The following is a 115343-nucleotide window of genomic DNA, read 5'->3' on the forward strand; positions in this document are numbered from 1 at the left end:
CGCGCCAGTCCACGAGCAGAGGCAGGTCGTCCTCCTGCCGGTGCAGTCCGATCCGCCCGATGCGCAGGGCCGTGCCGTCCGTCCAGTCGATGCGCCCGAAGACCAGCCCCTTTTCGGCGCCCTCCAGCCGGCTGATCTCCTTGGCCAGACGCTCGGCGGCGATTTCCCTCTCGTATGCCTCACCGGCGCTGTCCGCAGGGGCCTTCAGCACACTCGCTCGGTGTACTCGCGCCTCGGAAAGCCGCTCGGTGAGCACCTCATACAGGGAGGACACATAATCCTGCTCCGATGCAACCGCACGCACAGCGGGATCATTCATGTTCGACAACAGGGGGCTCCTTCGATTCGAGCCACACCGTACGGTCAAAGTCCGTTATGGGTAAGTCTTGACTTGTTTGGTGAAGTCATGGCCCTACGGGAGAATCCATGACGGCTGACGGCTGACGGCTGACGGCTGACGGCTGACGGTATGGCGTATGACGCATTCCGCCGTTCCGTTCCGTATAACGCTGATTGCGCTCCCGATGCCGCCTGCCTTATGGGCGATCCCGCCCTTGGATACCGGAAATGTTGTGCCGCGCTCGGGAAAAAGGGGGGAGGGGACCTGCCCGGACCTGCCCGGACCTCACGCTCACACGTCTGATGGCCCGTCACTCGGTACCGGCCGCAGGGGCGTTGGGGATCGGACCGACGAGTGCAGTGCGTCCCGATCGCGGGCCGACGCGCGATGAACGGGCATTGAACGGGTTTCAACTCTCACCCTCAGCTTTAGCGTGAGGGTGGCGCTATGCCTGCGATGGCCGCGCCGACCTCGCCTACCGGCTTCTCCACCAGAACGCCATGCCGTCCTGGCTGTACTCCGTGCGCAACGGCGCCACCACCGTCTGGGAGCGCTGGAACTCCTACTCCGAGGAGGACGGGTTCGGCCCGGTGGAGATGAACTCGTTCAACCACTACTCCTACGGCGCGATCATGGAGTGGATGTACGAGGGCATGGCCGGCATCGCCAAGGACCCCGACCACCCGGGCTTCCGGCACTTCTTCCTCCGGCCGCACCCCGACCCCACCGGCAAGATCACCCGGGTGACCGGTTCGCACCTGTCGCCCTACGGCACGATCGAGAGCGCGTGGACGGTACGGGACCGCGCACTGACCTACCGCGCGACGGTCCCCGCGAACAGCACGGCGACCCTGAGCCTGCCCACCTCCGACCCCGACACCGTGTGCGAGGGCCGGACCCCCTTGTCCCGGGCCGACGGCGTCACCTACCTCGGCTTCACGGACGGCACCGCCTCCTACCGGCTGCCGTCGGGCCGTTACGAGGTGACGGCCACGCTGACCTGACCCACACACCGGGGCGCGCCCACCGCGCGCCCCGGCACGCAGGTGGCCCCCGCCGACGGACACCGTCCGGCCGACGGGCTTACCATCGTCGGGTGACCGCCCGCCAGCAGGTAGCCCGTCGTTCGCTGCTCGCCCTGGCGACCGCCGTCGCCGCGGCCGGCCCCGCCGCCGGGCCGGCGAGGGTGCGGGAGCAGCCGCTCGTCCTGGCCACAGGGCTGGCGGGAGCGCCGTACGGCATCTTCGGCAGGCGGCTGGCCCGGGAGATCAACCGGCGGGAACCCTCCCTGTCGCTGCGCGTCCGCAACACGTCGGCGAGCGTCCGCAATCTGCGTCTGCTCGGTTCGGGCGACGCCGATCTGGCCCTGGCTCTCGGCGACAGCGCCGCCGACGCGTTCGAGGGCACCGGCGCGTTCGCCGCCCCCGAGCCGGTGTCCGCCCTCGCCCGCATCTACCTCAACTACACCCACCTGGTCACGCACGCCGGCACGGAGGTCACCTCCGTGCCGGACCTCGCCGGGCTCCGGGTGTCCCTCGGGGCGCGGGAGTCGGGGACCGTCACGGTCGCGCAGCGCGTCCTGGCCGCCGCGGGCATCGGGACCCGCATCAGCCCCCGTTACCTCGGACTCGACGACTCGGTCCAGGCCCTGCGGCGGCGCCAGATCGACGCGTTCTTCGCGTCCAGCGGAGTACCGGCCGGCGCCGTCCGAGCCCTGGCGGACGACCGGCGCATCACGCTGGTGCCCCTGGACGGGCTGGCCGAGATCCTGCGCCGCGCCCACGGACCGGCCTACGTGGACGTGTCGATCCCCGCGGGCACCTACGGACAGGCCGCGGAAGTGCCCACGGTCGGAGTCCCCACCTACCTGATGGCCCGCGCCGGCCTGCCCGACGAGGCGGCCTACCAGGTGACCCGGACGATGTTCGCGGCCCGGCTGACCCTGCCCGGGCCGGAGGTGCCGGGCGCCTACCTCGACGAGCGGTACGCCATCGGCACCGGCCCGGTGCCGCTGCACACCGGCGCCGTGCGCTACTACCGCAGCGTCTACGGCTGACGCCCCGGCCGCCGCGGGCCGGCCCGGGGCAGCCTGAACTCCACCAGCAGTCCCCGCGGCCGGCCCGCCCGCAGCACCAGCGTGCCGCCCGCCGCACGGGCCAGTTCGTCGGCGATGGCCAGGCCGAGTCCGCTGCCGTCGACGCCGCCGTGCCGCGGCGAACGCCAGAAGCGGCCCCGGGCCGCGTCGAGTTCCTCCGCGTCGAGCCCCGGCCCGTCGTCCTCCACCCTCAGCAGGACGTCACCGTGCTCCTCGGCGCCGTCCGACAGCGTGACGGTGATGTGCCCGCCGCGCGGAACGAACTTGACGGCGTTGTCGACGGCGATGTCGGTGACGCGGCCCACGGTGTCGGGCGGGCAGAGCGCCACCAGGGCGTCGGGCAGCACGGTGCGCAGGGTCAGCCCGGCGGCGTCGGCCACCTCCGTCCAGACCCGCAGCCGGCGTTCGAGCTCGGCGACGAGATCGACCCTGCGGGCCTGGGCCGGCCCCTTCGTCTCGATGCGCCCGAGGGTGAGGAGGTCCTCCAGCAGAGCGCCGATCCGGTCCATCTCCTCCATCACCCGGGCGTACCGCTCGGTGCCCGACACCGTGAGGTGGCCGCGCAGGTTCTCCAGCCGGAGCGAGAGCACCGCGAGCGGGGTCCGCAGCTCGTGGGAGGCGTCGGAGACGAAGGCGCGCTGCTTGTCCAGCGCGGAGGCCACGGCGTCGGCCATGGCGTTGAACCGGTCCTCCAGCCGCCGCAGTTCGGACGGCCCGCCGCCCGTGTCGGCGATGCGGGCGGTCATCCGGCCCTGGGCGATCGCCTCGGTGACCGCGTCCAGCTCGGCCACCGGGCGCAGGGTCCAGCGCGTGAGCCGGCGTGCGGCCTCGACGGCCAGGAGGAAGGCGCACACGGCGGCCGCCGCCAGGGCCAGCCACACCAGGACGGCGTCCCCGCGGGCCTCGGAGGTCGGGGCGGCCAGCAGCACGACGCCGATCACCTGGGCGTCACTGCCCACCGGCTCGGCGATCACCACGCGGTCCGGGCCGAACGGCGTGACGAGCGGGAGGTGCTCGGTGGTCCGGCCGGCCAGCGCACGCCGCAGCGGGACGGCACTGCGGGGCACCCCGCCGCCCGCCTCGACCAGCACCCCGCCGGTGCCCCGGCGGATCTCGACGGGGGCACCGTAGAGCGAGGCGTAGCGGGTGACCTCGGCACGCAGCACGGTCACGTCGCTCTCCTGGATGGCCTGCTCGGCGAGGTCCGCGAGGCGGGTGGCGTCCGCCCGCCGGGCCAGCAGCAGCTCGGCGGTGCGCTCCTGGGCGTACGCCAGCCCGAGGGGGACGGCCAGCGCGAGCAGCACCCCGCCGATGAGGGCGAGGTAGGTGGCCAGGAGCCGGCGGCGCATCAGCTCCCCAGCCGGTAGCCGACGCCGCGCAGCGTACGGATCAGGTCGGGCCGGCCCGTCTTCGTACGAATGCCCCACACATGGACGTCGAGGGAGCGCGAGGCCGCGAGGAAGGCGTCACCCCACACCGCGTCCATGATCTCCGCACGGCTCCTGACCACCCCCGGGGCGCGGGCCAGCAGACCGAGGACGTCGAACTCGCGGGCCGTCAGACAGACGGCCCGCCCCGCGACGGTGACGGTCCGCGAAGCCAGGTCGATGACGACGTCCCCGACCTCGAGTTCCTGCCGCTCCGGCTCCCGTACGGCGGCCGCGGGAACCTGCCCCACGCGGCGGCGCACCGCGTCCATCCGGGCCAGCAGCTCCTTCACCCGGAACGGTTTGGTGAGGTAGTCGTCGGCCCCGACGCTCAGGCCCTGGAGAACGGTCCGCTCGTCCCCCCGCGCGGTCAGCACGATCACGGGAACGGACGAGACACGGCGCAGCCGGCGGAGCATGTCCAGGCCGTCCATGTCCGGCAGCCCGAGGTCGAGGAGCACGAAGTCGGCACGGTCCTTGCGGCGCAGGCCCTCGTCGGCGCGGGACACCCGCTCGACGAAGTGCCCGCGCTCGCGGAGGGCCAGGGCGAGGGCGTCGGCGAGCCGCTCGTCGTCCTCGATCAGCAGCACGTGCATGGTGCCCCAGACTAGGCCGTGGCCTCGGCCGTCCGGGGCGCGGGCCGCCCGGCCCCGGAGCCGGCCCCGGAGTCGGTCCCGGAGAAGGACACGTCCTTCGTCTCGCGCATGGTGAGGTACACGACCAGCGAGACCGCCGCGCACGCCGTCACGTACCAGGAGAAGCCCGACTCCATCCCGGCGTCCTTGAACCACAGCGCCACGTACTCCGCGGTGCCGCCGAACAGGGCGTTGGCGAGGGCGTAGGGCAGGGCGACGCCCAGCGCGCGGATGCGGGCGGGGAACAGCTCGGTCTTCACCAGGGCGCTCATCGAGGTGTAGCCGGTGATGATCAGCAGCCCCGCCACCATCAGCAGCAGCGCGCTGCCGAACGTCGAGACGTGTCCCAGCGCCGTCATCAGCGGGACGGTGAACAGCATCGCGCCGACACCGAAGGTGATCAGCAGCGGGCGGCGGCCGATCCGGTCCGACAGCGCGCCGGCCAGGGGCTGCACACAGATGAAGACCAGGATCGCGACGAAGCTGACGAGCGTGGCGTCGGTCTTGCTCAGCCCGGCGGTGTTGGACAGGTACTTGGTCATGTACGTCGAGTACGTGTAGTCGGCCAGCGTGCCGCCCATGCTGAAGCCGACGACGAGGGCCACGGTGCGCCGGTACTGCCACAGGCCGCGCAGGGTGCCGCGCTCCTTCTCCTGCGCCGCCTCCTCGACGGCCTTCTCGTACGCCTCGGTCTCGACCAGGCTGCGGCGCAGGTAGAACACGACCGCGGCCCCCAGGGCACCGACGATGAACGGGATGCGCCAGCCCCAGGAGGACAGCGTCTCCTCCGACATGGTCTGCTGGAGCAGGATCTGGAGGCTGAGCCCGATCAGCTGGCCGATCTTCATCGACACCATCTGGAAGCTGCAGAAGAAGCCGCGCCGGCCGGCCGGTGCCGCCTCGCTCAGGTACGTCGCACTGGCCGCGTACTCGCCTCCCACCGACATGCCCTGGAGCATGCGCGCCAGCAGCAGCACGACCGCTCCCCAGTAGCCGACCTGCGCGTGGGTGGGCGCGGCGGCGATGAGGAACGCGCTGAGCGACATCAGCATGACGGTGACGTTGAGGGCGGTCTTGCGGCCCTTGCGGTCGCCGAGCCGGCCGAGCAGCCAGCCGCCGACGGGCCGCATGAAGAAGCCGACCGCGAAGATGCCCGCGGTGTGCAGGAGTTGGGACGTGGTGTCGCCGTCGGGGAAGAAGGCCGAGGCGAAATAGACGGAGAAGGTGGAGTAGACGAACCAGTCGTACCACTCGATCATGTTGCCGACCGAGCCGCCGATGATCGCCTTCCATGGGCCGCGCGCAGCGGCCCGTGCATCCGTCGTGGACACAAGTGTCTCCTGTCTGTCCGAGGGCGTTTCCGCGGCGATCCCGCATCACCGCAGGTCGCAGCAGCGTGACCGATCACCGGGGGGACAGCCAGGGGGGTGTGGCCAGATCTAACGTCCGCTTAAGACTTTCGGAGCCCAGGGGCCCGTCGGGGACCATGGACCCACCAGTGCCCCGAGTGAAGGAGCCCCACGGACGATGCCCGGCCGCGACGACCTCCGCTTCCGCGCGACCACCGCCTTCCAGCGGTACGTCGCCAACCCGCTCACGCGCCGACTGCCGTTCCACACGGTCCTGGAGACCACCGGCCGCGTCTCCGGTCTGCCCCGCCGTACCCCGCTGGGCGGCCGTCGCGTCGGCGACTCCTTCTGGCTGGTGTCGGAGTTCGGGGAGCACTCGCAGTACGTCCGCAACATCCTGGCCGATCCACGGGTGCGGGTGCGCATCCGCGGACGCTGGCACACCGGCACGGCGCACCTGATGCCCGACGACGACCCCGTCGCCCGTCTGCGCACCCTGCCCCGGTTCAACAGCGCGGCGGTACGGGCGCTGGGGACGGGACTGCTCACGGTGCGGGTGGACCTGAGCGACTGACGTGCGAGGTACCGGCGGCCGGCCGGGTCCCGTCGGGCAACCGCCCGGCGGCCGTCGAGGGAGCGCCGGGCGGGCTGCCGGCGCGGGCCAGTGCCACCATCAGCGGGGTGGCGAGCGGCCGCGCCAGGGGGTGCCCGGGCCGGTGCGCGAGGTCCCGCAGGACCGGCGTCCAGACCGTGCCGGGCGCGCCGTCCGCCGGGTGCAGGGGACGGGCGGTCCGCTCCAGGTGGGCCGAACCGCAGCACGCCGGCCAGGGCCGCGAGCGCGGCCGCGCACACGGCGAACCCCGGACGCCGCCGCGTGCGCGCACTGTGCCGTCCGCCGTGCATATGACCGCCCCCGTGGCAGCGCTCCGCGCCGCCGTGTCGCCGTGACCGTTCCAACGGCCCGATACGGCAACGAACGCGCTGTTCGACCCACGTGTGAGGGAGCGTGCGGAAGCGTTCACAGGGCGTGCGGATGCGAGTACGCCCGTTGTGTGCATGGGACACGGGCAAGCGCGGTGAGCACGCGCGCACCGCCGCCGAGCTCCCCCGGCGTCCGCACCCGGCCGTCACGGCGAGGTGCCCGGCCTTCGCGGCCAGGTGTTCGGCCGTCGCGGCGAGGTGCTCGACCACCATGGCGAGGTGCTCGACCCCGCGGTTCCTCCGCTCGCCGTCGACGACCGCGGCGACACCCTCGTCGTGTTCCTCCCCGGGGCCGGAGGGGACCACGCACGCCCGCTGCCGGCGGGCGGCTGTCCGGGTGCCGTGTCCGGCGTGCGGACGTGTCGGCTCCTATCGTGGAACCTCACACGTGAGACCGGACGCCGAGGCAGGCAGGACATGCGGGAAGCGCAGATCGACTATGCGGCGGTCTTCCAGGCCCTGCCCGGCATGGTGGCGCTGCTCACCCCCGACCTGGTCTACGCTGACGCCAACGACGACTTCCTGCGGCTGGCCGGCCGCAGCCGTGAACAACTGCTGGGCCGCTACATCTTCGACGTCTTCCCCGAGAACCCCAACGACCCGGCCGCGGCCGGCATGAGGGAGACCCGGGAGTCGATGCTGCGCGTCGTGGCCACCGGCGAACGCGACACCATGGCGCTGCTGCGCTACGACATCGAGGACCCGATGCGGCCGGGCCGCTGGCAGGAGCACTACTGGAGCCCGGTCAACGCCCCCGTCCGCGGCGCCGACGGGCAGGTCGCGCTGATCGTGCACCGGGTGGAGGAGGTCACCGAACTCATCCGGGCCCGCGGCGGGCGGGGCGGTGACGGCCGGACCAGTGTGCTGGAGGCCGAGCTGTACACCCGCGCCCGGGAACTCCAGGAGATCAACGAACGGCTGCGCCGGGCGCACGCCCGCGAACGCGAGGTCGCCCTCGCCCTTCAGTCGGCGATGCTGCCAACGCCCGCCTCCACCGGCGCGCAGGGCGCGGCCGTGCGCTACCGGCCCGCCGTCGGCGCCCTGAACGTCTGCGGTGACTGGTACGACCTGGTCGACCTGCCGGGCGGGAACCTCGCGATCGCCGTCGGCGACGTCGTCGGCCACGGCCTGGCCGCCGCCTGCGCCATGGGCCAGCTGCGCAGCGCGCTGAGCGCCGCCTGCCGCGTCACCGACGGCCCTGCCCAGGCCCTGGAGGCCCTCGGCCTGTACGCACGCTCCGTCGAGGGCGCCGAGGCGACCACCGTCGTGACCACCTTCGTCGACCGGGACCGGCACACCATCACCTACAGCTGCGCCGGCCATCCGCCGCCCGCCCTGCTCGACCCCGACGGCACGGTCACCTTCCTCGACCGGGCCACCGACCCCCCGCTCGCCGCCCGCCCCGAACACATGGCCCGCCCCCAGGCCGACGTCCGCTTCTCCGAGGGCGCCACGCTGGTCCTGTACACGGACGGTCTGATCGAACGCCGCGGCGAGGACATCGACGTCGGTCTGGCCCGTCTCGCCCACTCCCTCACCCGCCACCGGAACGCCGCCCCGGAACCCATGGCCGACGCCCTGCTGGCGGACCTCCTCTCCCCGTCCGGCAACACCGACGACACCGCCCTGGTGGTCGTCCGGCTGTGACGACGGTCCGCCGGTGCGCACCACACGCTCCGCGCCGACCCGGTGCCGGCGGGCCTGCCGCGGCCGCCGACCGGCGCTCACCGTGCCCGTCACGGGCGCCGGTCGCGGCCTCCCGGCGACGGATCTAGCGTGGATGCAGGCATCCAGGAGGTCCGGCGATGACGGGTTCGCATGTCCCGGGCGGGGCGCAGGCAGGCGCCGGACGGTACGGGAGGGACCTGTTCGAACCGCAGGACCCGCACGAGGCCGGGCGGATCGACGCCGGTGCGCTGGTCTACGACCCCGTCACCACACGCCGTCTGCGGGCGCTGGGCGCGGGACCGGGCTGGCGCTGCCTGGAGGTGGGCGCCGGGACCGGGACGGTGGCGCGCTGGCTGCTGGAGGAGGCGGGTGCGGGGGAGGTGGTGGCCCTGGACCGGGACACCGGCGCGCTGGCCGCCCTCGCGAGCCCCCGACTGCGGGTGGTGACCGCCGATCTGACGGACGAGAGCCTGCGACCGGGTGGCTTCGACCTGGTCCACGCCCGGTTCGTCCTGATGCACCTGCCCGAACGCCGCCGGCTGATCTCGCGGCTCGCCGGGTGGCTGAACCCCGGCGGCTGGCTGGTCCTCGGCGATGCCGTGGAACTGCCCGACGTCCTCGACACCTCCTCCGCCTACCGGCGGACCATGGACGCCATGTGGCAGGCGCTCAGCACGACGATCGGCACCGACACCTCCTCCGTGCCGGCGTACCCGCGTTTCCTGCGGGAGGAAGGCCTGCGGAACGTCGCGGCCGAGCTGGTCTGCCCACCCCTGGTCGCGGGCAGCCCCCTGGCCCGCTTCTGGTCGGAGACCTGGCGCCGGATGCGGCCCGCCCTGGAGGCGACCGGACACGTCGACGCCGACGCCGTCGACGAGGCACTGGCGTACCTGGAATCGCCGCGACTCGCCGAACTCGGACCGGGCATGGCGATGGCATGGGGGCAGCGGCACTGAGATGGCCGGGGCCGCCCGGGACGGGACGGCGTCAGAAGCAGTCCTCGAAGTCCTGGGAGACGCCGGGGACCGGCTGCATGTCCCTGCCGCCCCGGACGTACACCGCGCTGATCCAGCCGCGCGGGCCGCCCGCGTCCACCTGCACCCACCAGTCGTTGACGTAACCGGAGTCCCGCACCACGTCGCCCTGGCTCTGGCAGTACGCGGTGACGTACATCCGGCTGATCCGCACGCGGTCGTACGGCTCGCACTCGAAGCTGCCGCAGTTCCGCATGTTCACGTTCGTCGCCCACACGTACACCTGGGTGGTGTCCGGCGCGGCCTGCGCCGGGGCCGCGGTGAGCAGGGACAGGGCGGCCCCCGTCGCCGCCGCGCCGGCCAGGACGGCCCGGCGCAGCCGGGCCCGGGAGGAGGAGCTGGTGATCGTCATGACTTGCCTCGGCTTTCCGTGCAGGGGGAACGGTGTCGTGCGGGGGACGGCGACGGCGGCGCTCCCGTATGAGCGGGCAGGAGGCGCGGACGGAGGCGGACGGCGACCCCGGCGGTCCCGCGGTGCCGTCATACGACGGGACCGCCCGCCCCGTCCCCCTTACGGCACCGCCCGCCGCCGCCCACCGCCCGAAGGAGCCCCACCCGGCCCGACACCCGATCCCCGACATCCGATCCCCGACATCCGATCCCCGACACCCCGACGACCAGGCCGACCGGACGGTCACGGGCGTCCGCGCCCGCAGGAAGGAGTCCGTCCGGTTTTCTCCGTGCCTGTCCCACCCCGCCGGTAGGGTGGCCCCGTCGCTGACCTGTCAGGACGGGAAATCATGCTGGACGTGCGCCTTCTCGGTCCGGCCGAGGTGTGGTTCGAGGACCGGCGCCTCCCCCTGGGCGGCCCCAAACCGACCGCGATCCTCGCCGCGCTCGTCACCCATCCGGGTGAAGTCGTCTCCACCGAGCGGTTGGTGGACCTCGTGTGGGAGGAGCACGCGCCCGCGACCGCCGGCGCCCTCGTGGCCTCGCACATCGCCGCCCTGCGCAGGGCCCTCACCCCGGTGGGTGCCGCCCGCGCGATCCAGACCCGTTCACCGGGCTACCTGGCCGCCTTCCCCGCCGAGCGGATCGACGCCCGCCGCTTCGAGGCCGGTCTCGCGCTGGGGCGCCGCACGGCCGCGGAGGGCCGCACCGCCGAGGCGGCGGACATCCTGCGGCAGGCGCTGGGACTGTGGCGTGGCCGGGACGCGCTGGAAGGGCTCGGGCAGTTCTTCGCGCGCACCGAGGCGTCCCGGCTCGTCGAGCTGCGGCTCGTCGCCAGGGAAGAGACGTACGCCCTCGACCTGGCGCTGAACCGCGCCGACGACGTGATCCCGGAGCTGCTGGCGCACGTCCGCGCCCACCCGCTGCGCGAACGGCCGCGCGGACAGCTGATGACCGCGCTGTTCCGCGCCGGCCGCCTCCCGGACGCCCTCCGCGTCTTCCGGGAGGGGCGCGAGCTCCTCCGCACCGAACTGGGCATCGACCCGGGGCCCGAGCTGCGCGCCCTGCACCAGGCGCTGCTGACCGGTGACACCGAGGTGCTCGGCCCTCCACGGCCCACGCCCGCCGCCATCCGCCCGCCCCGCACCGCCGCACCCACCCCCGCCGCCGGACCCGCGTCCGCAGCCGCTCCCGCGTCCACCCCCGGACCCGTGCCTGCCGACGCCCCCCGCGCCGCCGGTCCGCCCCCGCGCATCCCTTCCCAACTCCCGCCCGACGTCGCCGACTTCGTCGGACGCGAGGAGCAGATCGCCTGGACGGTCGCCGTCCTGGCCGGCAGCGGCACCCCGGAGCGGACCGCCCCGCCGATCGGCGTCATCACCGGCCGCTCGGGCACCGGCAAGACGGCCCTCGCCGTGCACGCGGGCCACCGGATGGCCGACCGGTTCCCCGACGGGCGGCTCTTCCTCGACCTGAGGGCCGCCGACTCCGCGCCGCTGCGGACCACCGACGCGCTGGCCCGGCTGCTGCGTGCCGTCGGCGTCGACCCCGACGCCCTGCCCGCCGACGCCGAGGACCTGGTCGCCCTCTACCGCACGCACCTCACCGACCGCCGGATCCTGATCGTCCTGGACAACGCCGCCGGCGAGGCACAACTGCGGCCCCTGCTGCCGCCCGGACCCGGCTCCGGCGTCCTGATCACCAGCCGCCGCCGGCTCGTCGCCCTGGAGGGCGCGGTCCGCCTGGACCTGACGGCGCTCGCCGAGGAGGAGGCGATGGAGCTGTTCGGCCGGGTCGCCGGACCCGAGCGGACCGCGGCCGACCCCGACACGGTCGCCGAGATCGTCCGGCTGTGCGGGCGGCTGCCGCTCGCCGTGCGGATCGCGGGCGCCCGGCTCGCCGCCCGCCCGCACTGGGCGCCCGCCCGGCTCGCCGCCCGGCTGCGCGACGGACGCCGCCGACTGGACGAGCTCCGGGCCGGCGACCTCGAACTGCGCACCAGCCTCGAACTCGGCTACGCCGAGCTGGGCCCGCAGGAACGGCGGGTGCTGCGCCGGCTCGCCCTGATGGAGCTGCCCGACTTCGCCGCCTGGACCGCCGCCCCCCTGCTCGACGTGGGCGTGGAGGAGGCGGAGGACGCCGTCGAACGGCTCGTGGACTGCCATCTCATCGAACTCGTCGGCGTCGACGGCGTGGGCCAGATCCGCTACCGCATCCACGACCTGGCCCGCGAACACGCCCGCGAACGCTGCCTGGCGGAGGAGACCGCCGAGGAACGCGAGGCCGCCGTGGCACGGCTGGTCGCCTGCTGGCTGTCACTGGCCCGCGGGGCCGCCGCCCGCGCCCCCGGCGGCGCCTCCCGCCTCGTCCCCGAGCCGCACGCCGAACGGCCGCTCGACGCCGCCGTCGAAGAGGCACTGCTCGCCCGCCCCGCCGACTGGTTCGCCTCCGAGCAGGCCTGCCTGACCGCCGGCGTGGTGCACTGCGCCGCCCACGGCCGGACACGGGCCGCCCGGGACCTGGCCGGCGTGTTGATAGCGAGTTCGGCGGCCCTCTACAACCGGTTCGACGCCTGGTCCCGCTCCCACACGGTCGCCCTGGAGGCCGTACGCCGCTCCGGGGACACCGAGGACGAGGCCTGGCTGCTGAACGGACTGGGCCAACTCCGTTACGAACAGGACAGGTTCGACGACTCGTACGCGTACTTCGGTGACGCGCTGCGGCTGTTCGAGCGGATCGGAACCGGTCCGGACGGCGCCGGCGCGGTCCGCGGACGGGCCGTCGCGCTCGCCGGCATGGGCTCCGCCCGCCGTGAACAGGCCCGCTACGCCGAGGCACTGGAACTGCTGCGGCCCGCGCTCGCCGCGTACGAGCGGCTCGGCGACCAGGTCGCCTGCGCCCACGTCCACTACGGCATCGGCTACGTACACCGCGAGCAGGGCCGGCACGACGAGGCGTGGCGGGAACTCACCCGCGCCCTGGAGCTGTACCGGAAGGCCGCGGACCGGCACGGCGAGGCGCTCACCCTGCGCTCGCTCGGCCTGTGCCACCGGGCACTGGGCCGGCTCACCGAGGCGGAGGACCTCTTCACACAGGCACTGCGCCGTTTCGAGGAGGACGACGACGTGTTCGGCGCGATGTACGCCGGGCAGTCGCTGGCCAAGGTGCACATCCGTCAGGGCCGGCTCGCCGAGGCCCGGGAGCGGCTCGCCGCCTGCCTGGAGGTCACCCGGCAACAGCAGGACACCTTCGGGGAGGCACTCGTGCTGCGCACCCTGGGCGAGTGCCGGCTGGCCGCCCGTGACCTCGACGCCGCCGAGGAGGCGCTGCGCCGGGCACTCGCCCTGTGGGACGGGCTCGGCCTGCCGCTGTGGCGGGCCCGCACCCTGCGCGACCTGGCCACCGTCGCCCGCGGCCGCGGCGACGACGCGTCCGCCGAGGCGGCCCGCGCCGAGGCCCAGGCGGTCTTCCGCCGTCTGGGCAGCCGGGAGGCGGCGGAGACCGGCCGCCCCGGCGAGGCCCGACCCTGACGACCGGCCCACGACGGCGGGCCGGCCCACGACGGCCGACCGATCCGCGACAGCCGACCGGCCCACGACGGTCGGCCTGTACAGGGCTCTGCAGAAGATGTGCATCACTTCTGCAGGACCCTCGGCCACCGTTGACGGCATGACGGACATCATCCTGCTTTCGGACCCCCGGGTGGCGCGCACTCCCGTCGAGGAGTGCGGTGAACCCCTGGCCGACCTGCGCACGGACGGCCGACTGCGCATGGACGCACGGCAGGCCGACGGCGACGGCTCCTACGCCCATCTGCGCACCGGCGTGCTGGAGCGCCTGCTCCAGGCACAGCGCCGGCTGCCCGACGGCGTCCGCTTCCTGGTGGTGGAGGGTTTCCGGCCGCCCGGACTGCAACGTCACTACTACGAGGAGTACGAGGCCGTCATGCGGACCGCTCACCCGGACGCCTCGGAGGCGCGGATACGCGAGGTCACCAGCGCGTACATCGCGCCGCCCGACGTGGCACCGCATGTCAGCGGGGGAGCGGTGGACCTGACCCTGTGCACCGACGACGGCATCGAACTGCCGCTCGGCACCGAGGTCAACGCCACCCCCGAGGAGAGCGCGGGCGCCTGCCGCACGGCGGCGCCCGGCATCGACGCCGAAGCCCGTGCCCACCGGGAGCTGATGGACCGGGCCCTCACCGCGGCCGGGTTCGTCAACTACCCGACCGAGTGGTGGCACTGGTCCTTCGGCGACCGTTACTGGGCCCTCGTCACCGGGCGGCAGGCCGCCCGGTACGGGCCCACCGACCTGCGTTGACCGACCCACGGACGCCTGCGTGGAGTGACCGCCCGCGCAGACGGGGGATCCCATGAACAGCACGCACACCGACATCAGCACGCGCGCCGCCGACCCGGCCGGCGCGGACACCGAAGCACCGGCCTCCGGCGACTGGATGACACCGGAGGAGTTCGACAGGGCGTTCACCGCCGCCATGCCGCGGCTGCGGCGCCGGCTGCTCGCCCTGACCGGTGACCCGCACGACGCGGACGACCTGCTCCAGGACACCTATCTGCGGCTCGCCCGGCGGGCGCACGCCCGCAGACTCGCCCGCCAACGGCACGCCTACGCCTACACCTGCGTCGCCGCGCTCAACCTGCTGCGCGACTCCTGGCAGCAGGCCTCCCGCCGCGAAGTGTGCTGCGAACGGCTGCCCGACCGGGGCTGGGACGGCGGTCTCGCCCTGCGCGAGGCGGAGTCGGCCGTCGTCGACCTGCTGCGCGGCCTGTCCGCCAAGGAGGCGGCGGCCGTCATCCTCGTCGACATCGAAGGGCTCAGCCACGACACCGCCGGGATCCGGCTCGGCACGCACCGCGGCACCGTCCAGCGCAACCGGCAGCGAGCACTGGCCAAGATCCGTGCCGCACTCCAGGCATACGGACCGCTCCCGGACACCGTCTCGTCCACGAAGGCCCGCCGCGACCCGGACCAGGCCGACTTGGACCAGGCCGACCCGGACCAGGCCGACCGGAACCAGGTCGACCGGAACCAGGCCGACCGGAACCAGGTCGACCGGAACCAGGCCGACCGGAACCAGGCTGCCGCGGACCCGACGGCGTCGGACCGGACCGCCCACCCGGCCCGCCCGCACCACTCACCCGCACACCGAGAGCAAAGGAAACCGGGGGACAGTACATGCGCAGCATGAACCGGACGATGACCGCGGCAGGGGGCGTCCTGCTCGCCGCGATGCTCGGCACGACGAGCACGATGACCGCCACGGCGGCACCCGCGGCACCCGCGGCACCGCACCGCACGGCGGCGGCCGACTGCCGGCCGCTCGCCGAGGCCTCCACGCAGGCCCGGGCCGTCGTCGACGCCGCGTGCAGCCAACTGGGAGTCCCGTACTCCTGGGGCGGCGGCTCCATCCACGGACCCACGTACGGGAAGGACTACCCGGGCGGCGGTCCCGGATCGCACGACAGCCAGGTGAAGGGCTTCGACTGCTCGCACCTGGTGCAGTACGCGGCCTGGCAGGGCGCGGGCATCCTGCTGCCCGAGGGCTCCTGGAACCAGGCGCAGTGGCAGGGCGCCACCGCCCGCTTCGGCCGCGGCCAGGGCACCGCCCCGCTCCAGCCGGGCGACCTGGTCTTCTGGGCGAAGAACCCGGGCAACCTGGGCACCGTGCACCACATCGCCGTCTACCTGGGCGGCGGCAAGATGGTCGAGGCCCGCGAGTCCGGGACGCGCGTGATGGTCAGCACCGTCCGCCTCAACGCGGAGTACGCGGGCGCCATCCGCATCACCGGCGGCGGCGGACAGCCGGCCCCGGGCACCAAGCGGTACGTCACATGGGGCACGGGCGTCAACCTGCGGGCCCAGCCCAGCACACGGGCCGAGGTCAAGGCCCGGCTGAACGGGCCCACGCCGGTCGACGTGCAGTGCCAGAAGCACGCCGAGCCGGTGGAGGCCGAGGGGCACCGCAACGACGCCTGGTCGTACCTGCCGGCGTACGGCGCCTGGATCTCCAACATCTTCATCGACGACCCGAAGGCGTGGCTGGACGTCCCGACCTGCGACTTCTGACCGACCCTCGGCCGCCCGGCCCCCCACACGCACACGTCCACCGGTTCGTGTGCCCGCACGAAGGACACCACTTCCATGTCGACGACACGTTCGCCCCAGTCACCGTCCCGGCCTCGGCCCCGGCCCCGGCCCCGGCCCGAGTTCACGGCCCGCATCGCGGCCGCGCTGGCCGCCGTCGCGTCGGCCGCCGCGCTGATCCCGCTGTCCGCGGCCGGCGCCGGTGCCGCACCCGCCGCCTCCGCCCCCACGGCCGTCGCCGCCTACAGCGGTTCGTGCCCCGCCGCCGGGCGGGTCACCCAGGGCTACCACTCCGGCCACGACGGTGTGGACATCGCCAACAACCGGGGCACGCCGATCCACGCGACCGGCCCCGGCACCGTCATCGCCTCGGGCCCCGCGAGCGGCTACGGCCAGTGGATCCGCATCCGCCACGACGACGGCACCGTCACCGAGTACGGCCACATGTACGAGCGGCTGGTCTCGGTCAACCAGCGGGTCAACGGCGGCCAGCTCATCGCCCGAATGGGTTCCGAGGGCCAGTCCACCGGGCCCCACCTGCACTTCGAGGCGCACACCTCGACGTCCAGCACCCGGGGCACGGACCCGATCGCCTACCTCGGCGCGCGCGGGGTGAGCCTGCCCTGCACGCCGGGCGGCGGCGGTGGGAACCCCGGCACGAACTTCACCACCTGGGGCTCCGGCGTCCGGGTCCGCGAGGACGTCCGGCTGAACTCCCGCGTCGTCACCACGCTGTCCGGGCCGACGCCGGTGTACGTCGACTGCCAGAAGCGCGGCGACATGGTGGAGGCCGAGGGCCTCCGCAACGACGCCTGGGCCCATGTCCCGGCTCTCGGCGGCTATCTGTCCAACATCTACATCGACCACAGGGACGCCTGGCTGCCGGGCGTACCCGAGTGCCGCTGACCCACGCACGACAAACCGTGCCCCGGGCCCTCCGACGAGGGCCCGGGGCACGGTCGTGATGCCGGGGTTCAGCAGTGGGGAAGGCCGCCGACCACGACGTTGCCGGCCCAGGCCCAGACCTCGTAGTACTGGACGCCGCCGAAGTCGACGTTCAGCAGGTACCACTCGTTGCTGCCCCAGCCGCCGGACGAGACGTACTCGCCGCGGACGTAGCACTGGGCCACGCCACTGCCCCACTCGGAGCCGGTGTTCGCCACGATCCGGTACGACCTGGCGGGCCCGGAACGGACGTTGCTGTGCGGCTGGAGGATCCTGTCGCTCGGTGCGACGCGGGTGGACGACGCGGACGACGTGGACGAGGTGGACGGCTGGGCGGCGTCCACGGCCTGGGCCGGTACGACGGCCCCGAACAGGGCGACGACCGCGCCGGCCACCACGGCGGTGGAGAGACGGAAGCTGCGCTGGGACATGGTGAACTCCTTCGGAGACGGACGGACTGGGTGGAACGGCGACGAGCGGGACGGTCCCTCGGTGTCGGTCGGGTCCCGTCCCGGTCAGCAGGGGCGGACGGAGTCGGCGGGGTCCCGGCCGATGTCGACGTTGCCGCCCCACACCCACACGTTGTTGTACGGGCCCACGGTGAGGTCGACGCTGTCGTGGACGCTGCCGTGGTACCAGACGTCGGTGCCGTAGCCGCCGGACTTGATGTACTGGCCGCGCGTGTAGCAGACACCGTCCAGGTAGAACCGTTCCCTGATCGAGCCGGTGTTGACGACGACGCCGCCGCCGGTGTTCGGCGCGGAGCGGACATTGCTGTAGGTCTGCAGCGAGACGTAGAAATGGGCGTGGGCGGTGCCCGCCGCGCAGAGGACGGCGAGGGCGGCGCCGGCCGCGACGCCGACGGCGGCCGTCCGGCCGCGCCCCCTGGCCGGCGTGGTGGTGGTCATGCGTGCTCCTTCGGCTTCGGTCGCGGAGCAGGACGGAAGTGGTGAACGCCTGCGCGCTGCTGGGACGGGACACACGGCCCCTGCGTATGAGTGCGGGCGGTGTCGTGAGCCTCGGAGACCTCGGAGAGGGGAGCCGGTCGGCGTTCGGCGGGCGGGGCGCGGGCCTGCGGCACGACATGGCCGGGGAGGCCGGGCTGCTTCACAGGGACCGCCTATAGCATCCCCCCGCCCTCACGCGGATTCCGTGCGGGCCCGGAGAGTGGGGGAGTGGCGATGGACGACGGGATCGAGCGCGAGTACCGCAGACGGCGGGGGGTACCGGCGGCGCAACTCGCCCTGGCGGCGGTGGCGGCGCTGGTCGCCGTCCACGCACTGAACTGGATGACATTGTCGGGGCCGACGTTCGGGGACGTGCTGGCCCTGGTGGCCTGGCTGTGCCTCGGTGGCGGGGTGGCGCTGGAGCAGTGGCGGGCGCGGACGTCCGTCTCGGCCGACGGGATCACCGTACGGGGGCCGTTGCGCACCCGCACCGCGGCCTGGTCGGACGTCTACGGCATCCGCGTCGAGGACAGCAGGCAGGGCAGCCCGCGTTGGCAGGCGTACCTGTACCGCACCGACGGCCGTCGGGTCCGCCTTCCCCACCTGGACGAGGTTCAGGTGACCGACCCGATCGCCGAGGTCGCCGACCTGTGCGCCACCGCCGTACGGCTCGGACTCACGTCCTTCGAGGCGAGGCCGGAGCCGGAGGAGCGCATCCGCCGTGGGACGCGACGGCGCACGGCGTGGCGGCGGGCGGGGATCGGCGGCCTGGTCGTCGCGGCCGTCCTGTTCGCCGTCGACGTCTGGGCGATCCTCACCGACCGGCCGACGCACTCGACCCTGCTGCTCGTGGGAGTCCCCCTGCTCTGCGTCCCCCTCTTCTTCCTCCTCCTGGACCGCCTCGGCGAGGCACTCGCCGCCCGGCGCCCCACCGGTCCCGCCTGATACGCCGTTCCGCCGGTGCCGGTCCGCCGTTCCTGTACAACTGTCGGGCGGTCTCGACGGTCACATGATCATGTCGCAGATTCTCAACGGCCGAGGCGTCTCCGCGAGGTTCGACTCCACCGGCGTTCACATCACCCGTTCCGGCCGGCAGGTCGACATCCCGCTCGCGGCGGTCCGGGAGGTCCGGGCCGCCGCGGCGCGGACCGTCGAGATCGTGCTCACCGACGGTACGGCCCACCGGGTCGAGGGCGGCAACCCGACGGCCACCGCCGCCTTCGCCGCCGCCCTGACCGCCGTACTCCCCGAGGAACGGAACCCGGCGGGCGGCGCCGTGGTGACCGACACGCGGACACCGCGCGACTGGGGCCTCTACACGATCCTGACCCTGGGCGCCGCTGTGGCGCTCGCCTATGTCGGATACGCCGTGTGGGTGACCCTGACGCACGGCGCGCGCGTCCTAGGGGTGATCATCGGCGTCGTGCCGCTCCTGGCCGGCGTCGCGATGCTCGCCTCGGGCCTCGCGGAGGCCGTTCGCCGGATCGTGCTGAGCCGGCGCGGCATCACCGTCCTCGCCGAAGCCGTCGGCAAGGACGGCAAGAAGACGGTGTACGGCTACACGGACGCCGACGGCGGGGTCCACCGCTACACCTGCAAGCGCACCCTCCAGCGCATCCAGCTCGCCTACGACCCGGACGGACGGGTGGGGGCCGCCCACGCGGACTGGCTGCCCTTCGTGGTGGGCAGACTGGTCGTGAAGATCGTCGGGGCCCCGTTCTGGCTGTTCGTCGGCGGGGTGATGATCTTCGGCGTGCTGTGGTGACCCGACGTCCCGCGCCGCCCGCTCCGGTCGTGACTGCCACGGCCGGTGCACGCCCCCTTCACACCCGGCCGCCGGTCGCGGTGCCGGCGGACAGCCGCTGGGCGACGTAGATCGGGACGACGGACAGCAGGACGAGCACCGCCGCCACCACGCTCACCACCGGCGCCTGCTGAGGGCGCGTCATGTTCTCGTAGATCCACAGGGGCAGGGTCTCCACGCCCGGACCTGCGGTGAAGGTCGTCACCACGATCTCGTCGAAGGAGAGCGCGAACGCGAGCAGTCCGCCCGCCAGCAACGCCGAGCGTATCGCCGGGAAGGTGACGTCGGCGAAGGCGCGCACGCCGTGCGCGCCGAGGTCCGCCGCCGCCTCCTCGGACGAGCCGGAGGAGCGCCGGAGCCGGGCGACGACGTTGTTGAAGACGATGACGATGCAGAAGGTGGCGTGCCCGACGACCACGGTGAACAGCCCCAGACCGACACCGAGCGGTTCCAGCACGGTACCGAACGCCGAGTTGAGCGCGATGCCCGTGACGATGCCGGGCAGGGCGATCGGCAGGACGACCACGAAGGAGAGGGCGTCCCGCCCGAAGAAGCGGTGCCGGGCGACGGCGAAGGCGATCAGCGTGCCGAGGACCAGCGCGACGGCCGTGGCACCGAGGCCGGCCTTCACCGACACCCACAGCGCCTGCCGGGCACCGGAGTTGTGCCAGGCGGCCGACCACCAGTGGAGGGTGAGGCCGGACGGCGGCCAGCCCGCGCTGCGGTCGGGGTTCAGGGAGTTGACGAGGACGAGCAGGAGCGGACCGTAGATCACCGCGAAGCCGAGCCCGGCGGCGGCACGCAGCGCGATGCGCGCGGAGCGGGAGAGTCGCATGACACACGTCCCTAGAGACTGCTCAGGGCGCCGGTGCGGCGCATCGCCAGCAGATACAGCACGACGACGGCCACGGGGACCGTCCCGAGCGCGGCCGCCATGGGCAGGTCGAGCTCGAAGTGGGAGTAGACGAGGTTGCCGATCAGCTGGCTCTTGCCGCCGACGATCTGCACGGTGATGTAGTCGCCCAGGCTGAGCGAGAAGGTGAACACCGACCCCGCGGCGACCGAGGGCAGCACCATGGGCAGGACGACCGAACGGACGGTGCGCCCGGCCCGCGCGCCCAGGTCCGCCGACGCGTCGAGCAGGGTGTCGGGCAGCTGCTCCAGCGCGGTGTGGACCGGCAGGATCATGTACGGCAGCCAGAGGTACGTCAGCGTGAGGACCGTGGCGGGGAGCCCGTACCCCGGTCCGTCGAGCCCGAACGGTCGCAGCATCCAGTCGGCGAGCCCGCCCTGGGACAGGATCAGCCGCCAGGCGTACACCTTGACCAGGTAACTGGCCCACAGCGGGGTGAGGACGGCGACCACGAGCATCGGACGCCACCGGGGCTTCGCGACCCGGGCGGTGTAGAAGGCGAGGGGGAAGGCGATCACCGCGCACAGGACGGTGACCGCCACCGCCACGCCGATGCTGCGCAGGACCACCTGCCGGTAGACCGGCGTGGTGAACAGTGCCCGGAAGTTGTCCGTGGACCAGACCCGCACGACCTCGGAGGTGAACGAGTCGGTCGTCCAGAACGCGGAGACGAACAGCACGGCCAGCGAACCGAGGTAGAGCACGGCCAGCCACAGCAGGGGGGCGGCCAGCAGCAGGGACAGCCGGAGCCGGGGACGGCGGTGCAGCGCCCCGGCGAGCCGCCGGACGGGGGAGCGCCCGGCGGCCCGCACGGCGGTGGCCATCGCGGTCAGCCCTTGATCTCGGTCCATGCCCGGACCCACTCGGCGTACGGCACGCACCGGACGTCCGTGCGGCCGTCCAGGCACTGCTCGATGGGCGTGTTCCAGAACGCGATCTTCTTCCAGTAGTCCTCGTCGGCGGCGTGGTAGGTGTCGCACCACGTCGGGTCGCCGGTCTCGTCGCACGCCTTCGCGTTGGCGGGTGCCTCGCCGAAGTACTCGGCGACCTGGGCGTTGACCTTCGGGGAGACGATCCAGTCCAGCCACCGGTAGGCGCAGTTCGGGTGCTCGGCCTCGGCCGACAGCATCCAGGTGTCGGACCAGCCGGTGGACCCCTCCTCGGGCACGACGGCCTCGACCGGGCCTCCTTCGGCGCGGGTCAGGTTGGTGATGACCTGCCAGGTGGTGCCGACGACGGAGTCCCCGCTCTTGAACGCGGAGATCTCCTTCAGATAGTCGCTCCAGTACTCGCCGATGTTCGCGTTCTGCTGCTTCAGCAGGTCCACGGCGGCGTCGAACTGCTTCTGGTCGAGGGCGTACGGGTCCTCGATCTTCAGCTCGGGCCGGGTGGACTTCAGGTACAGGGCCGCGTCGGCGATGTAGATCGGCGAGTCGTACGCCGTCACCTTGCCCCGGTACTTCGCGGCGTCGTCGAACACCGCGGACCAGGAGGTCGGGGCGGGCTCGACCACCTCCGTGTTGTACATCAGCAGGTTGGCGCCGCGCCCGTGCGGGATGCCGTAGGTCACGCCGTCCACGGAGTTCCACTCCTGGAGCTTCAGACCGGCGAAGAGGTCCTGGTAGTTCGGTACGAGGTCGGTGTTGACCGGGGCGGCGTCCCCTGAGGCGATCAGGCGCAGGGAGGCGTCTCCGGAGGCGGAGACGGCGTCGTACCGGCCGGTCTTCATCAGCTTGACCATCTCGTCCGAGCTGGCGGCGGTCTTGGCGTTGACCTGACAGCCGGTTCGCTTCTCGAAGTCGCTGACCCAGTCGGTCTCCGGGTCGTTGGAGCCGTCCTCGACGTATCCGGCCCAGGCGATGAGGTTGACCTCGCCCTCGCCCTTGCCGAGTTCGGACTGTGCCTTCAGGTCGGGCGGGTCGAATCCGGCGGAGGAGGAACCGCCGGAGTCGGAGCACCCGCAGGCGGTGGCCGCGAGGAGCGCCGCCGCCACGGCGGCCGTGAGGACGCGTCGGGGACGCGCGAGGCCTGTGCGGTGGGGGTGTACGACGGACATGAGGCCGGGGCGGACGACGGACATGAGGCCGGGGCGGACGACGGGAATGCGGTCGGGGCGGACGACGGGCATGCGGTGGGGGCGCATGACGAGCAGGCGGTGAAGGCGCACGACTTCTCCCTGTGTGAAGGGACCGGGCGGGGGCGGGGCCAGGGCTTCGGATCAGTGCGTGTCCGGGACCCGGACGGCGTGGCGGCGGTGCCACCGGAGGCGGACGCGGCTGCCGCGGTAGGCGGCGACGTCCTCGGAGGAGGTCTCCAGGTTCTGCTGGAGCGCGGTGAGACGGCCACCGGCGTCGAGGTCGACCAGGAAGCGGGTCGCGTCCCCCAGGTAGACGACCTCGGCGACGGTGCCGGTGACGGTGGAGTGCTCGGCGTCGTCGGCGACGGCGGACTCCTCCAGGACCCGGATCTTCTCGGGCCTGACGCTGTAGGTGCCCGGGGCGCCGGCCACCCGCCGGGCCGTCTCGCCCTCGAGCAGGTTCGAGGCGCCGACGAAGGAGGCGACGAACCGGGTGGCCGGGCGTTCGTAGATCTCGGCGGGGGTGCCGACCTGTTCGATGCGGCCCCGGTGGAAGACGGCGATGCGGTCGCTCATCGTCAGGGCCTCCTGCTGGTCGTGGGTGACGAAGACGAAGGTGATGCCGACCTCGCGCTGAAGGGCTTTCAGCTCGACCTGCATCTGCTCGCGCAGCTTGAGGTCGAGGGCGCCGAGCGGTTCGTCGAGCAGCAGCACGCGCGGGCGGCCGACGAGGGCGCGGGCGAGGGCGACGCGCTGCCTCTGGCCTCCGGAGAGCTGGGCGGGCCGCCGGTCGCCGAGCCCTTCGAGGCGGACGCCGGCCAGCGCCCGGCGTGCCTGCGCCAGACGCTCGGCCTTGGGGACCCGCCGGACCTTCAGGCCGTAGGCCACGTTCTGCTCGACCGTCATGTGGGGGAACAGCGCGTAGTCCTGGAACACGGTGTGCACGTCCCGCTCGAAGGGCGCGAGCCGGGTGACGTCGCGGCCCGCGAGTTCGACGACACCGCCGGTGGGCACCTCGAAGCCGGCGATCAGGCGCAGGACCGTGGTCTTCCCCGAGCCCGAGGGGCCCAGCATCGAGAAGAACTCTCCGTCCGGGATCTCCAGGTCGACTCCACGGACGGCCTCCGTCCTGCCGAAGGTCTTGCGGAGGCCCTGGAGCCGGATGGCGCTTCCTCCCATACGGGAACCTTTCTGAGCGGTCGTCCGTTGGTCGTCCGTCAGACATGAAAGATATGAAGTCATAGTTCAAATCTCAAGATCCAGGTAGGGTAAAGCCTCGACAAAAGAAGGAGGGGTCCGACCCGTGAACCTTGAAGCCCACGCGGCTCGCCGGGCCGTCTTCGTGCCCCTCGAGTCCGCGGCGCGGGTGGACGTCGTCGTACGCCGCCTGACCAACGCCATCGAACTGGGACTGCTGGAGGACGGGGAGCAGCTGCCCGGCGAACTCGAACTGGCCTCGCTGCTCGGCGTCTCCACCGTCACCCTGCGGGAGGCGCTGGTCACCCTCAGGGCGCGGGGGCTGGTCGCCACGCGCAGGGGCCGCGGCGGCGGCAGCTTCGTGACCCTGCCGACCACGCCCGCCACCGAGCGGCTGCACGCGCAGCTGGCGGAGTGGAGCACCGAGGGACTGCGCGACCTCGGCGACCACTGGGCCGCCGTGTCGGGAGCCGCCGGCCGCCTGGCGGCCCAGCGCACCGAGCCCGAGGACCTCGCTCCGCTGGAGCGTTCGGCGGCGGAGCTGGAGCGGGCCCGGCAGCCGTCGGAACGGGCGCGGGTCTACGGCAGGTTCCACGTGGAGACGGCCGCCGCGGCACAGTCGGCGCGCCTGACCCGGTCCGTCATCTCCCTCCAGGCCGAAGCCGGCGCCCTGGTGTGCCTCGCCCTCGCCGACGATTCCCACACCAGGGATGTCGTTCACCGTCATCGTGCCGTAATCTCCGCGCTGCACGATGGTGCGGGCGACACGGCGGGGACGGTGTTGGAGGAGTGCGTCCGGGCCACCGTGGCGCATCTGGTGCGGATCCGCCTCCGGTCGCTCTGAGCGAGACGAGGGGCGGCGTGTGAGGAGGACTCCCATGGCCACCGGTCTTCCCGCCACGCCCCCGGGTCCGGGCACGGTCGACTCCGCCGCGGTGGCGGCCCTCTCCGACGCGGTCCAGGACATCGTCGAGCGGGTCTTCGGCACGGTCGAGCGGACCGCGGCCGCCTGCACGGCCCGGCTGAGCGCGGTCGCCTCCGAGAGTCGCCGCCCCCTCTCCGCGGACCTCGCGGTCCTCAGGCCGGACCTGCACCGCCGCCTGGTCCGTGACGACCTGGTGTCGGGCCTCGGGTTCGTCGCGGCCCCCGGCCTCCTGTCCGACACGGCCACCTGTCTGGAGTGGTGGCAGACCACCGGCGACGGGACCGTACGGCCCCTCCTCCTCGACCTGGACGGCGTCCACTCGTCCTTCGTCGACTACACCCACTGGGACTGGTACGCCCGGCCCCGTGACACCGGCGGACGCCTCATCGCGGGGCCCTACGTCGACTACCTCTGCTCCGAGGAGTACAGCCTGACGTTCTCCCTCCCCGTCGTCGTGGAGGGACGCTTCGCCGGAGTCGCCGCGGCGGACGTGTACCTGCGCCACTTCGAGGCGACGATCGCCCCGCTGCTGCGGCGCCTGCCCGTCCCGGCCCGGCTGGTCAACGCGCGGGGCAGGGTGGCGGTGTCCACCGACCCCCACCACCTGGTGGGCTCCCTCACCAAGGGCCTCGACTTCACCGCACCCCCGGCCCAGCCGTCCCGGCCGGCGGTGCGGGGCGGACTCGCCCTGTTCCCCTGCGAAGGAACCTCACTCGCCCTGGTCACACCGGCCGGCTGATCCGCAGGGGTCACATGGGGAGGGAGAACAGCCGCACCGGCTCGGCGGGCCAGTGCGCGTCGTCGCGCAGCGGCGTCACCATGGTCCGCAGCGGCATGGTCACCAAGCGGTCCCCGGGCTGTTCGACGCGTACGTCCTGGTCGAGCGGGTGCCATCCGAGGCGCCGGTAGAGCGGTACGAGGGAAGGCCGGCAGAACAGGAGCGCGTGCCGCGGACCCATCGTGCGAGCGTGGTCGAGTGCCGCCGCGACCACCAGCCGGGCCAGTCCCCGGCCCCGCAGGCCTGGTGCGACGGCCACTCCGCCGACGCCCACCACCTCCGTCCCGGCGTCGCCGATCGCAACGGGCAGCCGGAGCAGGCCGGCGTGTGCCACGAGCCGCCCGCCCTGTCTGACGGCGAAGTGGTCTTCTTTGGGCAGCCAGGTGAGACCGGCCGCGGCGACGCCGAAGGGATCGTCGCCGGCACCGAGGATCTCGTCCTGCTCCGCCCTCGTGTACCGAGGAAGCCGTACGACGGCCGGTGCCACGGCGGACTGGTTGTCGGACATCTCTCCATGATGGTCCCTCATCTCTCCATGATGGTCCCCCGGCCGCCCGGGAGTCAGCCTCACAAGTCCGGTAGTCGGTCGACGACTGCTGCTGCTTCCACAGGCGTCGGTATCGTCGGCGCCCGGTGACGTGGGTCAACGCGACACCCGCGCGTCACCCACACCAGCGACGACAGTTCGCGTCGTCCGTCGGCCCGGCGGGCCGGCATCCGCCCAGCACGAAGGGGTGGACCCGTCCGTAAACGTGCTTTGACGGCCAATAAGTCCGATCGTCCTTCACATTCATTCATGAGATGAATCGTTCCGCTGGGGGAGCGTCACCGTGCACCACTTCCGAGCGGAGAGGAGTCGGCAGCATGGCCGACTGGAAGCAGATCAGCGGGGCGCTGGTCCGGATCGCCGTGGGGTCCCGGACCAACGTGTGGGGCGTGAACGCGGGCGGGAACATCTACCGCTACACCAACAACGACGCCAGTCCGTGGGTGCAGGTCCCCGGTGCCCTGACCGACATCGGCGCGGGGGCGGACGGCACCGTGTGGGGTGTCAACTCCGCCGGGAACATCTACCGCTACACCGGCGACCAGGAAGCCGGCCACTGGAAGCAGATCAGCGGCGGGCTGAAGGCCATCTCGGCAGGGTCCCGCACGTCGGTGTGGGGCGTGAACGCGGGCGGGAACATCTACCGCTTCACGAACAACGACGGCAACCCGTGGGTGCAGATTCCCGGTGCCCTGACCGACATCGGCGCGGGGGCGGACGGCACCGTGTGGGGTGTCAACTCCGCCGGGAACATCTACCGCTACACCGGTGACCTGCCCGGCTGACCCGGCCCGCTCACGCAGCCGGACGTGCGCCGCGCAACGCCGTCAGCGGCACCGCGGCACACGCCCGCGCCGAAGTCGGTCGACCGTCGGTCGGTTCGGGCGTCGTCGCGAGCCGGCCGATCCGGCGTCGCCCGTCGGGCGACGCCGGATCGGCCCGTGCACCGCGGCAGGGTGACGGTGACGGTGAGCCCTCCGCCGGGACGGGGCCGGGCGTCCACCTGCCCCTGGTGCGCGTCGGCGACGGCGGCGACGATGGACAGTCCGAGACCCGCGCCCTGCGCGGGCCCGGTCCGCGGCGGGTGCAGACGGCGAAACGGCTCGAAGAGCTCGGGTACGCGGTCGGCGGGGATGTAAGGGCCGGTGTTGCTCACCGACAGACCGGTCACCGGTGAGGTGCGGATCCGGACGCTGCCCCCCGGGTGGTTGTGGCGGATCGCGTTGTGCACGAGGTTGTCGATCAGCCGGGTCAGCAGGACCGGATCGCCCAGGACGGGGGCCGGCCGCAGGTCCCGGTCGAGGGTGACGCCTGCCTCGCCGGCCGCGCCGCGGTGCTGGTCGGCGACTTCGTGCGCGAGATCGCGGAGGTCCACCGGTTCGCGCCGTTCGGGACCGTGCCGGCCCTCGGCCAGTGCCAGCAGCCCCTCGATGAGCCGCTCGGTACGCACATTCGACCTGAGGAGTTCCGCGCGCGTCCGGGCCAACTGGGCGGGCGTAGGGTCCTCCAGGCCGATCTCGATGGCGGCGCGCTGGACCGCCAGCGGCGTGCGCAGCTCGTGGGAGGCGTTGGCCGCGAACCGCCGCTGGCTGTCGGCGGCCCGCTCCAGGCGCTCGAGCATGGCGTCGAAGGTGTCGGCCAGTTCCCTGAGCTCGTCCGGAGGACCGGTCAGGGCGATCCGCTCGTGCAGATCGGACAGCGACAGCCGCCGCGCGGTCGCGGTGATGCGGTGCACCGGCCGCAGCACCCGGCCGGCCAGCCACCATCCCACCGCCGCTCCGACCACGGCGAGCACCGCCACGGCGACCCAGATCAGCAGCCAGTGGTAGGACTGCACGGCGATCTGCGCGTCCCCGGCCGCCGTCGTCGGGTGGTCGGGGAACTCGGCGCCCGACGCGCCCTGCCCCACGGGCACGGCGGGCGGCCCGGCGGACGCCGTGGCCCCGGGCGTGTCCGGTCTCGCCGCCGCCAGGCTGCCGGCCTTGTGCTCGAACAGCCGTTGCGCCAGCAGGTCGACGGCGATCAGCACCGCGGTCGAGGTGGCGACGAACAACGCGGCGTACAGGGCGGTCAGACGCGCCCGTACGGTCGACAGCCGGGGCATCACAGCCGGTACCCGCCGGAAACCGTGGTGATCACCGGCGGTTCGCCCAGCTTGGCCCGGAGTTTGCTCATCGTCGCCTTGACGACCGTGGTGAAGGGGTCGGTGCGCTCGTCCCACGCCCGCTCCAGCAGTTCCTCGGTGGTCACCACCGCCCCCCGCGCGCGCATCAGCACCTCCAGCACGGCGTACTCCTTCCGGGACAGCGGCAGATAGCGCCCGTCCCGGTGAGCCTGCCGGCGCGCCCCGTCCAGCGTGACGCCCGCGCGCTCCAGCGTCGGGGGCAGCGGCGCGGCGCGGCGGCGGTGCAACGCGCGTACCCTGGCCAGGAGTTCGGCGTACGCGAACGGCTTGCACAGGTAGTCGTCGGCTCCCAGGCCCAGACCGGCGGCCCGCTCGGTGACCGTGCCGGCCGCCGTCAGCATCAGGATGCGCACCGCCGCCCCGCCCTGGGCGAGTCGCCGGCACACCTCGTCGCCGTGCACCTCGGGCAGATCCCGGTCCAGCACCAGTACGTCGTAGTCGTCGGCCGCGAGGCGCTCGAGAGCCGTCGCGCCGTCGTACGTCACGTCGACCGTCATCGCGTGCCGGCGCAGCCCGTCGGCCAGCAGGTCGGCGAGTGCCTTCTCGTCTTCGGCCACCAGTATCCGCATGGCTCCTTCTAACCCGCGCCCGGTAAGACGGCGGTCAACGCTTTCGATCACCCGGATCCGACGCCGTGCCGGCCAGCCTGAGGGCAGTGCCCGAGCACCTCGCCCACCACTCTGTCCACGGAGGACGTCTTGAGCGACACCACGGCAACGTTCCGGATCCGACGCAAGCGCTCCAGGCGCGGCACGTCCCTGCGGCGCGTCCCGAAGTGGGGCGTGGCCCTGGGCATCTCGGCCCTCGTGGTCGGGGCCGGCTCGGCGGCCGACGCCGGCACCGTGAGCCGGGCCTCGGCGCAGTCCGACGCGCCCGCGCTCTGCCAGGAACTGCCCAGCGACCAGGACCCCGCCGAACTGCCGGCGTCGACGCCGACCACGGTCACGACACTGCACCAGGTGTACCGGTGCGTCCTCGACCACCACTACCGGGGCTCGCGGCTGGACACCCGGGTGCTCCTGCGGGACGCCTTCGCGGAGTTCACCGTGGAACTGCAGCAGCGCGGTCTCGACCGGCCCGAGGCGACGCTCGGTGAGCTCACCGGACACCGGGAGCGCGACTGGGCCTCCTTCGCCCAGGCGTACCGGGGCGTGCTCGACGCGTTGTCCGCCGACGCGGACCTGCGGGAGATCCTGGCGAGCGCCGTGATCCGGGGCATGCTCGGCAGCCTCGACGACAACCACGCCGGCTGGGACAGCCGCCCGACGCCGCCGGCGGAGGCGCCCACCCGGTACGGCTACGGCATCCTCGACGCCTCCTCGGGCAGCGAGACCCCCGCCAACATCAAGGACGCGACACCGCCGCTGTACGTCAAGCTGACGGTGCCCGGCTCGCCCGCCGACGAGGCGGGACTGCTGCCGGGCGACATCATGGTCGCCGTCAACGGTGTGCCCGTGGTCACCGACGGCATCCTCAACGCGGGCTCACTGGGCGCCCTCCGCCCGACGTCCGGCGAGGAAACGCTGCGGCTGACGGTCGAACGCCCGGCCACCGGAAAGACCTGGACGGTCGAGATGCGGCCCGACGTCATCACCTCCGGATCCACCGCGGCGATGAGCGTCACGCTGCTGCCCGGCGACATCGCCAAGGTCGTGCTGCCCTCGTTCTACATACCCGATGTCGCGGACGACGTCCTCGCACAGATCGCGAAGCTGCGCGAGACCACGCAGCTGCGCGGCGTCGTCTTCGACGTGCGGGGCAACATGGGCGGGCGCGTCGAGCAGACCACCCAGCTGATCAGTTCCTTCGTGCACGGCAAGCTGATGAGCAGGGACTGCGACCTCGACAACCACTGCACGGAGAACCGCACCGACGACTCGGTGCCGCTGCTGAACCTGCCGCTGTCCGTCGTCACCGACGGTGACTGCGCTTCCGCCTGCGAGGACTTCGTCGCCAACGTGAAGTACCTCGGGCTGGGCGAGGTGGTCGGCGAGCGCACCAGGGGCGAGGCCTCGGGACTCCAGGTCGGCTACCGGCTGGACAACAACACCGTGCTGCTCCTCCCCAGGCTGTACCGGACGTTCGCGCACGGCGAGCAGGTCGACGGGATCGGCGTCCCGGTCGATCACCGGGTCCCGCTCACCGCGGCGGACATCTCCAACGGCCGCGACCCCGCCGTCGACAAGGCGCGCGAGCTTCTCAGCTCCCCGGTGTGATCGGCGCCGGGCGGCCGGCTCCAGGAGGGAGCCGGCCGAGCCGCTGATCAGGACGGCGTATCCGGAAACCGCCGCTCCGTCTTTCCGTGGCAGAAGGACGCAATCGTCCACCGACGGCACGTCATTGTCCACAACCGTCGCACTAGTCTCGCAGCGAGCCGACCGCGCGGCCCCGGTGGTGCACCCCCCACAGCACGACACCTCTCCCCAACCCCACGGACGGAGATCCACATGCGCAGGACGAGCGCACGGTTCACCCTGGCCGGAGCCACCGCGGCGAGCGCCGCGGCGCTGGCCCTGATCGGAGCCAGCACGGCCAGCGGGTCCACCGCGGCCGAGGACTCGACGGCGATCGCGGCCGCCGGACCCGTCGGCTTCGGCGCCGCCACCACGGGCGGGGCCGGCGGCAGCACGGTGACCGTCACCACCGCCTCCGCCTTCATCTCAGCGGTGCAGAGCAGCACCACCCAGACCGTCCGGGTCAACGGCACCATCGCGTTGACGTCGATGACCAAGGTCGCCTCGAACAAGACCATCGTCGGCGTCGGCACCGCCGGCAAGATCACGGGCAGCGGACTCAACGTCGCCAGCGTGAGCAACGTGATCATCCAGAACCTGACGTTCACGGGCTCCAACGACGACGCCATCAACGTCCAGTACTCCACCAACGTGTGGATCGACCACAACGACATCTCGGACGCGTACGACGGAGCCGTCGACATCAAGCGCGCCTCGACCAACATCACGGTGTCCTGGAACCGCACCCACGACCAGGACAAGAACATGCTGCTCGGCCACTCCGACGACAACTCCAGCGAGGACACCGGCAAGCTGAAGGTGACCTACGACCACAACTGGTTCGACGGCACCACCCAGCGCAACCCGCGCGTCCGCTTCGGCAACCCGGTCCACGTGCTGAACAACTACTTCAGTGACATCGGCTCCTACGGAGTGGCCTCGACCGAGAACGCGGGCGTGCTCGTGGAGGGCAACTACTTCGAGAACACCGACGACACCTACCACCTCGGTGAGGGCGACTCCGACGAGGGCTCGCTCGCGGCGAAGAACAACTGCTTCGTCAACTCGACCGCCGGGCAGACCGGTGGGTCCGTGGCGTCGATCCCGTACAGCTACACCGCGGAGTCGGCGTGCAGCGTCAAGGCGACGGTGACCGCGGGCGCCGGTGTCGGCAAGATCTGAGCCGCACCACCGCACCTGACCAGCACCACCGCACCTGAGCCGCACACCGCGCTTGACCCGCACCACGGATCTGACCCGTACCACCCGCACGAGGGCAGGACCGGTGACCGCCGTGTCACCGGTCTTGCCCCATGGCACCTCCTCCTCTAGGTTCCCCCATGCCCCGTCGGCGCCGGCGCCGTGGGGGACCCCGGCGGAGGGCGAGCAAAGGGGCGCGGATGGCCGCAGACCTGTGCGCCGCCGACCCGCCGCGCGGACCGGACCGGCCGCTCACCGTGGGACTGCTCACCGCCAACATCCACCTGGGGGTCGGCGCCACCCTGTGGTCCGGTGTCTGCGCGGCGGCCCGGCGCAACCACGTCAACCTGGTCTGTTTCCCCGGCGGGAACCTGCTCCACGGCGACGTGGCCCGCAGCGAACTCTACGAACTGGCCGGACCCGCCAGACTCGACGGCGTCGTGTGCTGGAGCTCCACCCTGGGCCTGCCCTCCGGCGGCCCCCGGGCCCGCGGTCTGCTGCGGCGACTGGCCCATCTGCCGCTGATCAGCCTCAACCAGCCGCTCAGCGACCAGACCGACGTGCTGTCCATCGACTCGCACGCGGGCATGCGCAAACTGGTCGGACACCTCGTCGTACGGCACGGCCGCCGACGGCCGGCCTGCATCCGCGGCCCGCTCGCCCACCCCGTCTCCGAAGAGCGCTACCGCGCCTACGTCGACGCCCTGCGCCACCACGGCATCCGGCACGAGCACACCCTCGTGGGCGCCGCCGTCGACTTCGCCGCGTCGGCGGGAGCCTCGGCGATGCGGGCACTGATCGAGGCGCGCGGGCTGGTCCCGGGCGTCGACTTCGACGTGGTGCTGGCGTGCAGCGACGTCCTCGCCGCGGGAGCGCTGCGCTATCTGACCGACCGGGGGGTGCGGGTCCCGGAGGACGTCGCGGTGGTCGGCTTCAACGATTCCCCCGAGGCCCGGCTCGGCGACCCGCCCCTCACCTCGGTCGCCCTGCCCTTCGCGGAACTGGGCGCGCTGGCGGTGGACACCCTCGTCGCCCGGTTGCGCGGCACCCGGCCACCCAACCGCACGACCATCCCGGCCACCCTGGTACCGCGCCGTTCCTGCGGCTGCCCCTACCCCTCGGCGTACGGCACCTCACCACCGGTTCCCGCGGCCGTGTCCCCGGGGCCGGCGGCCCCGCACGCGCGGGCGCCGCACGTCGGCTGGGCGGCCCTCGACTCACTTCTGCCGTCCGCGGGGGCCCGGCTCGCCTCGGCCTTCCATGCCGAGCTCCCCTGCGACGGGGGACTTCCCTGCGACGGGGGACTTCCCTGCGACGGGAAACTGCCGTGCGACGGGGAACCGCCGTGCGACGGGGCCGAGTCGGTCCCGGCCGCCGAAGCGCCGGCCGACCGTGCGGCCGCGAGCGGGGAAGCGGACCCCGGTGACCGGCCCGGCGCCTTCCTGACGCTCGTGGAGCAGTTGCTGCGCGGGCACGCCGGTACCCAGGCCGAGGTCGACCGCTGGCACCAGGCGCTGGAAGGCGCCCGCCGCGACGTGGTGGACGCCCTGCCCCGGCCGCGCCGCAGGGCCGGTGAGCTCCTGTTCGGACGGGCCCGCCTCCTCGCGGCCGAGCGGTCGCGCGCGCTGCTGGAGTACGAACGCTGGTCCCAGACCCGACGCGCCCGCAGGCTACGGCAGTTCGGCACCGCCTTGACCACGGTGGTGGACCTGGAGGGGCTGTCCGACGTCCTGGAACGGCACCTCACCGAACCCGGCGTCCCGCACTGCCGGATCGTCCTGTACGAGCGGGCCCACGACTCCGCCGACCCGGCCGTGCGCGGCATGGCGCGCACGGTCCTGAACCGTGCGGGGGAGCGGACCCCCGCGGTCTCCGGCGCGCTCGGCGAACCCGCGTTCCCGGCCGGCCTGCTGCTGCCCGACGCGCTGCTGCCGCGCGAGGACCGGTACACACTCGTCCTGGAACCCCTGCACATCGGTGACGAACACCTCGGTGTGGCCGTGTTCGACGCGACCCGCACGGAGGCCGTGGACCACGACGGCGCCCTCTACCGGGAACTGGGCGACCAGATCAGCGCCGCCCTGAAGGCGATCGGCCTCTTCGACGAGGTGCGCCGGGCCCGGGACGCGGCCGAGCAGGCCAGCCGCTTCCAGGCACGGCTGCTGACCCACGTCACGGACGAGGTGCGCACCCCGGTGGAGGCCATGCTCCAGCACGGCGGCGATCCGGGGACGGCGCTCACCGGGGTCCGCCAGGAGGCGGCCCGGCTGCTGTACCTCATCGAGAACCTGCTGGACCTGGCCCGCTCGGAGGCCGGTGACCTCGTGCTGTCCCGGCGGCTGACGGACCCGCTGCCCTTACTGGCGCGGGCCTGTACGACGGCGGCGGCCGCGCGGCCGGCGGCCCTGCGCTGGCGGCTCGACCTGCCGCAGCGGCTGCCGTCGGTGTGGGTGGACGAGACACGGCTGCGGCAGATCCTGCACAACGTGCTGTCCGCCGCCGCGGACCGGGCCGGCGTGAGCCCGCCCGAGGTCACCGCCGTCCTGACCCCCCACGGCATACGGATCACCGTGGCCGTCCCCGACGCCCGCGCACCGTGCCCGCGCCCCGGTCAGCCGTTCGACGTCGGGGTGACCACGGCCCGTCGGCTGGCCATGATGCACGGTGGGGCACTGACCCTCTCCGGCACCGACAGCCGGCCGGAGTACGTCCTGCACCTTCCCCTGCCGGCGCCGGACGGGCAGGCGCACCTGACCGGTGGCGGTGCGGCGCCGCTCCTCGTCCTCACGCCCGGCCCCCTCGCCCCGGACGTGGCGGACCTCTTGGTCCGGCACGGACTGGAGGAGTCCCGGCCCGACTCCCTGCACGACCTCATCCGCTCGGTCGAACACCGTACCCCCGCGGCCGTCGTGTGGGACGCGCTGCCCGACCGCCCGCAGGAGTGGCGGGCGGTGCAGCGACTGCACGACCATCCCGCGCTGCGGCACACGCCGTTCCTGCTGTTCGGCGCGCACGGCACCGATCTGCGGCAGGTACTGCGGGCCCTGCGGCCCGACGGGTTCGCGGCGCCCGTGATCGTCGCCGGCGGCTCGCGGGAGTCCCGGGAGACGATGCGCCGGCTGGCGGAGGCCGCGCTGCCCGACCACCCCACGCGGGTGGTCGCCGATGCGACGGCCGTTCTGGCCCTGGTCGCCGAGGAGCGGCCGCGGCTGGTGGTGCTGGAGCGCGCCCTGCCCGATCTGCGGGGGCTGGACGTCGTGGACCGTCTGTACGACGGTGCGGGCCGCGCCCTGTGTCCGGTCGTCGTCGCCGGGCACGAAGGGCTGACGGCGGAGGACGCGCGCCGGAGCCGCCCGCACCCGGCGCTGCTCATGCTCGACCTCGACGTGTTCACACCGCACGAGGCGGCCGCGCTCGTCCGCGACCTGGCCGGGCAAGGCGGCCTGCCGCCGGCGCGGTCCCGGGACGTCCTCGACGAGGCCCTGGTCTTCCTCTACGAGCACTGGCGCCGGCAGATCTCCCGCTGGCAGGTGGCGCAGGCCGCCGGAGTCAGCCCCGACCACCTGGGCAAGCTCTTCCAGCAGCGTTACGGCCTCACGGTGTGGGAGTACCTGACCCGGGTGCGCATCGGCCGGGCCGCGGAGCGCTTGCGGCTGAGCGACGACAGCGTGCAGAGCGTGGCCCGCGCGGTGGGCTTCCGCGACCGCGCGTACTTCAGCCGGGTGTTCCGCAAGGTGACCGGAGTGGCCCCGCGCCTCTACCGCGAGGAGTCGGCCGGCGGCCCGGGACCGTGACGCGGACCTGACGGCCGGGCCACCCGCAGCTGCGCCACCGAGCGCCCCGCCCCGCTCCGGCCGCCGGGACCGCGCGGGCCGGGCGCCCCCACGTGGCCCGGACCGCGGTCGCCTGGAGCCTCACCGCCTTCTTCGGGGGGCAGACCCTCGCGTTCTCCACCACGCTCGCCTGGCTGCCGTCCGTCCTCGTCCAGGCCGGGCTCGGCAGCGGCGCCGCCGGCACCGGCCAGGCCCTCCTCATCTGCGGCGTCGCCGGCGGCGGCTTCGCCGCCCCCGTCCTCGCCGCCCGGCGCGCCGACCAGCGCCCCCACATCCTGGTGACCGCCCTGGTCTGCGCGCGCGGGCTCGGCGGGCTTCTGCTCGCCCCGGCCGGCACCTCGATGGTGTGGGTCGTCGTCCTGGGCGTGGGCCTGGGCGCCGGACAGGCACTGCCCGGCGTGCTCCACGCCCGCCGGGGCGGCGACCACGAGCAGGTGACCGCCCTGTCCACCATGGCGCAGACCTGCGGTTTCCTTCTCGCTGCCACCGGCCCGGCCGTCGCCGCCGCCCTGCACACCGCCACCGGCACCTGGACCGCACCGCTGACCATGCTCTCCGTCACACTGCTCCTGGGCGCCGCGGCGAGCATGCGCGCCGGCCACGACGCCGAGCGACCCCGGGAGTGACCGGGCGGCCGTAGCCCTCGCCGCCCCTCCGCCCCGCGCCCCGGGAGCCCCGAACGGGGCGGGGACGCAGACGCTCGGCGGAGGGGCTCCAAAGAACGACTTTGATGTTCTGAAAGTGCAAGTGTTAATTTCTCTGTGTGAAGACAGAAGCCGCCCACCGTGCAGCCGCCGCCCAGAGCGCCGGCCCCTCGGTCGTGAGCGTGCCGCTCGTGGCTCGTCTGCACATCGACCTCTGCCGCCGTATGTCGGCAGCCTGTCGCCCCTGATCGGCGCTCTCTCGCCGAGCCCCGGGGCGCCGTCGTCGACGCTTGCGCACGCTCGCCGCCCCGCGCCTGCCTTCCTCCCGCTCGTCCCCTTCCCCGTTCATCCCCGCGCGTCCTCACTGGAGTGTGTCCGTGTCCGCGAACACCGCCGATCCGAAGCCCGCGAAGCCCGGCTTCCGGATACCCCTGCCGTTCTGGGCCCAGGTCCTGCTCGGCCTCGTCGTCGGCCTGGTGCTCGGTTACGTCGCCCGCACCTACGACGTGTCCTGGCTCGCCACCACCCTCGACAAGGTGGGCGGCATCTTCGTGCAGCTGCTGAAGCTGGCCGTGGCCCCGCTGGTCTTCTTCGCGATCACGGTGTCCATCACCAACCTGCGCAAGGTCAACAACGCGGCCCGGCTGGCCGGCCGCACCCTGCTCTGGTTCATGGTCACCTCGCTGATCGCGGTGGTCATCGGCCTCGCCATCGGCCTGGTCTCCAACCCGGGCTCCGGCTCCGACCTGACCCCGGCCGACGGCGCCAGGCCGGACCACGCCGGCAGCTGGCTGGACTTCCTGACCGGCATCGTCCCCACGGACGTGATCACACCGTTCACGGAGCTCAACGTCCTGCAGATCGTCTTCATGGCGGTCGTGGCCGGCATCGCCATCCTCAAGATCGGCCCGAAGGCCCAGCCCGTCCTGGCCCTCTCCGAGTCCGTCCTGGAGTTGCTGCAGAAGGCCCTGTGGTGGGTGATCCTGCTGGCCCCGATCGGCTCCGCGGGCCTCATCGGGCGCGCGATCGTCCAGTACGGCTGGGACCTGATCGGCAACTACGCGACCTTCACCGCCGACATCTACATCGGCTGCGCGCTGGTGCTGTTCGGCGTCTACCCGCTGCTGCTCGCCTTCGTCGCCAGGCTCAGCCCGCTGCAGTTCTTCAAGGGCGCCTGGCCCGCCATCCAGCTGGCGTTCGTCTCCCGCTCCTCGGTCGGCACCATGCCGGTCACCCAGCAGTCGGTGATCCGCCTCGGCGTCCCGAAGGACTACGCCTCCTTCGCCGTCCCGTTCGGCGCGACGACCAAGATGGACGGCTGCGCGGCGATCTACCCGGCCATCTCCGCGATCTTCGTGGCCCAGATCTTCGGCGTCGAGCTCGGCATCAGGGAGTACCTGCTCATCGCGTTCGTCTCGGTGATCGGCTCGGCGGCCACCGCGGGTCTGACGGGCGCGACCGTCATGCTCACGCTGACCCTGTCCACCCTCGGCCTGCCGATGGAGGGCGTGGGCCTGCTGCTCGCGATCGACCCGATCCTGGACATGATGCGCACCGCCACCAACGTCGCGGGCCAGGCCCTCGTCCCGGTCCTCGTCTCCGCCCGCGAGAAGATCCTCGACCGGACGAAGTACGACACCGCGACGGCTTCCCCCGTCGACGACGTGGAGAGCGTCTCCACCGAGCCGCAGCCGGCCGCCGCTCCGGCGGCCGGCTGACGCCCCGGCCCGTCGCCCCCGTCCCGCTGTGTCCGGGACGCGGACGCGACATCTGCCTCCGCCCCGCCGGCGACAGCCGGCGGGGCGGAGTGCTGTCCGCCGTCAGGCGGGCACGGGCGGTCCGCCCCTCTCCGCGGCGAGGCCGACCGGAGGCGGGGCTGAGGCCGCTCGGCTACCGGGGTTTCCTGATCAGCGACATGAACGCCTCGAGGTGGGCGGCCATGTCGATCGTCTCGTCGTGCAGCCACGCGACCTGGATGCCCTCGATCAGCGCGGTGATCTGGCGGGCCACGACGGACAGGTCGAGGTCCGGCCTGAGGCGGCCGGCGTCCAGTTCGCGTTCGAGCTCGGTGCGGACCGAGCCGACGAAGTCGGCGTCCCTGCGCCGGATGAAGTCGTGTGCCGGGTGCTCCGGCCGGTCGGCCTCGGCGCGCAGCGTCACGTCGAGCCGGATGACACCCCGGATCTCCGCGTTGTGGCGCATGACCTCCGGCACGGTGTCGAGCAGGCCCCGGTTCTCCATGAGCGCGAGGCGCCCCGGCCCCTCGATCTCCTCGCGGCGCGCGAGCACGGCCTCCAGGAGCGCGGCCTTGGAGCCGAAGTGGTGCAGCAGCAGCGTGTGACTCGTGCCGATCGCTTCGGCGATCTGGCGTACGGAGAGCCGCTCGAAGCCGTTCTCGGCGAACACCCGGAAGGCCGCGGCCACGAGTTCGGCGCGCCTGCGCTCCCCGTTGGCGTACCGCGCGCGCGTGCCGCTCCGGGCGGAGGTGCGCGTCGACTCTGTCATCCCCTGCCTCTTCCCCCGCGGGTCCGTCGTCCCCGGGGGAGGTTATCGCACGGTCCTCATCGCCACCTTTGCGGCGGCGCGGGACACCGGCCCCGCGAGCACCGCCGTCTCGATCAGCGCGCTCGTGCTCCTCGCCACGGTGCCCCTGGGCCCCGTCGTCACCCGGCCGTCCTCGACGTCGCCATGGCCGGGCGGCCGCCTCGCTCACCGCGGGGCGAGGATCGAGGCCAGGCCGAACTCGAAGCGCTCCTCGAAGGCGGTGGAGGTGAGGTGGCCGAGCGCGCGGTGGAGGGCCGGGTGGCTCGTCCGCGAGACCGCGTCCGCCAGGCGGTCGCCCAGCGGTTGCCGCTCCGCCGCCTGTTCCTCCTGGGTGAGGCCGAGGGTGAAGTACATGACCGTCCAGGTGGTCCAGGCGGCCTCGCGCTCGTTCCGTCCGTCGTCCAGGAGCGCGGCGACGAGGGTCTCGGCGAGACGCAGGGTGTGCGGCTCGGCGGCGTAGGTGCCGACGACGAGTGCGGCGCCGTCGCGGTGGGCGAGCAGGGCGCGGCGGTAGCGGCGGGCCAGTTCACGGGCGCGCCGGTCCGGTGAGGCCGGCAGGTCGTCGAGCGGGATCTCGCCGACGACCGCGTCCGCCATGAGCTCCAGCATCCTGGCCTTGGTCTTCACGTGCCACAGCACGGTGTTCATCCGTACGCCGAGCCGTTGGGCGACCGCCCGTGTGGACAGCGCGTCCAGGCCCTTCTCGTCCAGCAGTTCCAGCGCGGCACGGATCACGGTGCCGGGTTCGAGACGGTCTCCCGTTTGCCTATTGGTCACTGACCTAGTTTACTGCGGACCCAGGTTATTGGTCACCGACCAAGAAGGTGGGTTCATGGACAGGCACCACGTCGTCATCGCCGGAGGCGGCCCCGTCGGCCTCTGGCTCGCCGCCGAGCTGCGGCTGGGCGGGATCTCCGTCACCGTCGTCGAGGAGCGCGGGGAGATCGACGAGCGCTCCAAGGCGCTCACCGTTCACCCGCGCACCATCGAGGTCCTGGCCACACGGGAGGCGCACCGGCCGTTCCTCGCCGAGGGCCTGCCGGTCCCGGCGGGCCACTTCGCCCTGCTCGACGAGCGGCTCGACTTCCGCGCACTGGACACCCCGTTCCCGTACACCCTCGCCCTGCCCCAGTCCCGCACCGAGGAACTGCTCCAGGAACACGCGCTCCGGCTGGGCGCCACCATCGAGCGCGGGCATCGCGTCACCGGGTTCACCCAGCGCGCGGAGTCGGTGACCGTGCGGGTGGAGGGACCGGAGGGACCATACGAGACCGAGGCGGCGTACCTCGTCGGCTGCGACGGCGCCCGCAGCACCGTACGCACCACCGCCGGTGTCGACTTCCCCGGCACGCCCTCCACCGTCCTCGGCTGGCTCGGCGACGTCACCCTCGACAACCCGCCGCCGCCCGGCTTCGGCACCTTCACCCTCCGGGGCGGGGTGATGGTCGCGCCGCTGCCCGGCGGTCGGTTCCGCATCGTCGGGGTCAGCCCCGACAGCCTCACCACCGAGTGGCCGGGCGACCTCACCCTGGAGGAGCTGCGGCGCAAGACCGTCGCCGTCACCGGCGACGACTTCGGCATGCGCGACGCGTCGTGGCTCTCCCGCTTCGGCAACGCCACCCGGGTGGCCGCCACGTACCGACGCGGCCGCGTCCTGCTGGCGGGCGACGCCGCCCACCAGCACTTCCCCGCCGGGGGAGTCGGGATGAACGTCGGCATCCAGGACGCGCACAACCTCGGCTGGAAGCTGGCCGCGACCCTGAACGGCTGGGCCCCGGACGGCCTGCTGGACACCTACCACGCCGAACGCCACCCGGTCGGCATCCAGCTGGCGGAACACAGCCGCGCCCAGACCGCCCTGATGTCCGCCTTCACACCCGAGGGCCTCGCCCTGCGCTCCCTGCTCAGCGGTATGATCGCCGACCGGCCGGAGTTCGGTCACGCCCTGTCCGAACGGCTCACCGCGCTCGCCGTCCGCTACCCCACCGCGGACCCGACAGCCCACCCGCTCACCGGCACCCGCGCCCCCGACCTGGCTTTCACCGGTACGCACAGGAGCCTGTTCGCCCTGGTGCGCCCGGACGCGTACCTCCTGCTCGACCTCACGGCCGACGGCGCACTCGGCGACCGCGCGCTGCCCGGGCTCGCCGTCCACACCGGTACGCTCGACCGTCCCCCGGCCGCCTGGAGCACCGTGCGCGCCGCCCTGGTCCGCCCCGACGGTCACGTCGCCTGGGCCGCGACCGACCTGGACGACACGGCACTGTCCGCGGCCATGGGCCGGGTCGTCGCCGGTCGTCCATGACGGGGTGAGCCCTGGCCTGACGGTGCGTCGACCGGCGATGCCGGTGCCGCCGAGGTCGACCGCGACCACCTGGGCGGGCGGCGGACGGCTGCTTGTCATCGGGAGCGTCCTTCCGGGGATGCGGTCGCCCGGGTGCCCGGGGTGACGCGGGCGGCCTCCGCGCGCAGGGCCCCGACGGTGCCGGCGCCGGTCAGGCCGTGCCGGATGCCGGTCACGGGGTGTTCTCCTCGCACGTCGTGGATCCGGCGGGCCCGGACGTCGCTCCGCAGGACTGCCGGACGGTGATGGTGGGACGCAACAGGATCCGGCCGCGCGGTACGGCGGGTTCGTCGAGCCGCCGGAGCAGCGTCTGCGCGGCGATCCGGCCGAGCTGGTGCTTGGGCGGCGCGACCGCGGTGAGCGGGATGTCGGCGAGGTCGGCGATCTCGTCGTCGTAGGCGACCAGGGCCAGGTCGCCTGGGACGGAGAGTCCGGCCCGGCGGGCCGCGCCGAGCAGCAGCGCGGCCTGCCGGTCGCCGAAGCACACGGCGGCGGTGGCGCCGGCGGCGGTCAGCGCGGCCAGGCAGCGGTCGGCCGCGGCGGGGGACCACTCCTCCCGGCCGGCGCGGAACTCCACGTGCCGCGCGCCGAGTTCGGACACCGCCTGGTGGAAGCCGTCGGCGACCGGAGCGGTGGTCGGGCTCTGGTCGCGCAGGACCAGACCGATCGCGTGGTGGCCGAGGCCGGCGAGGTGGCGGACCGCGTCGTAGGCGCCGGCCTCGTGATGGGTGCACACGGAGGTGTTGGTGGCGGCGAGGGAGGGGTCGCGCCGCTCGACCAGGACGGTCGGCACGGGCAGCGACGCCAGCCGTGCCAGGACCGTGAGGGCGGGCTCCGGTCCGAGCAGCGTGGGGACGACGAGCAGTCCGTCGACGCCCGCGTCCAGCATGTCCCGCAGGTCCTCGGACTCGCGGGCCTGGTCGTAGCCGGAGCAGGCGAGCAGCAGCCGGGCGCCGGCGGCGGACAGGGTCTCCTCGATGCCCTGGAGGACCTTCGGGTAGTAGAACGCGGTGTCGGGCACGAGGACGCCGACCAGCGCCCGCCCGGGAGCGGGTGTGCTCGGCGGCGCGACGAAGGTGCCCGAGCCCTGCCGGCGCACGACCAGTTGCTCGGCGACCAGTTCGTCCACGGCGCGGCGGACCGTGCTCACCGAGGTGCCGCTGGCCTCGGCGAGCGCCTTCTCGGTGGGCAGCCGTCCGCCGGCCGGCCAGGTCCCCCGGAGCACCTGCTGCCTCAGTTCGGCGGCGAGTCGACGGAACTTCAGGTCGCGGGCGCCGGTGTTCATGGTCGTCGTTCCCCCTGTCGTGTGGCTCACTTGACCGAGCCGACGGTCATTCCCTCGATGATCCGTCGTCCCAGCCACACGGAGCGGGCGAGCACCGGAACGGCACAGGACAGCGGCGCCTCCGCCCCTCGGAGGAACGCAAGCGCCGCTGTCGTGTCTCTCGAGCCGGCCCGCCCGTATCTCTCCTCGGCGTGTGCGGATCGACGGCGTCCGGCGTGTTCCGCACGCACCCGTGCTGGTCGGCGGGTCGCGTGCGCCGGACGGCGCGGGTGCCGGAGGCGCGGGTGCCGGACGGCGCGCTGGTCCTCGCCGCTTCTCATGCCGGTGGCGGGGCCGGGCCTTCGCGGCCTTGGCGGGCTGCGGGTGTGCGGGCGGAGTGTCGCCCGGGTTCGGTGCGGGCGCCACCGACGGCGCTGGGAAGACCGCCGCCGGATCCCGGAATCACCCGTTCAGGCCACTCCGATTCACCCTCGCAGGGGGAAGGGGCTTTTACTCGTAGGGAGGTACGAGGCCCACCGGAGGTCATCACGTTGCATGCCGACGCTCAGCAGGAGACAGCATCCGACGCCTCGATGAAGGAGTCGTTCATGGCCGTGAGGCTCAAGCTGATCGTTTCCGCCGCGCTGAGCTGCGCGCCGACCGCCCCGACCGTCCTGACCGCCCCGACCGGGAACGTCGCCACCGCGGCAGCCTTCCCACGGCGCAGCCGCTGCTCGTCCCGCTGTGCGGAGGCGGCCCGGTCACCGTCACGTGGCCGCTAGCCGCTCCTGCTGATCACCGGCCTCCCCTCGAGGGAGCCGCTCCCGTGCGCGCGTGTCGCAGCGCCGTCGGCCACGCAGAGGTGCGCCGACCGGGGAAACCGGTCCGTCGCGTGCCTGTCCGGCAGAGTGAAAGGTTCCGTCCCATGCCCGTTCTGTGCCGTCCCGCCGTCAACGTCCCCGAGCACATCATCACCGCGGAGCAGACGCTCGCCCTGGCGGAGCGTCAGCACGCCGGCCACGATCAGCTCGCCCTCGTGCTCAGGCTCATCCGCAACACCGGGGTGAGCAAGCGCCACATCATCCAGCCCATCGAGGAGACCCTGCGCCACCCCGGTTTCGAAGAACGCAACCGCATCTACGAGGTGCAGGCCAAACAGCGGGTCCCCGACGTCGTGCGGCGCGCCCTCGACCACGCCGAGCTGGCGACGGACGAGATCGACGCCATCATCTACGTCTCCTGCACCGGCTTCATGATGCCGTCGCTGACCGCCTGGCTCATCAACCGCATGGGCTTCCGTCCGGACACCCGGCAACTGCCCATAGCCCAACTGGGCTGTGCGGCCGGCGGCGCGGCGATCAACCGGGCCCACGACTTCTGCGTCGCCCACCCCGGCAAGAACGTCCTCATCGTGTCCTGCGAGTTCTGCTCCCTGTGCTACCAGCCGACCGACCTGGACATCGGATCGCTGCTGTCCGACGGGCTGTTCGGCGACGCGGTCGCGGCGGCCGTCGTACGCGGCCAGGGCGGCCGGGGGCTGGGCCTGGAGCGCAACGCGTCCTACCTGATCCCGCACACCGAGAAGTGGATCTCCTACGCCGTCAAGCCGACCGGGTTCCACTTCCGGCTGGACAAGCGCGTACCGACCACCATGGAACCGCTCGCCCCGGTCCTGCGCGATCTCGCCGCCGCACACGGCTGGGACGCCTCGCGCCTCGGCTTCTACATCATCCACGCGGGCGGCCCCCGCATCCTCGACGACCTGTGCCGTTTCCTGGACGTCGAACCGCAGGCCTTCCGCCACAGCAGGGCCACGCTCACCCAGTACGGGAACATCGCCAGCGCCGTCGTCCTGGACGCCCTCGGCCGACTGTTCGAGGAAGGCGGAGCCCCGGACGGAGCGCCCGGCATCATCGCCGGCTTCGGTCCCGGCATCACCGCGGAGATGGCCGTGGGCCGGTGGGTCGACGCACCGGTGCCGGACCTCGCGGCCCACTACGCGACCGGGCGACGGACCGCCGCGATGCCGGCGGCCCGGCGCGTCGGGCCGCCGGCATCGCAGACGGCCGGCCGCTGGCCCGTGCCCCAGGCATGACGTGGCGTCGGCGGTGATCCGCGCACCGTCGCCGTTCCGGCCGGGCAGCCGGTACCGGGACCCGCCGGGCAGCCGGTACCGGGACCCTGAGGCCGGAGGAGCACCGTAGAAGCGGCCCGTCCGCGTGGCGTACTCACCGACAACGCCGCGCGGACGGGCCGCTGTCCGCTGATCGGCCGGCCCCCGCCACCCCCGGCCCGGCGCCGTCGACGCCGGCCCCGGCCTGCGTACGGCGCTGCCGGGGCAACTGCTCGCGCCAGGCCCGTCGCCGTTCTCAGGCCCCGTCGCCGTTCTCAGGGCAGGTCGCCGTTCTCAGGGCGAGACGGGAAGGCGACGACAGGACCTAACCGCCGAGTGCCCGATCGGCGCGCATCCGGCCCGTGGGGGGCGGGCCGCCGGGCAGGAGGTCGGCCCGTGGTGCGGGAAGGCCGTACAAGGCGTACAGGCGGCGGCGTATCGGCTCGGCCGGGTACTGGTCGCCGTAGACGGCGGTCTTGAAGATCACGCCCTCCAGCACGCTGCGCAGCAGCACCTCCTCGACCGCCGGGTCCTCGGCCCCGCGGGCGGCGAACAGCGCGCGCAGTCCGTCCTCCAGGGCCACCACCCGTTCCTCCTTGCGGGACTCGGCCGCCGCGAACAGGGGATGCGTCGCCGGGTTGATCACCAGACTGAGCGTGATCCGCTGGACGGGAACCGTGGCGACCGCCAGGGCCATGACCCCGTCGATGATCGCGGCCAGACGCTCGTCGGGCGTGCCGGTCACCTCCACGAGCGCGGAGACCCCGTCCAGATAGCGGTCGAGCAGCTCGTCCACCAGGTTCTGCTTGCCGGGGAAGTAGTACGTGAGCAGACCGCGGGAGACGCCGGCCCGTGTGGTGATCTCCGAGATGGTGGCGTCGTGGTACCCCTTCTCGGCGAAGACCTCCAGGGCCGCCGCGAGGATCCTCTCCCGCGACTGCGCCCGCAGTTCCTCGTTGGCCTCCGCCGACCGTGGCGACACGTGCCACCCCACTCCCGCTCGTTCCTGGTCCCGCGCCGGACTGGTCCACCCCGGCACGACCATTGTCGCCGTCCCGCCCCGGAACCCCGTCACGGGTCCGGGGCCCAGCCCCCGCGACCTGCGCGCACGGTCGTCCGGCCGGTGGTCCGACGTGCGGGCGGGGCGGTTGAACTCCGCTTCCCGGCAGGGCACTTGGGATTGGGTGTTTTGGTTGGCTAGCTGTACAGTCAACGCGGGTTCAGCCACCTCGCGGTCAGCGCGGGCCGTGCTGACCGCGGCTGCCCGGTGCCGTGCGGGTGTCGGCACCGGGCAGCCGTTTTCGGTTCACGAGGAGGAGTGCACACAGTGGTGAGCAAGGAACAGCTCAAGGCGGACATCCACGCGGCCTTCGACGCCGCCGTGCCCGGCGGTGCGGGCTACACCAAGGTCTACGCCTCGGACATGAAGGAGCGGAACTTCATCGTCTACCGCAGCACCACGGTCTACAACTACGCCGTGGGCTTCAGACCGGGCAGCACCGAACTCGTCATAGTCCCGGTCGACGAGGACGGCGGCCGGGTCTCGGCGGGCACGCCGGTCGTCATCACCGACGCGAACCGCGGTGCCGTGAAGAAGCGCGACCTCCAGGGCCGTTTCCACATCTCGACGACGGACGGCCGGAAGTTCCGCCTGTCCGTCATCCCGTCGGTGCCGAAGATCACCGCCGGCTTCTACCAGCTGCCGGTGGACCAGAAGGCCGAGTGCGAGGCCTTCCAGGAGGTCAGGAACCTCATCTGCGCCTGAGGCCGGGTGCCCTCGCCGGGCGCACGCCTCGGGCCGGTGGGGAAGGCCCGCCGCCCAGGTGTCCTCGTCCGCTTCGTACTCCCGGACCAGGGGGCGGACGAGGATGCCGGTGCGGGGGTGGTCGCGGCGGGTCAGGTGTCCGGCGGTCGGGGCGACGCCCGGCGCGGTACCCGCGAACGCGCTGGTCCGGGAATGGTTGCAGCGGTGCGCAGTGACATCCGTCACATGGCGTTCTCGTATCAACGTTGCCCGGTAGTACATGGCACGCGGGCGACATAGGTGGATCTTGGCTACCGAAACAGACATACGGCGCACAGGATGCGGCGGCGGAGCCCCGATCCGGATGCTGTGTGCTGCCCGCCCCGCGCAGGCGGCCTGCTGGCGGAGCGTCAGGCCGCGTCGCCGTTGCGGTGGGGACGGGTCAGCACACCTGCGCGCCGGATTCAAGGAGCTCCGGCGCCTACGAAGGCAGGTAGTAGCGACCTTCGTTGCCGCTCGCTCACACAGGTTCAACAATGACGGCCCCAGGCGGCGTCACCGCAGGTCAGGCACAGCGTCCATGCAGTGCCGAGTCTGCCGGGGGCGCCTGGAGACGACCGAGCGAGGGACCGTATGAGCAAGCACCGCAGGACGACGCGCCACCGCCACATAGCCATCGCTGCCGTCGCACTCAGCGCGTTGGCAGTACCGACCGCCGCCATGGCGTGTCTCGATGACCCGAGCGCCGAGGCCACCGAGAGCGCCGCGTCCTCCGGGCAGTGGCAGAACGCGACGAACGCGTCCTGGAACCAGCGGTGGACGTCCGACGATCCGACCGCACAGCCGTCGGCTTCCGCGTCCGCTTCCGAGGCGGCCACCGCGCCGGCCGCGACGGCGGCCGCCGACCCCGCCGCGACCGCCGCCGCCTCCGCGGACACCACCGACGCGGCGGCCACGGCGTCCGACGCGGTGACGCGCGTCGTGGCCCTCGTCAACAGCGAGCGCAGCAAGGCCGGTTGTTCCGCGCTCACCCTGAACGCGAAGCTCACGAAGGCCGCCCAGGACCACAGCGCGGACATGGCGTCCCACAGCAACATGTCGCACACCGGCTCCGACGGCTCCGATCCCGCGGAGCGCCTCACGCGCGCCGGCTACAGCTGGAGCTCCTACGGCGAGAACGTCGCCTACGGATACTCCAGCCCCGAAGAGGTCATGGCGGGCTGGATGTCCAGCCCCGGCCACAAGGAGAACATCCTGAACTGCGACTTCAAGGAGATCGGCGTCGGACTCGCGCAGCCCGGCAACTACTGGACGCAGGACTTCGGCTCGGCCCGCTGACCGCCCGGCGGCCTGTCCTGTTGACCGGCCGCCCGGCCCGGCGCCCGCCGTCCGCCGCCCGCCGTCCGCCGTCCGTGACCTGTCGGGCGTGACCCCTCGTCACCGCTGCCCGTCGGGCTCGGCTCCCGCGATGCGCGACAGGAACAGGGACAGGCCCGACTGCATGCTGTCGTAGTCGGCGCTCGGACCGGCCGGGATCTTGAACACATGGTCGCGTACCGGTTCGAGCAGTTGGTCCAGGGAGCGCTTGGCGGCACGGATCGCGGCCGGAGGATGCTCCGTGATCGCCGCCAGCAGGCGGTCGGTGGCGGTGCGCAGTTCCGCCGAGGGCACGCTCAGCGTGGCCAGCCCCATGCCGACCGCCTCCGCACCGCCCACCAGACGTCCGGTGTAGAGCAGGTCCCGCGCCCGGGCCGGACCGGTCAGGAGTGCCAGCCGCGCCGCGAAGGCAGGGGGCACCAGGATGCCCCAGCGCGCGATGGGCATGCCGATGCGCGCCTCGTCCGCGACGACGCGGAGGTCGCACGCACAGGCCAGTTGGCAGCCGGCGCCGACGGCCGCCCCGGACACCCGCGCGACGGCGGGCACGGGCAGGCGCTCCACGGCGCGGAGGGCCTCCTCCATGGCGGCGAAGGACGCGTCGATCCGCTCGGGATCGGCGCCGAGCCACTCGCGCATGTCGGATCCGGCGCTGAAGGTCGCCGTGCCGCCCCCGGTGACCACCACCGCGCCGAGGGAAGGGTCCTGGCAGAGGCCGTCGAGGAGTTCGGTGAGGGCCCGCCAGTCGTCGACGCCCAGCGCGTTGGCACGCCGGCCGTTGCCCACCCTGATGGTCGCCACGGGCCCTTCGCGCCGCAGGCCGACGCGCGCGGTGCCGGTCATCGGACGGCTCCGGTGGCGCGCAGCGCGGCGATCTCGGCAGGGGCGTATCCGTTCTCGGCGAGCACGTCGTCGGTGTGCTGGCCCAGCAGCGGCGCGGCGGTCCGCAGGTGGACCGGGGTGTCACTGAGCTTGAGGGGTGAGCCGACCGTGCGCAGCCGGCCGAGGGTGGGGTGGTCCAGCTCGGTGACCATCGAGCGGGCCTCCGCCTGCGGGCCGGTCAGCGCCTCGGCGACGGTGGCGATCGGTGCGCAGGGCACTCCCGCCGCCTCCAGCAGCTTGGCCCACTCCTCCCGGCCGCGCCGCCGGAGGGCGGCCTCGAGTAGCGGGACGAGCTGGTCCCGGTTGCGGACCCGGTCGGGGTTCGTGGCGAACCGCGGGTCGTCGGCCAGGTCGGCGCACCCCACCGTCTCCGCGAACAGCCGCCACAGCTTGTCGTTGCCCGCGGCCACCATCAGGTGTCCGTCGGCGGTGGGCAGCGCCTGGTACGGCACGATCGTGGGGTGGGCCGAGCCGTGCGGGCGGGGCGGCTGCCCGGTGGCGAACCACCCCTGGGCGACGTAGGTGAGCCAGGAGAGCTGCCCGTCCAGCAGCGAGACGTCCACGAGCTGTCCCTGCCCGGTGTGCCGACGCGCGTGGAGCGCCGCGAGGATGCCGATGACGGCCCACATGCCCGCGCCGATGTCCGCGGTCGCCACCCCCGGCCGGACCGGCGGCTGTCCCGGCTCACCGGTGATGCTCATCATGCCGCTCTGCGCCTGGGCGATGGCGTCGTAGCCGGGCTGGGACGCCCACGGCCCGGTCTGGCCGTAGCCGGAGATCGACGCGTACACCAGGCGTGGGTTGCGCGCGGCCAGTTCCTGGTAGCCGAGTCCGAGGCGTTCGGCGGTGCCGGGGCGGAAGTTCTCGACCAGCACATCCGCCCGGTCGGCCAGACGGCGTGCCACCGCCAGGCCTTCGGGGGACTTGAGGTCCAGGGCGATTCCGCGCTTGTTGCGGTTGGCGGAGAGGAAGTAGGCGGCCTGGTCGCCCTGGAAGGGCGGACCCCACTGGCGGGTGTCGTCACCGGTCCGGGTGTTCTCGACCTTGATCACTTCGGCTCCGAGGTCGGCCAGGACCATGGTGGCCAGCGGACCCGACAGGATGCGCGACAGGTCGAGCACCCGGATGCCCCGCAGTGCGCCGGACCGCGTCGTGTCGTTGCGCTCGTCGTGCTGCGACACGTCGCCGTCGTGCTGTGGGACGTCGCCGTCGGGCTGTGGGACGTCGCTGTCGGGCTGCGGCAGGCCGTCGTAGCGCCGGACCACGCCGTCGTCGTGCCGGGTCGTGCCGGCGTCGTGCCGCGTCATGTCGTTGTCGTGCGAGGGGGCGGAGGAGGACATGGTGGAGGAGCCCTTCGTGCGCGTGCTGGTGATGCGGTACGTGCCGTGCGGAGCCGGGGAGAGCCGGCGGACGGTCAGTGGACGGGCAGCGGCCGGGGCGCGGCCAGGCGGTCGACGAAACCGGCGGCGAGTTCCGCCGCCCGGCCGGCGGCACCGGTGCCGTAGACGTGGAAGTCGGGTCGGATGAGGACCACGTCGGCCGCCAGCTCGTCGAGCCAGGAGGCGTAGGTGCCGTCCACGTCCTCCACCACGCTCACGTCGGCGTCCCCGACGCCGTGCAGGGCGACGCGACTGACGCCGAGCCGGTCGAGGCGGCGGTGCAGGTCCTGGGGGAGCGCGGTGAGCGACGCGGCGTGCCGCGCGACGACGGCCGCCGGCCCGTCGAAGGCGTCGTCGAACATCACCGGGTCGCCGGAGCCCCGCCGGACACGGCCCTGGCGGGCGAGCGAACCTCCGGCCGGACCCTCGTGCAGGCCGGGACCCAGTCCCGGGCGGGGCGGCGCCGGCGGTTTCATGCCCATGTTCCAGTCGGCGGTCATACGGGCGTCCCGTGCCGCGGCCGCTTCCGGGTCGGTGAGACAGATGATCCTGCCGAGATCCATGGAGAACTCCACGAACGCCTGGGCGTGCCGGAGGCGTTCGGAGCCGTAGGTGTCCAGGATCCGTTCGCCGGCCAGGCCGCGCAGGACGGCGTCGAGCTTCCAGCCGAGGTTCATCGCGTCGCGGGCGCCCGCGCCGAGTCCCTGCCCGGCGAAGGGCGGCATCAGATGGGCGGCGTCCCCGGCGAGCAGGACGCGGCCGGCCCGCCATTCGGTGGCCCAGCAGGCCTGGAAGGTGTAGACGGAGTGCCGTTCGAGCTCGGCCGTGGCCGGGGTCAGGCCGTACGGCGCCAGCAGCTTCCAGGCGGTCTCGGCGCTGTTGAGCGACTCCCGGCTCTCCTCGGGCAGCCGCATGAACTCCCAGCGGCGGCGCCCGGGGCCGCCCGGCACCATCGTCGAGGGCCGGCGGGCGTCGCAGCTCTGCGCCGCGATGTGGGGAAAGCGCAGCTCGGGACGGGGTTTCACATCGACGACCAGCCAGTCGTAGAAGTAGCCCTCGTCGTGCCAGTCGAGGCCGGCCCACCGGCGCACCCTGCTGTTGGCGCCGTCCGCGCCCACCAGCCACGCCGACCGCACCGTGCGTTCCGTGCCCGAGGCGTCGCCGCGCACCGTGAGCGTGACGGCGTCGGCGTCCTGGTCCAGGGCGACGGCTTCCCAGCCGCGGCGCACGGTGACGTTCGGCATCCGGGCGATCAGGTCGTCGAACGCGTCCTCCAGCGACGGCTGGTGGAAGAAGTAGGTGTTGTACCAGCCGGATTCGCCGCGCCCGCTCCAGTCCACCTCGACCAGGGTCCGGCCCTCGCCGTCGCGCCAGACGTACATGTCGTCGTAGGGCTGGGTGATGGCGGGAACGGTGTCGGGCGACAGGCCCACGGACTGCAGGATGCGGGCGAAGTCCGAGCAGTGGGTCACCGCGCGGGGCAGCGGATAGCCGGCGGTGTTGCGGTCGACGACGAGGACCTGGTGGCCGCGCCGGCCCAGGTGGATGGCGAGCAGCTTCCCCACGGGGCCGAAACCGACGATCGTGACGTCGACGGCCGGAGGGAACGCGTCTTCTTCGACAGCGTGCACTGCGGTCTCCGTTCTGTGGCGCGTCCGGGACGGACGGCGGCGGCTGGGGAGTGAGCCGGCTGCGGAGCCGGGACCACCGCCGGGACGGTGGCCTTCTGCGCGGGGCTGCGGCTGCGGCTGTGGCAGGGGCGGGGCGGGCGGACACGACGTGTGGGCAGGGCGCGGCTCGACTTCCGCCGTACGCCCCGGAAGGGGCCGTGCGGCGGGGGACCGGTTTCCGGTGCGGCTCCGGAGACCGTCTGCGTCCCGCGGAAGACGCTACGGAAGCAGCCGGGGGGTGTGTCCCGCTTCTGTCCCGGAATCCGGGACAGAAGCGGGACGCGCGTACGCCCCGCTCCCCAGCATGTCGGCACCTTGGAGCGCCACCGGCGCCCGAACATCTGGAGAGCCGCATGCATGTCCCTGCATCAACCGGATCCCAGCCGCCCACCGGATCCCAGGCATCCACCGGATCCCAGTCCGAGGCGGAGACCCGATCGCACCCCGCGGTCGTGGCGCTCTGCATGATCATCACGGTGATCGAGGGCTTCAACCTCATCGTCTTCGGATCCGTCGTCCCGCTGCTGCTCGAGGACGCGTCGCTGGGCATCACCGACTCGCAGACCGGCCTGGTCGGCGGACTGGTGTACATCGGCGCGATCGCCGGTTCCCTGCTGGCACCGGTGATCGCCGAACGGGCCGGCCGCAAGCACGTTCTCGTCCTCGCCATCGCCCTGTTCGCGGTCGGGGCGACGCTGACCGCCGCCTCCGTCGGGGTGGTGACACTGGCGGGGGCCCGCTTCCTCACCGGCGTCGGGGTGGGCTGCGCGCTGACCACGGCGATGACCCTGGCCCGCAACAACGCGGCGTCGCGGCGCGCCTCGCTGGTCGTCACCATCACCATGGCGGGCATTCCGCTGGGCGGGGTCGCCGCGTCCCTGCTGGCCGTCCCGGTCCTGCCGGCCCTCGGCTGGCGGCCGATGTTCCTGATCGGCGCCGGCGCCGCGCTGGTGATCCTGCTGGCCGTCGTGCGCACGCCGATCCCCGCGGACAGCCCGCAGGAACGCGCGGCACGGCGGTGGACCGGACGGCAGAAGACGGCGGCGCTGTTCACCGGGCGCGGCACGGCCGTGGCGCTCGTGGTCGCCCTCTGCGCCATCGCCAACATGGTGGCGTGGCAGGGCCTGAACGTGTGGGCCGCGGAGGCGATGACGGACCTCGGGTACTCGCTGCGGGCGGCCCTGTTGTTCACGTTCACGCTCACCGGCGCCGCCGTGGCGGGCTCCTTCGCCGGGGCGTGGGCGGCGGACCGGTACGGGGCGTCGCGGCTGTCGGTGGCCACCGGCGCCTGTACGGTGCTCGGTCTGGGCGGAGCACTGGTGCTGCCGGTGTCGGTCGCCACCACCACGCTGTGCGTGGCCCTCATGGGGATCGGCGGTCACACCACCATGAACCTCGTGCACACGACCGCCGCCGACATCTACCCGCTGCCCGTCCGTGCCGCCGCCCTCGGGTGGTCCAACGGAACCTCCTGCATCGGCGCCTTCCTCGGCCCGACACTGGGCGGTACGGCGATCTCGGCGGGCGGCGCGCGGGGCGTGTTCGGGACGTTCGGGGCCGCCGCCGCGGTCTGTCTCGTCGCGGTGTTCCTGCTGTACCGCACCGACCGGGCCGTCGGCCCCGGCGATTTCCGTACGCCGGAGACCCTCCACGCCCGTGGTGCGGTGCCGGCGTCACCGAAGAGCGTGTGACGGCACGACGGTGAGGCCGGGGGTGCGCACCCCCGGCCTCACCGTCGTGCCGTCACACGCGGGGCGTCCCGGGATCAGGTCACCTTGCACTGCCGCAGGGCGAGGCGGGTGTCCACGAGCGGATTGAGCCGCCGCAGACTCTCGACGGCCAGCGGCGCCTTGGCCCGGAAACGATGGGTGGGCATGACGACGGCGACGGCCTGGAGGGCTCCGGTGGGCCCGGTCATGCCCGTGGCGAGGGCGCAGATCCCCACGTCGTGTTCCTCCAGGTCGACCGCCACGCCCGACCGGCGCACGGTGGTCAGGGCGTCCAGCACGGCGCCGCGGTCGGTCACCGTCTGGTCGGTGAACCGCTTCAGCCGCTCGGGCAGGACCTGCACCACCCGGGTGTCGGGGAGCTGCGCGAGCAGGGCCATACCGATGCAACTGGCGTGCAGGGAGAAGCTCTTGCCGACCTGGGTGACGCCCTTGAGGCGTTCCGGGGACGCGATCTGGTCGACGACCACCACCTCCCGTCCGCTGAAGACGGCCAGTTCGGCGTTCTCACCGACCTCACGCGCCACCGACACCAGTTGGGCGCGGTTGGCGGCCAGCAGCCCCAGGTGCGCGTTCATGCCGAACTTGAGCAGACCGGGGCCCAGGATGTAGCCGGGGCGCTCCGGCGCGGCCACGACGTACAGTTCGTGCTCCAGCGCCTGGATCGCCCGGTGCACCGCCGAGCGGGGGATCCCGGTCCGGGTGGCCAGGTCCGTCAGGGTGAGCGGCCACCGGCTCTCGGCGATCGCGTCGAGCACGGTGGTCGCCCGGCCGATGTCCGTCACCCGCCGTCCTCCGTCCACGTCCGGGTGACGGTCAGGGAACGCACCGTCCAGTCCGTCTCCGCCACGAGCAGGGTGTACGCGCCGAACGTGTGCACCCTGGGCGACGGATCCAGCAGCCACCTCGTGTAGTGGGCGCGCGCCTCCCACGTTCCCGTGGCGTCCTGGCCCGGCAGCACCACGAGGTTGGAGACGTCGTGCCGGTGGCGGCCGGGGAAGTCCCACAGCCGGCCGAAGAACGCCTCGGCGCCGGCGGGGGTGTCGAAGCCGTCCGAGGGGAACCGGACCCGCGCCCCGCCCAGCACGCGGACCGCGGCGTCGACGTCCTTGCGGTCCGCGGCCTCGGTGTAGGTGTGCAGGAGGTTGGCGATCTCGTGCCGTGCGGTCGTGGCCGCCGCCCGTGTCCCGGTCACCGGTGCTCTCCCCGCTGCCACTGCCGGACCCAGGCCCGGCCGTAGTCGTTGCCGTGCGGCGTCCGCAGCACGGTGTGGACGTGGAACGGCTGGGGGGAGTCGTAGTCGAGGAACACGCCGCAGTGGTGGTCGAGTTCGGCGATGATCACCGGCGACTGGACGCGGTAGTAGAACACGTCGTCGGGGCCGTGGCCGCCGATCCAGCAGAACCACGTCTCGTCCAGGTGGGCGCGCACCTCCCGGAGCCGGGCGGCACGCGGACCGGCCGGCAGGGGGCGCACGAACTCCTCCACGACGGCCAGGACCGCCTCCCGCGCCCGAGGGGGCATGTCGGGCACCCGTACGCCCTCGAAGGGGATGACCCGGTTGTCCTGGAAGGCGCCGGCGAGATGCCGTTCGTCGCCGGGGTGCACCCGGCCTTCGGGCATCGCCGGGTCGACCATGTGCGCGTACACGGTGGCGGCTCGTCGCTGCCGCGGGTCGAGGGCGGCCATGACCTGCCTTCCGAGCGTGATCCGTTCGGTGAAGGCGGTGGTGCCGGCGTGCGGGCCGGCGTCGATCTCGTTGGGCTCCGCGCCGAGGAAGACCGGCCCGAGCGTCATGCGTCCGTCCACGACGAGGCAGTTGACGGCGCAGTGGTGGCCGTACAGCTGCCAGCCCCACGCGCCGCGCGGGTCGGGCTCGCCGTACAGGGCGATGTTGTAGCTGAACTCGTTGAGGATGCCTTCCAGGCCGACGACCTCCCCGAGGAAGCCGTTGATCCGCATCATCGTGCGGACCTCGTCGTAGCCTTCCGGGCTGAGGGACGCCTCGACGAGGGCGAGCGCCGCGCGGCGCACCTCGGGCGGCTGGAACTCCAGGCGCAGCCCGGTGTCGAACTGCATGAACTCGGGATTGGCCCAGGTCTGCCACTCCACGGCGTCCACCGGATGGCAGATCCTGGCCCGGCCCTCCTCGTCCAGCGTGCCCAGCAGCTCCCGCGCGGCGGCGACCATGGCGGCGGTGGGCGCTTCCTCACCCGGGCTCGCCGGGACGAGGGGATGGACGTCCCGGCGCAGGGTGCCGTCCTCGGTGACGCCCACGAAGTCGTTGCGGTACAGCGGTGTCCAGCCGCGGATCAGCTCGCCCGTGAACGTGCCCTCGGCCCGGGCGGTCTCGCGGTAGGTGTAGGCGTCCACGCCCTTGAGGTCGGCGATGCGCGGGTGGTCCGGGGGGTAGAGGTACCGGCGGAATGCGGCGGATGACATGAGGCGTCCCTCTCATGCGGTGGTGCTCGGCTCAGGCTGGTGTGCGGTGGTGCTCGGCTCCGGCTGACGTGCGGTGTCCGGTGCCCGGTGTCCGGCGGTGATCGGACCGGTAGGGGGCCGACTGCCTACGTGGTGGTGTTGTGCCGGGCCACGGCGGCGCGTACGGCGGCTTCGTCGCCCGCGGCGATGGCCTCGACGAGGTCCGCGTGCACCTCGCACCGCTCGGCCCGGTAGCGCCCCGACGCCTCCGCGTCGTCGAACCGGGACGAGGCGGAGCTGAGGTGCCCCAGGGTCCCCGCGTACACGGCCGCGGCCATGCGGTTGGGGCAGATCCGGGCGATGCGTTCGTGCAGCGCCCAGTTGGCCCGCATGAACGCGTCCCAGTCCGGTGCGGCACGCAACCGCTCCACGTGCTCGCGCAGTTCGGCCACGTCCGTCTCGGTGCGGCAGCGGGCGGCGCCCACGTCGACGAGCACTTCCAGGTGGTCGCGGAGTTCGATGGCGTCGGCGACGGTGGCCGGCTCGTCCTGGACGTCGAGCAGCGTGTGCCGCAGACGTACCACCGGCCCGCGGTCGGCGACGAAGAGTCCGCCGCCCCGCCCGGGACGGATGTCCAGGACCCCGCGGTCCCGCAGCACCCGCACCGCCTCGCTGACCGTGGAGTAGGCGTAACCGGTCTCCTCCCGCAGGGACTCCAGCGTCCCCACGGCGTCACCGGCCCGCAGGCCGAGGGACCTGATCCGGTCGTCGAGGGCGGCGGCCAGTTGCTCGGCGCGGGTGCGCCCGGGGGAGGCGGCGCCGAGGCCGGAGAGCACCGCGCCCCCCGGCGTGGAGCGCCGCGGTCGCATGTCTTGTCCGTCGGCTGGTTCCTGAGGCATAGTCGCCATCGAAGCACAAACCTCCGAACCTTTAAAGGGTTACGAGGTTTCCTCCGGACGTGACGGACTGGGAGCTGCGCATGCGCATAGTGGGTATCCGGCGGCAGGGAAACGGGGCGGAGGTGGCCGAACTCTCGCCCGACGGGCGCGAGATCACGGTGCTGGCCCCGCTGGAGGAGTTCTGGGCGGACCCGTCCGGTCACCTCGCCCGCGGTGGCGGGGGGCCGACGCTCGCGGCGTCCTCGGTGACGTTCGTCCCTCCGGTACGGCCGGACGCCCGGGTCATCTGCGTCGGCCTGAACTACCTCAAGCACGTCGCAGAGGGAACCTTCCGCGACCAGGAGCTGCCGCCGCACCCGACGCTCTTCGCCCGCTGGACCCAGTCGCTCACCGTCGACGGCGCCGAGGTGCCCGTACCGGCCGGCGAGGACGGACTCGACTGGGAGGGCGAAGTCGTCGCGTGGATCGGCGCCCCGCTCGTGGACGCCACTCCCGAGGAGGCACTGGCCGCCGTGGTCGGCTACTCCACCTTCAACGACCTCACCTCGCGGCGGGCCCAGAAGCTCACCTCCCAGTGGATCCTCGGCAAGAACGGCGACCACTCCGGCCCGCTCGGCCCCATGGTCCCGGCGGCGGAGGTGGGGGACCTGCGGGACGGACTGCGCGTCGTGACCCGGGTCAACGGCGAGGTCGTGCAGGACGGCCGCACCGACGAGATGGTGTACGGCGTCGGCGACACCCTCGCCCACATCTCCCGTACGTTCACGCTGCGCCCCGGCGATCTGCTGGCCACCGGAACCCCCTCCGGTGTGGGCTACGCCCGGACGCCACCGTGGCTGCTGGAACCGGGCGACGTCGTGGAGGTGGAGGTGGAACGCCTCGGCCGGCTGCGCAACACCGTGGTCTCCAACGAGGCCCGCCGCTCGGCCGTACGTGCCCTCCGCGCTCCGGCACACTGAGGCGCGCGGCGGGGCGAGGTGCGGCGGGGCGGGGCGGGGCGGGGCGAGGTGCGGCGCGGCCGCCGTCCCGGCCCCGGAGCGCATGTCCGCCGTCCCGGCCTCCCGAGCGCATGTGCGCGGCCCCGGCTTTCGGGGCGCAGGTCCGCGGCCCCGGCTCTCGGGGCGCAAGTCCGCCGCCCCGGCTCTCGGGGCGCAGGTCCGCCGCCCGCCCCGTGCGGCACCTCGGCACCAGCACCACATCGGCGACACACACCTCCCGAAGGGGAACCGCCCGTGCAAGCAACCCCGACGGCGCCGTCCGGTCCCCGTGACCACGCGCCCGCCATGCTGCCGTTCCTCCTACTCACCGCTCTGATCGCCCTGTTCGAGGGCTACGACCTGTCGGTCTACGGCGCCACCGTGCCGTCACTGCTGGCGACACCGGACTGGCACCTGTCCAAGGGAGAGGCCGGCGACATCGGCTCCCTGGCCGCGCTCGGCATGCTCATCGGCGCCGGCGTCGCCGGGGCGATGGGCCGCCGCGTCGGACCCCGCCGGCTCCTGCTGAGCGGCCTGTCCTTCTTCTCCCTGTGCATGCTCGCCTCCGGCGCGGCGGGCGGTCCCGGCACCTTCGCCGCCTCCCGCCTGCTCGCCGGCATCGGGCTCGGCGTCGTCCTGCCCACCCTCACGGCCGTGGTCGCCGAGATGTCCCCCGCCGGGCAGCGCGCCCGCAACATCGGCATCGTCATGGCCGCCTCGAGCCTGGGCTCGCTGGGCGCACCGCTGCTCGGCGCCTGGCTGCTGCCCGACGTCTCCTTCCGCGTCCTGTACTTCGTGGGCGCGGCCGCGCTGATCACCGTGGTCCCCTGGGCCCTGGCACGGCTGCCGGAGAGCCCCCTGCACCTGCTGCGCACCGGCCGCGGCGACCAGGCGGCGCGCGTCACCGCGCGGTTCGGCCTGCCCGAGGCGCAGCTTCCCGCCCAGGCCCCGAGGGACCGCCTGCTGGGACTGGGCCTGCTGCTGACGCGCCGACTGGCGGCCACGACCGTGCTGTTCTGGCTGATGGCCTTCTGCGGGCTGCTGCTGACCTTCGGTTTCAGCACCTGGCTGCCCACGATCATGCAGACCGGCGGGTTCTCCACCGACACCGCGCTCACCCTGACCTGCCTGTCCTGGGTCGGAGCGAGTGTCGGCCTGGTACCCGGTGGCCTCCTGGCGGACCGACTCGGCCCCCGCCGTGTCGTGGCGGGTGCCTTCCTGGCCGGCGGCGCCGGCCTCCTCGTGATCAGCCGGGGTCCGGCCATGTGGCTGCTGTATCTGTGCCTGCTGGTGTGCGGCCTGGGACTGCTCGGCGTCCAGGCCCTCGTCAACGCCTACCTCATCGACCGCATGCCGGCCGATCTGCGCACGCCGGCGATGGGCTGGGCGCTGTCCGTCGGCAGGCTCGGCGCCATCGCCGGCCCCGCCCTCGGCGGCCGCCTCCTCGACTCCGGGCTCGGCCTGGAATGGAACTTCTACGTCTTCGCCGCCGTCGGGGCCCTGGGCGCGCTGGCCGCCCTCTGCGTCCCGCACCGGCACACCGGACATCCGCAGCTCCGGCCGCACACCGCACCCGCGCTCACGCTCCGCCCCGACTCGGCGGCCTGACCCGCCCGGCCCGCCCCTGAGGCACCTGGCCGGCGACCACCGCGATCCGCTCGGGCAACGAAGCCCGACGAAAGGACCCACCATGCGCAAGATCGCCCTCGAAGAGCACTTCACCACCGACGCGATGAAGTACTACAGCCTCCCCGGCGCCGCCATGTTCGACCCCGCGCAGTGGGAGACGTCGCTGAAGCGGCTGCTGGACTTCACCGACGTGCGCCTGCCCCAGATGGACGAGTACGGCATCGACGTGGAGGTCCTCTCGCTGCTCTCGCCCGGTGTCCAGGTGGAGAAGGACACCGCGACGGCGGTGCGCAACGCAGCCGTGAGCAACGACTTCCTCGCCGAGGTCGTCGCCAAGCACCCCACCCGGTTCTCGGGCTTCGCCTCCCTCGCCCTCCAGGACCCCGACGCGGCGGTGGCCGAACTGGACCGCGCGGTCACCCAGCTCGGGCTGCGCGGCGCCCTCATCAACGGCCACACCCACGGCGAGTACCTGGACGCGGACAAGTACCTCCCGCTGTGGGAGCGCGCCGAGGCCCTCGGCGTCCCCCTCTACCTGCACCCGGCCAATTCCTACGACACCTGGCACAACCTGGGCGGCCACGAGGAACTGATCGGCCCCATGTGGAGCTGGGGCGTGGAGACCGCCACCCACGCCCTGCGCATCGTCTTCTCCGGCGTCTTCGACCGGTTCCCCGGCGCCACGCTCGTCCTCGGGCACATGGGCGAGGGCCTGCCGAGCATGCTCTGGCGCCTCGACAGCCGCTGGGCGTTCCTCGACCACCGCGGCCGCAAACTCGGCAAGGAACGGCCCTCGGACTACATCCGCGAGAACATCATGATCACCACGAGCGGTGTGTGCGCACCGGCACCGCTGCTGGGCAGCCTCCTCGCCCTGGGCGCCGACCGGATCATGTTCTCCACCGACTACCCCATGGAAGGCAACGCCGAGGCCGTCCACTTCATCGACAACGCCCCGATCAGCGAACTCGACCGGGCGAAGATCTGTCACCTCAACGCCGAACGGCTGCTCGGCCTCTGACGCCCCCTGGGGTGCGGCGCGACCGTGCCGCCCACCGGTTCACGGGCGGGACCGCCCCCGGTCCCGCCGCACCGGATCAGGCGTTCAGCGGGGCGGTCGCACCCGTCGTCCGGGGGCGCACCGGCCGCGGACGCGGCGCAGGCCGACGACAGGATCTGTCCGGCGGATCACGTGACCACTAGCCTGCCACGATGGACCGATCGACCGACCTGCCCGCGAGTTTCGCCCGGTCTGCACAGCAGGCCCGGGTGAACGACTACGACAGCTTCGCCGAGGCGTACTCGGCGGAGAACGAGCACAGCCTCGTGAACGCGTACTACGCGAGGCCCGCGATGACGGCCCTGGCCGGCGATGTGGCCGGCCGCCGGATCCTGGACGCCGGCTGCGGTTCGGGCCCCCTGTCCGCCGCACTGCGCGACCGCGGTGCGGTCGTCACCGGCGTCGACGCCAGCGCCGGGATGCTGGCGTTGGCCAGGCGGCGGCTCGGGGACGACGTACCCCTGCACGTGGCCGACCTGCGCGACCCCCTGCCGTTCGCCGACGGCGCGTTCGACGACGTGGTCGCGTCGCTGGTGCTGCACTACCTGGAGGACTGGGGGCCGACGCTGGCCGAGCTGCGGCGCGTGCTCAGGCCCGGCGGCCGGCTGATCGCGTCGGTGGACCACCCGTTCGTGGCCTACACGATCGGGGATCCCCGGCCCGACTACTTCGCCACCACCAGCTACACCTTCGACTGGACGTTCGGCGGGCAGTCCGTCCCGATGAGGTTCTGGCGCAAGCCGCTGCACGCGATGATCGACGCCTTCACCGCCGCCGGCTTCCGCCTTGCCGTCATCAGCGAGCCGCAGCCCGACCCGACCGCCCGTGAACTGTTCCCCGACGGCTTCCATGACCTTTCGGCCGAACCCTGCTTCCTGTTCTTCGTGGTCGAGGTACCGCCGTCGGCCGCGGGCTCCGGAGGGGCGGCGTAGCTTCACCGGGAGCGGGCGACGGCCTCCAGGACCTCGTGGACGGTCTTCGCGGGGCGGCCGATGGTGGCTTCCAGCGTGGGGTCGGTGACGTCGAACTCGCCCTTGCGCGACGCGGCGAACATCGTCAGGGCGAACTCCGCAGCAGGCCGCGGCATCCCGCCGGCGACTGCTGCGGAGGTCCACTCGTCGTCGTCCATGACGGCTCGGGAGATGGTCCGGCCGGTGATGCGGCTGAGGATGCCGGCAACGTCGGCGAAGTCCAACGTGTGGGGGGCTGTCAGCGGCGGTGTGATCCCTTCGAGTGCTCCCTCTTCCGTCAGGGCGACGGCCGCGACGTCCGCCAGGTCCTCGTGAGCCGTCCAGGAGACCGGGCCGTCCTGCGGCACGGCGAGCGTGCCTGTCTCCAGCGCCGCACCGATGTAGGAGTCGAAGGTGGAGGCGTAGAACCCGTTGCGGAGGGCGGTGTAGGGGATGCCCTGCCGCTCGAGGTGCTCCTCGGTGGCCGCGTGGACCAGCTGCGGCGGGAAGAGGGAGGTGGGGGAGGCGGCCTGGTGGCTGGTGTACAGGATGTGGTGGGCGCCCGCTTCCCGTGCGGCGTCGATGGCGGCCCTGTTGGCGGTCGACGCGCCGCCACCCCGGATGGCCGCGGAGACGACCAGGACGCGTTCGGCACCTTCGAACGCGTGCCGCAGGCTGCCGGGTTCGGTGAAGTCTCCCGCCCGGACCCGGACGCCGCGCTCGGCGAGCCCGGCGGCCTTGCGCACATCGCGCACGCTGACGCCGATGCGGTCCGCCGGTACCCGCTCCAGCAGGCGGCTGACGATCAGCGCCCCGAGACGGCCGGTGGCTCCCGTGATGATCAGCACTGGTGGCTCCGATCTGACGTTGTTTCCAATGGAACAGAAATGACGATACCAGTGATAATTCCGTTGGTTCCAACGTTCACGCACATTCGAAGGCCGATCGGCGGCGCACGGGGCGTGCCGGGGATCTGTGCGGGGCACGCAGGGGAAAGGGTCGCGATATCATCGATAACATCGCTTGTCGCACATGAGCGATACCATCGTCCGCATGGCATCGAACACGCAGCGGCGAGACCTCACCCGCGACCGCATCGTGACAGCTGCGGCTGACCTGCTGCGCACACAAGGGCCCGCCGCGGTCACCACGCGCCGCGTGGCCCACGAGGCCGGGCTCCAGCCTCCTGCCCTCTACCGCTTCTTCCAGGACAAGGACGACCTTCTGGATGCCGCCGCGGAGCAGGTCTTCGCCCACCATGTGGCGAGCAAGCAGACCGCCGCACCCTCCGACGACCCCGTGGAGGACCTCCGCGCCGGCTGGGACACGCAGATCAGCTTCGGGCTGGCCAATCCGTACGTCTACGGCCTGCTGCTCGACCCGGCCCGCGCACGCGACACCCCGGCACAGGCCAAGGGCGTGCTGATCCTGGCCGAGCGAGTGCACCGGATCGCCGCCGCCGGGCGGCTTCGGGTGAGCGAGGAACGCGCCGTCAACCTCATCCGCTCGGCGGGTACCGGAACCGTCCACACCCTGCTCACCCTGCCGCCGGGGCAGAGCGACCCGCACCTGGCCGACGCCGCCTTCGACGCGGTCGCTCGCGCCATCCTCACGGATGAGCCCGCTGTCCCCACCCGGGACCAGGCAGCCGTCGTCGCGGCCTTCCGCACCCTCGTGCCCGAGCTGCCCGGTCTCAGCGAAGCCGAAGCCGCGCTGCTCGACGAGTGGCTGCGACGCTGATCGATCATCGCGCCACGGGCCCCGGCCGGACAGCCGCGTGTCCGCCGCGGCGCCCTGGACGCCGGCCGCGGCGACCGGCACCACGAGCGGAAGACCGATCGCGCCGGTCATGAGGGCTGCTTCCTGCTCGTGCCTCCTCGGCCGCGCCCGCGCCGTGACCGGTGACCGGGACACCGGGAGGGGCCTCGACGCTCACCCGGGCGGGGTCCCGTCGCCGGTCGGGCTCAGAGGTGTCCGTCGTCCGGGAGGAGGCCCGGGCCCGTCGCGTCTCGGGCGCGCAGCCTCCGCTCCTCCTCGGCGGCCTTCCGCAGGGTGGCCGGCCAGTGCGGGTGGGTCACCGTCGTCCCGGCCGTCCCCGACAGGGTCTGGAAGGTTCCGGCCAGCGCCCACTGCTGGAAGCGGTGGTGCACGGTCTGCCAGGCCCCGTAGCGTTCGGGTACGGTCCGCCACGGACTGCCGGTGCGGAAACGCCACAGCACCCCGTCGAACTGCCGGCGCAGGCCTTCCGGGTAGGGGCCGCGCTCCCCGAGCGGAAGCAATGGTTCCACCGACTTCCACTGGTCGTCGGAGAGATCACCGCACGGCGAGTCGAGTGCGTCGGCCGTGTCCGGACCCGCCGCGGGGCGGGACCGGGCCAGTTCCTCCAGGAGGGAACGGACCGCCTCGACCGCGTTCATGACCATCGTCGGGTCGGCGCCCGGCCGGGCGTGCGCGCTCATCCGGATGGCGGGCGGCCGCGGGAGACCGGTGTACTCCACCAGGCCGTCGTAGCCGCGACCGGTGGCCGCCAGGAGGGCCACGCCGAGTCCGGCGCGGGCGGCTTCCAGCACGCCGGCCAGATAGCCGGCGTCGCAGACCACCGACGCGGGGATGTCGTGGGCGGAGAGCACCTGAAGGGCCTGGCGGCGGACCGCGCACGGCTCCTCGATCGCCGCCAGCGGCAGCGCGGCCGGTGCCGGCGGCGGCGTCCACCCCGGCGCGGCGTACCACTTCAGGGGCAGTCCGCCGACCGGCATGCCCTCGACGACGACCGCCTCCGTCACGTACACCGCCAGATCCACCGATCTGCGGTTGACGGCCTCGACGAGCCGTGCGGAGCGGTCGATGCGGAACCTGACCTGGGAGCGCGGCAGCGTCCGGTGGACGGCCTCGGTGACCATGGGCAGGATCTGGTCCGCGGCGTGTTCGGCGGAGCCGATGACGACGGTGGCCGGTTCGGAACCGAGGAGACGTCGCGCGGCCTCGTCGTGCACGCTGAGGATCCAGCGCGCCTCGTCGAGGAGGAGCTTGCCCGCCGCGGTGAACCGGGTGGCACGGCCGGCCCGTTCCACCACCGGTCGTCCCAGTGTCTTCTCCAACCGCCGCACATGCTGGCTGACCGCGGACTGACTGAGGGTCAGGGACTCGGCGGCCCGGCGGAATCCGCCCTCGTCCGCGACGGCGACGAGACTGCGCAGCGCGATGATGTCGAAGACCGGTCTCATGGATCAACGCTAGCATCAACTGATAAGCGTTTCAGATCACTTGGGGTGGCTGTTCCCTGTGGGACGGGTGGGGCGCGATCGCTTCGCGAGTCGCGTCCCGTGCGCGGCGAACCGCTTCCCAGCGCACGGGACGACGCGTTGTCAAGGGGGCGGCGCAAACGCACGCAAGGTAGGGAAGGGGCCCGTGGAAATAGGGGTTGGCGGCCCCCGGGGGTGATGGCACGGTGGGCGAAACGGCAGGTCCGGTACCGACCGCCGACGGGACCCGTGCGGTTCCGGATCCCGCCCACGCGCCCGTGCTCCCCGTGCTCACCGGAAGAGACGCTCATGACCTCCCTGCGTACTGTCCTCATCACCGGCACGTCCTCCGGCATCGGCCTGGCCACCGCGGTCCGGGCCGCCGAGGCCGGCTGGAACGTCGTCGCCACCCTCCGCGACACCGGCAGGGGGGACGCCCTGCGCGCGGCCGCCGACGCGGCCGGTGTCGGCGACCGCGTCCATGTCGCCCGTCTCGACGTGACCGACCCGGAGTCCGTCGGCGAGGCCGTGTCCGGTGTGGTCGCCGACCACGGACGTCTCGACGCGGTGATCAACAACGCCGGGGTCGGGCAGCTCGGCACCGTCGAGCAGATCGGTGTCGAGGCCTTCCGGTCCGTCCTGGAGGTCAACTTCTTCGGAGTCGTGGAGGTGACGAAGGCGGCGCTGCCGCACCTGCGCGCGGTCGGCGGCCGCCTCGTCACCGTCTCCAGCCTCGGCGGTCTGATCGGGCAGCCGTTCAACGAGGCCTACTGCGCCGCCAAGTTCGCCCTCGAGGGCTTCCTGGAGTCCCTCGCCCCGGTCGCCGCGACCGCCGGAGTGCAGGTCTCCGTGGTCGAACCGGGCCCGGTGGCCAGCGAGTTCGTCACCCGTCTGGAGCCGTCCGTGCCCGGCTTGATCGAGAACGCCGGCCCCTACGAGGCGGCCTTCAAGGCCTACTTCGCCACCACGGCGGGCCTCTTCGAGCAGGCGCAGAGCGCGGTCGACGCGGCGGCCGTGGTCATCGACGTGCTCACCGCCGAGCGGCCGCCCTTCCGGGTGCAGACCTCCGGCGCGGCACGCGAACTCGCCGCGATCAAACTGGCCGACCTGGACGGCTCGGCCGTCCAGGCGGTCACCGGCCCCTGGCTGACGTGACGTGACGTGACGTGACCTGACCTGGCCTGGCCTGGCCTGGTCCTGTCTGGTCCGGTCCGGTCCGGTCAGGTCCGGCCCAGCCTGGCCTGGCTTGGTCTTGCCTGGCCTGGCCGGCCTGGTCTGACCGGGCTTGGCCGACCAGGCCGGACCGACCTGGCCGACCCGACCGGACCGGCCGACCGGACCGGCCGGCCGACCGGCCGACCCGACCGGACCGGCCGACCCGACCGGACCGACCGGGCCTGGCCGACCTGCTCCGGCCTGGCCGCCGTCCGTCACGGCAGGGCCACCACCTGCGCCGCGTGGCTGAGGCCCGCGCCGAAGCCCACCAGCAGCGCCAGACCGCGCCGGGGCACCGCGCCCCGGGCGATCAGCTCCTCCAGGGCGAGCGGGACGGACGCCGCGGAGGTGTTGGCCGTGTGGACGACGTCACGGGCCACCACCACGTGGGGCGGGAGCCGCAGTGCGGCCGCCGCCCCGTCGACGATGCGGAGGTTGGCCTGGTGCGGGACGAACGCGGCCAGGTCACCGGCGTCCACCCCGGCGGCGGCGAGGGCGGCGCGCGCCGCCACCGGCACCGTGGCCACCGCCCACCGGAACACGGCGGGGCCGTCCATGCGCAGGGTGGGCGCCACGGTGACCGACGCCCCCGGCGCGGGCCAGGGCCCGGAATGGGCGATGGCCCCGTGGCGGTCGCCCTCGGAGCCCCAGACCACCGGCCCGATGCCCGGCTCGTCGGCCGGGCCGACGACCACCGCGCCCGCCCCGTCGCCGAAGAGGAAGGCCGTGCCGCGGTCCGTGGGGTCCACGATGTCGGTCATCCGCTCCGAGCCGACCACCACGACATGCCGGCTGGTGCCCGACCGGATCAGGGAGTCGGCGGTCGCGAGGGCGTGGACGAAGCCCGCGCAGGCGGCCCCCACGTCCAGGGCGCCCGCCGAGACGGCGCCGATCCGGTGGGCGACCCGGGGAGCGGCAGGCGGCGACTGGGTCAGCTGGGACATGGAGGCGAGCAGCACCGTGTCGACCGCGTCGGGGGCGATGCCCGCCTGGGCCAGAGCCTTGAGCGACGCGGCCGCGGCCATGTCGACGACGGTGTCGTCCGGGGCGGCGAAGCGGCGGGTGGCGATGCCCGACCTGCGCCGGATCCAGTCGTCACTCGAATCGATCGCCGCCGCCACCTCGGCGTTCGGCACCACACGGGAGGGCCGGTAGGCGCCGACTCCGAGGATCCGGGCACCGGGGACGGCCGCGGGGACGCTCAGCCCCCGCGCGGCGCCGTCCGCCGCCACCCCACCGTCCGCGCCCGCGCTTCCGTGTCCGGTCGTACCACCGTCAGAGCCCGCCGGTCCGTGCCCGGTCGTTCCGCCGCCCGTCACCGTGCCTCCCCGGAGTCCGGTGTCGTACGCGTCGCGAACTCACCGTCCAGATAGCGCCGGCGCGTCTCACGGCGCTGTACCTTGCCGCTCGACGTCTTCGGCAACGTCCCCCTTCGGACCACCAGGATCTCGTCGGCCTCCAGCCGCTGGCCGTCCCGTACCGCCTCCCGTACGCGCCCGCGCAGGCCCTCGCTGCCGCCGTCGCGCAGCGCACGCCCGTCGGCCTCGACGACCACCACCAGCCGTTCGGCCGTGCCGTCGTCCACGGAGAACGCCGCCGCGCAGTTCGGGCGCAGCGCCGGGTCGGCGCGCTCCGCCGACACCTCGATGTCCTGCGGGTAGTAGTTGCGGCCCTTGCGGATGATCACGTCCTTGAGCCGGCCGGTGACGAAGAGCTCGCCGGCGTGGACGAAGCCGAGGTCCCCGGTGCGCAGCCAGGTGCCACGGTCCTCCTCACCGGTCAGGCGCGCCCCGAAGGTGTGCAGGCTCTCCTCGGCCCGCCCGTGGTAACCGTCCGCCACGCACGGGCCGTTGACCCAGATCTCGCCGACCGTGTCGTCCGGCAGCCCGGCCAGCGTCCCGGGGTCGGTGATGCGCACCGAGGTCGTCCCCACCGTCGTGCCGCAGCCCACCGCGTGGACGGCGCCCGCACCGGACGCCGGGTCCACCGGGTCCACCGGATCCGTCGGGTCCGTCGGGTGGTCGCCCGGCGTCGACGGCGGGGGCGTCACCCGGTCCGGGAGCCGCTCGACGCGGCCCTCGCGCAGGGCTTCGGCGTCGAGCAGGAGCAGCGTCGGATCCTGGTCCTCCCGGCTCCCCGTCACCTTGAGGGTGTTCTCCGCCAGCCCGTAGCCGGGGCACATGGCCCGGGGCCGGAAACCGGCCCCGGCGAACGTCCGGGTGAAGTCGCGTACGGCGTTCCACCGCACGGGCTCGGCCCCGTTGGCCGCCACCCGCAGGCTGGACAGGTCCAGTCCCTCGGGCACGCCGTTGTCGGCCGCGTCCCGCACGCACAGTTCGTAGGCGAAGCTCGGCGCGGCGGTGTGGCTGCCGCGGAACCGGGAGATGGCCTCCAGCCACCGGGCCGGCCGGCGGATGAACGCCTCGGGAGCCATGAGGTACGCCGGGATGCCCGCCCACAGCGGCAGGACGACCCCGAACAGCATCCCCATGTCGTGGAAGAGGGGCAGCCAGTTGACCACGGCACTGTCGGGGCGGCAGGGCCACAGCAGGTCCGTCTCGGCCACGTTGCTGCGGAAGTTGGCGTGGGTGACCCGTACGCCCTTGGGGTCACCGGTGGAGCCGGAGGTGTACTGGAGCAGGGCGATGTCGTCGGGGCCGGCCGCCGGCCCGGTCCACTCCCCGGCCGCCGGAGCGGGCGGCGATCCGGTGTCCACCAGGGTGAGCCCCGCCAGCTCCGGGGTGTCCCCGAAACGTTCCTCCAGGTCTCGTTTGACGGCTGCCGTGGTGAGCACGGTCGTCGTCCCGGCGTCGTCGGCGATGCGCCGCAGCCGGGTCAGACCGCGCAGCCGGGTCGGCACCTGGACGGGAGCCCCGGCGACGCCCGCGTACATGCAGCCGAGGAGGGTGGAGACGAAGTCGAGACCGGACGGGTGAAGCAGGACGGCGGCGCCGCCGCGGAGCCCGGCCGCGTCCAGTTCGGCGGCCCGGGCCCGCGCGGCTTCGTCGAGCTGCCGGTACGTCAGCGTCTGCTGCGGTGTCTCGCCGTTGTGGAGGAAGACGTAGGCGATGTCGTCGGGTCGGGTCGCGCTGCGCAGGCGCAGGACCTCGGGCAGGGTGGGCAGTGCGGTCGCCAGGGGGTCAAGGGCGGTGGCGGTCATGGGCGGCGGTCCTCTCCTCGCTGCGGCGCGGTTCGTCGGTGCGTTCGGCTCGGGTTCGGGGCGCGCGGGGCACGCGGCGCGCGGGGCGGGTGTGGTGGGGGCGCCGTTTCGCGGTGGCTACGGTGGTGCGTGCACCCGCTGTTCGCGGTGGCCTACGGCGGTGCCGGCGCCGTTCGCGGTCGTCGGCGGCGGGCGCCGTTCGCGCCGGCGGCGGCGGTGCCGGCGGCGTTCATCGCCGTTCCGGCGGACGGGTGCTTCGGCGGACGGAGTGCCCCGGGGGTTTTCGGGGACGGAGTGCCCCGGGGGTTTCGAGCACCCCGGATCGCTCATCCCGCGAGGGCGGGCTGCGGCGCGGACCGCAGCGGATTGAGCCACTCCTCGCCCAGCGCGGCGCGCGTCCGCGGGTCCGTCACGCCGAGTCCGGGACGGGGGGCCAGCGCGAGCACGCCGACCTTGCCGGTGTGGCCGTTCGTCTGTACCAGGCGGGCCGCCTCGCCGACCTCGGAGAGCGGATACACGTCGGACAGGACGGGCGCGACGCTGCCGAGCTTGAGCAGGCGCATCATCTCCGCGGCCTCGTTCAGGTTCATGCCGTGGCTGCCCACGATGCGCTTGAGGTTCATCCAGAAGTAGCGGTTGTCGAAGGAGTGCTCGTAGCCGGTGCTCGAACCGCAGGTGACGACGGTGCCGCCACGACGGGCCACGATGACCGAGATCCCGAAGGTGGCCCGGCCGACATGGTCGAACACGACGTGCGGGTCCTCGCCCAGCTCCGCCCGGACGGCCCGGCCGAGCCGCTTGGCGAGCTCCACCGTGTCGGCGCCGGCCGCCACCCGGCCGCCGATGCCGATCTCCTCGCGGTTGATCACGACGTCGCAGCCGAGCTTCGCCAGCAGTTTCGCCTTGGCCTCGGAGTTGACCACACCGACCGGGATGCCCCCGCCGTTCTTGACCAACTGGACGGCGAAGGCGCCGAGACCGCCGGTCGCGCCCCAGATCAGGACGATGTCGCCCTGCTTGATGCGGGCGCCCCGGTCACTGACCAGCATCCGGTAGGCGGTTCCGCCGCACAGGGGCACACAGGCCGCCTCCTCCCAGGTGAGATGGCCCGGCTTGGCGAGCAGCTGGCTGGCCCGTACGACGGTGTAGTGCGCCAGGCCGCCGAAGTTGGTCTCGTACCCCCATGCCTTCTGGTCGGCGCCGAGCATGCCGTCGGCGTGTGTGACGGGGTCCTGGTCGTCCACGACGGCCGCGTTGACGGCCACGTGGTCGCCGACCTTCCAGCGGCGTACGCCGGCCCCGACGCGCACGATCACCCCGGCCGCGTCCGAGCCGACGACCTGGAAGGGCTGGTCGTGCCGGGCCGCGTGACCGCCGGTCCTGGCGAAACGCTTGAGCGCGCCGAACGTCGACACGGGCTTGAACGTCGCCGACCAGACCGTGTTGTAGTTGATGGAGCTGGCCATCACGGCCACCAGCACCTCGTCCGGGGCGAGTTCCGGCATCGGCACCCGGCCCACCCGCAGCGAGCGCCGGACGTCGCTGTCGGCCTGACCGTCGAAGATGCCGACGTCCTCCTGCCGGATGTGAGCGGCGACGAAGTCCGCCGGGACCGGAGCGCTTTCCAGTTCGTCCGCGGAGGCTCCCCGGAGAACTGCCTCGGTCAGTGAATCCATCTGTGATTCCCTTCAACGTGAACAAGCCGATTGACGCTGCCGCATGTTTGTGGAAGACGCTATGGTGGGCCATTTCCCATGGGGAACCCCTAATCGCGACCCCTAGGGGTGTCGGTGGGTGAACAGGGTCCCGTGCTCCCGGCGATCTTCAAAGCAGCAGGTGAAACGTGGTGCGGGAAGTCATAGGGGGAGGTTAGGGGTCGGCGTGGAATGCGCCGCCCGGCCAAAATATGAGCGGTGGCGCCGGGATGCGGGACGAATCATCGCATCGCCTTTCCGGCCGTCCCGGCAGGAAAGTCGATGCAGCGGGAAATCTTCCGCGCGGAATGTCGAGAAGGGTTCGGCGAGAACGATGACCAGGCAGGCTGACCCCCAGGTGGCCGGAGCCGGCCACGACACGGTCGTTCCCGTCGCCGTGATCGGACTGGCGTGCCGGCTGCCCGGCGCACCGGACCCGGACGCCTTCTGGGATCTGCTGCGGCGGGGCGGAAGCGCTGTCGGCCCGCCCCCCGAGGACCGCCGGGCCCCCCGGGACGCGGACGTGCCCCGGAACGCCGACGTGTCACAGGACGCCGGCGTGTCACGGAACACGGGCGCGCCCCAGGACACCGACGTGTCGCGAGACGCCGGCGGCGTCGACGGCCGGCCCGGGTCAGGCGCGCCGCGCGGCGCGGATCTGCCCGGTGGCTTCCTCGACGACGTCGACCACTTCGACGCGGACTTCTTCGGCGTCTCCCCGCGCGAGGCCGCCGAGATGGACCCGCAGCAGCGGCTCGTCCTCGAACTCGCCTGGGAGGCACTGGAGGAGGCCGGGATCGTCCCCGCCGGCCTCGCCGGCACCCCCGTGGGCGTCTACGTGGGCGCCATGGCCCACGACTACGCGACGCTGCGCCACCGCGAGGACGCGGGCCCCCTCACCCGCCACACCCTGACCGGACTCAACCGCGGCATCCTCGCCAACCGGGTGTCGTACACCCTCGGCCTGCGCGGCCCCAGCCTGACCGTCGACTCCGCCCAGTCGTCGGCCCTGGTCGCCCTCCACCTGGCCTACCGGGCCGTGCGCGACGGCGACTGCACGCTCGCGCTGGCCGGAGGCGTCAACCTCAACCTGGCCCCGGACAGCACCTCGGCCGCCGCCCGCTTCGGCGGTCTGTCACCGGACGGCCGTTCCTACACCTTCGACGCCCGCGCCAACGGATACGCACGCGGTGAGGGCGGCGGCATGGTGCTCCTCAAGCCGCTCGCGGCGGCGCTCGCCGACGGCGACCATGTCCACAGCGTGATCCTCGGCAGCGCGGTCAACAACGACGGGACCACCGAGGGTCTGACCGTACCCAGCGCCGACGCCCAGCGGGACGTGCTGCTCCAGGCGGCCCGGCAGGCGGGGGTCGACCCGCGCGAGGTGCAGTACGTCGAACTGCACGGCACCGGGACCCCGGTGGGAGACCCGGTGGAGGCCGCCGCGCTCGGCGCCGCGTACGGCACGGGCCGCGAGGGCGACGAGCGTCTGGTGGTCGGCTCGGTGAAGACCAACATCGGACATCTGGAGGGCGCGGCCGGTGTCGCCGGTCTGCTCAAGACGGTGCTCAGCCTCCGCCACCGGCGGATTCCCGCGACCCTCAACCACGAGACCCCCAACCCCCGGATCCCCCTGGACGCGCTGCGCCTGCGGGTCCAGCGCGCGTCGGGCCCCTGGCCCCGGCCCGACCGGCGGCTGATCGCCGGCGTGAGCTCCTTCGGCATGGGCGGCACCAACTGCCATGTGCTGCTGGCCGAGCCGCCCGCCGCCGCCCGCCCGGCGACATCCGCCGACGCCGCCACCGACTCCGACGCCGCGTCGAGCGCCGCCGATGCCGACGGCGTCGTGCACGCGGCAACCACCGGGACCGTTCCGAGCGCCCCCGATGCCGATGCCGATGCCGATGCCGAAGCCGATGCCTACGCCGACGCCGACGCCGCCACGGACGGGGCCACCGTGACGACCGCGGCCGCCGCCGACGTCGTCATCCCCTGGCCCGTGTCCGGCGCCACCCCCGCGGCGCTGCGGGCCCAGGCCGAGCGGCTCGCCGAGCACGTCCGGGGCCGCCCCGGCCTCGGTATCGCCGACCTCGGCCACTCCCTCGCCACCACCCGCACCCGGTTCGCGCACCGCGCGGTGGCGCTCGGCCACGACCGCCGCAGCCTGTTGCGCGCGCTGGACGCCGTGGCGGCCGGCGAGCCCGCCCCCGGGGCCGTGGTCGGCCGCGCGCCGGTGCGGGCGACGGGAACCGTCGCCTTCCTCTTCCCCGGACAGGGCAGCCAGCGGGCCGGCGCGGGCCTCGGGCTGCACGCCACCACACCCGCGTTCGCCGCGGCCCTGGACGAGGTGTGCGCGCAGTTCGACACCCACCTCGACCGGCCGCTGCGCGACGTCCTCTTCGCCGCTCCCGGCTCGCCGGACGCCGCGCTCCTCGACCGTACCCGCTACACCCAGGCCGGTCTGTTCGCGCTGGGGACCGCGCTGTACCGCGTGCTCGAACGGCATTTCGCGGCACCGGACTTCGTGCTCGGGCACTCCATCGGCGGCCTCACCGCCGCCCATGTCGCGGGGGTGCTCCCGCTCGCTGACGCCGTCACCCTCGTCGCGGCCAGGGGCCGCCTGATGGAGGAGGCCCGCGAGGGCGGAGCGATGATCGCCGTGGAGGCCACCGCCGCCGAGGCGGAGACGGTACTGGCCGAGTATGCGGGCCGGCTGGCGCTCGCCGCCGTCAACGGCCCGCGTGCGGTGGTGGTCTCGGGAGACGTCGAGGCGGCGCAGGAGGTCGCCGAACGGTTCGCCCGCGAGGGCCGCAGGACGCGTCGCCTGAAGGTCAGCCACGCCTTCCACTCCCCGCACATGGACGGCGCGGTGGACGCGTTCCGGCGGATCGCCGCGACACTGGCCTTCCGCTCCCCGACCCTCCGGGTGATCTCCGACGTGACCGGCCGGCCGGCCGGTCCGGACGAGCTGACCTCGCCTGACTACTGGGCCGAGCACATCCGGCGCCCGGTGCGCTTCCACGACGGCGTACGGCAGTTGGCCGATAGGGGCGTCACCGGCTACGCGGAACTGGGTCCGGGCAACGTGCTCACCTCCCTGACCCGGTCGAGCGCGGGCCGTGACGCCTCCGTGGTCCCGCTGCTGCGCCCCGGGGTGCCCGAGCGGCTCTCCCTGGTCAGCGGGCTGGCCGAACTCCATGTGACCGGTGCCGACACCGACTGGTCCCCCTTCTTCGGCGAGGGACGGCGAGAGCGGGTGGCGCTGCCGACCTACGCCTTCCGGCGCAGGCCCTTCCGGTTCGCCGGCGCGGCCCGGACCACGGGTGCCCCGACGGCCGCCGCCCCCGCCCCGACGGCCGCCGCCCCCGCCCCGACGGCCGCCGCCCCCGCGCCGACGGCCGCCGCCCCCGCCCCCACGGCCGCCGCCCCCGCGCCGAACGCGTCCGCCCCCGCGCCGGCCGCCTCCGCCACGAACGCGTCCCCCTCCGCGCCCGACGTGTCCGTCGCCGCCGGCCCGAAGCCCGCCACGTCCGGGGTGCCGGTGCCGGCCGCACGGACCGACTTCCTCGCCCTCGTCCGGGCCGTCGCCGCCGACGTCCTGGGCGTCACCCAGGGGCAGGACCTCGACCCCGAACGGACGTTCAAGGCTCTCGGGCTGGACTCGCTCGGAGCGGTGGAGTTCGCCGACCGGTTGTCCCGGGCGACCGGGCTGTGGCTGCCGCCGACCCTGACCTACGACCACCCCACCCCGGTCGCCCTCGCCCGGCACCTCGCGGCGGAGGCCACCGGCACCACCTCCGGCGAAACCGCCGAAGCACAACGGGCCACCGGAACCGTCGATGAGGCCGGGCAGGCCGGGCAGGCCGGTCAGGCCGGGGAGCCCGGGAGCGAGGACGACGACCCGATCGCGATCGTCGCCACCGCGGGCCGCTGGCCCGGCGGCGCCGACACCCCGGAGCGGCTCTGGGACCTGCTGGTCTCGGAGACGGACGCGACGAGCGGCTTCCCGGTCGACCGGGGCTGGGACGAGGACCTCTACGACCCCGACCCGGACCGGCCCGGCCACACGTACGTGCGCCGCGGCGGATTCCTGCACGACGCCGACCGGTTCGACGCCGACTTCTTCGGACTGACGCCCCGCGAGGCCGACGCGATGGACCCGCAGCAGCGCCTTCTCCTGGAGACCTCCTGGGAACTGCTGGAGCGGGCCGGCGTCGACCCCGCGACCCTGCGCGGCAGCGGGACCGGCGTCTTCATCGGCGCCACCCAGCAGGAGTACGGCCCCCGCCTGCACGAAGCCGGCGGCGGCGCCGGCCACCGGCTGACCGGCGCGAGCGTCAGCGTCGCCTCGGGCCGCATCGCCTACACCTTCGGTCTCGAAGGGCCCGCACTCACCGTGGACACCGCCTGCTCCTCGTCACTGGTGGCGCTCCACCTGGCGGCGCGAGCGGTCCGCTCCGGCGAGTGCGCCCTCGCGCTGGCGGGCGGTGTGACGGTGATGTCGACGCCGGGCATGTTCACCGAGTTCAGCAGGCAGCGCGGGCTGGCTCCGGACGGGCTGTGCAAGCCGTTCGCCGCCGCGGCCGACGGCACCGGCTGGTCGGAGGGCGTGGGCCTGGTGCTGCTGGAGCGGCTGTCGGACGCCCGCCGGGCCGGCCGCCGGGTGCTCGCCCTGATCCGGGGGAGCGCGGTCAACTCGGACGGCGCCAGCAACGGGCTCACCGCTCCCAACGGCCCGTCCCAGGAGCGCGTCATCCGCCAGGCCCTGGCGGACGCCCGGCTGACCACCGGTGACATCGACGCCGTGGAGGCCCACGGCACCGGCACCACCCTCGGCGACCCCATCGAGGCCCAGGCACTGATCAACACCTACGGACTCGACCGCCCCGAGGGACAGCCGCTGCGCATCGGCTCCCTGAAGTCGAACCTCGGGCACACCCAGGCCGCGGCCGGTGTCGCCTCCGTCATCAAGCTGACCGAGGCCCTGCGGCACGACCTGCTGCCCGCCACCCTCCACGTGGACCGCCCCACCCCGCACGTCGACTGGTCCAGGGGCGCCGTCGAACTCCTCACCCGCGCCACGCCCTGGCCGGCCGCCGGCCGTCCCCGCCGCGCCGCCGTGTCCGCGTTCGGCATCAGCGGCACCAACGCCCATCTGATCCTCGAAGAGGCGCCGCCCGCCCCGGCCGAGCCCGAGCGCCCGGCTCCCGACCGGGACGTCCCCGTCCCCTGGATCCTCTCGGCGCGCACCCCGCAGGCACTGCACGACCAGGCCGCACGGCTGACCGCGCTGCTGAACGCGACGGCGTCCGAAGGCGTCGACCCGGCCGAGGTGGGGCACGCCCTCGCCCGACGGCCGCTGTTCGACCACCGTGCCGTCGTGGTGGCCCGGCGCCCGGCCGACCTCCACACCGCCGTCCGGGCCCTCTCCCACGGGGAGAGTGCCGAAGGGGTCGTCCACGGACGGTCCGCCGCCTCCGGCAGGCTGGCGTTCCTCTTCACCGGCCAGGGCAGCCAACGGCCCGGCATGGGGAAGGAGCTGTACGCGGCCCACCCCGTGTTCGCCGCCGCCTTCGACGAGGCGTGCGCCGCGCTCGACGCCCATCTGTCCGGACACGCGCCCGCCCCGCTGCGGGACATCGTCTTCACCGGCGCGGACGAGGCCGAGCCGGCCGAGGAACACCGGGCCACGGACCCGCACCCGCAGGATCAGCAGCCGGGACACCCGCACCCGCAGGATCAGCAGCCCGGACGCCCGATCCCGCAGAATCAGCAGCCGGGACACCCGCACCCGCAGGATCAGCAGCCCGGACGCTCGATCCCGCAGGACCAGCAGCAAGGACGCCCGCACCCGCAGCAGCCGTCCGCCCCGCACACCGTCCGCGCACTGGACCGGACCCTGTTCACCCAGCCGGCGCTGTTCGCCCTGGAGGTGGCGCTGTTCCGCCTGCTGGAGTCCTGGGGCGTCCGCCCCGACGTGGTCGCCGGACACTCGGTGGGCGAGCTCGCCGCGGCCCACGTCGCGGGCGCCCTGAGCCTCCCGGACGCCGCCGCGCTGGTCGTCGCCCGGGGCCGCCTGATGCAGGCCCTGCCGGAGGGCGGAGCCATGGTCGCCCTGGAGGCGACCGAGGACGAGGTGATCGACGCCCTCGACGGCCGGGAGTCGGAGGTCGGCATCGCCGCCGTCAACGGCCCCTTTGCGACGGTGATCTCGGGAGAGGAGGACGCGGTGCTCGCCGTGACGGCAGGGTTCCGCGCCCGGGGCCGCAGGACCGCCAGACTGCGCACGAGCCACGCCTTCCACTCCCCGCTCATGGAGCCGATGACCGCGGAACTGGGCCGGGTCGCCGACGGAATCGACCATCTGCCGCCGGACATCCCCCTGGTGAGCGCCCTCGACGGCGCCCTCTTCACCGGCGACCGGCCGATCCCGCCCGGGTACTGGGCGGCACACGCCCGGGGCGCGGTCCGCTTCCTCGACGTCGTACGCCGTCTGGAGGCCGACGGGGTCACCACGTACCTGGAGCTGGGTCCCGACGCCGTCCTCACGGCCCTGGCGCAGGAGGGCCTGCTCGGCGGACAGGGCGAGGACACACCCCCGCCCGCCCTCGCCGCAGCGCTGCGCCGCGGCCGTCCCGAGCCGGAGACCCTGCTGACCGCCCTCGGCGCGGCGCACGCGCGGGGGGCCGGCGTCGACTGGAGCGCGGTCATCGGCCGGTCGGGGCCGAGCCGGGTGGACCTGCCCACCTACCCCTTCCAGCGGCGACGCCACTGGTTCCAGGCGCCCGAACACCAGGCGCCCGCCGGCCCCCCGGCCGACGACGGCCGGTTCTGGGACCTCGTGGAACGCCGGGAACTCGACTCCCTCGCCACCACGCTCGGCATCACCGACCCCGGGCGCCGTGAGGCACTCGACGCCGTCCTGCCCCTGCTGGCCTCGTGGCACGGAGAGCGCGGCCGGGCGGCCGAGATCGACCGGTGGCGGCACCGGGTGCGCTGGCAGCCGGTACCGGACCCGGCGCCCGGGACCGTCCGGGGGCGCTGGCTGCTCGTGCTGCCCGACCGGGCCGACGGCGCGCCCCGCCCGTACGACACGTGGGGGCCGCTGCTGGAAGGGGCCCTCGGGGACGCCGGCGCACGTGTCGACCGCGTCCCCGTCCCGGCCGGCCGCTCCGACCGCGCGTCCCTCGCCACGCTGCTCGCCGAAGCCGTCGGCCTGTCCTCCGCGGAGCCGGTGACCGGCGTGCTGTCCCTGCTGTCACTGGACCACGACCCGGAACCGGGCCTGCCGGCCCTGCCGCACGGCCTCGCCGCCACCACGGCGCTCCTCCAGGCGCTGGACGACATCGGCACCGACGCGCCGCTGTGGGCCCTCACCCGCGGCGCGGTGACCACCGGCACCGGCGACCGGCCGGCCGACCCGGCCGGAGCGCTGGTCTGGGGACTCGCCGTGGTGGCCGCCACCGAGGCCGACGGCTGGGGCGGTGTCGTCGACCTGCCCGAGCGGGCCGACATCGGCGCCGCCGCCCGGGTGCTCACCGCCCTCACCGGCCGCCACCGGGAGGCCGAACTGGCCGTACGGCCCGAGGGACTGCTCGCCCGGCGCCTGGTGCCCGCTCCCCTGGAACCGGCCCCCGCCGACGGGCGGGCGGCCGAATGGACCCCCGGTGACGGCACGGTCCTCGTCACCGGAGGCACCGGCGCACTGGCCGGGCACACCGCCCGGTGGCTGGCCCGCAAGGGCGCCGGCCATCTGCTGCTGCTCAGCAGGCGCGGCGACGAGGCGCCCGCCGCGGCCGCGCTGCGGGACGAACTCACCGCGCTGGGCGCCCGGGTGACCTTCGCCGCGTGCGACGTCTCGGACCGTGCCGCACTCGCCCGGGTGATCGGCTCGGTTCCGCCGGAACACCCCCTGACGGCGGTCGTGCACACCGCGGCCGTCCTCGACGACGCCCTGCTCGACGCGCTCACGCCCGAACGGCTCGAAGGGGTCCTGCGGGTCAAGGCGGCCGGCGCGCGCCACCTGGACGAACTCACCCGTGACCTCGACCTGACCGCGTTCGTCCTCTTCTCCTCCGCCACCGGCGTCCTCGGCACCCCCGGACAGGCCAACTACGCCCCCGGCAACGCCTACCTGGACGCCCTCGCCCTCCAGCGGCGCGCCGCCGGCCTGCCGGCCACGTCCGTCTCCTGGGGGCTGTGGGCGGGCGAGGGCATCGCCGGGGACGAGGCCGCCCGCCGCACCGAGCGCCACGGGCTGCTGCCCATGGACCCCGAACTCGCCGTCGCCGCGCTGCAACAGGCCCTGGACCGGGACGAGACCCACCTGGTCGTGTGCCGCGGCGACTGGGCGGCCCTGGCGGCCCTGCGTGCCCACCCCCTGCTCGAAGCGCTCACCGGCGGCCCCACGGCCGACAGCGCACCGCAGCCGGACGAGCGGCCGGACGGACTGCGCGCCGAGCTGGCGGCGGCGACCGGCGAGCAGGACCGGCGCCGGCTGCTGTTGCGCTTCGTACGCACCCAGGTCGCCGAGGTGCAGGGCGGCCGGCCGGCCGATTCCGTGGACGTCCACCGGGGCTTCAAGGAACAGGGCTTCGACTCCCTCACCACCGTCGAACTGCGCAACCGCCTGAACCGGCGCACCGGGCTGAGCCTGCCCACCACCGTCGTGTTCGACCACCCCACCCCGCAGGCGGTGGCCGACCTGCTGTACGAACGGCTCGCCCCGGCCGAGGCGGCGGCGGGTGGCGCGGCGCGGGAGCTGCGGGCCCACCTCGACCGTCTGGAAGCGCTGCTGACGACGCTGCCGCCGGACGGTCCGGAGCGGGCCGACGCGGCGGCCCGGCTGGCCGCCCTGGCAACGGACGGCCCCAACGGCGCGGACGGCACGGCCCCGGCCGACCGGACCGGGCCGGGGGGCGACGTCTCCGCCGCGCTGTCGGCCGCCACCGACGACGAGCTGATGGACTTCATCGGCAAGGAACTCGGCATCTCCTGAGCCGGCGGCCCCGGCCGAGCGGCGCCGCCGCACCGCGCCTCCTTCTCCACCAGACCCCACCCGCACCGGCCCCCGCCCCGCACCCCCGGGGCGTGTCCCGGACCGGGCATCGCGCACGAAGGACGGATTCATGAACGACAGCCGCATGCGGCACCTCCTGGAACGGGTCACCGCCGAACTGCACGAGACGCGCAGGAAGCTGCGCGAGGCCGAGGACAGCGGCCAGGAGCCCATCGCCATCGTGGGCATGGGCTGCCACTTCCCGGGCGGCATCGACTCCCCGGAGGACCTGTGGCGGCTGCTCTCCGAGGGCGGCGACGTCGTGGGCGACTTCCCCGACGACCGGGGCTGGGACGTGAGCGCGCTGTTCGACCCGGACCCGGACCGGCCCGGTACCTCGGCCACCCGGCACGGCGCCTTCCTCGCCGACCCCGGCTCCTTCGACGCCGACTTCTTCGGCATATCACCCCGCGAGGCGCTGGCCATCGACCCCCAGCAGCGCCTGCTGCTGGAGACGGCCTGGGAGACGTTCGAACGCGCCGGGATCCGGCCCGACACCCTGCGCGGCAGCAGCACCGGCGTCTTCGTCGGCACGAACGGCAACGACTACGCCCCGCCGGCCGGAGCCGTCCCCGAGGACCTGGAGGGCTACATCCTCGTCGGCAACGCGGCGAGCGTCGCGTCCGGACGGATCTCGTACACCTTCGGCTTCGAAGGGCCCGCCGTCACCGTCGACACGGCCTGCTCCGCGTCGTCGGTGGCCGTGCACCTGGCGGTACGGTCGCTGCGCTCGGGGGAGTGCGACCTCGCCCTGGCGGGCGGGGTGACCGTCATGACCACCCCGTCGACGTTCGTGGAGTTCTCCCGGCAGCACGGACTGTCGGCGGACGGCCGCTGCAAGGCCTTCGCCGCGGCGGCCGACGGGACCGGCTGGTCCGAGGGGGCCGGTCTGCTGCTGGTCGAGCGGCTCTCCGACGCACGGCGCCTCGGTCACCGGGTGCTGGCCGTCATCAGGGGCACGGCGGCCAACCAGGACGGCGCCTCGCACGGCCTGACCGCCCCCAACGGCACCGCCCAGCAGCGGGTCGTCCGCCAGGCCCTGGCCGACGCCCGGCTGACGCCCGCACAGGTCGACGCCGTCGAGGCGCACGGCACCGGCACCACCCTCGGCGACCCCATCGAGGCCCAGGCGCTGCTCGCCACCTACGGTCAGGAACGGGCGCCGGGACGTCCGCTGTGGCTCGGCTCCGTGAAGTCGAACATCGCGCACACCCAGGCCGCCGCGGGGGTGGCCGGCATCATCAAGATGGTGCAGGCCATGCGGTACGGCGTGCTCCCGAAGACCCTGCACGTGGACGAACCGTCCCCGCACGTCGACTGGACGTCCGGCGCCGTCTCCCTGCTGACCGAGCACCGGCCCTGGCCGGAGACCGGGCAGCCGCGCCGGGCCGGGGTGTCCGCCTTCGGCATGAGCGGCACCAACACCCACATCATCCTGGAACAGGCACCCGAGCCCACGGACACCGGAACCGGGGACGGCACCGGCGGCACCCCCGAGCCGACGGTCACCGGAACCGCCGAGGGCACCGGGCGCACGGAGCTCGCCACGGCCGGGGGCACCGGGCCCACGGAGCTCGCCACGGCCGGGGGCACCGGGGGCACGGAGCCGGCCATCGCCGAAGGCACCGGGCGCGCGGAGCTCGCCACGGCCGGGGGCACCGGGGGCACGGAGCTCGCCACGGCCGGGGGCACCGGGCGCGCGGAGCTCGCCACGGCCGGGGGCACCGGGGGCACGGAGCCGGCCATCGCCGGGGGCACCGGGCGCGCGGAGCCCGCCACCGCCGGGGGCACAGCAGGCCCCGCCGGCCCCGCCGCCCTGCCCCTGGTCCTGTCCGCCCGTACCCCGGCCGCCCTCACCGCCCAGGCGGGCGCGCTCGCCTCCTGGCTCCGCACCGCCGACGGCGCCGACGGTTCCGGCGGCGGTGGCGGCCTCGTGGCCGTGGCCCGCGAACTGGTGGCGGGCCGGGCCGGCTTCGAGGAGCGGGCGGTGGTCGTCGGCGCCGGCGCGGACGCCCTGCTCACCGGACTCGACGCGCTCGCCGCCGGCGAGCCCGCTCCCGGCGTCGTGCGCGGGAGCGCCGGCACCGATCCCCGTACGGTGTTCGTCTTCCCCGGGCAGGGCTCGCAGTGGACCGGCATGGCCCGTGAACTGCTCGACGCCTCCCCGGTGTTCGCGGACGGCGTCACCGCGTGCGCCCGCGCCCTGGAGCCGTACACGGACTGGTCCCTGGTGAACGTCCTGCGCGGCGCCGAGGACGCGCCCGGCCTCGACCGGGTGGACGTCGTACAGCCCGCGCTGTGGGCGGTGATGGTGTCCCTCGCGCGGCTGTGGCAGTCCCACGGGGTGCGGCCGGACGCCGTGGTCGGACACAGCCAGGGCGAGATCGCCGCCGCGTACGTGGCGGGCGCCCTGTCGCTCGACGACGCGGCGCGGGTGGTGGCCCTGCGCAGCCGGGCCATCGGCGCGCTGTCGGGCGCCGGCGGCATGGTGTCGGTGGCCCTGCCGCTCCGCGCGGCCACCGAGGCGATCGCCCCCTGGGAGGGCCGCCTCTCGGTGGCCACGGTCAACGGCCCGTCCGCCGTGGTGGTCGCGGGCGAGACCGACGCCCTGGACGAACTCGTCGCCGCCTGCGAGCGGGACGGGACCCGCGTCCGCAGGATCGCGGTGGACTACGCCTCGCACTCGCCGCAGGTCGAGCGGATCCGCGAGGAACTGCTCGCCGTTCTCGCACCCGTCACCCCGCGCCCCGCGCGGATCCCGCTCCTGTCGACGGTCACCGGCGACTGGCTCGACACCACCGGGATGGACGCCGCCTACTGGTTCACCAACCTCCGGCAGACCGTCCTGTTCGAACCGGCGATCCGCAAGCTGGTCGCCGAGGGTCACGACGTCTTCGTCGAGACCAGCCCGCACCCGGTGCTGACCGCGGCCGTGCAGGAGACCGCGGAGGCGGCCGGCACCGGGCCCGTCACCGTCACGGGATCGCTGCGCAGGGACGAGGGCGGACCGCTCCGTTTCCTCACCTCCCTCGCCGCGGCCCAGGTCCACGGGGTCGAGGTGGACTGGAGGCTGGCGCCGGCGGAACCGGGCACCGCCGTGCCGGACCTGCCCACCTACCCGTTCCAGCGGCGGCGCTTCTGGCTCGGACCGGTGGCCGGCGCGGCGGCGGACGCCTCCGGTCTCGGACTGCGTCCCGCCGGACACCCCCTGCTCGGCGCGACCCTGCGGCCCGCGGAGGGCGACGGACTGCTGCTGACCGGCCGGCTCTCCGCGCAGGCCCAGCCCTGGCTCACCGACCACACGGTCCTCGACCGGGTCGTCGTACCGGGCACCGCCCTGGTGGAGCTGGCGGTACGCGCCGCCGACGAGGCCGGGCGCGACACGGTGGACGAGCTGGTGATCGAGACCCCGCTGGTCCTGCCCACCGCCGGCGCCGTCCAGATCCAGGTCTCCGTGACCGCACCCGGCGAGGGCGGCCGACGCGCGCTGACCCTCCACTCCCGGCCCCAGGACGCACCGGACGGCGCCGACTGGACCCGCCACGCCACCGGGTTCCTGACCCGTTCGCCCGCACCGGCGGCGCCCTCGGAGGGCACGCCGGGCACCTGGCCGCCGCCGGAGGCGGCCGCCCTGTCCCTGGACGGCCTCTACGACCGGCTCGCCGAGTCCGGTGTGGTCTACGGCCCCCGGTTCCGGGGACTGCGCGCCGCGTGGCGGCGCGGTGAGGAGCTGTTCGCCGAGGTCGCGCTCGACGGCGAGGAACGCGCGGCGGCCGGGGAGTTCGGGGTGCACCCGGCGCTGCTCGACGCGGCCTTCCACACCGCCGCACTCGGCACCGCGTTCCGGCCGGAGCCGGACCGGACCCTGCTGCCGTTCGCCTGGAACGGGATACGGCTGCACGCCTCGGGCGCGACGACCCTGCGGATCAGGCTCGCGCCCACCGCCGACGGCGGCCTGTCGCTGGACGCCGTCGACGAGGCCGGAGCCCCCGTCGTGTCGGTCGCCTCGCTGGTGTACCGGCCGGTCTCCGCGGGGCAGCTCGCCGCGGACGCCGGGACCGCCACGCCGCTGTACGGGCTCGCCTGGAAGCCGCTGCCGCTGCCGGAAGCGGCGCACGCGGGCGGCACCGTGCCGGCGGCGTTCCTCGGGGACGCGTCCGGACCGGGCCGGGGGGCGGCCTTCCCCGATCCCGCCGCCGTCGCCGAGGCGGTCCGCGCGGGCCGCGACGTACCGGCCGACGTCTGGTACGAGGTACCGGCCTCGGCGGCCGCCGGACCCGGCACGGACGGGGACGCGGCGGACGCGTCCGTGCCGACGCGCGCACGGGCGACGCTCGACCGGGTGCTCGCCCTCGTGCAGGACTGGCTCGCCCGCCCCGAACTGGACGGCGTCCGGCTGGGCGTGCTGACCCGGGGCGCGGTGTCCGTCGCCGGTGAGTCGCCGGACCTGGCGACCGCCGGAATCTGGGGACTGCTGCGCTCGGCGCAGTCCGAACACCCCGGCCGCCTCCTGCTGGTGGACGTGGACCCGAACGGGGACGAGGACGGGATCGGGCACGCGGACGGCGTCGGCCCGCTCGCCGCGGCCGTGACGGCGGCCGACGCCGCCGGGGAGACGCAGCTCGCCCTCCGGGGCGGCGCCGCCCTCGTGCCACGCCTCGTCCCCGCGGCCCCGGCCACCGGGTCCGCAACCGACGCCCCGTCCCCGCCCGCCACCTGGCGGTTCGCACCGTCCGAGGGGACCGTCCTGGTGACCGGAGGCCTGGGCCTGCTCGGCAGGCTGGTCGCCCGTCATCTCGTCACCTCCTCGGGCGTACGGCACCTGCTGCTGACCGGCCGGCGGGGCGAGCGGACGCCGGGCGCGCACGAGGTCGTCGCCGACCTCACCGGCCTCGGCGCCCACGTCACCGTCGCGGCCGTCGACGCGGCCGACCGGGACGCCCTGCGGACCGTCCTCGACGGCATCCCGGCGGCGCACCCGCTCACCGGTGTCGTCCACGCGGCCGGCACCCTGGACGACGGCGTCCTGGCCGGCCTCACCGCCGACCGCCTGGACACCGTCCTGCGCCCCAAGGCCGACGCCGCCTGGAACCTGCACGAACTCACCCGCGACACGGACCTCTCCGAGTTCGTCGTCTTCTCCTCGGCCGCCGGCGTCCTCGGCGTCCCCGGCCAGGCCAACTACGCCGCCGCCAACACCTTCCTCGACGCCCTGGTGGCGCACCGCCGCGCCCGAGGACTGGCCGCCACCTCCCTCGCCTGGGGGCTGTGGGCGGAGAGCAGCGAGCTGACCGGCCACCTGGACGGCGCGGACCACCGCCGCAACGCCCGCCACGGCACCCGCCCGCTCACCACCCCCGAAGGCCTCGCCCTGTTCGACGCGGCCGGAGCGACGGACCACGCCCTGCTCGTCCCCCTCGCCCTGCGGCACGGAGCCGACCCCGCGCAGCTCCCCGCGGTCCTGCGCGACCTTGTGCGGACGCGGCGGCCCGTCGCGCGCACCGCGTCCGAGGCGTCGGGCGCCCCCCTCGCCGCGCGGCTGCGCGCCCTCGACGCGGCGGCACGGGAGGAGTTCCTGATCGGCCTGGTCCGGGCGGAGGCGTCGACCGTCCTCGGCCGCGACGACCGCGAGGGCATCGCCGCCACCCGGGCGTTCAAGGACCTCGGCTTCGACTCGCTGACCGCCGTGGAACTGCGCAACCGGCTGGGCGCGGCGAGCGGACTGCGGCTGTCACCCACGCTCGTCTTCGACCACCCCACCCCGCGGTCCCTGGCACGCTTCCTGCTCGCCGGACTCGTCGGTGAGCACGAAGCGGCGCCCGCCCCGGCCCCTGCCGCCGGACCGGCCCCCGTCACCGACGACCCCGTCGTGATCGTCGGCATGAGCTGCCGGCTGCCGGGCGGCGTCGCCTCGCCCGACGAGCTGTGGGAACTGGTCTCCACCGGCGGCGACGCGATCACGCCCTGGCCCACCGACCGCGGCTGGGACAACGAGGCCCTCTTCGACGCCGACCCCGACCGGCCCGGCCGCACCTACACCCAGCACGGCGGATTCCTGCACGACGCGGCCGACTTCGACGCGGGCTTCTTCGGGATCTCCCCGCGCGAGGCGCTGGCCACGGACCCCCAGCAGCGCCTCCTGCTCGAAACGTCCTGGGAGGCGTTCGAACGGGCCGGCATCGCCCCCGACACGCTGCGCGGCAGCAGGACCGGGGTCTTCGTCGGCGTCATGTACAACGACTACGCCTCGCGCCTGCACGACCTGCCGCCGGAGCTGGAGGGCTACCTCCACAACGGCAGCGCGGCCAGCGTGGCGTCGGGCCGCGTCTCGTACACGTACGGGTTCGAGGGTCCGGCGGTGACGGTGGACACGGCGTGCTCGTCGTCGCTGGTGGCGCTGCACCTGGCGGTGCAGGCGCTGCGGTCCGGCGAGTGCGACCTGGCGCTCGCGGGCGGTGTGGCGGTGATGGCCTCGCCGTCGGGCATGGTCGCCACCTCCCGGCACCGCGCCTTCGCCCCGGACGGCCACGTCAAGGCGTACGCCGCCGCGGCGGACGGCACGAGCTGGGCGGAGGGCGTCGGACTGCTGCTGGTGGAGCGGCTGTCGGACGCGCGGCGGCTGGGGCATCCGGTGCTGGCGGTGGTGCGGGGTTCGGCCGTGAACCAGGACGGCGCCTCGAACGGGCTGACCGCCCCGAACGGCCCGGCCCAGCAGCGCGTCATCCGGCAGGCGCTGACGACCGCGGGCCTCGCCCCGCACGACGTCGACGCCGTCGAGGGACACGGCACGGGCACCACCCTCGGCGACCCGATCGAGGCACAGGCGCTGGTGGCCGCCTACGGCCGCGGCCGGCCCGAGGACCGTCCCCTGTGGCTCGGCTCGCTCAAGTCCAACATCGGGCACACCCAGGCCGCCGCCGGCGTCGCCGGGGTCATCAAGATGGTGCAGGCCATGCGGCACGGCGTCCTGCCGCGGACCCTGCACGTCGACGAGCCGTCACCGGACGTCGACTGGGCTGCGGGCGGCGTGCGGCTGCTGACCCGGGAGCAGCCCTGGGAGGCGGACGGACGACCGCTGCGCGCCGGCGTCTCGTCCTTCGGCGTCAGCGGCACCAACGCCCACGTCATCCTCGAACAGCCCGACGGAGCCGAGGAGCCGGTCACCGCCCCCGCACCCGACGGGGACCGGGAGCCGGCCCCCGCCCCCGCAGCCGACGCCGGTGGACAACCCCCGGCGGGGTCCGCCGAGGACGTGCCCCTGCCCTGGGTGCTCTCCGCGCGGACCCCGGCGGCCCTCTCGGCCCAGGCCGGGCGGCTGCTCGCCCTGCTGGCCCCGGCGGACGGCCCGCCCGCCGCCGACGTCGCGCACGCCCTGCTCTCCGACCGGTCGCACTTCGAACACCGTGCGGTCGTGGTCGGCGCCGGCCGCGACGCCGTCGCCGAGGGCCTCGGCGCCCTGGTCCGGGGCGAACCGGCCGGGAACCTCGTCCGGGGCGTCGCCGCCGACGGCGTCAGGACGGTCTTCGTCTTCCCCGGCCACGGCTCGCAGTGGGCCGGAATGGCCCACGGACTCCTGGACTCCTCACCGGTGTTCGCCGAGCGGATCGAGGACTGCGCGCGGGCGCTGGCGCCCCACGTCGACTGGTCGCTCCTCGACGTCCTGCGCGAGCTGCCGGGAGCGCCGACCCTGGACCGCGTCGACGTGGCCCAGCCCGCGCTGTGGGCCGTGCTCGTGGCGCTCGCGGCGCAGTGGCGGGCGTACGGGGTGGAGCCGGACGCGGTCGTCGGGCACAGCCAGGGCGAGGTCGCCGCCGCCACCGTGGCCGGCATCCTGTCCCTCGAGGACGCGGCCCGGATCGTCGTGGAGCGCAGCCTGATCCTGGCCGGTCTCGTCGGCAAGGGCGGCATGGTCTCCGTCGCCCTGCCGCCCGAGGAGGTCGAGCGGCGCATCGAGGCCTGGCCGGGACGGCTCTCGGTGGCCACGGTCAACGGGCCGTCGGCCGCCGTGGTCGCGGGCGAGGACTCCGCCCTGGAGGAACTGCTCGCCGACTGCGCGGAGCGGGGCGAGCGGGCCCGGCGGATCAGGGCGGCCACGGTCGCCGGTCACTCCCCGGTGATCGACGAGGCGAAGGAGGAACTCCTCGAACGGCTCGCCTTCGTCACCCCCCGCGAGGGCGACGTACCCCTCTACTCCACGGTCACCGCCGCGCTCGCCGACCCGGCGGAACTGGACGGCGCGTACTGGTACCGCAACATCCGGCAGACGGTCCGCTTCGCCCCCGTCGTCCGGGACCTGGTGGACGCGGGACACACCGTCTTCGTCGAGGTCAGCCCGCACCCGGTGCTGGCCGGCAGCATCCAGGACACCGTCGAGGCGGCGGACGCCGACGGCGTGGTGGTGACCGAGACCCTGCGGCGCGACCACGGCGGCCTCGACCGCTTCCTCGCCTCGGCCGCCGTCGTGCACGCCCGGGGCGTACCGGTGGACTGGTCCCCGGCGTTCGCGGGGCTGCGGCCGGGACGGGCGGAGCTGCCCACGTACGCGTTCCAGCGGCGCCGCTTCTGGCTGGACTCCGGGACGAACCCCGTGGGGCCCCTCGCCCGGGAGGGCGGCGACCCGGTCGGCCTCGGCGACGACGGGACGGAGCCCGAAGCCTCGGACGCCCCCGCGGCGCGGCTCGCCGCCCTGGGACCCGCCGAGCGGGCCGAGGCGCTGACCGACCTGGTGCGCCGGCAGACGGCGGACGTCCTCGGCCACGACGACGTCCACGAGGTGGGCGCGGACCGCGCGTTCAAGGAACTCGGCCTGGAGTCGCTGACCGCCGTGGACCTGCGCAACCGGCTCGCCGCCGCCCTCGACCGGAGACTGCCGGCCACCCTGGTCTTCGACCACCCGACCCCCGCGGCCGTCGCCGCGCACCTCGCGACGCTGCTGCCCGCCGCCGACGCGGCACACCCCGGGTCCGCGCACGACGCGCTCGCCCTGCTGGAGCGGATCGCGCCCGACGTCACGCCGTCCGACCCGGGCGGACGCGAACTGGTCGCCCGCCTGCGGGCGCTGGCCGCCCGCTGGGGCGACGACGCGCGGGAGACGGGCGACGGCCCCACCGACGACATCGACCTGGAGTCGGCGACCGACGACGAGCTCTTCGAACTGATGGACAGCGAGGCGTGATGCACGACGGACCGGGGACGCGGGAGGTGGCCGACGGTGGCCGATGAGGAGAAGCTGCGCCGCTATCTCAAGCGGGCGCTCGCCGAGGGCCGGGAGACGCAGCGGCGCCTGCGCGAGGTGGAGTCGGGCCTGCGCGAGCCGATCGCCGTCGTCGCCATGAGCTGCCGGCTGCCGGGCGGTGTCGCCTCGCCCGACGACCTGTGGGAGCTGGTGGCGGCGGGCGGCGACGCCGTCGCGCCCTGGCCCGACGACCGCGGCTGGGACCTCGACGCCCTCTACGACCCCGACCCTGACCGGCCGGGCACCAGCTACGTCCGCCACGGCGGATTCCTGTACGACGCGGCCGACTTCGACGCGGAGTTCTTCGAGATCTCCCCGCGGGAGGCGCTGGCGACGGATCCGCAGCAGCGGCTGCTGCTGGAGGCGTCCTGGGAGGCGTTCGAGCGGGCCGGCATCGCCCCCGGCACACTGCGCGGCAGCAGCACGGGCGTGTTCGTCGGGCTGGCGGCGCAGGACTACCACACCCGGCTCGACGAGGTGCCCGCCGAACTGGAGGGCTACCTGGGCATCGGCAACCTCGCCAGTGTGGCGTCGGGGCGCATCTCCTACACGTACGGGTTCGAGGGTCCGGCGGTGACGGTGGACACGGCGTGCTCGTCGTCGCTGGTGGCGCTGCACCTGGCGGTGCAGGCGCTGCGGTCCGGCGAGTGCGACCTGGCGCTCGCGGGAGGGGCGACGGTGATGTCGACCCCCGCCGGGTTCGTGGCGTTCTCGCGACAGCGCGGGCTGTCGCCCGACGGCCGCTGCCGGGCGTTCGCCGCCGCGGCGGACGGGACGGGCTGGGCGGAGGGCGTGGGGCTGCTGCTGGTGGAGCGGCTGTCGGACGCGCGGCGGCTGGGGCATCCGGTGCTGGCGGTGGTGCGGGGTTCGGCCGTGAACCAGGACGGCGCCTCGAACGGGCTGACCGCCCCGAACGGCCCGGCCCAGCAGCGCGTCGTGCGGCAGGCGCTGGCCAACGCGGGTCTCACCCCGCACGACGTCGACCTGGTGGAGGGGCACGGCACGGGCACGACCCTCGGCGACCCGATCGAGGTCCAGGCGCTCCAGGAGACGTACGGCCGCGGCCGGCCCGAGGACCGGCCCCTGTGGCTCGGCTCGCTCAAGTCCAACATCGGGCACACGGCGGCGGCCGCCGGCGTGGCGGGTGTCATCAAGGCGGTGCAGGCGATACGCCACCGCGTCCTGCCCCGGTCGCTCCACGTGGACGCGCCCACACCGCACGTCGAGTGGGCGGGCGGCGGCGTACGGTTGCTCGACGAGGCCCGGCCGTGGCCGGACGGCGACGGGCCCCGCCGGGCCGGTGTGTCCGCCTTCGGGGTGAGCGGCACCAACGCGCACGTGATCGTCGAGCAGGCGCCGCAGGAGCCCGAGCCGGAGGAGCCCGAGCCGGAGGAGCGCGAGCCGCAGACGCACGAACCACAGACGCACGAGCCGCAGCAGAACCAGCCGCACCAGAACCATCCGCAGCGCGACGAGCCGCAGCAGAACCATCCGCAGCGCGACGAGCCGGAGGAGAACGCCTCCGAGGGCGGCGCAGGCCGCCCCGCCGCCGCGGCCCGTCCCGCCGCGCTGCCCTGGCTCCTCTCCGCCCGGTCGGCGGCGGCGCTGCGGGACCAGGCGGACCGCCTCGCGGCGCTGCTGCGGGACCGCCCCGACCTCGACCCGGCCGACGTGGCCTGGTCCCTGGTCACCCGGCGGGCCACGCACGACCACCGCGCGGTCGTGGTGGCGGGCGACCGCGACGGCGTCCTCGACGGCCTGCGCACACTGGCCGAGGGACACGCGTCGGCCGCCGTACCGCAGAGCCCCGCCGACGGTGCCCCGGCGGCCCGCGCCGGCCGGACCGCCTTCCTCTTCACCGGACAGGGCAGCCAGCGGCCCGGCATGGGACGGGAGCTGTACGAGCAGTTCCCCGCCTACGCCCGGGCGTTCGACGAGGTGGCCGCCGAGTTCGACCTGCACGGCGCGGGACACCTGGCCCACTCCGTGCGCGAGGTGGTGCTGTCCGGCGGCCACGGCCACCTGCTCGACCGTACGGAATACGCCCAGCCCGCCCTCTTCGCCGTGGAGGTCGCGCTCCTGCGGCTGCTGGAGGGCTGGGGAGTGCGGCCCGACGTGGTCGCCGGGCACTCGATCGGCTCGCTGGCCGCGGCGCACGCGGCCGGCGTGCTCACGCTGTCCGACGCCGCGTCCCTGGTGGTGGCCCGCGGACGGCTGATGCAGGCGCTGCCGGCCGGCGGCGCCATGGCCGCCGTGGAGGCCACCGAGGAGGAGGTCGCCGCGGCGCTGCGGGGCCGGGAGGAGACGGTCGCGATCGCCGCGGTCAACGGCCCCCGCTCGGTGGTCGTCTCCGGAGACGAGGAGCCCGTCGTCGCCCTGGCGGCCGGCTTCCGGGCCCAGGGCCGCAGGACGGCCCGGCTCCGGGTGAGCCACGCCTTCCACTCCCACCGCATGGAGGGAATGCTCGACGAGTTCCGCCGGACGGCCAAGGCGGTCGACCACCACGACCCGGTCCTGCCCATGGTCTCCGACCTGACCGGCGCCCCGGCGCGGGACGGGGAGCTCGGCGCCGACCACTGGACGGAACACGCCCGCAGCCCGGTCCGCTTCCTGGACGCGGTGCGGGAACTGCGCGCCCTCGGCGCGACCCGGTTCGTGGAGGTGGGCCCCGACGGCGTCCTCACCGCCCTGGTGGGCGACATCCTGGCCGACGACACCGCCGGCGCGGCCCCGCCGGCCGTCCTCACCTCCGTACTGCGGGGCGGCCGCCCCGAGGCCGTGACCCTGCTGACGGCCCTGGGCCGGCTCCACGCCGACGGCGTGCGGGTGGACTGGCCGGCGGTCTTCGAGGGACTCGACCCGCACCCGGTGGACCTTCCCACCTACGCCTTCCAGCGCCGGCGCCACTGGCTCGACGCCACCGTGACACGCAGCAGCACCGACGCCCCGCTGCTCGCCGGTCCCACGGCACCGGCCCCCGGCCCCACCTGGGCCGAACGGCACGCGCACCTGTCCGGACCGGCGCTCGGCACCGCGCTGCTCGACCTCGTACGGACGCAGGCGTCGGCCGTCCTCGGATACCCGACGACGGAAGCGGTGCGGCCCGAGCGGCCGTTCGTCGAAGCGGGACTGGACTCCCTGTCGGCCGTCGAGCTGCGCGCCCGGCTCGCCGGCACGACCGGTCTGGCGCTCGGGGGAGCGCTCACCATCCGCTTCCCGACCCCGGCGGCCCTCGCCGGGCACCTGGCGGACCTGCTGCGGGAGCGGCCGGGGCCCGACGTACCGCCGACGGCGCAGGACGGCCCGCTCACCACCCTCTATCTGCGGCTGTGCGCCGCCCGGCAGATCACGGCCGCCACCGAGGTGATCGTGGCCTCCTCTCGGCTGCGGGACACCTTCGGCGCGGCGGACGGCGCCGTCCACGCCGTCGAACCGGTCGCCCTGGCACACGGCGGGGCCCCGACCGCGCTGGTCTGCTTCCCGGCCCTCACCGCACTGTCCGGACCGCACGAATACGCCCGCTTCGGCCAGGCCCTCGACGGGCTGCGGGACGTCCTCGCCGTTCCCGCGCCCGGCTACGCGCCCGACAGCGCCCTGCCGGACTCGGCGGACGCCTTCGTCGCGATGCAGGCGGACGCGGTCCAACGGCTGGTGGGGGAGCGGCCGTTCGCCCTGCTGGGCCGCTCCCTGGGCGGCTGCGTCGCCCACGCCGTGACCGCCGAGCTCGAACGCCGCGGAACGGCCCCGGCGGGCCTCGCCATGGTCGACACGTACCCGATGGACACCGCCTCCCTGCCCGGCATGGAGTGGTGGATGCCCGCCATGATCAACGGAATGGTCGACCGGTTCGACGCGTTCGACCTGGGCCTGAGCGACAACGGCCTGACCACCATGGGCCATTACCTGCGCACCTTCGGCCCCTGGCAGCCCCGGCCGGTCACCACCCCGACCCTCCTGCTGCGGGCCGAGGACCCGCTGCCCGGGACGCCGGCCGACCCAGGGCGTGACACCCGTGCCTTCTGGCGGCTGCCGCACACCACGGCGGACGTGCCCGGCGACCACTTCTCCGTCCTCGAAGAACACTCGGCGACCACCGCCGCCGTCGTCGAGGAATGGCTGGACACCCTCGGCCGGCCGGCCCCCTGACCACCGGCCCCCTGACCACCGACACCCGCACGACGCGCCGCACGGCGCACCGCACGAGAGAAGAGAAGAACACCATGACCGCACCACAGCCCCTGCACCTCGCCGTCGCCCTGGACACCGTCGGCTGGCACCCCGCGGCGGGCGCCGGACCCGACGCCCCCGACGGCGACCTGTACGGCCTGGCGCACTGGACCGCACTCGTCCAGGAGGCCGAACGCGGGCTGCTGGACTTCGTGACGCTGGAGGACCCGCCCAAGCGCCCCACCGGTCACGTCGCCCACCGGCTGGACGCGCTCCTCGTCGCCGCCGCCCTGGCCTCGCGCACCGAACGCATCGGACTGGTGCCGACCGGCGTGGCCGACCGGGCCCAGCCGGCACACATCGCGCGGGCCGTCGCCACCCTGGACCACGTCAGCGGCGGCCGGGCCGGCTGGCGCACCCAGGTGACGCCCGCGCGCCCGATCGTGATAGCCGACATCTTCACCCCCGAGGTGCAGCGGCCGATGGCCGAACTCTTCGAACGCGCCGCCGACCTGGTCCGGGTGGTGCGCGCCCTGTGGGACGGCGTCGACGACGAGAAGGCGCTGCGCGATCTCGCGCCCGGCCGCTTCGCCCCGGCCGACCCCGACCCCGGCGGCAGCTTCACCGAGATCGAGCCGCTCGGCGGAACGGCGGGCGACTGGCTCACCATCGACTCGCCCGCGCTGGCCCCCCGCGCCCCGCAGGGCCACCCGCTCGTCTTCACCCTCGCCCACATCTCCCTTCCGTACCGCTACGGAGCCCGCTCCGCCGACGTCGTGTCGGTGACGCCGCACAGCGCCGAGGAAGCGCGCGCGACCGTCGAGGAGATCCGGACCGAACAGGCCGCGGCCGGACGCGCGGACCAGAAGGTGCACGTCTTCGCCGACGTCGTGGTCTTCCTCGACAGCACCCCGGGCCGGGCCGCCGAGCGCAAGGCGCGCCTCGACGAGGCGCACGGCGCCCCCTGCACCTCCGACGCGCACATCGCCGTGGGCACCCCCGCCGAGGTCGCCGACCTGCTCCTGGAATGGCAGGGGGCAGGCCTGTCCGGGTACCGTCTGCGGCCCGGCGCGCTGCCCCACGACCTGACCGCCATCACCCGCGAACTGGTGCCCGAACTCCAGGCCCGCGGCGCGTTCCGGACCGCCTACGAGGCCGACACCCTGCGCGGGCTGCTCGGACTCCCGCTACCGCCGGCCCCCGACGCGCTCTGAGACCGGACCCCGGCACGCCGCCTCCTGCCGGAGCTCCTGCTCCGGCAGGCGCTCCTCCTCCCGCACCTGCCGCTCCGGCAGGCCCGCGGCCGCTCGTGCGGACGGCCCCGGCTCCTCCCGGCGGTCGGGTTCGAGCAGCCACGGCGGCAGGTGCGCCCGGCCCTTGATACGCAGTTTCCGGTAGGTGTGCGTCAGGTGCTGTTCCACCGTGCTGACGGTGATGAACAGCCGCTCGGCGATCTCGCGGTTGGACAGCCCGGCCGCCGCGAGCGCCGCCACCTGAGCCTCCGAGCTGCTGAGCACACCGGCCCGGGCCCGGGCGTCGCGCTCGTGCCCGGGAGCCGGGGCCTCACGGACCGTCAGCCGCCGGGACAGCGGGGCGAGGCCCTGCTCCTCGGCGATGTCCAGGGCCTGCCGGGCGACCATCCGGGCCCGGCCGCTCTGGCCCGCCCGGGTGTGCACCTCGCTCAGGTCGGCCAGGGCGCGGGCCAGTTCCAGCCGGTCACCGGCGGCGTCCAGCAGATCGGCGGCCTCCCGCAGCAGGGTCGCGCGCTGCCGGGAGTCGGCCACGGAGGCGGCCGTGTGCAGCGCCATCCCCCTGGCCCGGGGCTGACCGGCCGGAACCAGGGCGAGCTGCTCGACGGCCAGCCGCCGGGCGTCGTCGGTCCTGCCGAGCCGCAGCAGGGCCGCCACCGCGTCGCCGCGCCACGGCACGAACGCGGGGAGGTCGATGTCCCACTCCCGCATGAGCCGGCCGCACCGCGTCAGGTCGTCGAGCGCGCCGTGCAGCAGGTTCACCGAGAGCCGCCACCGGCCGCGCGCATACAGGTACTGGATCCCGAACCGGGTCTGGAACAACTCCTCGGGCAGCGCCGCCACCGGGGGCCCGCCGACGTCCCTGATCGTGCCCGTCGCGGCGGCGGCCAGCTGGAGACTCGACAGCGGAGAGCCGATCAGGACCCCCCAACCGCGCAGCGACAGCAGCCCCATGGCCCGGCGGGAGCACTGCTCCGCGAGCCGTACGTCGCCCTGGCGGATCGCGATCTCGGCCCGCAGCGCCGCGAACAGCGCCTGCCACGTCGGGACGTCACGCCGGGTGGACTCCCGCAGCAGCACATCGCACCAGCCGGCCGCGAGATCGCACCGGTCGGCGTAGACCAGCACCGACACCGCCTGGTGGACGGTGTCGAAGGTGGCGTCGTCCAGCACCGTCGTCTGGAGCGCCAGTTCGGCGCTGCGCACGGTGTCCGGGCCGGGGCCCGAACGCAGCAGCCGGTTCAGGACGCCGGCCATCCGCCCGGCCGCCCCGTCGGCGGCCCGCGCGGCCGACCGCCGCGGCCGGGTCCGGGCGGCGGGCTGGGACAGCAGGGCCGGATGGGAGGCGCGCACCCACTGCCGCGCCGCGTGGTACTCGGCGCTGGAGCGCGCGTCCAGCGTGTCCGAGGACCGTTCGAGCCGGCGCAGCGCGAGGGTGATCTCGTCGCTGCTGCCGTTCCACAGCAGCCGCCCGAGCAGCGCCACGCCCTGGCAGCCGGACAGCCGGCCCTCCCGCAGGGCGGCGATCAGCGGACGCAGCCGCCGGCAGGCGGTGTCGGGGTCGGTGCGGAAGTCGACGAGGCTGCGCAGCATGGTCACCGTCACCCGCTGGTCCTCGTCCGCCGAGGCTTCGCCGGCCACGTCCAGGCAGGCCTCGGCGGTGGATGTGTCGTCGCGGCGCAGCGCCTCGCGCGCCGCCTCCACCGCCACGGGGAAGGCCCACGGCTCCCGGCTGTGCCGGGCCGCCACCAGGTGGACGGCGATCGCCGACGCGGGCTCCCCGGCCTCGTGCAGCAGCCGGGCCGCGTCCCGGTGCAGCGCCGCGCGCTCGCCGGCGGACATGCCGGCCAGGACGGCGGCGCGGGCGGCGGGATGACGGTAGCGCCCGTCGTCGAGGACGCCGAAGCGGTCCATCGCCGCCAGCGTCTCGTCGACCACCGGCCGGGGCCGGCCGAGCAGCCGGGCCAGCCGGCCGCGGGAGCCCGACGCGTCCAGCACCGCGAGCGCGCGGGCCGCGTCGCGGTACCGCTCCCCGGCGCGGCGGACACACGCGTCCACCGCCCGGCCGAACTCCTCGCCCGCGACCGGCTCCGCCGCGGACGGCCGCAGGGCCGTGTGCTCGTGGTGGTCCTCCGCGAGCGCGCGCAGCAGCAGCGGGTTCCCGCCGCTGAGCCGGTGCCACGACGTGGCCGCGGAACCGGACACCGGGCCGGGGCCGATCAGCCGGGTCAGCATCTCCCGGGTGCCGGCCGGGGACAGCGGACCCACCCGCAGCCGGGTGAAGTGCCCCTGGCGCATCATGGTCGTGCGCCAGGACAGCTGGGGGCCGCTCGCCCCGGCCGCCGTGTCGCGCTCGGTCACCACCAGCAGCACGCGGTCGGTGCGCAGCAGGCGCCCGACGTACGTCAGGGAGTCCAGGGAGGCCGAGTCGGCGAAGTGCAGGTCGTCGACGATCAGCACCACGGGAGTCCGCTCCGACAGACCGCGCAGCAGCTGCCACTGCACCTGGCTGACCTGCGCGGGCGTCGGGCCGTGCGTCAGCAGGTCCGCGTCGCACGGCGCGATCGCGGTGCCGTCCCCGGGCAGGCGCAGCGCCCGCTCGCGGTCGGCCGGCGAGAAGTGCTGGTGGCGGAAGATCTGACCGACGACCCCCAGGGGGATCCTCTGCTCCGAGCAGCGGGCCGTCGAGTGCAGCACCACGGCACCGGCGGCCGCCGCCTCCTCGCCGAGGACGTGCAGGAGTTCGGTCTTCCCGGCGGCGACCGGCCCGCTGATCGCGGCCACGCCTCCTCGGCCCGCGAGACACTCGGCCAGCATCTCGCGCAGTCGCCTCACCTGGGTCTCACGTTCGACTAGAACCACAGCAGGTTCCCCATCTCCCACGTCGCGGTGGCGTTGTACGGACCTCGGACATCAACGCCGTCGGTGACGTCCAGCTCGGGGCGGAGGGAGCGAGCTGGTCAGGCCCGCTCCGGTGCGGGCGCGGCGCCCGGGAGCAGCCGGGAACGGATCAGCGCACCGATCCGGTCCTGGTGTTCGGTGAGGAAGAAGTGGCCGCCGCTGAAGGACAGCACCTCGGTGGAGCCGGCGGTGTGCCGCTCCCAGGCCCGTGCCTCGTCCGCCGTGACCTTCGGGTCGTCGGTGCCGACCAGCACGGTGACCGGGGCCTCGATCGGAGGGCCCGGCCGGTGGCGGTAGCGTTCCACGGCCCGGTAGTCGCCGCGCAGCGTCGGCAGGACCATCGCGACCAGCTCGGGATCCTCGAGCAGCGCGGGAGGTGTCCCGCCCTGGCGGACGATCTCCGCCAGCAGCTCCCGGTCGTCGGCGAGGTGGAGCCGTTCGGCGCGGACGGTGGACGGCGCCCGTCTGCCGGAGGCGAAGAGCGCGGCCGGCCCCGAGCCCGTCGTGCTCCGCAGCCGCCGGGCCGTCTCGTACGCCACGAGGGCGCCCATGCTGTGCCCGAAGAAGGCCGGCGGCTCGGCCCACCAGGGCCGCAGCACGTCGGCGATCGATCCGGCCAGGCCCTCGATGTCACTGACCTGCGGCTCCGCCCGGCGCTCCTGGCGACCCGGGTACTGCACGGCGAGCACCTCCACCTGGGGATGCAGCCGCGCCGAGAGCCAGAACCAGAAGCCGGCCGATCCTCCCGCGTGCGGGAAGCACACCAGGCGCGCGGCGGCCTCCGGGGAGGGATGGAAGCGCCGGATCCACGCATCGGTGTCGACGTCCGTGCTCATGCCCGTGATCCCTGTCCTTCCTGGTTCCGGTCGGGCCGGGGCAGCGCGGCCAGCAGCTCCCGCGTGTACGGGTGGGCCGGGCTGTCGAAGATCTGCCCGACGTCCCCGGTCTCGACCAGCCGCCCGTCCTTCATCACGATCACCCGGTCGCTGACGTGGTGGACGACGCCGAGGTCGTGCGAGATGAACAGCAGGGCCACCCCCAGCTCCCGCTGGAGCTCCGCCAGCAGGTCCAGCACCTGGGCCTGGATCGACACGTCGAGCGCGGAGACCGGCTCGTCGCACACGATCAGCCGGGGCCGGGTGGCCAGCGCCCGGGCGATCGCGACGCGCTGGCGCTGTCCGCCGGACAGCTCCGACGGACGCCGGTCCTGCACCCGCGCCGACAGGCCGACCTGGCCGAGCAGTTCGGTGACCCGCGCCGAGCGGACCCGGCCGCGCGGGACCCCCGCCCTGCCCACCGCCTCCGCGACGATGGTCCGCACACTGTGCCGGGGGTCGAAGGAGCCGAGCGGGTCCTGGTGGACGACCTGGAGACGCGGACGCCGGGCCCGCCGTTCCCGCTCGGGCAGAACGCTCCAGGGCTCGCCCTCGAACCGCACGCTCCCCTCGTCCGGCTCCACCAGGCCGAGCACGATGCGGGCCGTGGTCGTCTTGCCGGAGCCGGACTCGCCGACCAGGCCGAGCGTCTCACCGGCGGCGATCCGGAAGGACACCTCGTCGACGGCGGTCCAGGAACCGCCGCCCGGGGCCCGGAAGCGCTTGGAGACACCCCGCACGTCCAGCAGCGGCTCGCCGGAGGCGGCGGCGCCGGGTTCCCGCCCGGCGGCGGCCACGGGGCGGCGGACGGCCGGTGCCGCCGACGGCAGCGGCGCGTCGGGGTGCCAGCAGAGCGTGAGATGCCCGTCGTCGCCCGCCGCGGCCACCGGCAGCTCGGCACGGCAGCGCGCGTCGGCCGCGGCGCACCGGGCCGCGTACGGGCAGCCGCCGGGCCCCGCCGCCTCCCCCCGCCCGGGAGCCGCGACGGACAGCGCGCTCCCCTTGGAGCCGATCGTGGGCACCGCCGCCAGCAGGGCCCGGGTGTACGGGTGCCGGGGATCCTTCAGCACGTCCCGGGCCGGCCCCTGCTCGACGACCAGACCCCCGTACATCACCGCGACCCGGTCGGCGAGCCTGGCCACCACCGCCAGGTCGTGACTGATGAGCAGCAGCGCCGTGCCCTCGCCGACCAGACGGCCCAGCAGGTCGAGGATCTGGGCCTGGACGGTCACGTCCAGGGCCGTGGTCGGCTCGTCGGCCACGAGCAGTTCCGGCGCGCCGGACAGCGCGGACGCGATCAGGGCGCGCTGGCGCAGACCGCCCGACAACTGGTGGGGATACTCCGCGGCCCGGCGGGCGGGGTCGGGGATCCCGGCGTCGGACAGCAGGGCGAGGCTCCGCTCGCGCGCCTCGGCGCCCCGGGCGAGGCCGTGCGTGTGCAGCGTCTCCCGGATCTCGGCGCCCACCGTGCGCAGCGGGTCCAGGGAGACCAGCGCGTCCTGGAGGACCAGGCCGATCCGGCGCCCCCGCACGGCACGCCACGCGCGCTCCGACAGGGCGGTCAGGTCGACGCCGTCGAAGTCGAGCCGCCGGGCCGCCACCGTGGCGTGCGCCCCGGTCAGCCCGAGCAGGGTGCGGGCGGTGACGCTCTTGCCCGACCCGGACTCGCCGACCACGGCGAGGCACTCGCCCCGGCCGAGGGTGAACGACACGTCCCGCACGGCACGGACCTGTCCGCCCCGCCGGAAGGTGACGTCGAGACCCTCGACGCTGAGCAGCGGCGACTGGGTGGCGTTCATCGGTCGGTCCTCCGGGTGAAGCGCTGCTGGGCGTGGCGGCCGACCACGTTCACGGCGATGACGGTCGTGGTGACGGCGGCGCCCGGGAACACCCCGATCCACCACGCCGTCTGCAGGAAGTCCCGCCCGGCGGAGAGCAGCGCCCCCCACTCGGGCGAGGGCGCGGCGGGGCCGAGGCCCAGGAAGCTCAGCCCGGAGGCCGAGATCAGTGCCGTACCGAACCCGACGGTCGCCAGGGTCAGCAGGGGAGCGAGCGCGTTCGGCAGGATGTGCCGCAGCACGATCCGCCGGCGCGGCAGGCCGAGGGCCACCGCCGACTCGACGTAGCTGGAGCGGCGTACCACCATGGCCTCCGCGCGGACCAGACGGGCGTAGCCGGGGACGAAGGCGATGCCGATGGCGGTCATCACGTTGACGGTGCCCGAGCCCAGCACGGTCACGACCAGCAGGGCCAGCAGCAGGGCGGGCAGCGCCAGCAGGATGTCGGCCAGCCGCATCAGCAGCTGGTCGGCGACGCGTCCGCCCAGCGCCGCGGCCAGGCCGAAGGCCGCGCCCGCGACGACCGATATGAGGGTGGAACCGAAGCCCAGCAGCAGTGACGGCCGCGCGCCGTAGAGGATGCGGGTGAACAGGTCGCGGCCCAGTTGGTCGGTGCCGAGCCAGTGCTCGGAACCGGGTCCCTGGAGCGCGGCGAGCGGGTCGGTCGCCGCGGGCGAGACGCTGGTGAACAGACCCGGTGCCACCGCGACGAACACGACGAGCAGCAGCAGGACGCCCGCGAGCACGACGGTCACGGGAACGGACGACAGCGGTCCGGCCCACCGCCGCCGCACCCGGGCGGGTGCGGCGACGGCGGAGCCGGTGCCGAGATCGGGGAGGAGTGAACTGGCCATGGATCAGGCGCTCCTGAGCCGCGGGTCGATGACGGGGTACAACAGCTCCACGACGGTGGAGATCACGACGAAGACGAAGGCCGAGAGCAGCACCACGCCGATCACGACCGGCATGTCCTTGGCGGTCACCGCCTGGAGGACGAGCGAGCCGATGCCGGGCCGCCCGAACACCGTCTCCACCAGGACCGCCCCGCCGATGAGGGAGCCGGTGAGCCACCCCGCCAGCGTGAGCAGCGGCACGGCCGAGTGGCGCAGCGCGTGCCGCAGCCGCACCGCCGTACGGCCGACGCCGCGGGAGCGGGCGGTGACCACGAACGGCTGCTCCAGGGCGGCTTCGAGTCCCTCGCGCAGCACCTGCGCCAGCACGCCGGTGAGCGGCAGCGCCAGCGTGACGGCGGGCAGGACCAGCGAGGCGAAGCCGTCCGCCCCGGCCACCGGGAAGACCGTGAACCGGAAGGAGAAGACGGTCAGCAGCACGATCCCCACCCAGTAGGACGGGGTGGAGGCCGCGACCAGCTCCCACACCGAGGCGACCGCGCGCAGCGCGGGCCGGCGGCCGGCCGTCGCCACCGCGGAGAGCACCGCGAGGACGACGGCCAGGACCAGCGCGGCCAGGGCCAGCTGTACGGTCGGCCCCAGCTGGTCGCCGATCAAGGACCACACCGGCCGCTGGAGCTGGTACGACTCCCCGAGGTCGCCCCGCAGGAGCCGGCCCAGGTAGTGCAGGTACTGCTCGGCCACGGGCCGGTCGAAGCCGTACTCCCGGCGGATCTCGGCCCGCACCTCCGGGGAGCCGGCGTTGGACGGCCCGAGCAGGACGGACACCGGATCGCCGGGGATGAGCTGGAGGGCGAGGAAGGCCAGGGTCGCGGCCCCCGCCAGCACGGCCACCGCCGAACCCAGCCGCCGGGCGACCGCACGGGCGAGGGCCGTCGCCGGGGCCGCCGTCACGCCGAGCCCAGCCAGGTGTCGTAGTAGGTCAGCCAGTTGCTGGCGTCGAACGTCAGCCCCTTCACGGTCTTGGCGTGCCCGACCAGGGAGACCTGTGTGTAGAGCGGGACGACGACGGCCAGGTCGATGGCCCGCTGCTGCACCTTGGGGTAGACGTCCGCGTGGACCTTCGCGTCCAGGGTGGCCCGGCCCTCGTCCGTCCACCGGTCGAAGTCGGCGTCGGTGAGGAACGTGGCGTTGATGCCGCCCTTCGCCGGAGCGCTGCCGGAGTTGAGGAACAGCCACAGCACGTCGGGGCTGAACCGGGGCCAGCTGAGGTCGATGGCGTTCGCCTTGCCGCCGTACACCTGGGTGTTGTAGGTACCGAGGTCGAGGCTGGGGCGCTTGACCTCGATGCCGATCTTCTTCAGGTCCGCCTGGATGGCCTGGCCGAGGACGTCGCGCCCCTCACGGGTCGCCTGGATCGACAGCTGCGGCCAGGTCACCGTGAGCCGCTTGCCGTTCCTGGTCCGGTAGCCCTGTGCGTCCCGGCCGGTCCAGCCCGCCTCGTCCAGCAGCTTCGCGGACTCCTCCGGGTCGTAGGGCCAGCTGTCCTCCAGGGTCTTGTCGTAGTAGGGGGTGGTGGGGCTGATGGGGCTCCAGGCCCGCGGGTACTGCCCGAAGGTGACCGTCTTCACGTCCTGGTCGATGTCGATCCCGCGCTGGATCGCCTTGCGTACCCGCTGGTCGTCGAGCGGGGCCAGTGAGCTGTTGAGCCAGAGGTTGTAGTTGCCGCCGGGGGCCTGCCGGGAGATGAGCGACAGCCCGGAGGTCGCCTTGACCGTGGTGACGTTCTGCGGCGGTATGGCCTTCGCCACCTGCACCTGACCGCTCGTCAGCGCGCCCGAGCGCACCGAGGCCGTGGACAGGAAGCGGACGACGAGCTTGTCGAGGTAGGCGGGCCCGGTGTGCGCGGCGGTCGCGGGCCCCCAGTCGTACTTCGGGTTGCGGGTCAGCACGGCCGACTGGCCCTTGGTGTAGCTGGTGAAGACGAAGGGCCCGCTGCCCACGTCGGCGGGACCGCCCGCGGCGAGCTTGCCGGCGTTCGCCGCGAGGGCCTTGGGCGAGTAGAAGCCCAGGTAGGTCGTGCTGGCGGCCTGGAGGAAGGGGGCGAACGGCTTGGAGAAGGTGACCTTGGCCGTGTGCGCGTCGACGACCTCGGTGCCCGTGTAGGGGCCCAGGAGGCTGATCGCGTACAGCGACTTGGTGGACTTGGCGACGATGTGGTCGAAGTTGGCCTTCACCGCGGACGCGTCGAAGCGGGTGCCGTCGCTGAACGTCACGTCGGTGCGCAGGTGGAAGGTGTAGCTCTTGTAGTCGTCCGCCACCTCCCACTTGGTGGCCAGCCAGGGGTGGAACTCACCGTCGGCGTCCTGGGAGACCAGCGAGTCGAACACCTGGCGCTGGATCTCGGCGGTGACGTCCTGGGTGCTGGCGTGGATGTCCCAGGAGACCGGTTCGGTGTCGACGGCGGCGGTGAGGGTCCCGCCCCGGACCGGTGTGTCCGAGCCCGCCTTGCCGGTGTCGTCGCCGGACGAGCAGGCGGTGAGCAGGAGGAGCCCGCTCACTGTCGCCGCGAGGAGACGGCTGAGCGCGGACAGGGACGGGCGCATGGTCGAACCCCCGGCGTGAGTGGGTCTGGAATGAGAGGACGGCGAGGCGGGAGACGCGGGGCCGGCGGACGGTGTGCCGCCGGGGGACCCGTCGCCCGGCGGAACCCGCCGGGCGACGGACCGGGATCGGGCCGGCTCAGTCATCGGGTGCCTCCGCCGCGAGGGCCGTCGCACCGACGACCGGCAGGATGGCGTCCTCGCCCGGCGCGTGGACCCCCACCGACTGGATGTCACGGAAGTGCCGTTCCAGCGGGCTGCCCTGGGCCAGCCCGGGGTTGCCGAGCAGTTGCACCGCCGTCCGGACGGCGGTGGTGAGATGCCGTACGACCACGACCTTCGCGGCCAGGGCGTCGACACCGCGGACGGGATCGCCCCGGTCCACCCGCTCCGCGACGGAGAAGATCAGCTGCTCGGCGCTGGAGAGCAGGGTCTCGATCTCGCCCGCCGTGCGCTGGAAGCGGTCCGTCGTGGCCAGGGGACGCCCCAGCGCGGCGGGCGTCCGCGTGTGGGCGAAGGTGTGCACATGACTCTGTGCCGCGCGCGCCACCCCCAGGTAGAGGGAGGACGAGAGCAGCAGCATGATGCTGCCGGGCAGCGTGCCCGGGGCGGGATCGGCGCCGGGCGGGGCGAGTTCGTGCACGTACTCCGCGGGGATCTCGACGTCCGTGAACACCACCTCGTGGCTGCCGGTCGCCCGCATGCCCAACTGCTGCCAGGTGGGCACGATCTCGATGCCGGGCGTGCCGGCGGGGACGATGAAGTTGCCCACCCGCGGTGACGGCTCGTCCGTGGCCGCCCAGACCAGGAAGTAGCTGAGGCCCTCGGCGCCGGTGACGTACCGCTTCCTGCCCTGGATCGACCAGCCGTCCGCGGTCCGCCGGGCGGTGGTCGCCGGCAGCGGGCCCCGGGTGGACGAGCCCATCTCCGGCTCCGCCCGCGCGTGGTTGAGCAGGGTCGGCCGCTCGGCCGACTCGGCCAGCACCCGCGCGTACAGCTCCTGCGGCCAGGGGCTGCGGGTCTGCAGGAGGTGGGGGACGATGGTCATCCCGGAGATCAGCGCGGTCGACGGGTCACCGCGGCCGAGCGCCAGCAGGATGCGGGCGACATCGGTGAAGCCCGCCCCGGGACCGCCGTACCGGGGGTCCACCCCCGCGGTCAACAGCCCTGCCTCGTGGACCACTTGGATCGGCGCGTGCGGGAAGGCGCCGGTGCGGTCGTGCTCGGCCGCGGTCGCCGCGAGCGACGCGCTCACCTCGTCCAGGCGGCCGAGGTCCGCAGTTGACAGCCGGCTTTCGGTCGCGGAGCTCATGAGACCCCCTCCGGTGCGGCGAGGGGCAGGGCGGTGGCCATGGGCATGTGCGTGTCCTTGGGATCGGGTGACGGTCCGGCCACGTGGGGTGAGCGGAGCGGGGGCGGCGATACGGCGCACCGGACGTGCGGAACCGGCGGGTCGCGGCGGACCCGGTCGGGCGGCGACCGTGGGGGGAGGTGGAGGACCGTGTCAGAGGGTGCGGGCAGTCGCCCGCGGTCCGGCCTGCGGGCCCGTGTTCACCGGAGTCCGGCGGCAGGTCGGGCGGGTGGGATCAACGACAGCTGGTCGACTTGATCCGGCCGAAGTCCACGACGCGGCACTGCGTCAGACAGGGCATCAGGTGATGGCTGGAACCATGGCCGAAGCCGCCGGCCGGGGGCCGGCCGAACTCCGTCACAGTCACAGGCCAGAACATGCCACTGAGCATGCAGGACACGGGCAGGCCGCGTCCAATGCCGATTCGTGATCAAGGGTGATCGCGCACACCGATCGGTGCCCGGCCCGTGCGCGTGACCCGGGGGCCACGCCGGGCCCCGGTGCCCCGCCCCTCTCCGAGACGGCCCGGGTGGGCGACGTCCCTCCGGCGCGCCCCTCACGACCTGCGGGTGTCCGCCGCTCTCCGGCCGGCCGCCACGTCCGCCGCCGGCCGCCTCCACGGCCGGCGGCGGCGCGGGCCGCACCGTCCGAACCACCCGAGCCGCGGCACCCCGGGAGCGTTCCCCGTTACGCGCCACGGACCTGTTCCCTGTTTCGATCTTCCGGGCCCGCACGCGGGTGCGTGGTCGCCCGGCGGGGGAGCGAGGGCACGTCCAGGACAGCAGTGCCCGCTCGTGGGACGGCCGGAGGGTGGTCGTGGGACGGCCGAGGGTGGCCGTATGCTCCCTTCCGGACCAGTCCGTATCGGACGATCTTCGGCCCCGGCCCGGGAACACCGGGCGTGGCCGGGGCGTTGTGACGGACGACGAGATGTGTGAGGCGCCACCGCGCGCCCGACCGAGGGAGGTGACCGACGTGGCCCGCAGAGCCCACGCCGTGCACCTCTACTCCCGGCCCCACATCGACCTCCAGCGCGTGGCCGGCGCGCTCTGTCGTTCCTGACGCCCCCGCTCCGGCCGTCGGCCGGGCGACCCGTCGGCTCGTCGCGCTCTCCCCCCGTGTGCCCGCGTACGGGGCCGACGTCTTTTCCCGCGGACCTCCAGGACGTTTCCCGGACCCTTCAGGAAGGCACCCCCGTGTCCTCGACTCCTCCTTCTCCCCTGCACCTCGCCGTGGCCTTGGACGGCACCGGCTGGCACCCCGCCTCCTGGCGCGATCCGGTGGCCAGGCCCCGTGAGCTGTTCACCGCCGGGTACTGGGCCGATCTCGTCGCCGAGGCCGAGCACGGCCTGCTGGACTTCGTCACCATCGAGGACGGCCTCGGCCCGCAGTCCTCCCACTTCCTGGACCCGGACGACCGCACCGACCAGGTCCGCGGCCGCCTCGACGCCGTCCTCGTCGCCTCCCGCGTCGCCCCGCTCACCCGGCACATAGGCCTGGTGCCGACGGTGGTGTCCACCCACACCGAGCCGTTCCACATCTCCAAGGCGATCGCCACCCTCGACTACGTGAGCACCGGCCGCGCGGGACTGCGCGTCCAGATCACCGCCCGCCCCACCGAGGCCGCCCACTTCGGCCGGCGCTCGATCCCCCGCATCGAGTCCTACGACGGCCCGGCCACGCTTGACCTGGTGGCCGACCTGTTCGACGAGGCCGCCGACTACGTCGAGGCCGTGCGCCGCCTGTGGGACAGCTGGGAGGACGACGCGGAGATCAGGGACGTGGCCACGGGCCGGTTCATCGACCGCGACAAGCTCCACTACATCGACTTCGAGGGCCGGCACTTCAGCGTCAAGGGCCCCTCCATCACACCTCGCCCGCCCCAGGGCCAGCCCCTGGTCACCGCCCTCGGCCACGACACCGTGCCCTACCGTCTGGTGGCCCGCGCCGCCGACGTCGGCTACGTCACCCCTCACGACGCCGACCAGGCCCGCGCGATCGTCGCCGAGATCCGTGCCGAGCAGAAGACGGCCGGGCGCGCCGCCGAACCGCTGCACGTCTTCGCCGACCTGGTCGTCTTCCTCGACGACGACCCGGCCGAGGCCGCCGCCCGCCGTGACCGCCTCGACACCCTGGCCGGCGAGGAGTACACCAGCGACGCCCGGATCTTCACCGGCACGCCCAGCCAACTCGCCGATCTGCTCCAGGAGTTCCAGGCCGCCGGACTGACCGGCTTCCGGCTGCGCCCCGCCGTCGCCGGGCACGACCTCCCGGCGATCACCCGGGGCCTGGTCCCCGAACTCCAGCGCCGCGACGCCTTCCGCCGCGCCTACGAGGCCGACACCCTGCGCGGGCTGCTCGGCCTGGCCCGCCCCGCCAACCGCTATGCCGCCGCCTGAGCGGGAGGGAGACCCGACCATGACCAAGCCCCTGAAGCAGATCCACCTGGCCGCCCACTTCCCCGGCGTCAACAACACCACCGTGTGGAGCGACCCGAAGGCCGGCAGCCACATCGAGTTCAGCTCGTTCGCCCACTTCGCCCGCACCGCCGAACGCGCCAAGTTCGACTTCCTCTTCCTCGCCGAGGGCCTGCGCCTGCGCGAACAGGGCGGCAAGATCTACGACCTGGACGTCGTCGGCCGCCCCGACACCTTCACCGTCCTCGCCGCGCTCGCCGCCGTCACCGACCACCTCGGCCTCACCGGCACCATCAACTCCACCTTCAACGAGCCCTACGAGGTGGCCCGGCAGTTCGCCAGCCTCGACCACCTCTCCGGCGGCCGCTCCGCCTGGAACGTCGTCACCTCCTGGGACGGCTTCACCGGGGAGAACTTCCGCCGCGGCGGCTTCCTCCCGCAGGAGGAACGCTACTCGCGGGCCAAGGAGTTCCTCGCCACGGCGCACGAACTCTTCGACTCCTGGCGGGGCGACGAGATCGTCGCCGACCAGGCCACCGGCACCTTCCTGAGCGACGCCAAGGCCGGCGCCTTCGTCCACGAAGGCCGGCACTTCGACATCCACGGCCGCTTCAACGTCCCGCGCAGCCCTCAGGGCCGCCCGGTGATCTTCCAGGCCGGCGACTCCGACGAGGGCCGCGAGTTCGCCGCCGCCGGCGCCGACGCCATCTTCAGCCGCTACGCCGCTCTCGACACGGGCCAGGCCTTCTACACGGACGTCAAGAACCGCCTCGCCAAGTACGGGCGACGCAAGGACCAGTTGCTCATCCTGCCCGCCGCGAGCTTCGTCCTCGGCGACACCGACGCCGAGGCGGAGGAACGGGCCAAGGAGGTGCGCCGCCTCCAGGTGAGCGGGGCCACGGCCCTCAAGCACCTGGAGTTCGTCTGGAACCGGGACCTGTCGTCGTACGACCCCGACGGCCCGCTCCCCGACATCGACCCCCTGGTGAGCGAGGAGCACATCTCGCGCGGACGCGCCCAGGTGCGCATGTACCGGGACCCGCTGGCCACCGCCCGTGAGTGGCGGGAGCTGGCCGCCGCCCACAACTGGTCGATCCGCGACCTGGTCATCGAGACCGGCAACCGCCAGACCTTCGTCGGTTCCCCCGGGACCGTCGCCCGGACCATCGACGAATACGTCCAGGCCGACGCCGCCGACGGCTTCATCCTCGTCCCGCACATCACGCCCACCGGCCTCGACGAGTTCGCCGACAAGGTCGTCCCCCTGCTCCAGGAGAAGGGCGTCTTCCGCACCGAGTACGAGGGCGGCACCCTGCGCGACCACCTCGGGCTCGCCCACCCCGACGACGTGCCGGGCACCGAGCGGGCCGCGTCGTGAAGTTCCTCGCCATCACCCTGATCGTGCACCGTCCTGACCCGGTCACCGGCGTACGGAAGTCCACCCAGGACCGCTTCCGCGAAGTGCTCGACAACGCGCTGCTCGCCGAGGAACTCGGCTTCGACGGCTTCGGCGTGGGCGAGCGGCACGAGCGCCCGTTCATCTCCTCCTCGCCGACCGTCGTCCTCAGCCACGTCGCCGCCCTGACCCGGCGCATCCGGCTGTTCACCGCCGTGACCACCCTCAGCCTCCTGGACCCGGTCCGCGCCTACGAGGACTACGCCACCCTCGACCACCTCTCCGGCGGCCGGCTCGACCTGATCATCGGCAAGGGCAACGGCGCCGCCCAGCGCGAGCTGTTCCACGTCACGCCCGAGGACCAGTGGGAGCGCAACGCCGAGAGCTACGAGGTGTTCCGGCGGATCTGGCGGCAGGACAAGGTCACCGCGGCCACCCGCTTCCGCCCCGAACTGACGGACGCGGAGGTGTGGCCGCGGCCGTACCAGCAGCCCGTACGGGTCTGGCACGGCAGCGCCACCAGCAAGGAGTCGGTGGACCTGGCCGCCCGCTACGGCGACCCGCTGTTCTCGGCGAACGTCACCCATCCCATCGAGCCGTACGCCGAGTTGATCCGTCACTACCGCGAGCGCTGGGAGCACTACGGCCACGACCCGGCCGGCATCGCCGTCGGCGCCGGAACGGCCGGGCTGTACGTGGCCCGCACCTCCCAGGAGGCCCTGGCCGCCTACCGGCCCGTCTTCGAGGGCAACCTCGCCTTCCAGAGACAGGCCGGCCTCCCGGTCGTCTTCGAGACCCTGGAGGACTTCGTGGAACGCAGCTCGGCCCTGATCGGCAGCCCCCAGCAGGTCATCGACAAGGTGCACCGCTACCACGAGCGGTTCGGCCACACGGTGGTGCACCTGCACGCGGACGCGGGCGGGCTCACCGACACCCGGCACCGCGACTCGCTGGAACTGTTCCAGTCGGCGGTCGCCCCGGTGCTGCGCAAGGACATCCCGGATCCGCCGTTCGCGTGGGGCCCCGTACTCCCGGAGGCGGCACATGCCTGACATCCCCCTCGGCGTCCTCGACCTGGTACCGATCCCGTCCGGGTCCACCGCGCGCGACGCACTGCGCAACTCCATCGACCTGGCCCGGCAGACCGAACGCCTCGGATACGCCCGCTACTGGTTCGCCGAGCACCACCTCAACCCCGGCGTCGCGGGCACCTCCCCGGCGGTCGTCCTGGCCCTCACCGCCTCCGCCACCTCCACCATCCGGCTCGGCTCCGGAGCCGTACAGCTCGGCCATCGCACCGCGCTGTCCACGGTGGAGGAGTTCGGCCTGCTCGACGCCCTGCACCCGGGCCGCTTCGACCTGGGCCTCGGGCGCTCGGGCGGCCGCCCGCCGGCGGAGCGGGCGACCGCGCCGACGGTCACCCCGGTGGTCGACGGCCGCGCACCGAACGGCCTGCTCGTCCCGCCCCGCTTCTCCTTCGAGCGCCTGCTCGGCTCGCCCCGGGTCGCCCTGCACCGCAAGCTGCTCCTCCTCCCGAACGCCGAATCACAGGACTACGCCGAGCAGATCGACGACATCCTCGCCCTGCTGGCCGGCACCTACCGCTCCCCGGAGGGCGTCGAAGCCCGTGCCGTGCCGGGGGAGGGGGCGGACGTCGAGCTGTGGATCCTCGGCAGCAGCGGCGGACAGAGCGCCGAGGTCGCGGGCGCCCGGGGCCTGCGCTTCGCCGCCAACTACCACGTCAGTCCCGCCACCGTCTTGGAGGCGGTGGACGGCTACCGGTCCTTCTTCCAGCCCTCCGACGTCCTCGACAAGCCCTACGTGAGCGTCTCCGCGGACGTGGTCGTCGCGGAGGACGACACCACCGCCCGCGAACTCGCCGCCGGGTACGGCCCGTGGGTCCGCAGCATCCGCACGGCCGAGGGCGCGATCGAGTTCCCGACCCCGCAGGAAGCACGCGCCCACACCTGGAGCGAGGAGGACCGCGAACTGGTCCAGGACCGACTCGACACCCAGTTCGTCGGCTCGCCCGGCCGGGTGGCCGACCGGCTGGAACAGCTCCAGGAGGCCACGGGAGCGGACGAGTTGCTCATCACGACCATCACCCACGACCACGCGGACCGGGTCCGCTCCTACCGGCTGCTCGCCGAGGAGTGGCGCCGGAGAGGCCACTCCACACCGTCGGGCTGATCACGCCGCGGGGTGTCCCCGCGGGCACGCACCCTGGCCGGGCGGACCCCCGCCCCGGCCGGAGGTCCGGCAGACCGCAGCCGACGGTCCGGCCGGCGTGCCCGTACGCCCGCGGGGAGCCGGCCCTCCGCCTGCGGGGAGTCGGCCCACCGCCCGAGGACCGGACGGGTCTCGCCGGAGCGGCCCGCGCTCGTGGCCGGCCGGAGGCCGGACCGCGTCGCCCGGAGCGGCGGAGGCCGGCCGTGGCACGGAGGCCGGCCGTGGCGCGGGGGCGGGTTCCGCCCGCCGCTCGCTGCCCGCCTGCCGCGGGCGGGCGGGCAGCGAGCGGCGGGGAGGTCAAGGGGTGTGCCGGGCGCCGACCGCCGGGTGCCCGTCGGCGGGCACGTGCCGCGGTGCCGGGCACAGTCCGGCCCGCAGCGCGTCCCTGAGCCGGGTGAGGCGGTCGATCTCCGCGTCGAGGACGGCGACGCGCCGCCGTACCACCGTCGTACCGACGATGGCCGGTTCACCGGGTGCCGGGGGCCGGCAGCGGCGGGGCTCGCGGGTGGCGAGCAGCGGAAGGCGGTCGGCGATGCCCGCCAGGTCCTCGACGGTGAGGCCGAGGGCCAGGAGGTGCCGGATGCCGCGCAGGACGGCGAGGTCGTCCGGGGTGTAGTCGCGCTGGCCGGCCCTGGTGCGGCGCGGCGGCGGCAGCAGTCCGCGCTGCTCGTAGAAGCGCAGTGCCCTCGGTGTCGCGCCGACCGCCGCCGCGGCGTCCCCGATCCGCATGGTGCGTACCTCCCGCTCTCGTGGCCCGGCTCGTCAGTCGTGTCCCGGGAGGTCGACGACGACCGTGCCGAAAGTCCGTCCCCTGGTCAGTTCCTGCAACGCCAGCGGTGCCTGTTCCATGCCCTCGAAACGCGTCAACGGCAGCCGGATCCGGCCGGACCGCAGCCAGCCGTCGAGCCGGCCGGTCCACTCCGCCTGCACCTCGGGGTGGTCGATGCCGGTGTACCCCCGCACGGACACTCCCTTGACCACCAGTCGGAAGGTGTCGATCCGTGCGGGTGCCGTGGCACCGGAGCCCCGTGCGGCGAGTTGCCCGGAGAGGGCGCCCACCAGCGCGAACCGTGCGCCCTGCCGGGCGGCGTCCAGGGCCGCGGTGAGCTGGACGCCGCCGACGTTGTCGAGGAGGACGTCGATGCCGTCCGGCGCGGCCTCGGCGAGCTGCGCGGAGAGCACGCGGTGGGCGTCGTCGTCCGTGCCGTCCTGCCGCTCGCGCCACGATCCGCCGGTCAGCACGGCGTCGTAACCCAGTTCGGAGGTCAGACGCTCGGCCTTGTGCGGGGAGCCGGTGGTGCCGACGACCCGGGCGGCGCCGAGCAGCCGGGCGATCTGGCCCGCCAGGGAGCCGACCCCGCCCGCGGCCCCGGTGACCAGGACGACGTCCCCCTCGCGTACGCCCGCGAGCCGGGTCAGCGCCCCGTAGGCGGCGGAGCCCGAGGTGAGGTGGGCGGCGGGCTCGGGCAGGGCCGGGTCGACCGGGGCGCACCGGTCCGCGGGGACGAGGGCGTACTCGCGCCAGCCGAGCAGGTGCCTCACCAGGTCGCCGGGGCGCAGCGGGCTGCCGGGCGGCGCGGCGACGACCTCGCCCACGGCCGGCCCGAACAGCGTGTCCCCGGGGCGCAGTCCCGGCACCGGCGTGTCCTCGGCGGCGCCGCCGACCAGGGTGCGCAGGCCGCCGAAGACCTGGAAGTGCCGGTTGCGGACCAGGACCTGGCCCGGCGCCGGGGCGGGCAGTGCCGTCTCGACGACGGTGAAGTGCGCCGGTTCGGGCAGCCCCTCGGGTACGGCGGCGAGCCGCACTTCGCGGCTGGTGCGGGGCAGAACCGTGGTCATGGGAGGCCTCCTGGGCGGGCGCGGTGGACGGACCCGGTGGCGGCGCGCACCGGGCCGTGGCCGGACGGCGGCCGCGAGCCCGGGAGGGTGCGCGCCCGCCGGGCGGTGCGCCGACGCTAATCCCTGACCCGCGCGTCAGGGGCAAGCCCGGACTCCGCCGGGCGGTCCGCAGTGGTGTCCCTGCCGCCGTGCCCTTACGGCCGTGCCGCCGAGCCGTGCTCAGCGCGGTGACGGACGGTCCGACGCGGCGGGACCCTCGACACGGGCGAGCCAGGTGGTCAGAAGGGTTTCGAGAGCCGATGCCTCGTCGGGGCGCAGGGCGCTCAGCAGCCGGTGCTCGTTGTGGATGTGGTCGGTGAAGGCACGGTCGAACAGGTCCCGTCCGGCGGCGGTCAGCGCGACCACACGCCCCCGGCCGTCGTCCGTGGCGCGACGCCGGGTGACCAGCCCCGCCCGCTCCAGCCGGTCGATCCGCTTCGTCATGGCGCCGGTGGTGACCATGGTGTGGGCCGCCAGTTCGCCCGGCGCCCGCTCATAGGGCTCACCGGCCCGGCGCAGCGCCGCCAGCACGTCGAACTCGCCCTCGCCGAGGCCGTACCGGCGGTAGACGACGCACAGTTCCTGCGTCAGCAGTGCCGCCAGCCGGTGGAGCCGGCCGATGACGGCCTGCGGGGCGACGTCGAGGTCGGGCCGCTCGCGCCGCCAGGCGGCCTGGATCCGGGCAGGTCGTGGTGCCGCTGCGGCCGGGAGGCCGTAGTGGTGCTGCCGCGGGCCGGGTGACGGTCGTGGTGCCGCCGGGGGCCGGGTGACGGTCGTGGTGCCGCCGGGGGCCGGGTGACGGCCGGTCTTGCCACGGGGCCGCTTTTCTGCTGTCTTAGGGAAACGCTGTTTCCCTCACCCATCGGCCGAGAAGGTGGTCCCCGTGTTCCGCAGGCTCTTACGGCCGGTGCTCGCACTGCTGTTGTCCTCGTCGGCCTTCCTGGTCACGGCACCTGTCGCCGCCGCCGCCCCGGCCGCGGCGGTGGACCCCTCCCAGGCCGGCCCGCACGCCGTGGCCCACACCGACGTCACCGTCACGGCCTCGGGCCGCTCCTTCAGCGCCCGCGTCTGGTACCCCGGCACCACGAGCGGCGCCGACGCCCCCGTGGCCGCGGGGGCCCACCCCGGACTCGCCTTCGGCCACGGCTTCCTGCACGACGTCTCCCAGTACGCGAGTCTGCTCGGCCACTACGCCTCCTGGGGGTTCGTCACCGTCGCCCCCAAGTCCCAGGGCGGTCTCCTGCCCAGCCACTCCTCCTTCGCCGACGACCTCAACGCCGCGCTCACCTGGCTCACCGTCCAGAACGGCACCTCCGGATCGCGCTTCGCGGGGGCCGTGGACACGGCCCGTCTCGGCGTCGCCGGCCACTCGATGGGCGGAGGCGCCGCCCTGCTGGCGGCCTCCCGCAACACCGCCGTGCGGAGCGTCTCCACGACGGCGGCGGCGGAGACCAGCCCGTCCGCCGTCACCGCCTCCGCCGCGCTCGCCGTCCCCGCCCAGTACGTCGGCGGCAGCTCGGACTCCATCGCCCCGGTCGCCGCCAACCAGCGGAAGATGTACGACGCCAAGCCCGCGCCCACCCAACTGCGGGTCATCACGGGCGGTTTCCACTGCGGCTTCGTCGACGCGTGGGCGCTCGGCTGCGACAGCGGCTCCCTGACCCGCGCCGCCCAGCAGAAGCTCACGCAGGGCGTCACCGCCGCCTACCTCCTGTACACCCTCGGCGGTGACACCTCGCTGTACGACCAGGTGTGGGGCACCACCGCCCAGAACCTTGCCGGGGTCGTGTACACGGCCAAGCCCTGACCGCCGCAGGGCCGTACGGACGTCCTGGTCCGCCGGCTCGACCCGACCGCCGTGAGGAGACGCCGTGCCCGCAAGCGACGAGGCCGGTGAGGCCGGTGAGGCCGGAAGGACCGGGCCGGGGAGCGCGGCCGCCTCCGAAGCGCGCCCGGACACGCGGGAGTTCGCGGTGTTCCCCGGGCGTCCGGCGGTCACGGTCCGCCGGGGGGACCCGGCCCCCTTCGGGTGGTGGCCCGCCGTGTGTGTCGCGCTGGTGGCCGCGGTCGACCGGATCGAGTACAACCTCCTGGCCGGTGCCCTGCCGGCGATCCAGGAGGAGTTCGGGTTCGGCGACGCGGCCGCCGGCGCCATCGCCACGGCCGGTTCGATCGCCGCCGTGGTGCTGCTCCTGCCGGCCGGGAGGCTGGCCGACCGGGCCCGCCGTACCTGGACCGTCTCGGCCGTCGTCGCGGTGTGGGCCCTGCTGACGGTGGGCACCGGGCTCGTCGGGAGCTACGCGACGCTGTTCGCCGTCCGGGTGCTGCTCGGCTCCGCCGGCCAGTTGTACAACCCGCCCGCGTCGAGCCTCCTGGCCGACTTCCATCCGGGCTCCGGCCGGGGCAGGGCCTTCGGGTTCGAACGCATGGCCTACTTCGGGGGGCTGCCGATCGGCGTCGTCGCCGGGGGTGCCCTGGCCGAACACTCCGGCTGGCGCACCGGGTTCTTCCTGGTCGCCCTCCCCGGCGCGGCCGTCGCCCTCCTGGTGCTGACCCTGCGCGAACCCCTGCGCGGCACGGGCGACCGGCTCACCCTCTGGTACCGGAGCGGGGAGGGCCCGCCCGTGCCCCCGGCGCCGGCCCGCCCGCCAGGCGCGCCCCGCCCCGCGGAGCCCGGCACCCCCCTGCGGCGGCAGGTCGCGGAACTCCTCGCGATCCCCACCCTCCGCTCGGTCGTGACCGGACTC

83 protein-coding genes and 1 pseudogene (2 of these 84 cut by a window edge) are annotated in these 115343 nt (G+C 74.0%); 42 read left to right on the forward strand and 42 right to left on the reverse strand.

What is annotated here, in order from left to right; all coding sequences use genetic code 11:
- Positions 1–211, reverse strand: the 5' portion of a protein-coding gene (locus ACIP67_RS02500) for a HelD family protein (RefSeq protein ID WP_401686141.1). 1772 nt of this gene lie to the left of the window's left edge; 211 of the gene's 1983 nt are visible here — the first part of the coding sequence; the start codon lies at positions 209–211; its stop codon lies beyond the left edge, outside the window.
- A gap of 584 nt (positions 212–795) precedes the next feature.
- Between ACIP67_RS02500 and ACIP67_RS02505 the strand changes: the two are divergent.
- Positions 796–1344: pseudogene (locus tag ACIP67_RS02505) on the forward strand (alpha-L-rhamnosidase C-terminal domain-containing protein); the annotation flags it as partial.
- 92 nt (positions 1345–1436) lie between these two features.
- On the forward strand, positions 1437–2396 hold the full coding sequence (locus ACIP67_RS02510; RefSeq protein ID WP_401686144.1) for a TAXI family TRAP transporter solute-binding subunit: 960 nt from the start codon (positions 1437–1439) through the stop codon (positions 2394–2396).
- On the opposite strand, the gene ACIP67_RS02515 is transcribed toward ACIP67_RS02510, so the two are convergent.
- Genes ACIP67_RS02515 through ACIP67_RS02525 form a run of 3 tightly spaced genes read right to left on the reverse strand, consistent with a single transcriptional unit; the run spans position 2387 to position 5756 of the window.
- A complete protein-coding gene (locus ACIP67_RS02515) occupies positions 2387–3784 on the reverse strand; it encodes a sensor histidine kinase (protein WP_401686147.1) in 1398 nt (465 codons plus the stop codon). The two genes, ACIP67_RS02510 and ACIP67_RS02515, sit on opposite strands and share 10 nt — an antisense overlap.
- Positions 3784–4458 carry a response regulator transcription factor gene (locus ACIP67_RS02520; RefSeq protein WP_401686150.1) on the reverse strand — a complete coding sequence of 225 codons (675 nt, stop codon included), beginning with the start codon at positions 4456–4458 and terminating at the stop codon, positions 3784–3786. Before ACIP67_RS02520 ends, ACIP67_RS02515 begins: the two co-directional genes overlap by 1 nt.
- 11 nt (positions 4459–4469) lie before the next feature.
- Complete coding sequence (locus ACIP67_RS02525) at positions 4470–5756, reverse strand: MFS transporter (protein ID WP_401686781.1); 1287 nt, start codon at positions 5754–5756, stop codon at positions 4470–4472.
- 268 nt (positions 5757–6024) lie between these two features.
- Between ACIP67_RS02525 and ACIP67_RS02530 the strand changes: the two genes are divergently transcribed.
- The 3 genes from ACIP67_RS02530 to ACIP67_RS02540 all read left to right on the forward strand — a co-directional run bounded on the left by ACIP67_RS02530 (position 6025) and on the right by ACIP67_RS02540 (position 9451).
- The gene (locus ACIP67_RS02530) at positions 6025–6420 is read left to right on the forward strand and encodes a nitroreductase/quinone reductase family protein (RefSeq protein ID WP_401686152.1); all 396 of its coding nucleotides are present in this window, start codon (positions 6025–6027) and stop codon (positions 6418–6420) included.
- Positions 6421–7244: 824 nt separating this feature from the next.
- Positions 7245–8474 (forward strand): PP2C family protein-serine/threonine phosphatase, encoded by a 1230-nt coding sequence (locus ACIP67_RS02535; protein WP_401686155.1) that lies wholly within the window; start codon positions 7245–7247, stop codon positions 8472–8474.
- Between the two features lie 158 nt (positions 8475–8632).
- The gene (locus tag ACIP67_RS02540; protein ID WP_401686157.1) at positions 8633–9451 is read left to right on the forward strand and encodes a class I SAM-dependent methyltransferase; all 819 of its coding nucleotides are present in this window, start codon (positions 8633–8635) and stop codon (positions 9449–9451) included.
- 31 nt (positions 9452–9482) lie between these two features.
- On the opposite strand, the gene ACIP67_RS02545 is transcribed toward ACIP67_RS02540, so the two are convergent.
- Complete coding sequence (locus ACIP67_RS02545; protein WP_401686160.1) at positions 9483–9881, reverse strand: hypothetical protein; 399 nt, start codon at positions 9879–9881, stop codon at positions 9483–9485.
- A 388-nt stretch (positions 9882–10269) separates the two neighbouring features.
- Between ACIP67_RS02545 and ACIP67_RS02550 the strand changes: the two genes are divergently transcribed.
- The 5 genes from ACIP67_RS02550 (at position 10270) to ACIP67_RS02570 (ending at position 16933) form a co-directional block, all read left to right on the forward strand.
- On the forward strand, positions 10270–13449 hold the full coding sequence (locus ACIP67_RS02550; RefSeq protein WP_401686161.1) for an AfsR/SARP family transcriptional regulator: 3180 nt from the start codon (positions 10270–10272) through the stop codon (positions 13447–13449).
- Between the two features lie 139 nt (positions 13450–13588).
- A complete protein-coding gene (locus tag ACIP67_RS02555; protein ID WP_401686163.1) occupies positions 13589–14242 on the forward strand; it encodes a M15 family metallopeptidase in 654 nt (217 codons plus the stop codon).
- A gap of 52 nt (positions 14243–14294) precedes the next feature.
- Positions 14295–15131, forward strand: coding sequence for an RNA polymerase sigma factor (locus ACIP67_RS02560; protein ID WP_401686166.1), 837 nt, complete (start codon positions 14295–14297; stop codon positions 15129–15131).
- The gene (locus ACIP67_RS02565) at positions 15119–16009 is read left to right on the forward strand and encodes a C40 family peptidase (protein WP_401686169.1); all 891 of its coding nucleotides are present in this window, start codon (positions 15119–15121) and stop codon (positions 16007–16009) included. The genes ACIP67_RS02560 and ACIP67_RS02565 overlap by 13 nt, the downstream gene beginning before the upstream one ends.
- 75 nt (positions 16010–16084) lie before the next feature.
- Positions 16085–16933, forward strand: a complete 849-nt coding sequence (locus ACIP67_RS02570; protein WP_401686172.1) for a M23 family metallopeptidase — start codon at positions 16085–16087, stop codon at positions 16931–16933.
- A 68-nt stretch (positions 16934–17001) separates the two neighbouring features.
- Here the strand turns inward: ACIP67_RS02570 and ACIP67_RS02575 are convergent, their stop codons facing one another.
- Together ACIP67_RS02575 and ACIP67_RS02580 are read right to left on the reverse strand one after the other, a co-directional pair.
- Positions 17002–17403, reverse strand: a complete 402-nt coding sequence (locus ACIP67_RS02575; protein ID WP_401686175.1) for a hypothetical protein — start codon at positions 17401–17403, stop codon at positions 17002–17004.
- A gap of 84 nt (positions 17404–17487) precedes the next feature.
- Complete coding sequence (locus ACIP67_RS02580) at positions 17488–17880, reverse strand: hypothetical protein (protein WP_401686178.1); 393 nt, start codon at positions 17878–17880, stop codon at positions 17488–17490.
- 273 nt (positions 17881–18153) lie between these two features.
- Here ACIP67_RS02580 and ACIP67_RS02585 point away from each other — a divergent pair, with 273 nt between their 5' ends.
- Both ACIP67_RS02585 and ACIP67_RS02590 read left to right on the forward strand, forming a co-directional pair.
- Positions 18154–18864 (forward strand): PH domain-containing protein, encoded by a 711-nt coding sequence (locus tag ACIP67_RS02585; RefSeq protein ID WP_401686181.1) that lies wholly within the window; start codon positions 18154–18156, stop codon positions 18862–18864.
- A gap of 70 nt (positions 18865–18934) precedes the next feature.
- A complete protein-coding gene (locus ACIP67_RS02590; RefSeq protein WP_401686184.1) occupies positions 18935–19684 on the forward strand; it encodes a hypothetical protein in 750 nt (249 codons plus the stop codon).
- A gap of 58 nt (positions 19685–19742) precedes the next feature.
- Here the strand turns inward: ACIP67_RS02590 and ACIP67_RS02595 are convergent, their stop codons facing one another.
- The 4 genes from ACIP67_RS02595 to ACIP67_RS02610 form a co-directional block, all read right to left on the reverse strand.
- On the reverse strand, positions 19743–20558 hold the full coding sequence (locus ACIP67_RS02595) for an ABC transporter permease (protein WP_401686187.1): 816 nt from the start codon (positions 20556–20558) through the stop codon (positions 19743–19745).
- An 11-nt stretch (positions 20559–20569) separates the two neighbouring features.
- A complete protein-coding gene (locus tag ACIP67_RS02600; RefSeq protein WP_401686784.1) occupies positions 20570–21460 on the reverse strand; it encodes an ABC transporter permease in 891 nt (296 codons plus the stop codon).
- A gap of 5 nt (positions 21461–21465) precedes the next feature.
- Positions 21466–22692, reverse strand: a complete 1227-nt coding sequence (locus tag ACIP67_RS02605) for an ABC transporter substrate-binding protein (protein WP_401686787.1) — start codon at positions 22690–22692, stop codon at positions 21466–21468.
- Between the two features lie 162 nt (positions 22693–22854).
- Positions 22855–23892, reverse strand: a complete 1038-nt coding sequence (locus tag ACIP67_RS02610; protein WP_401686190.1) for an ABC transporter ATP-binding protein — start codon at positions 23890–23892, stop codon at positions 22855–22857.
- A 124-nt stretch (positions 23893–24016) separates the two neighbouring features.
- Between ACIP67_RS02610 and ACIP67_RS02615 the strand changes: the two genes are divergently transcribed.
- Positions 24017–24754 (forward strand): FadR/GntR family transcriptional regulator, encoded by a 738-nt coding sequence (locus ACIP67_RS02615; RefSeq protein ID WP_401686193.1) that lies wholly within the window; start codon positions 24017–24019, stop codon positions 24752–24754.
- A gap of 34 nt (positions 24755–24788) precedes the next feature.
- Complete coding sequence (locus tag ACIP67_RS02620; protein WP_401686196.1) at positions 24789–25574, forward strand: cache domain-containing protein; 786 nt, start codon at positions 24789–24791, stop codon at positions 25572–25574.
- Positions 25575–25584: 10 nt separating this feature from the next.
- Here the strand turns inward: ACIP67_RS02620 and ACIP67_RS02625 are convergent, their stop codons facing one another.
- Positions 25585–26121, reverse strand: a complete 537-nt coding sequence (locus tag ACIP67_RS02625) for a GNAT family N-acetyltransferase (RefSeq protein ID WP_401686199.1) — start codon at positions 26119–26121, stop codon at positions 25585–25587.
- Between the two features lie 356 nt (positions 26122–26477).
- Here ACIP67_RS02625 and ACIP67_RS02630 point away from each other — a divergent pair, with 356 nt between their 5' ends.
- Positions 26478–26945 (forward strand): tectonin domain-containing protein, encoded by a 468-nt coding sequence (locus tag ACIP67_RS02630; protein WP_401686202.1) that lies wholly within the window; start codon positions 26478–26480, stop codon positions 26943–26945.
- Here the strand turns inward: ACIP67_RS02630 and ACIP67_RS02635 are convergent.
- Both ACIP67_RS02635 and ACIP67_RS02640 read right to left on the reverse strand, forming a co-directional pair.
- A complete protein-coding gene (locus ACIP67_RS02635) occupies positions 26921–28264 on the reverse strand; it encodes a sensor histidine kinase (RefSeq protein ID WP_401686204.1) in 1344 nt (447 codons plus the stop codon). The genes ACIP67_RS02630 and ACIP67_RS02635 overlap by 25 nt on opposite strands.
- Positions 28264–28914 carry a response regulator transcription factor gene (locus tag ACIP67_RS02640; RefSeq protein WP_401686207.1) on the reverse strand — a complete coding sequence of 217 codons (651 nt, stop codon included), beginning with the start codon at positions 28912–28914 and terminating at the stop codon, positions 28264–28266. Before ACIP67_RS02640 ends, ACIP67_RS02635 begins: the two co-directional genes overlap by 1 nt.
- Positions 28915–29043: 129 nt before the next feature.
- Between ACIP67_RS02640 and ACIP67_RS02645 the strand changes: the two genes are divergently transcribed.
- From ACIP67_RS02645 to ACIP67_RS02665, 5 genes are all read left to right on the forward strand, one after another.
- Positions 29044–30561, forward strand: a complete 1518-nt coding sequence (locus ACIP67_RS02645; RefSeq protein ID WP_401686210.1) for a S41 family peptidase — start codon at positions 29044–29046, stop codon at positions 30559–30561.
- Positions 30562–30792: 231 nt separating this feature from the next.
- Complete coding sequence (locus ACIP67_RS02650; RefSeq protein ID WP_401686213.1) at positions 30793–31761, forward strand: polysaccharide lyase family 1 protein; 969 nt, start codon at positions 30793–30795, stop codon at positions 31759–31761.
- 218 nt (positions 31762–31979) lie between these two features.
- Positions 31980–35573, forward strand: a complete 3594-nt coding sequence (locus tag ACIP67_RS02655; RefSeq protein WP_401686215.1) for a substrate-binding domain-containing protein — start codon at positions 31980–31982, stop codon at positions 35571–35573.
- Between the two features lie 29 nt (positions 35574–35602).
- A complete protein-coding gene (locus tag ACIP67_RS02660; RefSeq protein ID WP_401686789.1) occupies positions 35603–36238 on the forward strand; it encodes an MFS transporter in 636 nt (211 codons plus the stop codon).
- Positions 36239–36633: 395 nt separating this feature from the next.
- Positions 36634–37974 carry a dicarboxylate/amino acid:cation symporter gene (locus ACIP67_RS02665; RefSeq protein WP_401686218.1) on the forward strand — a complete coding sequence of 447 codons (1341 nt, stop codon included), beginning with the start codon at positions 36634–36636 and terminating at the stop codon, positions 37972–37974.
- Between the two features lie 172 nt (positions 37975–38146).
- On the opposite strand, the gene ACIP67_RS02670 is transcribed toward ACIP67_RS02665, so the two are convergent.
- Complete coding sequence (locus tag ACIP67_RS02670) at positions 38147–38761, reverse strand: TetR/AcrR family transcriptional regulator (protein ID WP_401686221.1); 615 nt, start codon at positions 38759–38761, stop codon at positions 38147–38149.
- A 204-nt stretch (positions 38762–38965) separates the two neighbouring features.
- Complete coding sequence (locus tag ACIP67_RS02675; protein ID WP_401686224.1) at positions 38966–39577, reverse strand: TetR/AcrR family transcriptional regulator C-terminal domain-containing protein; 612 nt, start codon at positions 39575–39577, stop codon at positions 38966–38968.
- A 55-nt stretch (positions 39578–39632) separates the two neighbouring features.
- Between ACIP67_RS02675 and ACIP67_RS02680 the strand changes: the two genes are divergently transcribed.
- Entirely contained in the window at positions 39633–41105 is a 1473-nt protein-coding gene (locus tag ACIP67_RS02680) for an FAD-dependent monooxygenase (protein ID WP_401686227.1), read from the forward strand.
- 211 nt (positions 41106–41316) lie between these two features.
- Here ACIP67_RS02680 and ACIP67_RS02685 read toward each other — a convergent pair whose 3' ends face one another.
- Both ACIP67_RS02685 and ACIP67_RS02690 read right to left on the reverse strand, forming a co-directional pair.
- On the reverse strand, positions 41317–42429 hold the full coding sequence (locus tag ACIP67_RS02685) for a LacI family DNA-binding transcriptional regulator (RefSeq protein WP_401686229.1): 1113 nt from the start codon (positions 42427–42429) through the stop codon (positions 41317–41319).
- Between the two features lie 544 nt (positions 42430–42973).
- Positions 42974–43111, reverse strand: a complete 138-nt coding sequence (locus ACIP67_RS02690; protein WP_401686232.1) for a hypothetical protein — start codon at positions 43109–43111, stop codon at positions 42974–42976.
- A 222-nt stretch (positions 43112–43333) separates the two neighbouring features.
- On the opposite strand from ACIP67_RS02690, the gene ACIP67_RS02695 reads away from it, so the two are divergent.
- Positions 43334–44503, forward strand: a complete 1170-nt coding sequence (locus ACIP67_RS02695) for a type III polyketide synthase (RefSeq protein ID WP_401686235.1) — start codon at positions 43334–43336, stop codon at positions 44501–44503.
- 343 nt (positions 44504–44846) lie between these two features.
- Here ACIP67_RS02695 and ACIP67_RS02700 read toward each other — a convergent pair whose 3' ends face one another.
- Positions 44847–45503 carry a TetR/AcrR family transcriptional regulator gene (locus ACIP67_RS02700; RefSeq protein WP_401686238.1) on the reverse strand — a complete coding sequence of 219 codons (657 nt, stop codon included), beginning with the start codon at positions 45501–45503 and terminating at the stop codon, positions 44847–44849.
- A 348-nt stretch (positions 45504–45851) separates the two neighbouring features.
- On the opposite strand from ACIP67_RS02700, the gene ACIP67_RS02705 reads away from it, so the two are divergent.
- Positions 45852–46286, forward strand: coding sequence for a hypothetical protein (locus tag ACIP67_RS02705; RefSeq protein ID WP_401686241.1), 435 nt, complete (start codon positions 45852–45854; stop codon positions 46284–46286).
- Positions 46287–46898: 612 nt separating this feature from the next.
- Positions 46899–47603, forward strand: a complete 705-nt coding sequence (locus tag ACIP67_RS02710) for a CAP domain-containing protein (RefSeq protein ID WP_401686244.1) — start codon at positions 46899–46901, stop codon at positions 47601–47603.
- Between the two features lie 99 nt (positions 47604–47702).
- Here ACIP67_RS02710 and ACIP67_RS02715 read toward each other — a convergent pair whose 3' ends face one another.
- The 3 genes from ACIP67_RS02715 to ACIP67_RS02725 all read right to left on the reverse strand — a co-directional run bounded on the left by ACIP67_RS02715 (position 47703) and on the right by ACIP67_RS02725 (position 51534).
- Positions 47703–48485 (reverse strand): enoyl-CoA hydratase/isomerase family protein, encoded by a 783-nt coding sequence (locus ACIP67_RS02715; RefSeq protein ID WP_401686247.1) that lies wholly within the window; start codon positions 48483–48485, stop codon positions 47703–47705.
- A complete protein-coding gene (locus ACIP67_RS02720) occupies positions 48482–49864 on the reverse strand; it encodes a CaiB/BaiF CoA transferase family protein (protein ID WP_401686249.1) in 1383 nt (460 codons plus the stop codon). The genes ACIP67_RS02715 and ACIP67_RS02720 overlap by 4 nt, the downstream gene beginning before the upstream one ends.
- Before the next feature lie 74 nt (positions 49865–49938).
- Positions 49939–51534 (reverse strand): bifunctional 3-(3-hydroxy-phenyl)propionate/3-hydroxycinnamic acid hydroxylase, encoded by a 1596-nt coding sequence (locus ACIP67_RS02725; protein ID WP_401686252.1) that lies wholly within the window; start codon positions 51532–51534, stop codon positions 49939–49941.
- 491 nt (positions 51535–52025) lie between these two features.
- Here ACIP67_RS02725 and ACIP67_RS02730 point away from each other — a divergent pair, with 491 nt between their 5' ends.
- Positions 52026–53264 (forward strand): MFS transporter, encoded by a 1239-nt coding sequence (locus ACIP67_RS02730; protein ID WP_401686255.1) that lies wholly within the window; start codon positions 52026–52028, stop codon positions 53262–53264.
- A gap of 74 nt (positions 53265–53338) precedes the next feature.
- On the opposite strand, the gene ACIP67_RS02735 is transcribed toward ACIP67_RS02730, so the two are convergent.
- From ACIP67_RS02735 to ACIP67_RS02750, 4 genes are all read right to left on the reverse strand, one after another.
- Positions 53339–54085, reverse strand: a complete 747-nt coding sequence (locus ACIP67_RS02735) for an IclR family transcriptional regulator (protein ID WP_401686257.1) — start codon at positions 54083–54085, stop codon at positions 53339–53341.
- The gene (locus tag ACIP67_RS02740) at positions 54082–54495 is read right to left on the reverse strand and encodes a nuclear transport factor 2 family protein (RefSeq protein WP_401686260.1); all 414 of its coding nucleotides are present in this window, start codon (positions 54493–54495) and stop codon (positions 54082–54084) included. The genes ACIP67_RS02735 and ACIP67_RS02740 overlap by 4 nt, the downstream gene beginning before the upstream one ends.
- Positions 54492–55742 carry a DUF3500 domain-containing protein gene (locus ACIP67_RS02745; RefSeq protein ID WP_401686263.1) on the reverse strand — a complete coding sequence of 417 codons (1251 nt, stop codon included), beginning with the start codon at positions 55740–55742 and terminating at the stop codon, positions 54492–54494. Before ACIP67_RS02745 ends, ACIP67_RS02740 begins: the two co-directional genes overlap by 4 nt.
- A 125-nt stretch (positions 55743–55867) precedes the next feature.
- Positions 55868–56590, reverse strand: a complete 723-nt coding sequence (locus ACIP67_RS02750; protein WP_401686265.1) for a FadR/GntR family transcriptional regulator — start codon at positions 56588–56590, stop codon at positions 55868–55870.
- A gap of 110 nt (positions 56591–56700) precedes the next feature.
- Between ACIP67_RS02750 and ACIP67_RS02755 the strand changes: the two genes are divergently transcribed.
- The 4 genes from ACIP67_RS02755 (at position 56701) to ACIP67_RS02770 (ending at position 61218) form a co-directional block, all read left to right on the forward strand.
- Positions 56701–57579 carry a fumarylacetoacetate hydrolase family protein gene (locus ACIP67_RS02755; protein WP_401686268.1) on the forward strand — a complete coding sequence of 293 codons (879 nt, stop codon included), beginning with the start codon at positions 56701–56703 and terminating at the stop codon, positions 57577–57579.
- A 273-nt stretch (positions 57580–57852) separates the two neighbouring features.
- Positions 57853–59205, forward strand: coding sequence for an MFS transporter (locus tag ACIP67_RS02760; RefSeq protein ID WP_401686271.1), 1353 nt, complete (start codon positions 57853–57855; stop codon positions 59203–59205).
- A gap of 82 nt (positions 59206–59287) precedes the next feature.
- On the forward strand, positions 59288–60247 hold the full coding sequence (locus ACIP67_RS02765) for an amidohydrolase family protein (protein WP_401686273.1): 960 nt from the start codon (positions 59288–59290) through the stop codon (positions 60245–60247).
- A 191-nt stretch (positions 60248–60438) separates the two neighbouring features.
- On the forward strand, positions 60439–61218 hold the full coding sequence (locus ACIP67_RS02770) for a class I SAM-dependent methyltransferase (RefSeq protein WP_401686275.1): 780 nt from the start codon (positions 60439–60441) through the stop codon (positions 61216–61218).
- 2 nt (positions 61219–61220) lie between these two features.
- On the opposite strand, the gene ACIP67_RS02775 is transcribed toward ACIP67_RS02770, so the two are convergent.
- A complete protein-coding gene (locus ACIP67_RS02775) occupies positions 61221–62084 on the reverse strand; it encodes an SDR family oxidoreductase (protein ID WP_401686278.1) in 864 nt (287 codons plus the stop codon).
- A 205-nt stretch (positions 62085–62289) separates the two neighbouring features.
- Between ACIP67_RS02775 and ACIP67_RS02780 the strand changes: the two genes are divergently transcribed.
- Complete coding sequence (locus ACIP67_RS02780; RefSeq protein WP_401686281.1) at positions 62290–62976, forward strand: TetR/AcrR family transcriptional regulator; 687 nt, start codon at positions 62290–62292, stop codon at positions 62974–62976.
- 224 nt (positions 62977–63200) lie between these two features.
- Here the strand turns inward: ACIP67_RS02780 and ACIP67_RS02785 are convergent, their stop codons facing one another.
- Positions 63201–64460, reverse strand: a complete 1260-nt coding sequence (locus tag ACIP67_RS02785) for a transposase (protein WP_401686284.1) — start codon at positions 64458–64460, stop codon at positions 63201–63203.
- 327 nt (positions 64461–64787) lie between these two features.
- Here ACIP67_RS02785 and ACIP67_RS02790 point away from each other — a divergent pair, with 327 nt between their 5' ends.
- Complete coding sequence (locus tag ACIP67_RS02790; protein ID WP_401686287.1) at positions 64788–65633, forward strand: SDR family oxidoreductase; 846 nt, start codon at positions 64788–64790, stop codon at positions 65631–65633.
- 275 nt (positions 65634–65908) lie between these two features.
- On the opposite strand, the gene ACIP67_RS02795 is transcribed toward ACIP67_RS02790, so the two are convergent.
- The 3 genes from ACIP67_RS02795 to ccrA form a co-directional block, all read right to left on the reverse strand.
- Positions 65909–66925, reverse strand: coding sequence for a beta-ketoacyl-ACP synthase 3 (locus tag ACIP67_RS02795; RefSeq protein ID WP_401686290.1), 1017 nt, complete (start codon positions 66923–66925; stop codon positions 65909–65911).
- An 83-nt stretch (positions 66926–67008) separates the two neighbouring features.
- Complete coding sequence (locus tag ACIP67_RS02800) at positions 67009–68853, reverse strand: fatty acyl-AMP ligase (RefSeq protein WP_401686293.1); 1845 nt, start codon at positions 68851–68853, stop codon at positions 67009–67011.
- A 326-nt stretch (positions 68854–69179) separates the two neighbouring features.
- Complete coding sequence (gene ccrA / locus ACIP67_RS02805; RefSeq protein WP_401686295.1) at positions 69180–70529, reverse strand: crotonyl-CoA carboxylase/reductase; 1350 nt, start codon at positions 70527–70529, stop codon at positions 69180–69182.
- A 352-nt stretch (positions 70530–70881) separates the two neighbouring features.
- Between ccrA and ACIP67_RS02810 the strand changes: the two genes are divergently transcribed.
- The 4 genes from ACIP67_RS02810 to ACIP67_RS02825 all read left to right on the forward strand — a co-directional run bounded on the left by ACIP67_RS02810 (position 70882) and on the right by ACIP67_RS02825 (position 94221).
- Entirely contained in the window at positions 70882–79545 is an 8664-nt protein-coding gene (locus ACIP67_RS02810) for an SDR family NAD(P)-dependent oxidoreductase (protein ID WP_401686298.1), read from the forward strand.
- A gap of 271 nt (positions 79546–79816) precedes the next feature.
- Complete coding sequence (locus ACIP67_RS02815; RefSeq protein ID WP_401686792.1) at positions 79817–88780, forward strand: SDR family NAD(P)-dependent oxidoreductase; 8964 nt, start codon at positions 79817–79819, stop codon at positions 88778–88780.
- A 36-nt stretch (positions 88781–88816) separates the two neighbouring features.
- On the forward strand, positions 88817–92986 hold the full coding sequence (locus ACIP67_RS02820; RefSeq protein WP_401686301.1) for a type I polyketide synthase: 4170 nt from the start codon (positions 88817–88819) through the stop codon (positions 92984–92986).
- A gap of 74 nt (positions 92987–93060) precedes the next feature.
- A complete protein-coding gene (locus ACIP67_RS02825; protein ID WP_401686304.1) occupies positions 93061–94221 on the forward strand; it encodes an LLM class flavin-dependent oxidoreductase in 1161 nt (386 codons plus the stop codon).
- Here ACIP67_RS02825 and ACIP67_RS02830 read toward each other — a convergent pair.
- The 8 genes from ACIP67_RS02830 to ACIP67_RS02865 form a co-directional block, all read right to left on the reverse strand.
- Positions 94195–97119 carry an AAA family ATPase gene (locus tag ACIP67_RS02830; RefSeq protein ID WP_401686307.1) on the reverse strand — a complete coding sequence of 975 codons (2925 nt, stop codon included), beginning with the start codon at positions 97117–97119 and terminating at the stop codon, positions 94195–94197. The two genes, ACIP67_RS02825 and ACIP67_RS02830, sit on opposite strands and share 27 nt — an antisense overlap.
- A gap of 98 nt (positions 97120–97217) precedes the next feature.
- Complete coding sequence (locus ACIP67_RS02835) at positions 97218–97994, reverse strand: thioesterase II family protein (RefSeq protein ID WP_401686309.1); 777 nt, start codon at positions 97992–97994, stop codon at positions 97218–97220.
- Complete coding sequence (locus ACIP67_RS02840; RefSeq protein ID WP_401686312.1) at positions 97991–99832, reverse strand: dipeptide ABC transporter ATP-binding protein; 1842 nt, start codon at positions 99830–99832, stop codon at positions 97991–97993. Before ACIP67_RS02840 ends, ACIP67_RS02835 begins: the two co-directional genes overlap by 4 nt.
- A complete protein-coding gene (locus ACIP67_RS02845) occupies positions 99829–100725 on the reverse strand; it encodes an ABC transporter permease (RefSeq protein ID WP_401686315.1) in 897 nt (298 codons plus the stop codon). The genes ACIP67_RS02840 and ACIP67_RS02845 overlap by 4 nt, the downstream gene beginning before the upstream one ends.
- A 3-nt stretch (positions 100726–100728) precedes the next feature.
- Positions 100729–101676, reverse strand: coding sequence for an ABC transporter permease (locus ACIP67_RS02850; RefSeq protein WP_401686318.1), 948 nt, complete (start codon positions 101674–101676; stop codon positions 100729–100731).
- Positions 101673–103328: an ABC transporter substrate-binding protein gene (locus tag ACIP67_RS02855; RefSeq protein WP_401686320.1), complete on the reverse strand. Its 1656-nt coding sequence runs from the start codon at positions 103326–103328 to the stop codon at positions 101673–101675. Before ACIP67_RS02855 ends, ACIP67_RS02850 begins: the two co-directional genes overlap by 4 nt.
- A gap of 136 nt (positions 103329–103464) precedes the next feature.
- A complete protein-coding gene (locus ACIP67_RS02860; protein WP_401686322.1) occupies positions 103465–104637 on the reverse strand; it encodes an acyl-CoA dehydrogenase family protein in 1173 nt (390 codons plus the stop codon).
- A gap of 274 nt (positions 104638–104911) precedes the next feature.
- Positions 104912–105055, reverse strand: a complete 144-nt coding sequence (locus tag ACIP67_RS02865) for a hypothetical protein (protein WP_401686325.1) — start codon at positions 105053–105055, stop codon at positions 104912–104914.
- Between the two features lie 587 nt (positions 105056–105642).
- Between ACIP67_RS02865 and ACIP67_RS02870 the strand changes: the two genes are divergently transcribed.
- The 5 genes from ACIP67_RS02870 to ACIP67_RS02890 all read left to right on the forward strand — a co-directional run bounded on the left by ACIP67_RS02870 (position 105643) and on the right by ACIP67_RS02890 (position 110679).
- Positions 105643–105738, forward strand: a complete 96-nt coding sequence (locus tag ACIP67_RS02870; protein WP_401686328.1) for a putative leader peptide — start codon at positions 105643–105645, stop codon at positions 105736–105738.
- Positions 105739–105872: 134 nt separating this feature from the next.
- Positions 105873–107075, forward strand: a complete 1203-nt coding sequence (locus ACIP67_RS02875; protein WP_401686330.1) for an LLM class flavin-dependent oxidoreductase — start codon at positions 105873–105875, stop codon at positions 107073–107075.
- 19 nt (positions 107076–107094) lie between these two features.
- On the forward strand, positions 107095–108471 hold the full coding sequence (locus tag ACIP67_RS02880) for an NtaA/DmoA family FMN-dependent monooxygenase (protein ID WP_401686333.1): 1377 nt from the start codon (positions 107095–107097) through the stop codon (positions 108469–108471).
- A complete protein-coding gene (locus ACIP67_RS02885) occupies positions 108468–109541 on the forward strand; it encodes an LLM class flavin-dependent oxidoreductase (protein WP_401686336.1) in 1074 nt (357 codons plus the stop codon). The genes ACIP67_RS02880 and ACIP67_RS02885 overlap by 4 nt, the downstream gene beginning before the upstream one ends.
- Complete coding sequence (locus ACIP67_RS02890) at positions 109534–110679, forward strand: LLM class flavin-dependent oxidoreductase (protein WP_401686338.1); 1146 nt, start codon at positions 109534–109536, stop codon at positions 110677–110679. The genes ACIP67_RS02885 and ACIP67_RS02890 overlap by 8 nt, the downstream gene beginning before the upstream one ends.
- Positions 110680–111015: 336 nt before the next feature.
- On the opposite strand, the gene ACIP67_RS02895 is transcribed toward ACIP67_RS02890, so the two are convergent.
- The 3 genes from ACIP67_RS02895 to ACIP67_RS02905 form a co-directional block, all read right to left on the reverse strand.
- A complete protein-coding gene (locus ACIP67_RS02895; RefSeq protein WP_401686341.1) occupies positions 111016–111447 on the reverse strand; it encodes a MerR family transcriptional regulator in 432 nt (143 codons plus the stop codon).
- A gap of 33 nt (positions 111448–111480) precedes the next feature.
- On the reverse strand, positions 111481–112557 hold the full coding sequence (locus ACIP67_RS02900; protein ID WP_401686344.1) for an MDR family NADP-dependent oxidoreductase: 1077 nt from the start codon (positions 112555–112557) through the stop codon (positions 111481–111483).
- A gap of 219 nt (positions 112558–112776) precedes the next feature.
- Positions 112777–113274 carry a MarR family winged helix-turn-helix transcriptional regulator gene (locus ACIP67_RS02905; RefSeq protein WP_401686795.1) on the reverse strand — a complete coding sequence of 166 codons (498 nt, stop codon included), beginning with the start codon at positions 113272–113274 and terminating at the stop codon, positions 112777–112779.
- 205 nt (positions 113275–113479) lie between these two features.
- Between ACIP67_RS02905 and ACIP67_RS02910 the strand changes: the two genes are divergently transcribed.
- Both ACIP67_RS02910 and ACIP67_RS02915 read left to right on the forward strand, forming a co-directional pair.
- A complete protein-coding gene (locus ACIP67_RS02910; RefSeq protein WP_401686346.1) occupies positions 113480–114403 on the forward strand; it encodes an alpha/beta hydrolase family protein in 924 nt (307 codons plus the stop codon).
- Positions 114404–114467: 64 nt separating this feature from the next.
- Positions 114468–115343: the 5' portion of an MFS transporter gene (locus ACIP67_RS02915; protein WP_401686349.1), read on the forward strand. It continues 585 nt past the right edge of the window; only the first 876 of its 1461 coding nucleotides appear in the window; it begins with the start codon at positions 114468–114470; its stop codon lies off the right edge, out of view.

The organism is Streptomyces sp. NPDC088812 (assembly GCF_044750285.1).
Taxonomy (GTDB): domain Bacteria; phylum Actinomycetota; class Actinomycetes; order Streptomycetales; family Streptomycetaceae; genus Streptomyces.

Bases quoted from the DNA above. Each gene is read 5' to 3' on its own strand.
- ACIP67_RS02515 (WP_401686147.1), bottom strand. From the start codon at position 3,784: ATGCGCCGCCGGCTCCTGGCCACCTACCTCGCCCTCATCGGCGGGGTG.
- ACIP67_RS02520 (WP_401686150.1), bottom strand. From the start codon at position 4,458: ATGCACGTGCTGCTGATCGAGGACGACGAGCGGCTCGCCGACGCCCTC.
- ACIP67_RS02525 (WP_401686781.1), bottom strand. From the start codon at position 5,756: ATGATCGAGTGGTACGACTGGTTCGTCTACTCCACCTTCTCCGTCTAT.
- ACIP67_RS02530 (WP_401686152.1), top strand. From the start codon at position 6,025: ATGCCCGGCCGCGACGACCTCCGCTTCCGCGCGACCACCGCCTTCCAG.
- ACIP67_RS02535 (WP_401686155.1), top strand. From the start codon at position 7,245: ATGCGGGAAGCGCAGATCGACTATGCGGCGGTCTTCCAGGCCCTGCCC.
- ACIP67_RS02540 (WP_401686157.1), top strand. From the start codon at position 8,633: ATGACGGGTTCGCATGTCCCGGGCGGGGCGCAGGCAGGCGCCGGACGG.
- ACIP67_RS02545 (WP_401686160.1), bottom strand. From the start codon at position 9,881: ATGACGATCACCAGCTCCTCCTCCCGGGCCCGGCTGCGCCGGGCCGTC.
- ACIP67_RS02550 (WP_401686161.1), top strand. From the start codon at position 10,270: ATGCTGGACGTGCGCCTTCTCGGTCCGGCCGAGGTGTGGTTCGAGGAC.
- ACIP67_RS02555 (WP_401686163.1), top strand. From the start codon at position 13,589: ATGACGGACATCATCCTGCTTTCGGACCCCCGGGTGGCGCGCACTCCC.
- ACIP67_RS02560 (WP_401686166.1), top strand. From the start codon at position 14,295: ATGAACAGCACGCACACCGACATCAGCACGCGCGCCGCCGACCCGGCC.
- ACIP67_RS02565 (WP_401686169.1), top strand. From the start codon at position 15,119: ATGCGCAGCATGAACCGGACGATGACCGCGGCAGGGGGCGTCCTGCTC.
- ACIP67_RS02570 (WP_401686172.1), top strand. From the start codon at position 16,085: ATGTCGACGACACGTTCGCCCCAGTCACCGTCCCGGCCTCGGCCCCGG.
- ACIP67_RS02575 (WP_401686175.1), bottom strand. From the start codon at position 17,403: ATGTCCCAGCGCAGCTTCCGTCTCTCCACCGCCGTGGTGGCCGGCGCG.
- ACIP67_RS02580 (WP_401686178.1), bottom strand. From the start codon at position 17,880: ATGACCACCACCACGCCGGCCAGGGGGCGCGGCCGGACGGCCGCCGTC.
- ACIP67_RS02585 (WP_401686181.1), top strand. From the start codon at position 18,154: ATGGACGACGGGATCGAGCGCGAGTACCGCAGACGGCGGGGGGTACCG.
- ACIP67_RS02590 (WP_401686184.1), top strand. From the start codon at position 18,935: ATGTCGCAGATTCTCAACGGCCGAGGCGTCTCCGCGAGGTTCGACTCC.
- ACIP67_RS02595 (WP_401686187.1), bottom strand. From the start codon at position 20,558: ATGCGACTCTCCCGCTCCGCGCGCATCGCGCTGCGTGCCGCCGCCGGG.
- ACIP67_RS02600 (WP_401686784.1), bottom strand. From the start codon at position 21,460: ATGGCCACCGCCGTGCGGGCCGCCGGGCGCTCCCCCGTCCGGCGGCTC.
- ACIP67_RS02605 (WP_401686787.1), bottom strand. From the start codon at position 22,692: ATGTCCGTCGTACACCCCCACCGCACAGGCCTCGCGCGTCCCCGACGC.
- ACIP67_RS02610 (WP_401686190.1), bottom strand. From the start codon at position 23,892: ATGGGAGGAAGCGCCATCCGGCTCCAGGGCCTCCGCAAGACCTTCGGC.
- ACIP67_RS02620 (WP_401686196.1), top strand. From the start codon at position 24,789: ATGGCCACCGGTCTTCCCGCCACGCCCCCGGGTCCGGGCACGGTCGAC.
- ACIP67_RS02625 (WP_401686199.1), bottom strand. From the start codon at position 26,121: ATGTCCGACAACCAGTCCGCCGTGGCACCGGCCGTCGTACGGCTTCCT.
- ACIP67_RS02630 (WP_401686202.1), top strand. From the start codon at position 26,478: ATGGCCGACTGGAAGCAGATCAGCGGGGCGCTGGTCCGGATCGCCGTG.
- ACIP67_RS02635 (WP_401686204.1), bottom strand. From the start codon at position 28,264: ATGCCCCGGCTGTCGACCGTACGGGCGCGTCTGACCGCCCTGTACGCC.
- ACIP67_RS02640 (WP_401686207.1), bottom strand. From the start codon at position 28,914: ATGCGGATACTGGTGGCCGAAGACGAGAAGGCACTCGCCGACCTGCTG.
- ACIP67_RS02650 (WP_401686213.1), top strand. From the start codon at position 30,793: ATGCGCAGGACGAGCGCACGGTTCACCCTGGCCGGAGCCACCGCGGCG.
- ACIP67_RS02655 (WP_401686215.1), top strand. From the start codon at position 31,980: ATGGCCGCAGACCTGTGCGCCGCCGACCCGCCGCGCGGACCGGACCGG.
- ACIP67_RS02670 (WP_401686221.1), bottom strand. From the start codon at position 38,761: ATGACAGAGTCGACGCGCACCTCCGCCCGGAGCGGCACGCGCGCGCGG.
- ACIP67_RS02680 (WP_401686227.1), top strand. From the start codon at position 39,633: ATGGACAGGCACCACGTCGTCATCGCCGGAGGCGGCCCCGTCGGCCTC.
- ACIP67_RS02685 (WP_401686229.1), bottom strand. From the start codon at position 42,429: ATGAACACCGGCGCCCGCGACCTGAAGTTCCGTCGACTCGCCGCCGAA.
- ACIP67_RS02695 (WP_401686235.1), top strand. From the start codon at position 43,334: ATGCCCGTTCTGTGCCGTCCCGCCGTCAACGTCCCCGAGCACATCATC.
- ACIP67_RS02710 (WP_401686244.1), top strand. From the start codon at position 46,899: ATGAGCAAGCACCGCAGGACGACGCGCCACCGCCACATAGCCATCGCT.
- ACIP67_RS02715 (WP_401686247.1), bottom strand. From the start codon at position 48,485: ATGACCGGCACCGCGCGCGTCGGCCTGCGGCGCGAAGGGCCCGTGGCG.
- ACIP67_RS02720 (WP_401686249.1), bottom strand. From the start codon at position 49,864: ATGTCCTCCTCCGCCCCCTCGCACGACAACGACATGACGCGGCACGAC.
- ACIP67_RS02745 (WP_401686263.1), bottom strand. From the start codon at position 55,742: ATGTCATCCGCCGCATTCCGCCGGTACCTCTACCCCCCGGACCACCCG.
- ACIP67_RS02750 (WP_401686265.1), bottom strand. From the start codon at position 56,590: ATGCGACCGCGGCGCTCCACGCCGGGGGGCGCGGTGCTCTCCGGCCTC.
- ACIP67_RS02755 (WP_401686268.1), top strand. From the start codon at position 56,701: ATGCGCATAGTGGGTATCCGGCGGCAGGGAAACGGGGCGGAGGTGGCC.
- ACIP67_RS02765 (WP_401686273.1), top strand. From the start codon at position 59,288: ATGCGCAAGATCGCCCTCGAAGAGCACTTCACCACCGACGCGATGAAG.
- ACIP67_RS02770 (WP_401686275.1), top strand. From the start codon at position 60,439: ATGGACCGATCGACCGACCTGCCCGCGAGTTTCGCCCGGTCTGCACAG.
- ACIP67_RS02780 (WP_401686281.1), top strand. From the start codon at position 62,290: ATGGCATCGAACACGCAGCGGCGAGACCTCACCCGCGACCGCATCGTG.
- ACIP67_RS02785 (WP_401686284.1), bottom strand. From the start codon at position 64,460: ATGAGACCGGTCTTCGACATCATCGCGCTGCGCAGTCTCGTCGCCGTC.
- ACIP67_RS02790 (WP_401686287.1), top strand. From the start codon at position 64,788: ATGACCTCCCTGCGTACTGTCCTCATCACCGGCACGTCCTCCGGCATC.
- ACIP67_RS02800 (WP_401686293.1), bottom strand. From the start codon at position 68,853: ATGACCGCCACCGCCCTTGACCCCCTGGCGACCGCACTGCCCACCCTG.
- ccrA (WP_401686295.1), bottom strand. From the start codon at position 70,529: ATGGATTCACTGACCGAGGCAGTTCTCCGGGGAGCCTCCGCGGACGAA.
- ACIP67_RS02810 (WP_401686298.1), top strand. From the start codon at position 70,882: ATGACCAGGCAGGCTGACCCCCAGGTGGCCGGAGCCGGCCACGACACG.
- ACIP67_RS02825 (WP_401686304.1), top strand. From the start codon at position 93,061: ATGACCGCACCACAGCCCCTGCACCTCGCCGTCGCCCTGGACACCGTC.
- ACIP67_RS02835 (WP_401686309.1), bottom strand. From the start codon at position 97,994: ATGAGCACGGACGTCGACACCGATGCGTGGATCCGGCGCTTCCATCCC.
- ACIP67_RS02840 (WP_401686312.1), bottom strand. From the start codon at position 99,832: ATGAACGCCACCCAGTCGCCGCTGCTCAGCGTCGAGGGTCTCGACGTC.
- ACIP67_RS02845 (WP_401686315.1), bottom strand. From the start codon at position 100,725: ATGGCCAGTTCACTCCTCCCCGATCTCGGCACCGGCTCCGCCGTCGCC.
- ACIP67_RS02855 (WP_401686320.1), bottom strand. From the start codon at position 103,328: ATGCGCCCGTCCCTGTCCGCGCTCAGCCGTCTCCTCGCGGCGACAGTG.
- ACIP67_RS02860 (WP_401686322.1), bottom strand. From the start codon at position 104,637: ATGAGCTCCGCGACCGAAAGCCGGCTGTCAACTGCGGACCTCGGCCGC.
- ACIP67_RS02865 (WP_401686325.1), bottom strand. From the start codon at position 105,055: ATGTTCTGGCCTGTGACTGTGACGGAGTTCGGCCGGCCCCCGGCCGGC.
- ACIP67_RS02880 (WP_401686333.1), top strand. From the start codon at position 107,095: ATGACCAAGCCCCTGAAGCAGATCCACCTGGCCGCCCACTTCCCCGGC.
- ACIP67_RS02890 (WP_401686338.1), top strand. From the start codon at position 109,534: ATGCCTGACATCCCCCTCGGCGTCCTCGACCTGGTACCGATCCCGTCC.
- ACIP67_RS02895 (WP_401686341.1), bottom strand. From the start codon at position 111,447: ATGCGGATCGGGGACGCCGCGGCGGCGGTCGGCGCGACACCGAGGGCA.
- ACIP67_RS02900 (WP_401686344.1), bottom strand. From the start codon at position 112,557: ATGACCACGGTTCTGCCCCGCACCAGCCGCGAAGTGCGGCTCGCCGCC.